At 72.5% G+C, this 94830-nt stretch carries 63 protein-coding genes and 1 pseudogene (1 of these 64 only partly in view); 36 read left to right on the top strand and 28 right to left on the bottom strand.

Features of this window, described 5'->3' with window-relative positions; all coding sequences use genetic code 11:
* The coding region (locus ACFZB9_RS10970) for a tetratricopeptide repeat protein (protein ID WP_391445775.1) at nucleotides 1-1365 on the top strand (1365 nt) is incomplete at its 5' end.
* Here the strand turns inward: ACFZB9_RS10970 and ACFZB9_RS10965 are convergent.
* The 4 genes from ACFZB9_RS10965 to ACFZB9_RS10950 all read right to left on the bottom strand — a co-directional run bounded on the left by ACFZB9_RS10965 (nucleotide 1362) and on the right by ACFZB9_RS10950 (nucleotide 4657).
* A complete protein-coding gene (locus ACFZB9_RS10965) occupies nucleotides 1362-2015 on the bottom strand; it encodes a TMEM175 family protein (protein ID WP_391445774.1) in 654 nt (217 codons plus the stop codon). The genes ACFZB9_RS10970 and ACFZB9_RS10965 overlap by 4 nt on opposite strands.
* Before the next feature lie 197 nt (nucleotides 2016-2212).
* Complete coding sequence (locus tag ACFZB9_RS10960; RefSeq protein WP_391445772.1) at nucleotides 2213-2644, bottom strand: hypothetical protein; 432 nt, start codon at nucleotides 2642-2644, stop codon at nucleotides 2213-2215.
* 111 nt (nucleotides 2645-2755) lie between these two features.
* Nucleotides 2756-3586 carry a heavy metal-binding domain-containing protein gene (locus ACFZB9_RS10955; protein ID WP_391445770.1) on the bottom strand — a complete coding sequence of 277 codons (831 nt, stop codon included), beginning with the start codon at nucleotides 3584-3586 and terminating at the stop codon, nucleotides 2756-2758.
* A 111-nt stretch (nucleotides 3587-3697) separates the two neighbouring features.
* Nucleotides 3698-4657, bottom strand: a complete 960-nt coding sequence (locus ACFZB9_RS10950; protein ID WP_391445768.1) for a heavy metal-binding domain-containing protein — start codon at nucleotides 4655-4657, stop codon at nucleotides 3698-3700.
* A 356-nt stretch (nucleotides 4658-5013) separates the two neighbouring features.
* Here ACFZB9_RS10950 and ACFZB9_RS10945 point away from each other — a divergent pair, with 356 nt between their 5' ends.
* The gene (locus tag ACFZB9_RS10945) at nucleotides 5014-5826 is read left to right on the top strand and encodes an amidase domain-containing protein (RefSeq protein WP_391445766.1); all 813 of its coding nucleotides are present in this window, start codon (nucleotides 5014-5016) and stop codon (nucleotides 5824-5826) included.
* Nucleotides 5827-6024: 198 nt separating this feature from the next.
* Here the strand turns inward: ACFZB9_RS10945 and ACFZB9_RS10940 are convergent, their stop codons facing one another.
* The 7 genes from ACFZB9_RS10940 to ACFZB9_RS10910 all read right to left on the bottom strand — a co-directional run bounded on the left by ACFZB9_RS10940 (nucleotide 6025) and on the right by ACFZB9_RS10910 (nucleotide 23032).
* Complete coding sequence (locus ACFZB9_RS10940) at nucleotides 6025-7155, bottom strand: class I SAM-dependent methyltransferase (RefSeq protein WP_391445765.1); 1131 nt, start codon at nucleotides 7153-7155, stop codon at nucleotides 6025-6027.
* Nucleotides 7152-8513: a glycosyltransferase gene (locus tag ACFZB9_RS10935; RefSeq protein WP_391445763.1), complete on the bottom strand. Its 1362-nt coding sequence runs from the start codon at nucleotides 8511-8513 to the stop codon at nucleotides 7152-7154. Before ACFZB9_RS10935 ends, ACFZB9_RS10940 begins: the two co-directional genes overlap by 4 nt.
* Nucleotides 8510-9526 carry an alpha/beta fold hydrolase gene (locus ACFZB9_RS10930; protein ID WP_391445761.1) on the bottom strand — a complete coding sequence of 339 codons (1017 nt, stop codon included), beginning with the start codon at nucleotides 9524-9526 and terminating at the stop codon, nucleotides 8510-8512. Before ACFZB9_RS10930 ends, ACFZB9_RS10935 begins: the two co-directional genes overlap by 4 nt.
* 1 nt (nucleotide 9527) lies before the next feature.
* On the bottom strand, nucleotides 9528-9782 hold the full coding sequence (locus ACFZB9_RS10925) for a phosphopantetheine-binding protein (RefSeq protein WP_391445929.1): 255 nt from the start codon (nucleotides 9780-9782) through the stop codon (nucleotides 9528-9530).
* Between the two features lie 74 nt (nucleotides 9783-9856).
* Entirely contained in the window at nucleotides 9857-14719 is a 4863-nt protein-coding gene (locus ACFZB9_RS10920; protein WP_391445928.1) for a beta-ketoacyl synthase N-terminal-like domain-containing protein, read from the bottom strand.
* Between the two features lie 53 nt (nucleotides 14720-14772).
* Complete coding sequence (locus ACFZB9_RS10915; RefSeq protein WP_391445759.1) at nucleotides 14773-21993, bottom strand: SDR family NAD(P)-dependent oxidoreductase; 7221 nt, start codon at nucleotides 21991-21993, stop codon at nucleotides 14773-14775.
* Nucleotides 21994-22501: 508 nt separating this feature from the next.
* Nucleotides 22502-23032: a hypothetical protein gene (locus ACFZB9_RS10910; protein ID WP_391445757.1), complete on the bottom strand. Its 531-nt coding sequence runs from the start codon at nucleotides 23030-23032 to the stop codon at nucleotides 22502-22504.
* Between the two features lie 500 nt (nucleotides 23033-23532).
* Between ACFZB9_RS10910 and ACFZB9_RS10905 the strand changes: the two genes are divergently transcribed.
* The 3 genes and pseudogenes from ACFZB9_RS10905 to ACFZB9_RS10895 form a co-directional block, all read left to right on the top strand.
* A complete protein-coding gene (locus ACFZB9_RS10905; protein WP_391445755.1) occupies nucleotides 23533-23820 on the top strand; it encodes a tyrosine-type recombinase/integrase in 288 nt (95 codons plus the stop codon).
* A 146-nt stretch (nucleotides 23821-23966) separates the two neighbouring features.
* Nucleotides 23967-24356, top strand: a complete 390-nt coding sequence (locus ACFZB9_RS10900) for a tyrosine-type recombinase/integrase (RefSeq protein WP_391445926.1) — start codon at nucleotides 23967-23969, stop codon at nucleotides 24354-24356.
* Nucleotides 24357-24866: 510 nt separating this feature from the next.
* Nucleotides 24867-25926, top strand: a pseudogene (locus ACFZB9_RS10895) (tyrosine-type recombinase/integrase); the annotation flags it as partial.
* Nucleotides 25927-26004: 78 nt separating this feature from the next.
* Here ACFZB9_RS10895 and ACFZB9_RS10890 read toward each other — a convergent pair.
* Together ACFZB9_RS10890 and ACFZB9_RS10885 are read right to left on the bottom strand one after the other, a co-directional pair.
* Complete coding sequence (locus ACFZB9_RS10890) at nucleotides 26005-26493, bottom strand: Imm1 family immunity protein (protein ID WP_391445753.1); 489 nt, start codon at nucleotides 26491-26493, stop codon at nucleotides 26005-26007.
* Nucleotides 26494-26510: 17 nt separating this feature from the next.
* Nucleotides 26511-37850, bottom strand: coding sequence for a LamG-like jellyroll fold domain-containing protein (locus ACFZB9_RS10885; protein WP_391445751.1), 11340 nt, complete (start codon nucleotides 37848-37850; stop codon nucleotides 26511-26513).
* Between the two features lie 241 nt (nucleotides 37851-38091).
* On the opposite strand from ACFZB9_RS10885, the gene ACFZB9_RS10880 reads away from it, so the two are divergent.
* The 17 genes from ACFZB9_RS10880 to ACFZB9_RS10800 all read left to right on the top strand — a co-directional run bounded on the left by ACFZB9_RS10880 (nucleotide 38092) and on the right by ACFZB9_RS10800 (nucleotide 60512).
* Nucleotides 38092-38226 (top strand): hypothetical protein, encoded by a 135-nt coding sequence (locus ACFZB9_RS10880; protein ID WP_391445750.1) that lies wholly within the window; start codon nucleotides 38092-38094, stop codon nucleotides 38224-38226.
* A 529-nt stretch (nucleotides 38227-38755) separates the two neighbouring features.
* The gene (locus tag ACFZB9_RS10875) at nucleotides 38756-39226 is read left to right on the top strand and encodes a S8 family serine peptidase (protein ID WP_391445748.1); all 471 of its coding nucleotides are present in this window, start codon (nucleotides 38756-38758) and stop codon (nucleotides 39224-39226) included.
* A 310-nt stretch (nucleotides 39227-39536) separates the two neighbouring features.
* Nucleotides 39537-39872 carry a hypothetical protein gene (locus ACFZB9_RS10870; RefSeq protein ID WP_391445746.1) on the top strand — a complete coding sequence of 112 codons (336 nt, stop codon included), beginning with the start codon at nucleotides 39537-39539 and terminating at the stop codon, nucleotides 39870-39872.
* Nucleotides 39873-40044: 172 nt separating this feature from the next.
* Nucleotides 40045-43218 (top strand): CHAT domain-containing protein, encoded by a 3174-nt coding sequence (locus ACFZB9_RS10865; protein ID WP_391445744.1) that lies wholly within the window; start codon nucleotides 40045-40047, stop codon nucleotides 43216-43218.
* The gene (locus ACFZB9_RS10860; protein WP_391445742.1) at nucleotides 43215-43973 is read left to right on the top strand and encodes a hypothetical protein; all 759 of its coding nucleotides are present in this window, start codon (nucleotides 43215-43217) and stop codon (nucleotides 43971-43973) included. The genes ACFZB9_RS10865 and ACFZB9_RS10860 overlap by 4 nt, the downstream gene beginning before the upstream one ends.
* Complete coding sequence (locus tag ACFZB9_RS10855) at nucleotides 43973-44707, top strand: RES family NAD+ phosphorylase (protein ID WP_391445741.1); 735 nt, start codon at nucleotides 43973-43975, stop codon at nucleotides 44705-44707. Before ACFZB9_RS10860 ends, ACFZB9_RS10855 begins: the two co-directional genes overlap by 1 nt.
* Nucleotides 44704-45477: a hypothetical protein gene (locus ACFZB9_RS10850; protein WP_391445740.1), complete on the top strand. Its 774-nt coding sequence runs from the start codon at nucleotides 44704-44706 to the stop codon at nucleotides 45475-45477. The genes ACFZB9_RS10855 and ACFZB9_RS10850 overlap by 4 nt, the downstream gene beginning before the upstream one ends.
* Complete coding sequence (locus ACFZB9_RS10845) at nucleotides 45477-46397, top strand: protein phosphatase 2C domain-containing protein (protein ID WP_391445738.1); 921 nt, start codon at nucleotides 45477-45479, stop codon at nucleotides 46395-46397. The genes ACFZB9_RS10850 and ACFZB9_RS10845 overlap by 1 nt, the downstream gene beginning before the upstream one ends.
* The gene (locus tag ACFZB9_RS10840; RefSeq protein ID WP_391445737.1) at nucleotides 46397-47563 is read left to right on the top strand and encodes a hypothetical protein; all 1167 of its coding nucleotides are present in this window, start codon (nucleotides 46397-46399) and stop codon (nucleotides 47561-47563) included. The genes ACFZB9_RS10845 and ACFZB9_RS10840 overlap by 1 nt, the downstream gene beginning before the upstream one ends.
* The gene (locus ACFZB9_RS10835; RefSeq protein WP_391445735.1) at nucleotides 47560-48258 is read left to right on the top strand and encodes a 4Fe-4S single cluster domain-containing protein; all 699 of its coding nucleotides are present in this window, start codon (nucleotides 47560-47562) and stop codon (nucleotides 48256-48258) included. Before ACFZB9_RS10840 ends, ACFZB9_RS10835 begins: the two co-directional genes overlap by 4 nt.
* Nucleotides 48255-49766 carry a hypothetical protein gene (locus tag ACFZB9_RS10830; RefSeq protein ID WP_391445733.1) on the top strand — a complete coding sequence of 504 codons (1512 nt, stop codon included), beginning with the start codon at nucleotides 48255-48257 and terminating at the stop codon, nucleotides 49764-49766. Before ACFZB9_RS10835 ends, ACFZB9_RS10830 begins: the two co-directional genes overlap by 4 nt.
* The gene (locus ACFZB9_RS10825; RefSeq protein WP_391445731.1) at nucleotides 49763-51880 is read left to right on the top strand and encodes an AAA family ATPase; all 2118 of its coding nucleotides are present in this window, start codon (nucleotides 49763-49765) and stop codon (nucleotides 51878-51880) included. Before ACFZB9_RS10830 ends, ACFZB9_RS10825 begins: the two co-directional genes overlap by 4 nt.
* The gene (locus ACFZB9_RS10820; RefSeq protein ID WP_391445729.1) at nucleotides 51880-53841 is read left to right on the top strand and encodes an Hsp70 family protein; all 1962 of its coding nucleotides are present in this window, start codon (nucleotides 51880-51882) and stop codon (nucleotides 53839-53841) included. The genes ACFZB9_RS10825 and ACFZB9_RS10820 overlap by 1 nt, the downstream gene beginning before the upstream one ends.
* On the top strand, nucleotides 53842-55029 hold the full coding sequence (locus ACFZB9_RS10815; RefSeq protein WP_391445728.1) for a hypothetical protein: 1188 nt from the start codon (nucleotides 53842-53844) through the stop codon (nucleotides 55027-55029).
* Between the two features lies 1 nt (nucleotide 55030).
* The gene (locus tag ACFZB9_RS10810; RefSeq protein WP_391445726.1) at nucleotides 55031-57547 is read left to right on the top strand and encodes a GTPase-associated protein 1-related protein; all 2517 of its coding nucleotides are present in this window, start codon (nucleotides 55031-55033) and stop codon (nucleotides 57545-57547) included.
* 5 nt (nucleotides 57548-57552) lie between these two features.
* The gene (locus ACFZB9_RS10805; RefSeq protein ID WP_391445724.1) at nucleotides 57553-59286 is read left to right on the top strand and encodes a hypothetical protein; all 1734 of its coding nucleotides are present in this window, start codon (nucleotides 57553-57555) and stop codon (nucleotides 59284-59286) included.
* A gap of 74 nt (nucleotides 59287-59360) precedes the next feature.
* Nucleotides 59361-60512 (top strand): hypothetical protein, encoded by a 1152-nt coding sequence (locus ACFZB9_RS10800; RefSeq protein ID WP_391445722.1) that lies wholly within the window; start codon nucleotides 59361-59363, stop codon nucleotides 60510-60512.
* 88 nt (nucleotides 60513-60600) lie between these two features.
* Here ACFZB9_RS10800 and ACFZB9_RS10795 read toward each other — a convergent pair whose 3' ends face one another.
* Together ACFZB9_RS10795 and ACFZB9_RS10790 are read right to left on the bottom strand one after the other, a co-directional pair.
* Nucleotides 60601-61845, bottom strand: a complete 1245-nt coding sequence (locus ACFZB9_RS10795) for an ATP-grasp domain-containing protein (protein WP_391445720.1) — start codon at nucleotides 61843-61845, stop codon at nucleotides 60601-60603.
* A gap of 87 nt (nucleotides 61846-61932) precedes the next feature.
* Complete coding sequence (locus ACFZB9_RS10790) at nucleotides 61933-63255, bottom strand: MFS transporter (RefSeq protein ID WP_391445719.1); 1323 nt, start codon at nucleotides 63253-63255, stop codon at nucleotides 61933-61935.
* Between the two features lie 269 nt (nucleotides 63256-63524).
* Between ACFZB9_RS10790 and ACFZB9_RS10785 the strand changes: the two genes are divergently transcribed.
* The 5 genes from ACFZB9_RS10785 (at nucleotide 63525) to ACFZB9_RS10765 (ending at nucleotide 68727) form a co-directional block, all read left to right on the top strand.
* The gene (locus ACFZB9_RS10785; RefSeq protein WP_391445717.1) at nucleotides 63525-64595 is read left to right on the top strand and encodes a hypothetical protein; all 1071 of its coding nucleotides are present in this window, start codon (nucleotides 63525-63527) and stop codon (nucleotides 64593-64595) included.
* Nucleotides 64596-64809: 214 nt separating this feature from the next.
* On the top strand, nucleotides 64810-65901 hold the full coding sequence (locus tag ACFZB9_RS10780; RefSeq protein WP_391445715.1) for a hypothetical protein: 1092 nt from the start codon (nucleotides 64810-64812) through the stop codon (nucleotides 65899-65901).
* Between the two features lie 68 nt (nucleotides 65902-65969).
* Nucleotides 65970-66698, top strand: coding sequence for a hypothetical protein (locus ACFZB9_RS10775; protein WP_391445713.1), 729 nt, complete (start codon nucleotides 65970-65972; stop codon nucleotides 66696-66698).
* 11 nt (nucleotides 66699-66709) lie between these two features.
* Entirely contained in the window at nucleotides 66710-67477 is a 768-nt protein-coding gene (locus ACFZB9_RS10770) for a hypothetical protein (protein ID WP_391445711.1), read from the top strand.
* Nucleotides 67478-67605: 128 nt separating this feature from the next.
* Nucleotides 67606-68727, top strand: a complete 1122-nt coding sequence (locus ACFZB9_RS10765) for a M14 family metallopeptidase (RefSeq protein WP_391445709.1) — start codon at nucleotides 67606-67608, stop codon at nucleotides 68725-68727.
* A 9-nt stretch (nucleotides 68728-68736) separates the two neighbouring features.
* Here the strand turns inward: ACFZB9_RS10765 and ACFZB9_RS10760 are convergent, their stop codons facing one another.
* From ACFZB9_RS10760 to ACFZB9_RS10730, 7 genes are all read right to left on the bottom strand, one after another.
* Nucleotides 68737-69966 (bottom strand): aspartate kinase, encoded by a 1230-nt coding sequence (locus ACFZB9_RS10760; RefSeq protein ID WP_391445707.1) that lies wholly within the window; start codon nucleotides 69964-69966, stop codon nucleotides 68737-68739.
* Nucleotides 69963-71012, bottom strand: a complete 1050-nt coding sequence (locus ACFZB9_RS10755; RefSeq protein WP_391445705.1) for an aspartate-semialdehyde dehydrogenase — start codon at nucleotides 71010-71012, stop codon at nucleotides 69963-69965. The genes ACFZB9_RS10760 and ACFZB9_RS10755 overlap by 4 nt, the downstream gene beginning before the upstream one ends.
* A 79-nt stretch (nucleotides 71013-71091) precedes the next feature.
* Nucleotides 71092-72051 carry a helix-turn-helix domain-containing protein gene (locus tag ACFZB9_RS10750; RefSeq protein WP_391445704.1) on the bottom strand — a complete coding sequence of 320 codons (960 nt, stop codon included), beginning with the start codon at nucleotides 72049-72051 and terminating at the stop codon, nucleotides 71092-71094.
* A gap of 53 nt (nucleotides 72052-72104) precedes the next feature.
* Nucleotides 72105-72581 carry a response regulator transcription factor gene (locus tag ACFZB9_RS10745; protein WP_391445702.1) on the bottom strand — a complete coding sequence of 159 codons (477 nt, stop codon included), beginning with the start codon at nucleotides 72579-72581 and terminating at the stop codon, nucleotides 72105-72107.
* 161 nt (nucleotides 72582-72742) lie between these two features.
* Nucleotides 72743-74242 (bottom strand): aldehyde dehydrogenase family protein, encoded by a 1500-nt coding sequence (locus ACFZB9_RS10740; RefSeq protein ID WP_391445700.1) that lies wholly within the window; start codon nucleotides 74240-74242, stop codon nucleotides 72743-72745.
* Nucleotides 74243-74283: 41 nt separating this feature from the next.
* On the bottom strand, nucleotides 74284-75594 hold the full coding sequence (locus tag ACFZB9_RS10735) for a hydroxyacid-oxoacid transhydrogenase (protein ID WP_391445698.1): 1311 nt from the start codon (nucleotides 75592-75594) through the stop codon (nucleotides 74284-74286).
* Nucleotides 75595-76027: 433 nt separating this feature from the next.
* Nucleotides 76028-77605 carry an MFS transporter gene (locus ACFZB9_RS10730; protein WP_391445696.1) on the bottom strand — a complete coding sequence of 526 codons (1578 nt, stop codon included), beginning with the start codon at nucleotides 77603-77605 and terminating at the stop codon, nucleotides 76028-76030.
* On the opposite strand from ACFZB9_RS10730, the gene ACFZB9_RS10725 reads away from it, so the two are divergent.
* Both ACFZB9_RS10725 and ACFZB9_RS10720 read left to right on the top strand, forming a co-directional pair.
* Nucleotides 77565-77972 (top strand): hypothetical protein, encoded by a 408-nt coding sequence (locus tag ACFZB9_RS10725; protein ID WP_391445694.1) that lies wholly within the window; start codon nucleotides 77565-77567, stop codon nucleotides 77970-77972. The genes ACFZB9_RS10730 and ACFZB9_RS10725 overlap by 41 nt on opposite strands.
* Complete coding sequence (locus tag ACFZB9_RS10720; protein WP_391445692.1) at nucleotides 77969-78157, top strand: hypothetical protein; 189 nt, start codon at nucleotides 77969-77971, stop codon at nucleotides 78155-78157. The genes ACFZB9_RS10725 and ACFZB9_RS10720 overlap by 4 nt, the downstream gene beginning before the upstream one ends.
* 29 nt (nucleotides 78158-78186) lie before the next feature.
* On the opposite strand, the gene ACFZB9_RS10715 is transcribed toward ACFZB9_RS10720, so the two are convergent.
* Both ACFZB9_RS10715 and ACFZB9_RS10710 read right to left on the bottom strand, forming a co-directional pair.
* On the bottom strand, nucleotides 78187-79614 hold the full coding sequence (locus ACFZB9_RS10715) for a C39 family peptidase (RefSeq protein ID WP_391445691.1): 1428 nt from the start codon (nucleotides 79612-79614) through the stop codon (nucleotides 78187-78189).
* A gap of 60 nt (nucleotides 79615-79674) precedes the next feature.
* Nucleotides 79675-80115, bottom strand: a complete 441-nt coding sequence (locus ACFZB9_RS10710) for a MarR family winged helix-turn-helix transcriptional regulator (protein WP_391445689.1) — start codon at nucleotides 80113-80115, stop codon at nucleotides 79675-79677.
* Between the two features lie 169 nt (nucleotides 80116-80284).
* On the opposite strand from ACFZB9_RS10710, the gene ACFZB9_RS10705 reads away from it, so the two are divergent.
* From ACFZB9_RS10705 to ACFZB9_RS10695, 3 genes are all read left to right on the top strand, one after another.
* A complete protein-coding gene (locus tag ACFZB9_RS10705; protein ID WP_391445687.1) occupies nucleotides 80285-81793 on the top strand; it encodes an MFS transporter in 1509 nt (502 codons plus the stop codon).
* 40 nt (nucleotides 81794-81833) lie between these two features.
* On the top strand, nucleotides 81834-83846 hold the full coding sequence (locus ACFZB9_RS10700) for an aldehyde dehydrogenase family protein (protein WP_391445685.1): 2013 nt from the start codon (nucleotides 81834-81836) through the stop codon (nucleotides 83844-83846).
* Between the two features lie 101 nt (nucleotides 83847-83947).
* Nucleotides 83948-84814, top strand: coding sequence for a maleylpyruvate isomerase family mycothiol-dependent enzyme (locus ACFZB9_RS10695; protein WP_391445683.1), 867 nt, complete (start codon nucleotides 83948-83950; stop codon nucleotides 84812-84814).
* Nucleotides 84815-84889: 75 nt separating this feature from the next.
* On the opposite strand, the gene ACFZB9_RS10690 is transcribed toward ACFZB9_RS10695, so the two are convergent.
* The gene (locus tag ACFZB9_RS10690; protein WP_391445681.1) at nucleotides 84890-86095 is read right to left on the bottom strand and encodes a glycosyltransferase; all 1206 of its coding nucleotides are present in this window, start codon (nucleotides 86093-86095) and stop codon (nucleotides 84890-84892) included.
* 259 nt (nucleotides 86096-86354) lie between these two features.
* On the opposite strand from ACFZB9_RS10690, the gene ACFZB9_RS10685 reads away from it, so the two are divergent.
* Complete coding sequence (locus tag ACFZB9_RS10685) at nucleotides 86355-88748, top strand: immune inhibitor A domain-containing protein (RefSeq protein WP_391445679.1); 2394 nt, start codon at nucleotides 86355-86357, stop codon at nucleotides 88746-88748.
* Between the two features lie 63 nt (nucleotides 88749-88811).
* Nucleotides 88812-89903 (top strand): MsnO8 family LLM class oxidoreductase, encoded by a 1092-nt coding sequence (locus ACFZB9_RS10680; protein ID WP_391445677.1) that lies wholly within the window; start codon nucleotides 88812-88814, stop codon nucleotides 89901-89903.
* A gap of 47 nt (nucleotides 89904-89950) precedes the next feature.
* Here ACFZB9_RS10680 and ACFZB9_RS10675 read toward each other — a convergent pair whose 3' ends face one another.
* From ACFZB9_RS10675 to ACFZB9_RS10665, 3 genes are read right to left on the bottom strand one after another with little or no spacing between them, the layout of a single operon-like run.
* The gene (locus ACFZB9_RS10675; RefSeq protein WP_391445675.1) at nucleotides 89951-90841 is read right to left on the bottom strand and encodes a fructosamine kinase family protein; all 891 of its coding nucleotides are present in this window, start codon (nucleotides 90839-90841) and stop codon (nucleotides 89951-89953) included.
* Complete coding sequence (locus tag ACFZB9_RS10670; protein ID WP_391445673.1) at nucleotides 90838-91095, bottom strand: phosphopantetheine-binding protein; 258 nt, start codon at nucleotides 91093-91095, stop codon at nucleotides 90838-90840. Before ACFZB9_RS10670 ends, ACFZB9_RS10675 begins: the two co-directional genes overlap by 4 nt.
* 56 nt (nucleotides 91096-91151) lie before the next feature.
* Nucleotides 91152-92267 carry an S-adenosylmethionine:tRNA ribosyltransferase-isomerase gene (locus tag ACFZB9_RS10665; RefSeq protein WP_391445671.1) on the bottom strand — a complete coding sequence of 372 codons (1116 nt, stop codon included), beginning with the start codon at nucleotides 92265-92267 and terminating at the stop codon, nucleotides 91152-91154.
* Between the two features lie 210 nt (nucleotides 92268-92477).
* Here ACFZB9_RS10665 and ACFZB9_RS10660 point away from each other — a divergent pair, with 210 nt between their 5' ends.
* Together ACFZB9_RS10660 and ACFZB9_RS10655 are read left to right on the top strand one after the other, a co-directional pair.
* Nucleotides 92478-94664, top strand: a complete 2187-nt coding sequence (locus ACFZB9_RS10660) for a condensation domain-containing protein (protein WP_391445669.1) — start codon at nucleotides 92478-92480, stop codon at nucleotides 94662-94664.
* Nucleotides 94661-94830 carry the 5' end (the start) of an ABC transporter ATP-binding protein gene (locus tag ACFZB9_RS10655; protein WP_391445667.1) on the top strand. The gene runs 1711 nt beyond the window's last position, so the window shows 170 of its 1881 coding nt (coding positions 1-170); it begins with the start codon at nucleotides 94661-94663; the stop codon falls past the right edge of the window. Before ACFZB9_RS10660 ends, ACFZB9_RS10655 begins: the two co-directional genes overlap by 4 nt.

Genomic DNA, 94830 nt, shown 5'->3' with positions numbered 1-94830 from the left:
GGGGACGTGGCCGGCGCCGCCACCGCCTTCGAACAACTGCTCACCGACCGCCTGCGGATCCTCGGACCGGACCACCCGGACACCCTCAACACCCGCCACAACCTCGCCTGGTGGCGCGGGCAGCTGGGGGATCCGACTACGGCCGCCACCGCCTTCGAGGAACTGCTGACCGACCGTCTGCGGAACCAGGGCCCCGACCACCCCGACACCCTCACCACCCGGGACAACCTCGCCCGCTGGCGAGGGCAGGCCGGGGACGTGGCCGGCGCCGCCACCGCCTTCGAACAACTGCTCACCGACCGCCTGCGGATCCTCGGACCGGACCACCCGGACACCCTCAACACCCGGCACAACCTCGCCTGGTGGCGGGTGCAGGCGGGAGATGTGGCCGGTGCCGCCACCGCCGCCAGGGAACTGCTGACCGACCGGCTGCGGATCCAGGGCCCCGACCACCCCGACACCCTCAACACCCGCCACAACCTCGCCCAGTGGCGCGGCCAGCTGGGGGATCCGAGCGGTGCCGCCACCGCCTTCGAACAGCTCCTGCCCGACCGCCTGCGGATCCAGGGACCGGACCACCCCGAGACCCTCAACACCCGCCACAACCTGGCCTTCTGGCGAGGGCAGGCCGGAAACGTCACCGGCGCCACCGCCGTTGCCGAGCAGTTGCTCGCCGACCGGCTGCGGGTGCTCGGGCCCGACCACCCCGGCACCCTCACCACCCGGAACAACCTCGCCTTCTGGCAAGGGGAAGCGGGAGACGCAGCCGGCGCCGCGGCCGCGTTCGAACAGCTGCTGGCCGACCACCTGCGCCTCCAGGGCCCGGACCACCCGGCCACCCTCATCGCCCAGAACAACCTCGCCACCTGGCGGAGCCGGGCGGGGGATGCCGCCGGTGCCGCCACCGCCGCCGAGGAACTGCTCGCCGAGCTGACCCGGATCCAGGGCGCGGACCACCCGGACACCCTCACCATCCGCAACAACCTCGCGTCCTGGCGGGGGGAGGCGGGCGATGTGGTCGGCGCCGTGGCTGCCTTCGAGCTGCTGCTCACGGACCGGCTGCGGGTACTCGGAGCCGACCACCCCGACACCCTCGCCACCCGGAACAACCTCGCCTTCTGGCAAGGGGAGGCAGGGGATGCGGCCGGCGCCGCGGCTGCCTTCGAGCAGCTGCTCGCGGACCGGCTGCGCCTCCAGGGCCCGGACCACCCCGACACCCGCAGCACCCGGGACACCCTCGCCTTCTGGCAGGGAAAGGCCGAGCGCGGGAACGGGGATCAGGGCGGGAACGGGGATCAGGGCGGGGACGGGGGCGAGGACGGGGGCGAGGACGAGGGCGAGGGCGGGGACCAGGGCGGGGACTAGAGGCCGGCGTCGGTGGGCTCGGGGAGGGTCGGAACCGGCGTCTGGTTGAACGCGTAGTAGACCGCCAGCAGGCCGTGGACACCGAGCGCCAGCGGTGCCGAGACGAACGCGAGGAGCACGGTCAGCGGGTAGATCACCAGCCCCAGGCTGAAGCGGGCGCGGGTGGCACGAGCCGCCCGCCGGTCGACGCGGTCGTCGAAGCAGTCACCGGTGCGGGTGACGTGGAACCAGAACAGGACGAAGGCGACGGCGTGCGCGGCCATCGTGGCCCCGTAGACGGCGACCGCCAGATGCGCCGACGGCGCGGTGCGCAGGTTCTCCGCGACCAGCGCGGTGGGGAACGGCAGAGCGGCAACCACGAGCAGCAGCAGCAAGTTGAGGAAGACCAGGGTGCGGTCGACCCGCGCGATGTAGCTGAACACGGTGTGATGGTTCACCCACATCACACCGATCACCAGGAAGCTGACCACGTAGGCGCAGTACGAGGGCCACTCGCTGCCGAGCGCGTGCCACAACTCGTGGCCGGTGCGCGCCTTCGGCACGTCGATCTCCAGGACCAGCAGGGTGATCGCGATGGCGAACACGCCGTCACTGAACGCCTCGACCCGCCCCGAGTCGGTCGTGCCCGCAACCACCTGCCCGCTCGCCACCCGCCGAGGGTCTCAGGTCCCGTTCCCCGGGCCCGCGGCCACACGCGGAACACCGCGCGGGCCGTCCCACGTTCGGGCGATCACCGGTGGACGGCCGGGCCGGGGACCGCAGCCCGGCCCCGGCTTCCTGCCCCGGCCCCGGACCCGGGCAGGAAGCCCTGTCCGGGCCGGGGACGCGGCCGGGGACGCGGTACCGCTCAGTCGCCGAGGATCAGCTTTTCCAGCGCCGCACGGGCCCTGGCGTCCGAGCGGGCACGGGCGGTGACGGCGGCCGCCAGCTCGCGGGCCCACTCGTCCAGCGGGACCGGGCGCCGGGACAGCACCACACCGCGGACCACCCGGCACACCTCGCCCGCCGGCCGGCCCTGGGCCACGCTGAGGATCAGCCGCTGGTCCTCCATCGAGACCTCGACCCGCTCGATCCGGCCGGGCCGCCCCGCCACCCGGTCGCCCATGCTGCGCTTGCGCTCGACCACCACCGCGTCGGCCGGCAGCGCGTCGGCGAGCGCGCCGGTGAGCACCTGGGTGTACACCTCCAGGTCGGCCGCGTCCCGGCGCAGGGCGGCGGCGAGCAGGTCGATCGAACCCTCGCCCTCCGAGGCCGGTTCGATCTCGCCGTGGTCGGTCATGTCGCTCCTCGATGCGATCACGTGATGGTTGATTGGCGACGGACGGGCCGCCAGGCAGGATCCAGGGCCCGTCCGGCAGGATCCGCCGGGCAGGCCCTTGCAGCCTACGGGTCAGCCGTCCAGGCTCAGGACCATGGTGGGCCGCTCGATCTCGTGGTCGGGCCGCAGCGGCCGTACCGCCGTGCCGATCGCGAAGAACTCGGTGGTGTGCCCGCCCCAACGGTGGTTGTGGGCGTTCAGCTGAACGCCGACGATGCCCTCGGCCTGCAGCTCCTCCGCTTCCGCCTGCATGCGGGCCATCGCCAGCTCGCGCGCGTCGTAGAGCGCCTGGGTGTACTGCTCGATCTCCACGTTCTTGCCCATGTTGGAGAAGACCGAGCCGAGCTTCTGGTGCGCGATGTGGTAGACGCAGGTGCCCATGGTCATGCCGAGCGGCGCGTAGCCGGCCCGGATCAGCGTCCAGAAGTCCTGGCCCGACAGGTCGGAGGTGAACGGCTGGCCCTTGTTGTTGCGCCAGCTGGTGCCGCCGGGCGCCGGGTTGTCGGCCTTGACGGCGGTGCCGATCGCGATGAACTCGGCCACGTCGGTGCCGAACTCGCGGGCCTCCACGGTCAGCCGGACCCCGACGATGCCGTCCGCGCCCAGCTGGGCGGCCTCGGCCTCCATCCGGGTCATCGCCAGCTCACGCGCGTGGTACATCGCCTGACTGAGCGTCTCCAGCTCCTGGTTCTTGCCCCAGCGCCCGAGCTGGATCCCGACGTGGTAGATCGAGCTGCCCAGGACCAGGCCGATCGGCTGGAACCCGGCCTCCCGGACCAGCAGGAACTCGTTGACCGAGAGGTCGCTGGTGAAGATGGAGCCGGGCTTGCCGGGCTCCAACTCGGCCAGCCGTCGCATCGCGTCGGCGGGCACACCCTGCGCGGTGGGGTCGAAGGTGCTCATGTGGGTCGTTCTCCACTTCGTGTGAGCTGTGAGCTGGGTGCTGGGTGATGGGTGCTGGGTGCTGGGTGATGGGTGCTGAGTGGTGGCTGCTGGGTGGTGCCGTGCAGGGCGTCAGCCGCGGGTGCCCGGACGCCCGGCCCGGGCGAGGCGCCTGCGCAGCCGGTCGCCGCCGCCGTTCAGCGGCATGACCGTGAGCGTGCGCGGCTCGGCCGGCTTGGCGGCGAAGCGGGCGATCGCGGTGCCGATGAGGGTGCTCTCCGCGATGTGGTCCGTCTGCTCGCTGTTCTGGGAGCTGCCCAGGCAGCGCTCCTCCCAGACCCGGAGGTCGCTGTCGGCCAGGATCACGCCGTCGCCGCCCTGCGTCGCGCCCTGGCGGTGCAGCTGCGCGCGGGCGTCGGCCCGGACCAGGTGGACCAGGGCGGTCCAGCCCTCCATCTCCTGGTTGTTCCAGGAGTAGCGCTGCTGTCCGGTGCGGAAGTCGTCGTGGCGCACCCCGATCGACATCCCGACCAGCAGCTCCACCGGCACCCAGCCGGCGGTGATCAGCTTGGCGAAGCCCTGCCCGTCCAGGTGCGAGGTGAACGGGCGGCGCGGCCGCACCGATCCGGTGGCCCGCACCGCGGTGCCGATCACCTTGAACTCCAGGCAGTCCGGCGCCGCCGGGAACGGCGCCATGGTGAGCTGCGCCGCCACCACTCCGTCGCCGCCCAGGGCCGCGCACTCCGCGGTCATCCGGCCCAGCGCGGCGCCCCGCGCCGAGTCCATCACCTGCACCAGCGCGGCGGAGGGCCCGCCGTTGCCGGACAGGATGACGCCCGCCGGACCGTACACGCTCCGCGCCCAGCCCCGGCCGACGTAGCCGCAGGCGTGGTAGCCCCAGTACTGGCCGCTGCGGCCGACGTGATAGACCGCCGATCCCATCACCTGGCCGACCGGCTCGAACCCGACCGACTTGATCGCGGCGAACTCGCCGGTCGACAGTGCCGACGACCACGTCCCGCTGGCCCGTCCCTCGGCGACCCGCGCCGCGGCGGTGGGCGGCAGTCCCGACCCGCTCCACGACTCCGTCATGCGTTCACACCCGTTCTGTCCAGCCGGTCCGGCCGTTCCGGTCGGAGGCCCCCGGCGAGGTCCGACAAGGCACCTTATGCGGAACATCGGACCGGGCCACAGAGAGGTCACGCGTGCCGTTGGCGGACGGGTGAGCGGGCGGCTGCGCGGACGGGTGGCCGCACGGGGCGGGCGGCGGTTCCCACCTGATCCCGCTCTTCGTCAACGGGGGGATCGGGCCTGGTGGTTCAGCCCTGCGGGCGACTGGACAAAACGGCGGATCAGATGATCATCTACACCTCGATCACACATTCGGATCACTTCTTCGGCCGTGCTGACCCCCAGGTCACTCGGCATGTTTTAACGGGAGCTTGACAGTGCAGCATGCAATCCGTCGACGTATCGCCGGCGCGGCCCTGATCATGGGCCTGGTCGGCGCCGGGGCCCCCGCCCTCGCCGCCCCCGCCTTCGCCGACACGCCCACCACGGGCACCACCGCCACTGCCCCCGCTGACCTGCCCTCGTTCAGCGACCTGCTGCGCGGCGTCACGGTCGATTACGCCGAGGCCCACTGGAACTGGACGGCCTGGAACGACAGCACCCCGGTCGCCTTCGGCGCCGACCAGGACAACTACCAGTGCGCGGAGTTCGTCGCCCGCTCCCTCGCGGCGGCCGGCCTGGTCCCGGGCCTGGGCCCGGACGACCCGCAGGACTCCTACTTCCACTACACCGCGCCCAACGGCAAGACCTACGACCTGCTGCTGATCACCGACCTGCCGCAGTACCACAACCTGTACGACTACCTGATGGACAGCGGCCTGGGCACCGACGTCGGCGACCACCCCGAGCAGGCCCGCCCCGGCGACGTCGTGGTCACCTACGCCGGCCCGAACGGTGCCAAGACCCACACCGGCCTGGTCGCGACCGCCGCCGACGGCACGACGGAAGCCACCGTGGACGCGCACAACCGTGCCCGCAACCACTACGGCTACCACTTCTACGCGCCGTCCCACCTGATCCGGATCGAGCCGCTCGGCCTGCTGACCGGCTTCGGCGCCAACACCGACCTGGGCGCCGCCGCGGCCGCGCCGAAGTCGCTCATGGTGACCCCGAAGGCCGCGCCCAAGGCCGCGCCGAAGTCCTCGGCGCCGCTGCTCACCCGCCACGACCCGGCGGGCCCGCAGGTCTGATCGGACCTCTGAGGTGAACCGGCCCCTGGGGTGAACCGGCCCGGGGCCGGACCGGTAGCTGGGAGCTGACCCGGCTGCTGGGGCCGGACCGGTAGCTGGGCAGCTGACCCGGCTGCCGGGGCCGGACCGGTCCGGCGCGCCCGCTCCGTTTCGACGGGGCGGGCGCGCCGGACGTGCTGCCTCGCCGGGGCTTCTGCGTCAGTCCCGGCGGGCGAGCAGGCGGTAGGCGTTGGACAGGCCGGCCCGGCCCGCGAAACGGGCGATCAGCCGGTCCAGCACCGTCGCCCCCAGCAACACGGGCGCACCCGCGACGAAGAGCGCCCCGCGCAGCGCCCGCCGCAGCCGTCCCGGCGGCCCACCCGGCGCCCAGGGCAGGTCCTCGCGTGGCGCGAGGGCGTCCAGCAGCAACCAGCAGGCGGCCAGCAGGTCGACCGGATCGTGCGGCTCGGCGTGCTGCTCCAGCACCACGCTGAAGCCCAACTCGCCGAGCCTGCCGCGCAGATTGGCCGCCGGCATCAGGTGCAGGTGCTGCGGTTGCAGCCAGGGCAGCCACCAGCGCCCCAGCAGCCGGGCGAAGCGCGAGAGCGGATCGGGGACCTCAATCAGCAGCAGTCCGCCGGGGCGCAGCGCCTGCCGGGCGGCGGTCAGTTCCCGGTTCGGCTCGGTGCTGTGCTCCAGGTAGTGGAACATGCTCACCACGTCGTACTGCCCCGCCAGTTGAGGGGACAGCTCGGGGAACGAGCCGCGCAGGCCGCGCGCCAGTCGGCCGTGGCGTTCGGCCAGCTCCGCGCCCTCGCTGAGGTCCAGACCGTCGAACGAGGTCTGGGGGAACACCTCGCGGGCGCTCTCGCAGAAGTGGCCGTGCCCGGTGCCCACGTCCAGCCAACGGCCCGGCGCCTCGGCGAACGGGGCCACCGAGCGCGCGCGGCCACGGTAGACCGCGCTGCGGGTCCCGAAGACGCCGCCGAGCCGCTGCTCCCCCAGGCCGTCGTAGAAGTCGCGGTAGTAGAACTCCAGCCCCGGGCCGGTCAGTCGGGGGTTCTGGAAGACGTGCGCGCACTCCTGGCACTCGTCCAGGGTGAACGTTCCCGGCTTGTGCTGGAGCAGGTCGGTGGTGTGCAGCCGCTGCCGCAGGCGCCCTGAGCCGCACCACGGGCAGTCGGTGCGGCGTGGTTCGAAGAACCGGTCGGTGCCGTCGGCCAGGTCGGCCCGGTAGGCGGGCCGCAGCGCGGCGACCCGCCTGGCGTGCACGGACCCGCGGGTGGCCGCCTCCCGGTCGTCCGCGCCGGCTGTCTCCCGGTCGTCCGCGCCGGCTTCGGTCGTGGTCATCGGTCGCTCCGATCCGTCAGTTCTTCCCCGGTCGGTTCTTCCCCGGTCGGTTCTTCCCCGGTCGGTTCTTCCCCTGTCGGCTCTTTCCCGGTCAGCTCTTCGAGGTGGCTTGCCGCCCGGGCCGCGCCGCCGGCCGTCCGGAAGGAGACGCCGATCCGTCGGGCCCCGGCCTGGTGGGTGGGGTCGTCCAGGAGGGCATCCAGCGCCTGGCCGAGGTGGTCCGCACTGGTCCGGCCGAACCGCACCCGGAGGCCGGCACCGGCGGCCACCACCTGGGCGGCCACCACCGGCTGGTCGTCCCGGATCGGGGCGACGACCAGCGGCACGCCGTGCCACAGCGCCTCGCAGACCGTGTTGTGGCCGGCGTGGCAGACCACCGCGCTGGCCCGTTCGAGCAGCCGCAGCTGAGGAACGCTCGGCAGCACCAGGACATCCGGGTCGGGGTACAGGTACGGGCCGGGGGCCGGGGCCGGGCCCAGGGCGGGGTACGGGGCCGGGTCCGGGCCGGGGACACCCAGCACGCCGCCGGGGTCGACGACCACCGCCTGCACCCGCTCCGCACGGGCCCGCGCCGCCTCCTGACAGACCGTCAGAAACGCCCCGCCCGCGTCGCCGTTGGCCGTGCCGAGGGTGACCAGCACCAGGGCGCGCGCCGGGTCCAGCCACTCCCACGGGAAGGGCGGTTCGGCCGGGCGGTTCGCCAGGGCCGGGCCGACGAAGCGGATCGGCCCGGTCGGTTCGGCCACCTGCCCGGCCAGCTCAGGGGTGGTGAAGGCGAGGATCAGGTGCGGCGAGAAGCGCGGGTCGGCACTGCCCGCCGGATCGCCGATGCTCTTGCGGAGTTCGGCCAGCAGACCGGCGACCCAGCTCTCCACCAGCGGCATGGCGTCGAGCGCGCCGGTGAACTCCGCCGAGGTGGTCGCCGAGGTGGCCCACGGCAGGCCCAGCTGCTCGGCGACCAGCGCCCCGGCCACCGCCTGCTGGTCCACCACCAGGACGTCCGGGCGGAAGCGCTCCACCGCCGCCCGCACGCCGGGGGCCATCGCCTCGGCGAGCGGGATCAGGAACTCGGCCCAGAGGAACTTCAGCGCCGCCGGCCCGCGCAGCTCGGGTGGGCGCCGTACCGTCTCGCCCGGGCCCGGGGTCGGGGTCGGGCCCGGGGTCGGGGTCGGGGTCGCGCTGGGGAGGGCGCAGGGGAAGACCTCCGCGTCCGGGCCCGCCAAGCGGCCGATCAGCTCCGGTACGCCCGCCCAGGCGACCACGTGCCCGCGCGCGACCAGCTCGGCGGCCACGCCGACGGCCGGGTTCACATGGCCGACCAGCGGGGGCACCACGAACAGGAACCGGGACCCGGTCACCGCAGGCTCCGCTCGGCGCGGGCCGGCAGTACCTCGCCGACCAGCACGGTCCCGCGCAGCTTGTCGCCGTGCAGCGCTGCCACGCGCGAGCCGTCGCTGTGCGGGCGGTCGCTGTGCGGGCCGTCGCTGTACGGGCCTACCACGTGCAGGCCTGCACCGTGCAGGGCGTCACCAGGCACTCCACCACGGCAGGCGCCGCTGGCGGGCGCACCCGGTCCGCGCAGCTCGGCGCCCTGCTCGTGCAGCCAGTCGAGGGCGAGTTCGCGCACCACGTCCGGCGCCTCGACCAGGACGGAGTGCTCCTGCCCGGGAACAAAGACGCTGCGGCAGTCGGCCAGCAGCCCGTCCAGCTGCGCCGCCTGGGCGGCGAGGTCCGACTCGGTGCCGTAGACCGCCAGCACGGGGCAGCGGATCGCGCGCAGCTGCGCCTCGGTGGGCAACCGGCTGGCCGGGATGTCCCGGGCCAACGAGGTGGCCGCCAGCAGCTGACCGGCCGAGCGCGCCAGCCTCGCGGTGTGCGCGCCGCGCTGCCGGGCGACCCAGGCCAGCGTCTCCTCCGCCCCCAGGTGGTGCTCGGCCTGCCGCAGGATGCCGTCCAGCTTGACGGCCCAGGCCGGGGAGGCCGGCTCGGACTCGATGACCAGGATGCCGGCGACCTGCTCCGGCCGTCTGGCGGCGAAGCCGAAGGCCACCGTGCCGCCGAAGGAGTTCCCGAGCAGCTGGACCGGGGCGGCCGGCTCCAGCCGGTCGAGCAGCAGCTCCAGGTCGTCGACGAAGTGCTCCAGACGGTAGTCGGTCGGCGGCCGTGTGCTGCGGCCGTGGCCGCGCTGGTCGTACATCACCACCTCCACCCCGGCGGCGGCGAGCGCGGGAGCCAGGGTGAAGTAGTAGCTGGCGAGGCTGTCGGTGAGCAGCCCGTGCAGCAGCACGGCGGTCGCCACCGGCGGGCGGCCGTCCTGCGGCCCGAGCCGCTGCACGTGGCAGCGCAGCCCGTCGAGTTCGAGGAAGGCCATGTCAGCTCCGCTCAGCGGATCGCAGCCGCTCCACCACGTGGCGGACCAGCCGGCCGACCGTCAGGCCGATGATCTCGTCCAGCTCCATGCCCGCGAGGAACTCGGCGAAGTTGATCCGGTCGCCCCAGCGCTCCTGGAGCTGCCCGGCCAGGGTGACCAGGTCGATGCTCTCCAGTTCGAGGTCCTCGGTGAACCGGGACTCCATGGTGACCTCGGCGTCCTCCAGGCCGAACTCCGCCAGCACGGTGGCCAGCATGGCGGTGATCTCGGTGAGGACCTCCTGCTCGGTGGCGGTGGGCGGGTGCAGGTTCGCGGTCGGCTCGCTGATGGTCACTTCGCCGTCGTCCTCTCGGTGTTCTCGTCGGTGGTCGTGTCTGCGTACGCGCTGGTGGTCGCGTCGGTGATCGCGTTGGTGGTCGCGTCGGTGTTCATGTCGGTGCGCTCGTCGGTGGTCTCGTCCGCCGTGGTCCAGGCCACGACGTAGTCGCGCTCGGGGAGGTCGGGCGGACTGCTCAGCCGGGTGCAGCGCACCTGGTGGGTCCGGGGTGGGTCCGCGGCTCCCGGCCCACCGACCACGACGGTCAGCAAGGACGGTTCGGCGGCCACCACCATGAAGTCGCGGGGCCGCCCCCGCAGGCCGGTGCCCTCGCTCTTGGCCGCTGCCTCCTTCGCCGCCCAGAACCGGGTGAACCAGAGCGCCTCGGAGCCGCCGTAGGTCTTCTGACTGTCCGTCAGAAGCTTGCGTTCAAGGGGACCGAGTGCGACTGAAAGCGTCTCGGCCGGGCGGTCGGCGACCTCCTCCAGGTCGATGCCGGCCCTGGCTCCACCGCCCGGGCGGGCCGGCCGGACCAGGGCCACCGCCGCCTCGGACCGGTGGGCGAGCGACACGTCCAGCTCCGGGAGCGCCCGGCCGTGCAGGCCGAACACCCTTGGCTGCCCGGATGGTTCGTTGCGGACCCCGATCTCGGCCGGGAAGACCTCGCCCTCGCCCTGCGTCCAGAGCCAGCGCCGCACCGCGTCCTTCAGTGCGATCCGTCCCAGCAGCCAGGCCCGGCGGGCGCGCGGCGACTGCTGCTCGTACTGCGCCCGCTCGGCGGCACCCAGGTGGTTGCGCATGATCAGGTCGCGGGAGGCGAGATCGGGCCAGCGCTCGTGCAGCAGGACCCAACCGCCTTCCTGCGGCGCCGAGATGGTGTGGCGCTCGACGAAACGCTCGACGGGCCGGGTGTCGGGATGGCTGTCGAAGCGGCGATCCTGCCAGCCGTGCGCCTCCGCCCGGACCACGCCGTCGACGAGCAGTTGCGCATCGGCTTCGAGGGTGGTGTCGGTCAGCGCGGTGATCCGGATGTGGCAGTGGAGTTCGGTACCGGGCGGTACCGGCGGACCGTAGAAGCGCAGCTGCCGGATGCCGACCGGGAAGACCACGCTGCGCTCGGTGCGGCTGGCCATGATCCAGTAGCCGAGCAGCTGTCCGACGTTGTCCAGCAGCGCACCGGGCGCGGCCGGGGCGGTGATCACGCCACGGACGTGCGCCGCACCGAGCGCGGTCAGCTCGGTCAGCCCCTGGAACGCCGGCCCGTGGAACATCCACCGCTCGTCGTAGAGGCCGGCTGCCGTCAGCTCCGGCACCCGCTCGGCCGACGCATCCACCGGCCAAGCGGCGGGCGGGGTTTGGTGACGCTCCGCCAGCTCCACCACGCCGCGCGCGAATCCACCGAAATCGGCGGCCAGCCGACCGGGCTCCGCCTCCTGGAGGGCGATCTCGACGTCCAGCGGCGTCGCGGCCGGCACCCACTGCCCGAACCGCAGCTCGCCGACCCCGCAGGCCACTTGGCCGGGCCGCGCCCGTTCGGCGGCATCCATCAGGTGCTGCACGATGGTGGTGGCCGGCACGACCGGCCAGCGGTCCACCGGGTCGGGCCAGTCGGGGCGCTGGCGGAAGAAGCAGTGGTCGAGCAGGTAGGGCATGGTGTCCAGCGAGATGTGGAGTCTGCTGCCGGGCAGCGCCGGGCGGGTCGTGGCGCGGGCTTGGGGGTGGGGTTGGGCTTGGGGGTGGGGTTGGGCTTGGGGTTGGGGGTGGGGATGGGGGTGGGCTTGGGGTTGGGGGCGTCGGCGGGGGTGCGGGGGTGGTGCGGTGCGCATGGCCGACTGCCGGGCCGTGCCGATCAGTTCGGCCGCGGTCCGCTCGGTGTCGCGCAGCAGGGCGTCCAGTTCGGCAGCGAGCGGGAAGCGGTCGGCGAGCGAGGCGAGGCTCGACGCAGCCGGCGCCTGGGGTGAGTTGGGCGTCGGCGGTGTGTCGGGGCGCAGGGGTGTGCCCGGTGCGGGCGGGTTGGGCGGGGCGGCGCCGACGGCCGTGGCCAGGTCCGCGCGGAGCGCGCCGAGCGCGGCCGGGTCCAGCGAGACGAGCGCGCCGCCGAGGTCCAACGGCACGGCCGGGTGCGGACGTTGCCGCCGCGACCGACCGGCAGCGGCGGGCAGCAGGGCAGCAGGGTCCGGTTCGGCACCGTCCACCCAGAGCGCGGCGGCCACTCGGCGCAGCTGCGCCAGCCCGTCACGGTGCGGGGAGTTGGCCGCGATCGCCAGGTGCTCCCGCTCCCCCAGTGTGTCGCCCACCAGCGAGGCCAGTTGCCCGGTCCCGACCTGCACGAACGCCCGGAATCCGGCCGCATACATGGCCTCCACCAGCGGCCGGAACCGTACCGGCTCCAGCAGGTGCCGGATGAACAGCGCGCGCACCGCCGCCTCGTCCTGCGGGAACGGCGAGGCCGTCGTCCCGGACCAGAGCGGCACGGTCGGCCGGTGCAGTTCGAAGCGCTCGGCCGCCTGCCGGATCGGTCCCAGGTAGGGGGCCAGCATCGGGGTGTGGAAGCCCGATTGGAACGGCAGCAGCTGGCCGAGCACGCCCCGGGCGCGGAACCACTGGACGAGCTCGGTGACCGGCTGCCGCGGACCGCAGACGATCGACTGCTGCGGCGCGTTGTCGTGGGAGAGGACGACCTCGGACATCCCCTCGACCGTCGCCAGCGCGTCGAGCACCCGGTCGGCGGCCGCGCCGAGCGCGGCGAAGGCCAGCCCCGGGACACGCAGCGAGTCCGGGTCGAAGGACTCCAGGAAGGCGTCGATCGAGGCGCCGGTGTACACACCACTGGCGATCATGGCGGTCCACTCACCGACGCTGTGCCCGGCCATGGCGTCCGGGCGCACCCCCATGCGGCGCAGCGCCGTGTCGAGCAGCCGCCCGACGGCGACCACGCCGACGCCGTGCCGTCCGATGTCGCCGACCCGGGCTGCCGGGGCGCCCTCCCGCGCGTCAGCGACGTCAGCGGCATCCGCGGCGTCCGCGGCGTCCACGCCATCCACGGCAGGCAGCGGGCGTGGCAGGCCGAGGTGGTCGGCGATGTCGTCCACCCGCGGGGCGAACTCGCTCTCCAGCCCCGGGAAGAGGAAGGCGATCCGGCCGCCGGTGGAGTCGCTCGGCTCCGCACCCAGCAGCGGACTCGGCGCGAACCACACGTCGCCGCGCCCGCGCCAGGCCCGGCCGCGGACCACCGCCCGGCGCGCCAGTGCCAGCCGCTTCGCCGTCGGGTCGGCGATCGCCACCCGGCAGCGCGGCGCGACCGGGCCGGGCGCCGTCGCCGCGGCGGCCAGCAACTCGGAGTCGTCGGCCGTCAGCAGCTCGGCCAGTTGCTCGGGCCCGTCGGCGGCCAGCCGGAGCACCCGCTCGGGCTCGGTAACAGTGACACTGGCGGTGCCACGACGCGCCGGTGCCCGCGAGCCGGGCGCCTGTTCCAGCACCACATGGGCGTTGATGCCGCCGAAGCCGAAGGCGTTCACGCCCGCCCGGCGCGGCGGCCCGCCGGGGGCGGTCTCCCAGGGCTGGGCGACGTCGATGGTGCGGAACCGGGTGGCGGCCAGCGCCGGATGCGGATCCTCGCAGTGCAGCGTGGGCAGCAGCACGCCGTGGTGCACCGCCAGCGCCGCCTTGACCAGACCGGCAACACCCGCGGCGGGCATGGTGTGGCCGATCATGGATTTCACCGAGCCCAGCACCGGGGCCGCCTCCGCAGCCGCCGTCGCTCCGGTCGGTGCTCCGGTCGGTGCTCCGGTCGGTGGTCCGAACACCTCGGCCAGGGTGGCGAGTTCGGCGGCGTCTCCGGCGGGGGTCGCCGTGCCGTGGGCCTCCAGCAGACCGATCGCGCCGGGCGCCGCCGGGTCCAGCCCGGCCGCCCGCCAGGCCGCCCGCACCGCCCGGCTCTGGCCGCCCGGGTCGGGGCTGGCCAGGCCCGCCGTGCGGCCGTCGCCGGCCACCCCGGTGCCGCGGATCACCGCGTACACCCGGTCGCCGTCGCGCTCCGCGTCGGCGAGCCGCTTGAGCACCACCACGCCGGTGCCCTCGCCCACCAGCAGGCCGTCCGCGCCACGGTGGAACGGACGGATCCGCTGGCTCGGCGAGAGTGCCCGCAGCTGTGCGAACACGCTCCACAGCGTGACGTCGTGGCAGTGGTGCACCCCGCCCGCGAGCACCATGTCGCAGCGCCCGCCGGTCAGTTCGCCGACCGCCTGGTCGACGGCGACCAGCGAGGAGGCGCAGGCGGCGTCCACCGTGTACGCCGGCCCGCGCAGGTCCAGCCGGTTGGCCAGCCGGGAGGCGGCCAGGTTGGGCACCAGGCCGATCGCCGACTCCGGGTGATCCGGGCCCAGTTGCTCCGTGAACGCGGCCTTGACCGTCGCGAGCTGATGGTCCGTCAGATCCGGTAGCAACTCGCTCAGGGTGCGCACCAGCTGCTGGGCACCGCGCACCCGCTGGTCCAGCCGGACCAGCCCCGGCGTCAGGTAGCCGCCCCGCCCGAGCACCACGCCCACCCGGTCGCGGTCCGGCAGCCGGTCCGGGCCGCCCGCGTCGGCGATGGCCGCGGCCGCCACCTGGAGCGCGATCAGCTGATCGGGCTCGGTGCCCGGCACCGAGTTCGGCATCAGGCCGAACCGGGTCGGCTGCACCTCCGCCAGGCCGTCCACGAAGCCGCCACGCCGACAGTAGAGCCGGTCCGGGTCGGCCGGCCCGGCGGCGGCCGCCGGGTCGTAGAAGTCCGCGTCCCAGCGCCCCGCCGGGACGTCCGTGATCGCGTCGACGCCGCTGCGCAGGTTCCGCCAGTAGGCCGCCAGGTCCGGGGCCCCGGGCAGCAGCACCGACATCCCCACGATCGCCACGGGCTCGCGTGCGTGCGCTCGTTCCGCCACCGGCGCGGTCACCAGCCCGAGGCGGTGTAGACGACGGAGCGCACCGACGGCTCGCCCCAGGCGAGTTCACGCAGCAGCGCGAGCGTACCGGCGGTCGGGTCGATGAGCCGAACCCCGCGCCGTGCGTAGTCCCGGGCCAACTCGGCGGAGACCATGCCGCCGTGGGCGCCGGACGGAGCCCACGGTCCCCAGTGCACCGTCAGTGCCCGGCGGCCGGTGCGCGCCGCCCAGCGGGCGCCGAGCTCCTCCAGCGCGTCGTTGGCGGCCGCGTAGTCGGCCTGGCCCCGGTTGCCCAGCGCGGCGGCGATGCTGCCGAACAGGACGGTGAAGCGTGGGCCGGTCGGGGTGTGGGGGCCGGTCGGGGTGTGGCGGCCGGTCGTGGCGCTCGGGCTGGTCGGGGTGTGCGGCGGCAGGGCGGTCGGGGTGTGCGGCGACAGCTCGGCCAGGGCGTCGAGCAGCGCCCGGGCTCCATCGGCCTTGGTGGCGAAGACCCGCCGGAAGGACTCCGGGTCCTTCTGGGCCAGCACCTTGTCCTCGATCACGCCCGCCGCGTAGACGACGCCGTCCAGCCGGCCGTACTCGGCGTACACCTCCTTGACCGCCTGCCGCAGTGCCGCCGGATCGGCCGCGTCCACCGTCCGGTAGCGGGCCGGCGAGCCGAGCGCCGCCAGTTCGTCGAGCGTCGCCGTCACCTCGCGCCCGGCCAGCAGCCGGGCGGCCGTCGCGTCGACCTCGGGCAGCGGCACGCCCTGCCGGGCGAGCACCGCACGCAGCGCGGACCGGTCGGGCGCGGCGGCCGTCAGCGGGTCCTCGGGGCCCTCCGGCTGCGGGGTCCGGCCGAGCAGCTCCAGCCGGCACCGGCCGGCCGCGGCGAGGGCGGCCGCGAACCGCGCGGTGATCCCGCGGGCCCCGCCGACCAGCAGCACCACGGCGTCCCGGTCGAGCCCGAGCGCCGCCGCCTCGGCGACCCCGTCACCGGCCGGCCCCGCCCCTGTGCTGCCCAGCAGCCCGAGGCCGCGCTCGGCCAGCGCCAGGCCGTGCCGCCCGGCCGGGCCGCGCAGCACCACGGGCTCGCGGTCGGCGGCCAGCAGCTCGCCGAGCAGGGCGTCGGCGGCGTCCGTCAGGTGTGGCGGGCGCGTGGTGTCCGTCGAGTGCGGTGGGTGCGTCGAGTGCGGCGGGTCCAGCTCGATCAGGCGGACGGCGGTGTCCGGGTACTCGCGGGCCAGGGTGCGGAACAGGCCGCGCAGACCGTCCGCCCGGCCGATCGCCGTGGTCGCGTCGTCGTTGGAGGTACCCGTTGCGGTGCGGGCGGCGAGCAGCCATCGCGGCGAGCGTGCCAGGGCGGCCTGCAGGGCCGGGACGCAGCCCGGCAGGACGGGTGCGCCGTGCTCGGCGAGCGGGTCCAGCAGCAGCACGCCGTCCACCGGGCCGTCGCTGGGCGACAGTTCGTGCGTCGCGTCCAGGGCCAGCGCCTGCGCACCCGCTGCGGCGAGCCGCGCGGTCAGCGCCTCGGCGAGGCCGTGGCCGTCGGTCCCGAGCAGGGCGAAGCGCTTGCCCGCCAGGGTTTCGGCGGCGGCTGTGGCGGTGGCTTCGGCGAGCGGCACGGGCGCGAACTCCAGGCGCGCGGGCTCGCTTCCCGTGACGGGCTCCTCCGGTTCGAGGGGTGGCGCCGGCTCGGGCACGGGGTTCGGCGCGAACTCGGGCTGCTGCATGAGCTCGGGCGCCTGCGCGGGCACGGTCTCCATCTCGGGCTCGGTCGCCTGCGTGGGCTCGGTCTCCATCTCGGGCTCGGTCGCCTGCGCGGGCCCGCCGAGCCGGTCGGTGAGCCAGGCGGTGATGGCGGCGGCGGTGCGGGCCCGGGAGAGCTCCTCCACCTGCTCGTCGGCGAGACCGCCGAGCTGGTCCGCACTGCCGAGGCGGCGGGCGAGTTGGCCGATGATCTCGGTGCGCTTGATCGAGTCGATGCTGAGGTCGGCTTCGAGGTCCAGCTCGGGTTCGATCATGTCGGCGGGGTAGCCGGTGCGCTCGCTGATCACCTCCACCACTGCGCGCAACAGCTCCTCCTCGCCCAACTCTCGTTCGTTCTCCTGGACTTCAGCGACCACCGGCTGCACGGCGAGCGGTGCGACCGAAGTGAGCGGTGTGAGCGATGCGAGCGGCGCGGGCTCCGGGACCGGCAGCACGGCAGGCACCGCTGCGGGCGCCACCGGCGCGGGTAGCGTGGGCGGCGCACCCGTGCCACCGAGGTACGTCATCAGCACGTCCCGTTGCGCCGCGATCAACTCCCGGCTGCTGCGCAGGAACTCCGCGACCAGCGCGTCGCCGTTCGGGTCTGGTCTGTGCGTCGTCATCAGCGCCTCCGGTACGGGTCGGGCCGGTGCGAGCGCACCGGGCAGCAGTTCTCCGGCAGCGGTGCGCACCAGCTGCCCGTCCACCGTCCAGCCGGGCCTGCGCGGTGCCCGCGCCCGGCCCGCGTCCACCGCGTCACGCCCGCGCAGCAGCCGGTCGGTGCGCACCGGGACGCCCACGACGGCCAGTTCGGCCAGCGCGTCGAGGAACCCGGGCAGGCCGCGGCGCCGCCCCTCGACCGATACCGCCCGGTGCGGCCGGTCGCCCAGCACCGCCGACACCAGCCGGCTCAGCACCGACCCCGGGCCGACCTCGACGAACACCCGGGCGCCGGCCGCGTACATGGCCTCGATCTGCTCCGCGAAACGCACCGGCGCGCCGATCTGCGCGGCCAGTTCGGCCCGGACCCCGGCCGGGTCGGCGGGGTAGCCGGCGGCCGTCCGGTTCGCGAAGACCGGGAACTCCGGTGCCCGCACCGTACGCGCGGCCAGCGCCCGCGCGAAGCGCTCGCCCGCGCCCGCCAGCAGCGGGCTGTGGAAAGCGCAGGCGACGGGCAGCCTGGTCACGCCGTGACCGGCCTCGCGAAGCAGCCGGCTTGCGGTGGTCACCTCGGGCGTCGGGCCCGAAATGACCGTCTGTTTGGGTCCGTTGTGGTTCGCCGCGACCACCTGCCCGGCCAACCCCGCAGCTGTCAGCGCCTCTTCGACCGCCGCGACCCCGGCGGTCACCGCCGCCATTGACCCGGCGTCCGCGCCCTCGCCAACTGCCTCCAGGATGGCCCGCGCCCGCTCGGCCCCGAGGCCCGGCAGGTCCTCGGCCGCCAGCGCCCCCGCCGCGCACAGCGCCACCAGCTCGCCGTAGCTGTGCCCGCCGGCCAGCTGCGGCCGCACGCCCGCCAGCGCCAGCAGCTCGTACGCCACCAGGCCCGCCATCCCCAGCGCGGGCTGCGCCACCCGGGTGTCGGTCACCGCGTCGCGCTGCGCCTCCCGCGCCTCGGGGGTGAAGGCGAGCGGCGGGTAGAGCGCGTCCGCGTACGCCCCGCCGAGCCGCAGGTGCCGCTGCGCGCTCGGGAAGGCGGCGAACAGCTCCGCGAACATCCCCGGCCGCTGGCTGCCCTGCCCGGGGAAGAGGAAGGCGACCGCGCCCGGGTCGCTGCCCTCCGGGGCCGCACTTCGCTCCGCCAGGTGGAGCCCGTCCGCCGCGCTGTGCCCGCTGCCCGCCGAAGCGCGCTCGCTGTCCGCCGAGCCGCGCTCGCCACTCACCGCCCGCCGCAGCAGCGCGGTGAGTTCGGCTAGGTCCGAGGCCACCATCGCGACCTGCACCGGCCCGTGACCCGCCTCGGCGCGCCGCGAGGCCGCCAGTGCCAGGTCCCGCAGCCGCCAGGGCGAGCCGTCCGCCTCCACCAGCCGCAGCAGTTCCGCCACGCCGCGCAGCGCCCGCTCCCGGTCCGCGCCGCGGAAGGTGAACAGCTCGGCGGGCCACTCCTGCAGGCCGTGCACGGGCATCGGCCCGTCGTAACCCCGCAGTACCGCGTGGAAGTTGGTACCGCCGAAACCGAACGCGCTGACCCCGGCCACCCGTTCGGCAGGCGCCGCCGCCCACGGCCGGGCCTCGGCGTGGAAGGCGAACGGGCTGCTGTCCTTCTGCCAGGCCGGGTTCGGCTTCTCCAGGTGCAGGGTGGGTGGCTTGATCCCGGTGTGCAGCGCCAGCGACACCTTGATCAGGCCCGCCAGTCCCGCCGCGCACTTGGTGTGCCCGATCTGCGACTTCACCGACCCCAGCGCACAACTCCCGGGCGCCGCCCCGTCCTGGGTGAACACCTCCCCGAGGACGGCGAGTTCCGTCCGGTCGCCGACCACCGTCCCGGTCCCGTGCGCCTCCACCAGGCCGACCTGCGCCGGCTCGACCCCCGCGCCGCGATACGCGCGCTCCAGCGCCAGCCGCTGACCCTCGGGCCGGGGCGCGGTCAGACCCAGCGAGCGGCCGTCACTCGCGCTGCCGATGCCCTGGACCACCGCGTACACCCGGTCGCCGTCCCGTTCCGCGTCCGCCAGGCGCTTGAGCACCAGGCAGCCGACCCCCTCGCCGAGTGCGATGCCGTCCGCCGAGGCGTCGAACGGCCGGGACCGGCCGGTCGGCGAGAGCGCGTGCACCGAGGCGAAGAGCAAGAAGTCGTTGATGCCGTTGTGCAGGTCGGCGCCGCCGCAGAGCGCCAAGTCCGCCGTGCCGGCGACCAGTTCCTTGCAGGCCACGTCCAGGGCCGCCAGCGAGGAGGCGCAGGCCGCGTCCACCGTGAAGTTGGCGCCGCCCAGGTCCAGCCGGTTGGCGATCCGCCCCGCGATGACGTTGGAGAGCATGCCGGGGAAGGAGTCCTCGGTGAGCCCTGGCAGTTGCTCGGCGATCGCCGGCGGCACCTCACCCAGGTAGGCCGGCAGCACCGCGCCCAGGACGCCCGCGTTCGACAGGTCGCTGCCCGCCTCGGCGCCGAACACCACGCTGGTGCGCGAACGGTCGAAGGACCGGCCGCTCCTGCCATGGCCCCTGCCCTGGCTCCTGCCCTGGCTCTTGCCCTGGCTCCTGCCTTGACGCTCACCGACGGCGTCGTACCCCGCGTCCACCAGCGCGCGCCGCGCCGCCTCCAGCGCCAGCAGCTGCACCGGCTCGATGCTGCCCAGCGCGGCGGGCGGGATGCCGTAGCTCAGCGGGTCGAACGGGATCGGCGGCAGGAAGCCACCCCACTTGGACGGTGTGCGGCCCGGCTCGCCGTCCGCCGAGTAGTAGAGCGCCGGGTCCCAGCGCTCGACCGGCACCTCGGTCACCGCATCGACGCCGGCCACGATGTTGGCCCAGAAGGCGGGCAGGTCGGGCGCCTGCGGGAACATGCCGGCCATGCCGATGACGGCGATGTCGAGCGGCTTCGGGGGTTCTTCCTGCAGCTCCTGATTGTGCGTCAGTTCCGTCGCCCGGCCCGTCAGGAAGTCGGCCGCGCCGGTCGTGACCGCGGCGTGCAGCGCGGCCAGCGTCGTGGTAGCCGAGCGGAGCACGGCGACCTGCCCCGCCATGAACATCCCGCGCGCCAACTGCCCCTGCTCGTCCACCGCGACCAGCTCGCCCGCCATCCGGTCGACGCCCTTGCTGGCGATGCGCAGGCGGCCGACGTTCAGCCGCTCCAGGTGCTCCCAGGCCTCCCGGTCCGGCACGCCCTCGGCCCGCAGTCGCTCCCTGGCTTGCCCGAACTCCGCCGTGAACGGGCTCGGCAGGCAGCGCGTGGCGTGCCCCGGTGCCGTCTGCAGCAACTCCGTCGCCCGCGCGGCCAGCACCTGGCGTTGGAACTGCGCCCGCACCGCGCCGTGCGCCACCGCCTCCTCGGTGCACAGGTACGCCGTCCCCATCAGCACGCCCGCAGCCACGCCCCGCGCCGCCAGCGGTGCGACCATCGCCGCCACCATGGCTGCCGACCGCTCGTCGTGCACGCCGCCCGCGAACAGCAGCTCCAGCTGCGGGGCGTGCTCGCCCTGGTCGCGTTGGTCGCCACGGTCGGCCTGGTCCAGGAAGTCCTCCAGTACCGCCAGTTGGGCCTCCCAGAGCGGGAAACTGCACCGGGGGCCGACATGCCCGCCGCACTCCGACCCCTCGAAGACGAACCTGCGCGCCCCGTCGTCCAGGAACTGCTTCAGCAGCCCCGGCGAGGGCACATGCAGGAAGGTCCGGATACCCGCCTTCTCCAACACGCGTGCCTGCGCGGGCCGTCCGCCGGCGATCACCGCATGGGTCGGCCGCGCCGCCAGCACCTCGGCCAGCTGGGCCCCCCTGACCTCCTCCGACGCGAACCCCAACACACCCACGCCCCACGGGCGTCCGCCGATGGCCGCCGCCGTCTGCCCCAGCAGCTCCCTGCTCTGCTCCGCACCGGCCAGCGCCAGTGCCACGAACGGCAGCGCGCCCGCCTCGGCGACCGCCGCCGCGAAGCCCGGCTGGTCGCTGACCCTGGTCATCGGCCCCTGTGCGACCGGAAGTTCGGTGCCGAGCGCCACACTCAGCGGTGCCCCTGGGCGCAGCAGCGGCGTGCCGGCCGCCGTGCCCACCGCCTCCAGTACGGCCTCCTTGACGGCCCGCACCGCCCGCCCGGCCGTCCCCCACCGTTCGGCGAATGCCGTGGCCAGAAAACCATCCTGACCGACCTTCAGCTCCAAGCCTCTGCTCAACACCCGCTGCCCGTCGACGACCACCGTCTCGGAGCCGTCCATGCCGCGCACCGCCGCCGCGTCCTCCGGCGACACCGCCGACTCGTCCAGCAGCGCGAGTTGGCTGTCCAGCACCACCCCGGCCGCCCCGCCGGCCACCGCCGCCACCGCCGTCCGCAGCCCGATCCCGCCGCAGGCCCAGACCGGCACGTCCACCTCGGGCGCCGCGAGCAGCAGCTGCAGCAGCACGAAGGTGCTCAACTCACCGACCCGGCCGCCGCTCTCGCTCCCGCGCGCGATCAGCCCCCGGGCCCCGGCCCGCACCGCGGCCACCGCCTGCTCCAGTTCGGTCACCTCGACCAGCAACCGGAACTCGCCCGCGACCGCCGTCATCTCCCACCCGGGCACCTCCCCGGCCAGCACCACGGTCTCCGGTCTCGCGCCGTCGGTCGCACCCAACTCCGCCGGCTGGAGCCCACATCCGGGCGCCACCCGGACCCCGAACCCACCGCCCATCCGCTCCCTGAGCGCGGCCAGCGCCTCCCGTGCCCGGCGGTCCCCCGCCCCGAGGTCCAGCACCCCGAGCCCGCCCGCCCGGCACACGGCCTCGGCGAGCCCCGCATCCGGTTGGCAGAAGGGGGTGACCCCGATGACGAGGTCGGTCGGCAGTCCAGTGCGCGGGGGCGCGGGCCTCATGGGCTCTCCGGGGATGTGAGTCTTGCGGCGCGGTGCAGGCACGTGCGGGCGACTCTCACCGGTGCAGCACGTCACGAAGCCCCCCGACTCACAGGTCAGGGCACCCTCGCGCGATTCCGCTGTCCGGTTGTAGATTGACGCTACCGGCGGGTAGTGCCAGCCAGGTTAAGCCCACATTGCGCGTTCATGTCAATACGCTGGGCACATGCCCGGTCTGCCGGTGCACGAACGGTCGGGCGCGTCAACCACGGGACGGCGTTGCCGACTTGTGCAGCCAGTGCCACACTGCCGGGATGGCTCCCCACGCTGCACCGCCCCTCGCCCCTCGGCCGGCCCGCTCCATGAGAATCCACGCCGCGGCACCGATCGCGGCACCACGAGCCGACCAGGACCCCTTGGCGCCTGCCCCGGCAAGCCCCGCCTGGACCGCACCCTGACACTGGCCGCCTACGGCCCGCCGTCCATCACCTTCACCCCCTGAGGAGCCGCACCACCCCGAAGCGGTCGGCTACACCACCGGCGGAATCGTGAACTCGGCGAGCACGGCGAAGTCGGCGTCCCGCAGACCGATCCGCGGGTTGACGTGATGAAGCAGCGCCGCGCCGGCGTGCTCGGCGGCCACATAGGCGTGATCCGCGTCCCCCTGCTCATCGTCCACCCAGGCAAACGGCCTGCCGTTGGCGTACGCCACCAACGGCTCACACTTCCAGTGCACCCCGTCCGGCCGCTCCCGGAACAGCGCCTCACCGAAGTCGACGAACGGCAACTCCGGCAACCCGAGCACCGGCCCGATCCACCGATTCGCTTCCCCCATCCATGAACTGGCCCAGCAGAGTTCGTACCCCAGCCCCAACAACGCCGCCCCATGCACAGGGTTGAGCCACACCCGCAGCGGCCGCACCCTCCTCCCCCACTCCACACCACCACCGCCGACCCGCGGCACCCGGACCGTCACATACCCCTCCGGCCGCCGCTCCGGCTGCGCCGCATAGGGGTTCAGCGGCCCATCGACATCCAGAAACAGCAGCGGTCGACTCATCCTGTCCCCCGACTTCAACATTGGCCTGCCGTGCCGTCGGAGCATATCCCCGTGCGCAGCGCCTCCCTCGGCCTCTGAACCGACCATCGGGGGCTCACCGCCTCGCTGTCGGGGCGTCACCGTCGAGAACCATCCGCACCTGACTCGACCAGTAAGCCGTCAGATGACCGCACCCCCCGATAGCCCCGCCTCCCTGCGCAGCCGTGCCAGCGGGGACGGCACGGACGGCCGCCGGGAAAGCCGCCGGATACGTCCTCGCCTCGGGTAGCCCGCAAGGAAGCCTGGCTGCGCACGCGGCATCGACGCTGGCCGCAATCCCCCCACACAGCCGAGCGATCGGCCGCGCCGCCGAGCCATCGGCAAGTGCTGCCGCAAGCGCCTCTCTCACCCTCTGACGCCCGCCCTGCATCCACTCCGCCCTAGGGCACGCGGTGGGCGAGGAGGAGACCCCGCGCAACGTCGCCCGCAACATCAAGACCGGCACACCTCACACTCGGTGCTTGGAACCTCTCACCGCTGCGGAGGCCCGCCGGTTCCTCGCCGCCACGAGCAGACCCCGCATCCAGGCACTGTTCGAGCTCGCGCTGCGCACTGGGCTGCGCAAGGGCGAACTCCTCGGCCTGCGCTGGGAAGACCTCGACCTCGACGCCGGGACCGCAAGCATCCGCCGCACCCTCCAGCGGACGCGCACCGGCGGCCTCACCGCCCTTCCGGCCAAGACCGTCAGCGTTCGAACGCCGCATCACCCTCCCCACCGAATGCATCCACTCGCTCAAGGAGCACCGTGAACAGCAGGACCGGGAGCGGGAGGTCGCGGGGGAAGCTTGCGGGGACAGCAATCACGTCTTCGCTGCCCCGGACGGCTCACCCACCGACCCGTCCGCCCTGACCCGCCACTTCACCGCACTGTGCCCGGACGGCCAGGCTCCGCCGCATCCGGTTTCACGATCTCAGGCACACCGCCGCGACCCTGCTCCTCGAACGGGGCGTCGAGCTCGTGGTGATCAAGGAACTACTCGGGCACACCCACATCGGCGTGACCGCCTCGTGTATGCCCACGTCCGGCTCCGCTTCCAGCGTCAGGACATCGACACCGTCAGCGACGTCCTCCGAGGCCCCGAGAGCCCCGACGATCCGCCAACTGCAGAACCCGTCCGCTGACGTTGCCGTCAATGGAGAAGGGCCTGGCCGATACATTCGGCCAGGCCCTTCTCCATGTCAGTCAGAGCGTTCTGTACTATGCATCAACAATAACGACAGTGCGCGCATCAGTTGCCATGAATCCGCTTCTCCCGGGGTGCCAAAAATTCAGTTACCACACTGAGCGATCAAGCATTTGCGGGAATAGCTCGATGAGAACGGAAAGGTTAGCGAACCCAGCTCTCGCAGCCAGCCAGGCGAGATTCTCGCCTTATGACGTCAAGCGCCGTCCGAAGCCCATCTACAGCCGCTTGGAATGCCTGCGTCGTCTCCGGCCCTAGTGACGGAGACGGCCTGACACCAACATCATTATCCGAGACACCATCGCTAATCTCCGTGGCGAACCGCCGCCACGCGATTTTATAGAGACTCATGCACCTCTCAAGCTCAGCTGCACAGTCCAACCACACCGCCTCTGTCAGTTTTCCTTTGGTGCGCGCAAGGAGGTGATTCACTTCCGCAAAAGCAGCGATCAAATCTCCGGTCAGAGCTCACCGATGCGCACCCGCATGGCGATGATCTAGCACATCGATAAACACCTGATACGGATTCACATAAGCATCCATGCTAGTCAGCCTCCTTGCTCACCGTACAACTCCGGCGGGATGTAGCTGCGGAGCAAGGACGTTCCCGGCTCGCCTGGAAGGAACTCATCGAGACCGCCCACACCCGCTACACCGCCTGCGCCAACCTGTACCTCATCCCCGGCCTCGGCAAGAAGAAGCTCGCCAAGCTCACCGCCAAGGACGTCCGCACCTGGCTCAACCAGCTCCGCACCGTCTGCCAGTGCTGCGCACGCGGCATCGACGCCGTCCGCAAACCGGACGTGCAGCCCAGCCGCCGCCCCCGCTGCTGCGCCATCGGGAAGCGCTGCCGCAAGCGGCTCTCCCCGCTGACGCTCGCCTACATCCACTCCGTACTGAAGTCAGCGCTGGAGCACGCCGTCCGAGAGGAGGAGATACCTCGAAAACGTCGCCCGCAACGTCCGCACCGGCAGGCCCCGACCCCGCCGCTTCGAACCCCTCACCGCCGACGAAGCCCGCACCTTCCTCACCGCCGCGCAGGGCCACCGCCTCCAGGCCCTGTTTGAGCTCGCCCTGCACACCGGTCTCCGCAAGGGCGAACTCCTCGGCCTGCGCTGGGAAGACCTCGATCTCGACGCCGGGACCGCCAGCATCCGCCGCACGCTTCAGCGCACACGTACCGGCGGCCTGACCACCCTGCCGACCAAGACGATCAGCTCGGAACGCCGCATCGCCCTCCCAGCCGCCTGCGTCGCCTCGCTCCGCGCGCACCGTGACCGGCAGGTCCGCGAGAAGCAACAGGCCGGCGCAAGGTGGGTGGATAACGACCTCGTCTTCACCCGCCCGGATGGCCATCCCATCGAACCCGCCACCCTCACCCGCCACTTCAACGCGCTCCTTCGCCGCTCCCGCCTGCGGGCGATCCGATTCCACGACCTGAGGCACTCAACCGCGACCCTCCTCCTGGAACAGGGCGTCGAACTCGTCGTCATCAAGGAGCTGTTGGGTCACGCCCACATAGGCGTCACCGCCACCGTCTACGCCCACGTCCGACCCCGCCTCCAGCGCGACGCCATCGGCCTCCTCAGCCGCACCCTCCGCGACCGCTCGGAGCCAACTACCAAGCCCGACGACGACGGCTCGCCGGTTGATGCAGGCCCCGGCCACTGACGTGCCGTCAACTACTGCCGTCAAGACGCCAAGTGGCCCCACCGGAAACAATCCGGCGGGGCCACTTTCTATTTACTACTAACCTTCGGAGAGGCGATATCCATTCATGTATCCACGAACCCAGTGAATGCACTCTGGACGGTTCCCCGTGCCCGCTCGACAGAATTCTTCAAGAGCTGCGCGCACCTCAGTGGCTGGCAGGCAGCTTCTCTGGTCGTGAAACCTTGGTTCACCTGGATCGGATACAACTCGTGGGTCAAAGCTCGGCGGGTTTAGATTGTCCGATACCCAGACATGGTCAAACACCCCACCCCTAACCGGGTGATCGTCACTGACGAACCAGATTAGGCCCCCAAAGCCAGTCGAGGAGTTGACTGCGACGTGGAGAAAGTTGTTCGGCGCGTCAGAACCACCGGCGTAACGCCTGTCGGAAAACATGAAACGTGCATCATCCCCCGGGCTGTAGTACGGGGAATTACTCTCCGATTCGAGGTTCTCGATGGCCTCATCGATCAGAAGTGCCATCTCAGGCCATGTCTCGGCGTAGTGCCACTTGCGATTGATCATGGCGTTGAGAATCAAGTCTAACCAACCCCTCTAAGGATCACCGGCTCGGTTGCTCCTGGATAGAATACTCGCATGGTCTGACCGCTCCGCAGGATCGCCGGGACCGCCACCGTGCATCCAAATGGAGCAGGGCACACACCCTTCGGGTTATTGATTACCACGTCGGCACTCGTCACCTCAGGGTGGCTCCGCATCGCCCATGCAATCTTTGACTCAACATGCGTGGCTGCAGCGATGGGACCGCTGCGGGGGTTTGAGATGTTCGGAGAATCCGCAAGGAAATCCTCAATATCCCTCCAGGATCCATTCTCTCCACTCATCACCGGTGCGCCGATCGGGCTTCCCGCAGCATCTACTACCTGGCCCGTTGTGATGTGATTTCCGAGGCCTGCCGCAACGTCGTCGTACGGCTCGCCACACGTATTGTGCACGAGAACCGGCGTGGTGCCTGCCAGCACATAGTACGTGTGGAGCTTGTCGACCGTGAGGTTGTAGCGGTCGGCCTCGCCAGGCGTCTCCGTAACGGCGGCGACGGTCACGCCCACCCCGTTGACGGCCTGGAGACGGTCGCCCGTCGGCAGGCTGCCGGCCGGAGTCCAGCTGTGCTTGGTGGTGTCCCAGAAGGGGTGGTTGGCCGTGGTATGGACGGTGCTCTGGTGGCCGTCAGCGGAGGCCACGGTCAGGTCGATGAGGTCGCTGTCGTGGTTGATGTGGGTAGCGGTCACCTGCTCTGAGCCCTGGTGCTCGCCAGTCGCCGGGGCGGCTGTCTCGACCTTGTCGCCGACCTCTACCTGTCCGATCGGCTTGGCCTTGCCGTCTTCCAAGAGGACAGGCGTATCCGGTGAGAAGCTGCACTTGCCCCCCTCCTGCGAGCCGTCGGAGCTCAGGCCATCTGACAGCTCGTTTTCCACCTGAGGGGGTGCTGCGTCGGATTGCTGGGGTGCAATCGACTCACTCTGCACGACTGGGTTGGACTTGGCTGCGACCTGTACAGGATCCGTGGGGCTGGTGCCCAGCCGCGGTGCCTCACCGGGCTGGCGGGTGATCGTGTTGTTCGGGCCAGGAGAGCCGTTTCCTTCGGGCTTGGCGTTACTCGGTGCTTCGCCCAGGCCGGTTTCTGCAGTCGGCCGTGTTCCATCGGCCGCGCCGTGATAGCCCGAGGAAGCTCCAGTCGGGCGCCAGCTTGAGCCGGCGCTTCCGCGAGCACCTGAACTTCGTATGGGGCGACCGGTAGCAGGAGAGGCAGCCGGGTCCGCGGCCGGTTCCACTGCCGGCGTCGCCGGTCCTGTCCCCGGCTCGGCTCCTACTTCGGACGGCGGTTCTTCAGCGCCCTCCTCCCGCTCGATTCGCTCGTTCTGGGCTTCGGCGAGGTCTCTCTCGGTCTGCTCCTCGTCGAGCTCCTTGAGCCGGCGTTGCTGGACCCTGGCCTCGTCGTTCTCGTCGTCGGCTGCGCGCTCCTCCGCTGCACTCTCTTCGGCTTGGGCTTCCGCTTCTGTACTGCTCTCCGGTGCGTCGCGTGCCGGTTCGTTGTCTCCGCCGCTCCGAAAATCGTTGCCAGACTCGGCGGCTGCTGACTCCATTGCGCCCAGACCCATTTCCATTCCGTCGAGGGCGTTCGAATCATGCCCTGACGGATCGGTGGCGCCCAGCGGGTTGCCGTCCGCGTATCCGTAGCGGTTCGCGTGCGCTGCTGTCCGCGGCGTGAGGGTCAACGTGTCCCTGCTGGTGAACGACCCGGCGGTCGGGTCGTACCAGCGTGAGGCCGTGTTGACGAGCTTCGTGGTCGGGTCCGTCCAGCCACCCTGGTAGCCGATACCGGCGGAGACTCCCGATGTGGCGATAACAGCGCCCCACGGGTCAAAGCAGGTCGAGCCGCTGAGACCAGCAGCCGACGCTGTGAACGTCCCCACCAGGTCGTTGTGCTTGTCGCTGTAGGCGAGCACTGGGCCGGCGGCGGAGGTCAGCGCCACCAACGCGCCTTCGGGGCTCCGCTCGTAGATCTGGTTGCCGTCCGCGGTGACAGCATCCGTTGTCCGGTCGTAGTTGAACGCGGCGCTGCCTGCGTTTGTCAGTCGCCCAAGTGCGTCGTAGTTGTAGCCGGCGCTGCCGTTGGAAGCCAGTTGGTCGAACGCGTCGTACGTGCTGCTTGTCGTTCCGCCCGGTGTCGTCGTTCCGGTCAGGGTTCCGCGTGCGTCGTAGGTGTAGGTGGTACTACCCGAGCTGATCCTGCGGTCACGGTCGTCATAGGTCGTGGTCGTCTGGCCGGACTGTACGAGGTTGCCGTCGTTGTCGTAGGCGTAAGCGGTCGTTCCCGCGCTACTGGTCCAGGAGTTCAGCCGTCCTGCCCAGTCATAGCCGTAGGTGTTCGAGCCGCTCCCGGCGAAGCCCGTGGTGCTCTTCGACGTGATGTGGCCCTGCGGGTCGTATCCGTAACTTATGGAAGCCTCGACGGCCCCGCTCGGGTTCTTCAGGACATCCCCGGTCAGGCGTTCCTGCCCGTCATAGGCGAGCGAGCGGACTGCCCCGCCGGCACCGTTGGAGATCGATGCGAGATTTCCGGCGCTGTCGTATTGGTAGCTCTGCTGGACGCCCGTCAAAGGCTCGTACATCGAGCTCAGCCGCTCGTCCGCGTCGTAGCCAAAGGTCGCGGTGCCGCCCTTGTCGGTACGGGTACTCAGGTTGCCTGTCGCGTCGTAACCGAAGCCGGCGATCCCGCCGCTCCCCGCCTGGGTCAGGATCAGGCCGCGGTCGTCATACGTGTAGGTGTTCGTGCTGGTGCCAGCGGTCGCCGAGGTGAGGCGGCCGTCGAGGTCGTGCCCGAACGTTCGGGTGGCCGTCACCGCCTGCGCTCCCGCGCCGCTTTCCGAGGAGAGCCGACCGTCGGCGTCATAGGTGTGCGTGTCGGTGACCCCGCCGGGCTGCGCGCTGCTGACCGGTTCACCGGCGGCGTCGTACGCCACGGTGTACGTCCGGTCCGCAAGGTTCGGGTAGGCGGCTGTGGGCGGGTCGATGGTCGCCTCCGGCAGCCCGAGGCTGTTGAAGGTGTAGAACACGTCGGCTGAACTGCCACCAGCTGCCCGTGTGTGGCTGTATCGGGTCTGGTTACCGGCGGCGTCGTAGCCGAAGGAGGTGGTGATGAAGGTACCAGCGGCGAGCGGCTGGCTCTGCTGGACCATTCGATCTGCCGCGTCGAAGGCATAGGTCGTCGTATGGCCGTTGGCGTCGGTCGCTGCGACGGTGTTGCCGTCCGCGTCGTAGACCGAACTGGTGGTGGCCAACTGGGTAGTGCCGTCCCGGTCGAGAGCGGATGTCGCGGTGATGTGGCCGGCCTGATCGGCAGTCAGCGTGTTGAGGCTCCCGTCGGGACGGGTGGTCCGGATCAGCTGACCGCTCAGGTCGTACGCATAGTGCGTGACGTTACCCAGTGCGTCCGTACGGGACGACACCTCACCGGCCGCATCGTAGGAGGCCTTGCTGCTCTGGCCCCTCTGATCGACCATGAGCGTCGGATTCCCGGCGTCGTCGTAGCCCAGGGCGCTGGTGTAGGCGGCGGCGGAAGGCTGCCGGACGAGGTCAGTGCTGGTGATGAGGCGCCCGAGGTCGTCGTAGGTGTGCTGGGAGACGGCGCCGATGGGGTCGACCGTGGAGAGCTGCTCCTGGTCGAGGTCGTAGGTGAAGGTCTCGGTGGGGGTTGATCCGTTGACCGGCGGCTGGGTGATCTTGACCGGGTCGCCGAGCTGGTCGTAGCTGGTGGTGGTGACGCGGTTCAGGCCGGAGGGGTCGACGGTCGTCGTGGTGGGGCGCCCGAGTGCGTCGTACTGCTTGGTGACGGTGGGTGTGATGGTGGTGCTGGTGCCGGGTGCGGTGTAGGCCGATGCCGCCACGGCTGTCTGGTTGCCGTCGGCGTCATAGGTGGTGGTGGTGATGTTGCCGAGGGGGTCCTTGGTCTCGGTCGGCTCGCCGTAGGTGTTGTAGCCGGTGCGGGTTTCGGCTGTGGCGGCGGGGAGGGTGACGGGCTGGCCGGTGGTGGTGTTGAAGGTGGTGGTGGGGGTGGGTGGGGTGTCGGTGATGGTGAGTTGGCCGGCGGGGTCGTGGAAGTAGGTGCTGGTGTAGTTGGCGGGGGTCGCGCCGGGGGTGTTGCCGTTGGGGCTGGTCGTGGTGAGGACCAGGCCGCGCTGGTCGTAGGTGTGGGTGGTGACCGAGTTCTGGGGGGTGTTGAGGACGGTCTCGGTGAGGGGGTTGCCGAGGGTGTCGTAGGTGGTGTCGGTTTCGCGGGTGGTGGTGCCGTCGGTGAGCTTGGTGGTGAGGATGTCGCCGGCGGCGTCGTAGGTCTGGGTGGTGGTGCGGTTGAGGCCGCCGGGGTCGAGGGTGGTGCCGGTGGGGCGGCCGGCCGGGTCGTAGGTGTTGGCGACGGTGGTCTTGCCGGCGCCGGTGACGCGCTGGGTCAGCTCGCCGGCGGGGTCGTAGGTGTTGGTCTGCAGGACGATGTTGCGGGTGGTGCCGTCGAACTGCTGGGTGGTGGTGGTGAAGTTGTGGAACGCGTCGAGGTCGATCTCGGCGACGGTGTTGTCGTCGTTGTAGTAGGTGTGGGTGGTGCGGCCCATCGCGTCGGTGTCGGTGGCCAGGCGGCCGGCGGGGTCGTAGGCGCGGGAGTCGATGACCTGGGTGCGGGCGGTGAGGGGGTTGTTGGGGTTGCCGGTGTAGTTGGTGATGGCGCTCTGCTGCAGCCACCGCTGGGGTGAGTAGGTGTAGGCGTAGGTGGTGCCGGCGGCGTCCGTCTTGGTGGCGGTGTTGCCGTAGGTGTCGTAGGTGTAGCTGGTCTTCGACCCGGCCGGGTCGGTCGTCGAGGCGAGGTGGTCGTTGGCGGCGTTGTAGGCCCAGGTGGTGGTGCGGGGTTGGTCGCCGCCGGTGGCATCGGTGGTGGTCCGGCTGGTCTTGTCGCCGTCGGCGTCGTAGGTCCAGCTGGTCTTCGGGGTGTGGATGGTGCCGGTGACGGCGTCGGTGGTGGCGGGGTCGGCCTGGGTGAGCGGGTTGCTCTGGCCGTCCCAGGTGTAGGTGGTGGTTGTGGCGGTGGCGCTCTGGCCCTGGCCGCAGTTGGTGCAGGTGTCGGTCTTCGTCGATGGGCGGCCGAGGTTGTCGAAGGTGGAGTTGGTGACCGTGCCGCCCTGGCCGGTGACCTGGGCCGCGTTGCCGTGTGCGTCGTACCAGCGCAGGACGATCTGGTTGGGCTGGATGTTGGACGTGGTCGGGTAGGTGCCGGCGTCCAGCGCGATGCTGGTGGCCGCGACCAGGCCGGCGGGTTGGGTGCCGCCGCCGACCGCGGGTTCCAGGCCGGTGCTGTAACTGGTGTAGGTGACGCGGCCCTTGGGGAAGTCGGGGGTGGCGGGGGTGGTGGTGGAGGTGAGCTGGCCCGCGGTGTTGTAGACGTAGGTGGTGCGGTAGGTGGTGTCGCCCGGGCCGTTGGAGCGTGCGTCGCTGGAGGACGTCATCGTGTCGTTGAGGACGTTCAGCGGGTTCGTCGTGTCGAGGTAGTACGTGGCGTAGCTGGTGTGGCAGGTGGCGGGGTTCTGGCAGGTGGTGCGGGAGACGGTGTTGCCGCGGGTGTCGTGGCCGGTGGTGGTGGTGTGGCCGTCGGGGTCGGTGACGGTGTAGAGGTAGCCGTTGGTGTCGTAGGTGTAGCTGGTGGTGTTGCCGCTGGCGTCGCTGTAGGAGGTGAGTTTGGCGGTGCGGGTGTCGTACGTGTAGGTGAGTTTGTTGTTGCCGGGGTCGGTGACGGTGACGGTGGTGACGGGGAGGGGGTTGGCGCCGTTGCGCATGGCCGTGTACTGGCCGGCGATGGCGGTGGCGGCCAGCTTGGCGGGGTAGTAGGAGACTTCGGCGATGGAGCCGTTGAAGTACTGGTTTCCGGCCTGGGGCCAGCCGGTGTTGGTGCCGGCGCCGATGTACACGTACGGGGTGCCGTTGTAGTAGATCTTGTTGCCGGTGGTGCTGGCGGCGCTCGGGGTGCCGTCAAGGTAGAGGGTCTGGCCGCTGTCGTCGCCGGCGAGGACGACCTGGTGCCAGGTGCCGTCGGTGACGGTGCGGTCCGAGGTCAGTGAGTAGTTCGGTGAGCCGGTCCAGAAGGAGGCGTGGATGTGTCCGTCGGTGCCGACGTACAGGGCCGGGTTGTAGGAGCCCTGGGTGGCGCCCATGGGGGCGTCCTGGTAGCTGTACAGGACGCCGGAGGTGGTGGTCTTGAACCACATGTCGACGGTGGCGGGGCTCTTGGTGGGGGCGGCGTTGGCGGGCAGTTGGAGCAGGGAGTTGGTGCCGTTGAAGGTGGCCGAGCCCTGGGCGGGGTCGGCGGTGGGGCCGGAGGTGTTGAGGGTGGTGCTGGTGTAGGTGCCGGCGGCCTGGTCGGGTAGTGCGGTGCCGAGTTCGTCGGAGGCGTAGGTGGAGCCGGAGGGGTCGTCCAGTCGCCAGTAGGCGGTGGGGTTGGCCTCGACCACGGCTGTCCTGTAGGCGCCGGCCGCGTCCAGGCCGGTGCCGTTGTTGGCGGTGGTGGCGGCCTGGTACTGGCCGGCGATCGTCGGTGCGGTCAGTGCGTAGCGGTAGAGGGCGAAGTCGGCGAGCTGGCCGTTGAAGTGGCCGCTGGTGTCGGTGGGGGTGGCGGGCCAGCTGCCTTGGATGGTGCCGGCGCCGAGGTAGGCGTAGCCGTCGCCGTTGTAGGTGACGGTGCCGTTCACGGGTGTGCCGGTGGGTTTGCCGTCGAGGTAGAGCTGTTCGTTGGTGCCGTTGGCAACGAGGGTGGCCAGGTGCCAGGTGTTGTCGGTGACGGTGGTGTCGGAGACGGTCGTGGTGGTGTAGCCGTTCGGCATGAACAGGCCGTGGAGTTTGTTGTCGGTGCCCACGTACAGGGCCGGGTTCCACAGTGCGGGTGCGCCGGGCTGGCCGCCGGAGGTGTTGCCGAGGGGGAAGTCCTGGTAGGCGTAGAGCACGCCCGGGCTGCTGGTTTTGAACCAGAGGGAGGCGGTGGCGGCGCTGGTGGCCTTCGGCAGGGCGGTGGCCGGGAGTTGGATGCTGGAGGTGGTGCCGTTGAAGGAGGTGGCGCTCGCGGTGCCGGAGGCCCAGGGGCCGGGCTGGCCGCCGGTGGTGTTGTTCTCCGTGCCGTGGTTCTGGGCCAGGGCGGCGGAGGAGATCAGTTCGGTGGCCTGGTTGCCGCCGGCGTCGTCCAGGCGCCAGTAGCCGGTGGGGTGGGCGGAGATGATCGCGGCGTCGTAGGCGGAGGGCTTGGCCAGGCCCGCGCCCTGGGCGGCGCTCTGGCTGTTGGCCTGGGCGTACAGGGAGGAGACGGTGCCGGCGGACAGGCCGTGCGGGAACAGGGCGGCGTTGGCGAGTTGGCCGTTGAAGTGTCCGAACGGGGTGGTCGGCGCGCTGGGCCAGCCGTCCGCGTTGCCGGCGCCCAGGTAGAGGTAGTGGGTGCCGTTGATCCCGATGCTCGCGTTGAGGGAGCCGGCGGTGGCCTGGCCGTCCAGGTAGAGGGTCTGCTGGCTGTTGGTGTCGGCCGAGAGCACCGCGAAATGCCACTTGCCGTCGGTGACCTGCGGTGTGCTGGTCATGGTGTTGCCGATCGCACCGGTCCACAGTTGTGCGCGCAGGCGTCCGTCGGTGCCGACGTACAGGGCCGGGTTCCAGAAGGTGGAGCGGGTGGTGTTGGAGTCGATCACCCCGTCCTGGTAGCTCAGGATGGTGCCCGGGGAGGTGGTCTTGAACCACAGGGCGATCGCGGTGGGCCCTTGGGTGGGGATCATCGAGGCGGGCAGTTGGACCGAGGTCGTCGCGCCGTCGAAGGTCGCCGAGCCCAGCGAGCCGGTCATCGGACCCGCCGCCCCCAGCGCGACGTTGCTGTAGGTCCCGTTGTTCGGTATCGGACGCGGCACGTACACCTGGTTGGCGGCCTGCGTGCCCGACCAGTCCGACAGCCGCCAGTACCCGGAGGGCTGCGAGGCCAGCACCTGACCGCGGTACTCCTGCGAGGAACCCGACACACTCGGCGAACCCACACTCCAGGAGCCGCCGTTGGCGTCCGTGACCTTCGTGGCACGGTCCTTGACCGCATCGTAGGTGACGGCGACCTGGGTCTTGTTGTTGGGCAGGGTCACCGAGGTCAGCTCGTACGACGGAGAACTGCCCGCCTGCCACAGCGTGTTGACGGCCGGCTGGCCCAGCGTGCGGTTGTAGAAGGCGACATCGGATATCGAGCCGTTGAGGAACCAGGCGTGGCCGGTGTTGTCCCCGCCGTTCTGGAACGGCTCGTCGGGCCACAGGCCGCCCATGTAGCCGCCGCCCGCGTACTGGGCGTGCTGCCCCGCGGCGATGATCGGCCCCGACAGCGTGCCCACCGCGGAACCGTCCAGGTACATGGTCTGCGAGGCGCCCTGCGCGGTGAGCACCGCGAAGTGCCACTTCCCGTCGTTGACCGGCGTGCTCGTCGAGATCGGGTGGGTCGGATCGCCCTGGAAGAACTCGCCGTGCAGGTTCCCCGAGGAGCCCACGTACAGCGCCGGGGTGTAGTTGTGGCCGGTCGACGGCGAGGACGGGAAGGTATCCGTCTCGTAGCTGTACAGCACCCCGGAACTGCTCGTCCTGAACCACAGCGCGACCGACATGTAGGAGGACAGGTCGCCCTGACTCCACGGCAGCGCCACATATCCCGAGCTGCCGTTGAAACTCGCCGCCGTGGCGGGCGAGGTGTTCGGGTTGCCCGGCTGGCCGTAGGAGACGCCGCTGCCGGGGTAGTAGCCGTTGTCGTTGAACTGGTTCGCGATCACCTCGCTGTACGCCACCGGGCCCGACGACTCACCCAGGCGCCAGTACGACATCGGCCCCGCGTCCAGCATCGCCGAACGCAGATGCGAGCCGTCGGTGTACGAGTAAACCGTGCACGACGCTTGGGTGTTACCGCCCGTCGGCGGCGCGCAGGCCTGGATCAGCAGGTCCGCGTCGCCCGAGTTGTAGGAGTACGTCCACGTCAGTGCGGTGGACTGGTCGCTGCCGCTCACCGGGTCGGTGGTCACCTTCGCCACGTGGCGCCCGTCCGAGGTCCACGCGAAGTGCAGCGCGCGGCCCGAGGCCACGTCCGTGACCGTGTCCAGCTTCCCGTTCGTGTAGTGCAGGCTCTGCACGTGCCCCGCCGCGTCCTTCACCGACGACAGCGCGGACAGCCCGTTCACCGGTGCCAGGAACGAGTACTGCATACCGTTCTTCAGCAGCAGCGTGTACCCGTTCGCCCCACCCGACAGGCCCGTCAGCGTCTCGTACTCACCAGGCGCCGGCGTGTAACTCGTGTTACCCGAACCGTCCGTCGACGCCAGCCCGAGCCGCTCGGCCCGCCCCGAGGCATCGGTGAGCACCACCGCGTTCTGGCCGTCCGCGTCCTGCTGCACCCGCATGTCCCACGCCGAGGTCCACCCCGCACCGAACAGCGAACCCGTCCGCGGATCCAGCGAGTTGTACGAACGCGTCACCGCCAGCGCCGGACCCACCGCCGCCACCGACGCATCGGTGGCCGACGTCGTGTAATTGCCCACCTGCGGATCGAACGAGTGCCCCTGCCCGTCACTGGCCGCACCACCCAGATGCGAGGTGATCGGCGGCTGCTGCACCTGCGTCGAGAACGCGTACATCGGCGACCACGCACTACCGGAGACCCCGTCCCCCACCTCCGCCTGCCAGTAGTACGACGAGTTCCACGCCAACACCCCCGCCGGCACCGCCCACGCCTGCGCCGAGGGCCCCGACAACCACCCCGAGTCCTTCAACAGCTGCCGGCCACTCGAATACACCTGGAAGTCGTAGCTCAGGCCCGTACCCGGATAGTTGTCCGGATCATGCCCCACCGCAGCCAACTGCGGCACCAGCGTTCCCATCACCGAACCCGACAACGGGGTCAGATAGTCCAGCTGCGGCGGTGTGTTCTGTCCGGTGACATTGATACAGCCCTGGTAGCCGATCCCAAAGGAGTCATGCAGCGACATGCCGTTGGCGTAGGCGTCCCAGCAGAGCACATAGGTCTGGCCCAGTTGCGGCAGGATGGGGATGATCCCGTTGACCCCCCAGGAATTACCAGTCGTGACGATCCCGGAGACCGGAACCGACGGCGCGTTCACGGAGAGCTCGTGAGTGCCGGTGGAGTCGAAGACTCGGGCCCGCAACTGCATGTTGGACGGGTTCCACGTCTGCGATCCCCGATTCGTCATCGTCACCAGCTGCGAGCCTGTGGCGTTGTACGTCGGCTGCGTATAGCTGTTGGCGAGCGTAGAGCTGGCTGCCCAGTCCGCATACGTCACATAGAGGTAGGGCGGGTAGCTGGAGTTGACACTGGCGAACTGCTTCCAGGCGTTGGTGTCCGTGCCGCTCGCGGTCACCGCCAGGCCGAAATTGCTGCCACCGGCCGCCCAGGAACCGATCAGCTGCGAACCCGCCGCTGTGGGGCTGTCACCGAGATGAACCTCCTCCCACGCCGGGCCACTCGTGCAGCTCGTGCCGGCACCGAAGTTGCCCTTCCCGATCTGGGCACCGATGTTCACACCCGGATAGGTGTTGACGGAGGTCGGACTCCACGAGGCGGTGATGGCCGACACGTCGACCTCATGCTGCCCGCAGTCGTAGGACCACACGTCGTCCAACGCGAGACCGGCGCTCTCCACATAGTCGTTGCTCAGCACCGACGAGACACCGGGAAACAGCAGGTAGGCGTTCGCGACGTGGGCGCCGCCGTCGTAGGTGCCCACCTTCAGCACGCTGTCGGTCGAGTAGTTCGCCGTGAACGGCGACATCACATACGTCGACTGCGCCGCGTTGATGTTCGAGGTCGTGGGGTCGACCCGGACCGGAAAGACCCGGTGCGGGTCATGAAGCCAGCCGGCATCCAGGCTCATCTGCAGCGCAGGTGCCCCGTTCACTGCGGTGATCTGGTATGTCACCGCGTCGGACATCGCGCCCTGATCGGACTTCGGGTCGATCGCCGAGTCCTGCATGAACGCATGCGGAATCGTCAGACGCACCTGCCCCGCCGCATCGGTGAAGACCGCGTTCCCAGAGGCATCCAGCGCCACGATCAGCCCCGTCAGCTGCAGCGGGAACGTCCACACGGACGGCGCGGACGCATCGTGCAGGACCAGCGTTTCCTTGGCGCCCGCGGCAAGAGCGTTGTACTCGACATCAGCTGAGGTCGCCGCATTCGCATAGGTCAGCGTGTCGCCACTGGCCGTGCCCGTGACCGGCAGTGCCCCCTGAAGGCTGTAGGCCACCTCATGCCCGGCGTCGATGGGAAGGTCGACCAGCGCCGGCGCGTCAGCCGTCGGCGCAAACGTCATCGACTGGTTGTTCGCCTTCTCCGTCCAGCGGCCATCAGCGCGCTGGGACAGACCCGTGTCGATATCCGCCCAGGTTCCGTCCGGCCTCTGGTAGTGGACGGGTCGCGGATACATGCGCACGGTCTTCGTGCCATCAGCGTTCTGATAGGTCGACGTCGTCGCAGTACGAGCACCCGTCACCTCGGTGCCGGCCGGGGCCGGTGCCTGGACCGTGGTGACTTGCGTCGAAGGGTCCGCGGAGGTGGCCGCACCCTCCGCATGGAAGCCCAGTCCGGCCCTCTTCGCCTGCGCGTTCTGCAGATCCTGGCTCGCCTTCACCGGCGCCGCCACCGTCTGCGCCGGTACCGAGCTGCGCGCCTCGGAGGACGACTGCTGACCGGACTTCTTCAAGCTCGGCGCGGCCTCCGCAGGCAGTTCACCTGGAGCAGGCTTGTGAGTCGGGTCCTCGGGGCCTTGGTTGTGCTGCGTGGCATCCGACTTGACTGCGTGAGCACGCGCGGCCGGAGAGTCGGAACGCTGCTGCGGAGTCGTCAGATCGGCCGTTGAGAGCGACTGAGCAGCCGCAAACGCCCATGCCCCCTGGGTGGACAGGCTCATCAGAACCGTCAGGCACACCAGGAGAACTGCCCATCGCCCTCCTCTCCTCCGCTGCCGACCGAGCGCCAGCGAGCGAGGTGTGGGCCGAGTGGCCGAGAACGAGGCACGAGGCGACGACAGGCGGCGCACAGGCCGACCCCCAAGCATGCAAAACGACCCCGGTTGGGGATGGCAGGTGAAGGTGTAGTTGACGGCCAGTCAATCAATCAAGTCTTGCAAGCTCGTCCACATGGTCGGTAGCAGCCGATCGAGCTGGCTGTATCCGGATTTGTCCCGGTCGAATACTTAGAAAATTTAAGTCATGCTTGATGATTTTTTTGATGAGATTTTCCTTGACGGCCACCTCTGGGATTGCTATTCCCAAGAAGGGGGCATCTGCGGCACGGTCAGTCAGTAGGGTCAGCGCCCATGCGCCGAGCCCCGATCCCGTACTCAAACAGGCCGTGCTGTACGCGCAGAAGAAGGACTCAGTTATCGTTGCCTCGGCCGGGAACAGTGGCACTACCGGAAATCCAGCAATGTACCCGGCTTCGTTCCCTGACGTCGTCTCAGTGGCAGGCACCGACGAGGGCGGAAAGTTCTGGAAAGAAAGTGAATCAGGGCCGACGATCACGGTGGCCGCACCAGCAACCGAGTGGTGCGGTCGTCCTCGGTGGTGCTGGGGTTGTGCTGCTCCGGCGTCGCAGGCGGCCCGGTGCTCCGGTGAGTGTTTCGCGGCGGGAGGGCACGGGGAGTCGGCGCGGGACCAACGGCGCCAGCGCTCGGCGCGGTTCAGGTAAGGCACGTGCTTCGAAGGGCGGTTCCAGTAAGGCCAACGCCCGCTCCGGTAACCGTTCTCGTTGACCACCGGCCCACCGACTTCACGTTCAAGGGATTCAGTCGATGCCCATCCGTCCACTCCTCCGGCCTCGTAACTATCTGATCGCGGGCCTCTGCGCGGGGGTCGCAGCTGCCGCGGTTTCTGCGGTGGCCGTGCTGTGGCCTCACCAGCACGCGTCCGCGCCCGCGAAGGTTGTGGCCAGCGACTACTCCGGGAGGGCCACGGCTTGCTTGGCCACGGACACCGTGACGGCCGGTAAGGCTGGCGAGGTGGCCGAGATCTGGGCCGCTATGCAGAGCGCGGGGACGCGGAGTGGGAAGAATGTGCAGCAGGTGATTCAGCCTGCCGGCAGTGCGGAGCAGGCGCAGCCCTATCTCGCTGGGCTGATCAGTCAGCGCTGCGATCTGATCGTCACCGTCGGCTCCGCCTTCGGGCAGGCCGTGCCTGCGCTCGCGAAGGCGGATCCGGCGGCCCGGTTCGTCACTGTTGACGCCTCGTTGACCGGGGCACCTGGCGGTGTCACGCTGCTGGGCGGTGACGGGGCTGCCGCGCGGGTTGGGGAGCAGGTGCAGGGGCTTCGGCGGGCGGGAGGTGCGGGGGGCTGAGGTGCGGTAGGTCCGTGGGGGGATCGTGGTTGATTCCTGGTTGTTATCCGGTCGCTGGGCCCAGCGGGTCTCCTCCGGGGCGTCGGCAGTGCATGATGTGGGTCGCCACTATGCGTGTCGGATAGCGGGGGCCCGGATGACGAGTAGTCAAGATCCAGATGAAGAACAACGGTTGACCAGCGAAGACGGCGGGGTGCAGGGAGTCCGGGCCTGGGCGCGGGACGCGGTGGCGCGGGCCGAGTCGCTGCTGCTCGCGGATCCGGCGGGGCCGCCGCGGCCGCAGCTGGGCGATCCGGCCGTGCAGGACCGGGTGATCATGGAACTCGTCGATCTGGAGGGGCTGCTGGGGCCGGACGAGCCGATGCGTGCGCTGCTGGTGGCAAGGCTCGGCGGGCTGCTCGCGACCCGCTACCTGACCCGTGGTGGTGCGGTGGCCGACCGGGCGCGGGGGCTTCGGTTGCTCCGGGAGGCGCGGGCGGGCGGGGCGGCGGTGGATGGTTGGGAGGCCCAGCGGGCGGCGCTGTCCCTGGTGATGCTGCTGAGCCGGACGCCGATACGCCAAGCGGACGGCGCGGAGCACAGCAATCCTGAACTCGCCGAGCTGGCAGAGCTGCTGGCGGAGCTGGGGGCGGTGCAGTGTGGACCCGGGACCTCGGTGGATCCGGCCCGCCTCGTCCAGGACTCGGTGCAGCAGGCCGGGGCGAGCGCGTTCGAGGCGCTGCGCAGCGGGGATCCGAGCCTGCTGGTCGAGGCCATCGGCTCGCTTCGGCAGGCGGCCGGCGACGTGCCGGCGGGCTTCGACCCGCACCAGGTGCTCGGGCTCTTCTCCGCCGCCTTCCTGTCCAGTTCCCAGAGCGTCGGCGGGAACCAGCAGGACGCGGAGGAGGCCGAGCGGCAGCTGGACGAGGCGGTGGAGCGGCTCGGCGCGGCCGGTGCCGCCGCGCACCCTCAGCTGGCCGTCATGACGAAGATGCAGGCCCTGGTCCTGCGCAGCCGTCGCTTCCGGCACGAGGGGAACCGGGCGGGCATCGAGACCTGCATCGAGGAACTCCTCGCCCTGCGCGATTCCCTGTCCGAGCACGACCGGGCCGCCACCCCGCATCTGGGCCCGATCGCCGCGGCCCACCTCGATCTCGCGATGGTGACCCAGGACCCCGAGATACTGCGAACGGGCTTGCGCTTCTACGAGGAGGCGGTGCAGGCCATGGAGTCCATCCCGAGCCTGCGCGGCATGGTCGGGATACAGCTCACCAACCTGGCGTCGTTGCGTGCCCGGATCGACGGTGATCCGGAGGTCCTGCGCGCCCACTTCGCGGCCCGGCCGACCGAGCCGGAGCGCGGTCTGCTGGACGACCGGGTCGAGAGCCTGGCCATCGAAGCGCTGGCCAGGAAGACACAGGCCGACCTCACCGGGGCCCGGGCCGATCAGGACCGTGCCATCGAGGCGCTGCAGGGGGTCCGGCGGGCGGCGGGGCCGGACGGCCAGGTCTTCCAGCACGCCCACCTGCTCTGGACCCTGGCGGAGGCCCACCTCGTGCGCGGCGACCGGCAGTTGGGGGACCTGGTGGCCGGTGCCGAAATCATGGTGGAGTCGTTCGAGGCCCTGCGGGACGAGGTGCTGCTCGAATCCGGCGCCGAGCACCGGCTCCTGACGGCACGCGGCGCGGCGTCACGCACCCTGCACGGTGCCTGGTGGTGCGGTGACGGCAAGGCGCCCGGGCGCGCAGTGACGATGCTGGAACTCGGCCGTTCGCTGGTGCTCCAGGCCGCCGCGGCCTCGGCGGAGGTGCCCGAGTTGCTGGAGGCGCACGGGCACCACGAGTTGGCGGCCGCCTGGCGGCAGGCGGGTGCGACACCGACCGGTGCCGCGGACCGGCCGCCGATCCCCGGCCTGTTGCGCCGCCAGGCCCTGAACGCCCTCCGGGACTGCCAACCGCACTCCGAGCCACCCACGTTGGTGGAGCTGTGCGCGGGCCTGCGGCCGGGCGAGGCCGACGCCCTGGTGTACCTGCTGCCCGGGCAGCAGGCGGCGGACGGCACGCAGCTGCACGGCATGGCCATCGTCCTCACCCCCGACGAGCAGATCGGCGCCCTGGCGCTGCCGCACCTCGCCCATGACGAGCGCGCGCCGCTGGAGGCCTACCTCGACCTCTCGGCGGAACGCTCACGCCTGCGCGCCGGGGGCGACGAGGCGGGCGAGGCCGAGGAGGCCGCAGCGGCCGGACTCGAAGCGGTCGAACCGCGATGGGAGCAGGCCCTGGCGGAGCTCTGCGACTGGGCGTGGCCGGCGGTCGTCGGCCCGCTTGCCGAGGGCATCGCCGCGTACCGGGCGCAGAGTTCGGCGTGGGGGCCGGGCGACCGTGCCGAGCCGCTGCGGTTGGTGCTGATCCCCTGCGGCAATCTCGGCGTGGTGCCCTGGCACGCCGCGCGGCACCGGGCGGAGGACGGGCGCTACCGCTACGCCTGCGAGAGCATGGTGTTCTCGTACGCCGCCTCGGGGCGGCAGTTCCTCGGCGCCGCGGCCCGCGAGCGCCTCGCGGTGGCCGAGCGCCCGGTGCTGGTGGCCGACCCGCGGATGGACCTCACCCTGGCCGAGCGGGAGGTCCTCGCACTGCGCGACGGCTGCTACCAGCAGGCCGAACTCTACGGCGCGTACTACGAGCTGGACGATCCGCCGGTCGGCCCGGGGACCCCGGACGAGTTGCTGGCGCTGCTCCCCGGCGGGGGCGCGCAGCGGCCGCTCTCGCTCCTGCACATCGCCTCGCACGGTTCGGCGGGCGTGCGGCCCACGGTGTCCGCGCTCGGCCTGGCCGTCCCCGAGGAGGCCGAGGCACAGGGCGGCGGGGCCGAGGCACAGGGCGGCAGGGCCGAAGGGCAGGGTGGTGGGGCGGCGGCGCCGGACCCGGGCATGCTCACCGTGACGCGGCTGCTGGACCGCCCGTCGGCAGCCGGCGCCGACGGGGCGGGCCCGTTGGTGGTGCTCAGTGCCTGCGAGACCGACCTGAGCACCCGCGACCACGACGAGGCGCTGACCCTGGCAACGGCCTTCCTCGCGCGCGGGGCCAAGGACGTGGTGGGCTCGCGCTGGACCACCCGGGACGGCGCCTCGGCACTGATGATGACCGTCTTCCACCACCACGTGGCGATCACGGGCCTGAGCCCGGCGGATGCCCTGCGGGCCGCCCAGCTCTGGATGCTGGACCCCTGCCGCACCGCCCCACCGAGCCTGCGGGGCGAGCTGCTGCGCGAGTTGGAGCAGCCCGACCTGGACCGGCTGCCGATCTGGGCGGCCTTCACCCACCAGGGCCATCCGGGGCCCGCGACACGATCGGAGGGGACGGTATGAACCCACAGGAGCTGCTGGCGCTGCTGCGGCAGCACTGGGACGACATCCGCAGCGCCCTCGACCAGCCACAGCACGAGCTGCTGGTGGCCCGGCTGAACGCGCTCGCCGCGGCCGAGGGGGACGAACTGGCCACCCGCAAGGCACTGCAGGGGGTCAAGCTCGCGCTGCTGCCGCTGCCGGTGCGCCACCCGGTCCGGATGGCACTGGCGAGCAGCACGCGCCTGGTCGCCACCTCCGACGCCCGGCCGGTCGCGACGCACGCGCGGGAGCTGCTGGCCTGGCTGGCGGACAGCGACGCCCCGTCCGTCGCGATGACAGTCTCTGACGGACCGTCAGACAGTGACATCGATGCGTCGGCCCCCGACACCGCCGAGATCATAGCCACCGTGCAGCGCCGACTGCTCGCCGCGCCCGCCCTCAGCAGCGCCGAGCTGAGTGCGCGCGGCGTGGGCGAACGCGGCGTGGGCGAACGCGGGGGTGAGCCCGGCCAGGCCGGCGCCGGCCTGATCCAACTGATCGACACCGCGGGCGAAGTGCGCTACCCGGCCTTCCAGTTCGCCGGGGACGGCCACGGCCCGCTCCCCGTGGTCGAGCGGATCAACCGGCTGCTCCTGGCCGAGCAGGACCCGTGGGGTGCCGCCGACTGGTGGCTGGCCGGGAACAGTTGGCTGGGCGGCACGCCGGCAGCGCTGCTCGGACTGGTCTCGGACGAGCTGCTGACCGCCGCCGCCCTCGCGCTGGTGGAGGGGGACTGATGACCGCCCAGCTCCCGCCCGAGGACTCCGCGACCTTCCTGATGAAGCCCAACCTGTCCACCCTGCCCGCCGGGACGGAACTGTGGCGCTGCCACCAGACCCGGTGGTCCGGCGCCGAGTTCAGCCCGGCGCTGGCCGACTTCCACTTCGGCGGCAGCCGATTCGACGGCACTCCGCTCGACCCGTACCCGTACCTGTACGCCGCCCCCGAGCCGGCCACCGCGCTGGCCGAGGTGCTGCTCCGCTCGATGGCCTTCGACACGGAGACCGGGATGCGGCTGGTCCCGTACCGCCGAATCGTCGAGCGCTCGTTGACGGCGCTGCGGACCACCATCGACCTGCGGCTCATCGAGCTGGTCAGCGAGGAGGACCTGGCCGCCGTCTGCCAGGACTCCTGGCTGCTGGAGACCGAGGGCCCGGGATATGCCCAGACCCGGCGCTGGGCTGCCGAGTTGCGTGCCCGGGTCCCCGAGGCGCAGGGCCTGCTCTGGCAGTCCCGACGGCATCGGCCGCGGCATGCGCTGGTGCTGTTCGGCGACCGCTGCCGGACGGAGCCGGTCAAAACCGATCCCGGTTCGTCCGTCCAACTCGACACCCCAGCAGGGGTGCTGGAGGCCAACCGGCTGCTCGCCCCGCTCCGGGCGGCGATCGTGGCGCCCTGGCAGCAGGCGGCCGACGAGCCCGAACCGCCGGAGTGGGCGCGGCCGACAGCAGGGTCGGTGAGCGGGCGATGACGACCACGACCGGCCTCGGGTTCGGGCGCGGCTTCGACGAGCGCCAGCCCGTGATCGTCCTGCTGGACACCTCCGCCTCGATGAACCGCCCGGCCCACAGTCCGCGGATCGCCGAGCTCAACCGGGCGCTGGCCGGCTGGTTCGACTCGGTCCGGTCCAAACCGCAGCTGCTGGCCAGGGTGGAGGTCTGCCTGATCGCCTTCGACGAGCGGGTGCGGATCTACGACACGGTGGCGGGCGGATTCCGCGCGCCGCAGCAGGCGGACGGCGATGCGGTCTTCGCGCCGCTGGCCGGGCTGCGGCCGCCCGAGCTGCCGGCGGCCGGGTGCAGTTGCCTGGTTCCCGCGGTGCGGCTCGCCCTGGAGCTGGCGCAGCGCCGCCGTCAGGAGCTGACCGACCGGGGGCTGCCGGTGGTACGGCCGGTGATCTGGCTGCTCACCGACGGCGCGCCGAGCGACGAGTGGGGAACGGCGCTGGACGCCGGGCAACTCGCGTCCACCGCCGCTGAGTTGCGACAGGCCGAGCAGGAGGACGGATGTGCCTTCTTCGTGGTCGGGGTCCGCGGGGCGGACCAGGAGCTGCTGAAGGTCCTCGCGCCATGGTCCACCCACATGCTGGAGAACCTGGACTTCAGCCAGATCCTGAGCCTCCTGCTCGCCAGCTCCGACCGGCTGGAGCCCGGCCGGACGATCAAGGAGACCTACACGGACGTCGCCCACGACGCCGACCGGGCCAGAATCCTGAACGAACTGGAAGAGGACTACCTGTGATGGCCGTGGCACCGGGCGCCGGCCGCGCCTCGCCAATCCTCACGGGCGCGGTGGTGCAGGGCACCGCGCACCTGGCGACCGGGCGCGGCTGCCAGGACGCGTTCAAGGCCGTGGCCGCCGGACAGGCTCTGGTGCTGGCCGTCGCGGACGGCGCGGGCAGCCGGGACCGCAGCGCACTGGGGGCGCACCTGGCGGTGGACACGGCCTGCCGGCTGCTCGCGGTGGACGTCCCGTCGGCCGAGGACGATGCGGCGGCCTGGCGCGCGTGGATCGGCGAGCGGGCCGTCGCGGTGGTGGACGGCTACCTGCGCGCGGTGCGAGCGCTCCTCGGCGCCGAGCAGGCGGAGCAGGCAGAGCAGGCGGAGCAGGCGGAGGAGGCAGAGCAGGCTGAGCAAGGAGATCGGCCGCCGCAGGAAGGCGCGCTGGCCGCGACGCTGGCCGCCGCCGTGCTCCGACCGCCCTGGGTGGCGTTCCTCTCGGTGGGCGACTGCTTCGGCACCGTGCTCACCCGCACGAACGGCTCCCAGGGCGGCCAGGGCGGCCAGGGCGGCCAGGGGTCGGACGGCGACGAGCGGTGCCGCCTGGCGCTGCCGCCCCGCACGCCGCCCGTCTTCCTCTCCACGCCCGGCGTGCGGGAGCGGGTCGACACCCTGGTCCTGCACGAGCCGGACCTCAGCGGCGTCGTCCTGGCGACGGACGGGTGCGCCCCGCTCGCCCTCGACCACCCGTCCGTCCACGGTCTCCCGGCGGCCGCCGGCCCGCTCGCCTCACCCCGGTTCTTCTGCTCGCTGGCCGCGGAGCTGCGCGCCAACGGCGGCGATGCCGAGCCGCTGCGCGCGTTGCTCTCCGGCCCGCAGGCGGCGCGCAGCGGCGACGACCTCACCGTGCTGTGCGCCCTGCTCACCGGAGGTGCCGGCTGATGGCGGTGCGGGTGCTCGCCGAGGACGGGCGGCAGTGGCGGCTGGCCGAGCGGATCGGGCAGGGCGGCGAGGGAGCGGTGTACACGGTCGAGGACGCCCCGCAGCTGGTGGCCAAGCTGGTGCCGCGTCCCCCCGATCCGGCGGCCTACCGCCGGCGGATCGAGCGGCTGGTGCGCCAGCGGTGGGAGCCGCGCACCGTGCGGCTGCGAGCCGGCGGCCTGGCCGCCGCCGACGGCAGCAGCGGTAGCAGTGGCGGCAACGGCAACGGCAGCAGCACGCTCGCCTGGCCACTGGTCGCGGTCACCACCGTGCGCGGCGGCGTGCACGGCTACCTGATGGCCGATCTGCGCTGCCGCTACCAGCCGCTCGAACGGCTGCTGGCACCGGCCGGCCGCCAGGAGCAGCTCCCCGGCAGCAGCTGGGCGACCGCACTGCGGGCGGCCGCCGGGCTCGCCTCGTTGCTGGCCGCGCTGCACGCGGAGGCGTACCTGGTCGGGGACCTCAAGCCGGACAACCTCTGGGTGGACGAGTGGGGCGGTATCGGGATCGCGGACGTGGACTCCTGGCAGTTCACCGACCACGGGCAGCTGTTCGCCTGCCGGATGCACACCCCGGGCTACACCGCACCGGAAGCGGTGGCGGATCCACGCACGGCACTGACCGAGGCGGCGGACGACTTCGTGCTCGCGGTGCTGGTCCACCAGCTCCTGCTGGTCGGCCTGCACCCGTTCGCCGGGCGGCCGGCGGACGGCAACCGCTACGTCTCGCTGGACGACAATCTGCTGCACGGCCGCTGTCGCCTGATCGATCGTCAATCAGTGGTGTTCACCCGGCCGTTGCCGCCGTTCGACCTCCTTCCCGGGCGGCTCGCGGAGCTCTTCCGGAGCGCCTTCGGCCCTACCGGGCGCCGCTCGCCCGGGCAACGGCCGTCCGCCGCGACCTGGGCGAGGGCGCTGAGGGCGGAGCTGGCCGACGGCAGGCTGCGCGGCTGCGCCGAGAACCGCCGGCACGTCCACTCGGTGGAGCGCCCCTGGTGCCCCTGGTGCGATCTGGCCCGGCGCGGGCACGAGGAGTATCCGGAGGAGCCCGTCGACGCACCGCCCAACCGGCCTGCCGGACAGGCGAGTCGACCGACGAACACGAACACGGCCCGGAGGGTGAAGTGAGCGAGCAGGGAGCCGAGCAGCTGGCAGCGGGGGCACGGCTCTCCGTGGCCCGCACGCTCAACCGGTGCACCGTCCTGGGGCCCGGCCGCCGGGCCGTGCTCTGGGTCCAGGGCTGCCCGTTGCGCTGCAAGGGCTGCGTCGCGGCCGAGACGCTGCCGTTCGCCCCGGAGGCGGGCCGACCGGTCGCCGAACTGGTCGACTGGCTCACAGAGTTGACCGACATCGAGGGTGTCACGCTGTCCGGCGGCGAGCCCTTTGCGCAGGCCGCGGCGCTGGTCGAACTGCTCGACGGGGTCCGGGCGGTGCGCCCCGAGCTGTCCGCGATGGCCTACTCCGGCTTCCGCCTCCCGGTCCTGCGGCGCGGCACCGGAGCACAGCGGGAGCTGCTGGCGCGGCTCGACCTGCTGGTGGACGGCCCGTACGTGGCCGCGCTGCACGCGGACCTGCGCTGGCGCGGTTCCTCGAACCAGCGCATCCACCCGCTGTCGCCGCGCTATCTGAAGGAGCTGGCGGAGCCCGACACCAGCGCCGGCATCCAACTGTCCGTCGGGCTCGACGGCTCGTTCTCCTGGGCCGGCGTCCCGGCGGTGCCGGGCTTCCGCGAGGAGATGGAACGGCGGATCGCGGCCGAGGGCTTCGCACTGCACACCGAGGCGGGCGGCCCAGTCCCGCACACCGGAGGAGGGGAACTGTGAGCGGGTCACCCATGTACAGCACCGTCTCGGTCGCCGCGGTGCGCCGCGCCGCCGAGGCCGAGCGCCGTCGGCGACAGGTCGCACAGCGGCGACGGCGGGAGGAGGAACGGGCCCGCGAGCGGGCCCGGCGGGCGGCGGCCCGGGCCGAGGCCCAGCGCCGCGACCGGGAGCGCCAGGACCGGGCCCGGGCCGAGGCCGACCACCGGATCGCCGAGCGGGAGCGGGAGCGGGCCGAGCGGGTGGCGTCGGTGCTGTGGGAGCAGGGCGAGGCGGCCTCCCGCAGCCTTCAGGAGGTGGCGGGCCTGATCACGGCGGTGCGCGCGCAGGCGGGCGCGGCGGCCGTGCTGGGGCTGGAGCGGCAGCTCGCGGCGCTGCGCTCCCGCGCGCCGCACCAGCCGGACGCCGCGCTCCTGGCGGCGGTCGAGGAGCTGCGCGGTCAGGCGGTCGCGCTCGGGACCGCGGGACAGGCCCGGAGCCGGGCGGACAGCGCCGACCACGCCGTCCAACTCGCCTCGTTCGAGCGTCAGCTGGCGCTGATCGGGCCGACCGGAGCCGGGCTCGACCCGGCCGGTCACCGCCGGTGTGCCGAGCTGCTGGACGAGCTTCGCCAGGCTCTGAGGGGCCATCAGGACCTGCGGGCGGAAGCCCTCCTGGGGACCGTCGAACACGAACTCGCCCGCCACGCCGCTGCCGTGGACACCGCCCGGACGGCCGCACTCACCCGCGAGAGGGAGCAGCGACTGGCCGCCGAGGAGCAGCGCGAGGCGGTGCGGCGACGGGAGCAGGAGCAGCAGCGGGCCGCCGAACAGGACCGGCGGCGCGCGGCCGAGCTGGCCGCCCAACTCGCCGAGGCGGCGGACCGGCTGGCCGTCGTCGCGCCAGCCGCGCGGGACGCCGCCCAGGACGCCGGCAAGCGAGGAGAGGCGGCGCTCCGGGCGCGGCTGCTCGGTGCGCTGGACCAGGTGACCCTGGCGATCGACGCCTCCCAGGGCGCGGCGGCGCTGGGCGCGGTCAGCGAGCTGGAGCGCTTGCTGCCCGAGGCGGAGGCGCGACTGGACGAGCTGCTGCTGGCCTACCAGCGCCGCGCCGAGCTGGCCAAGGCGCTGAAGGCGGCGATGGGCCACCACGGGCTGGAGCTGGCGCACGGGGATGACGCGGGCCCGGAGTTCGTGCTGGTCTTCGAGCGGGCGGGCGGCGCCACGTACCGGACGGCGGTGCGCAGCGACGCCGAGGGCGGCGCCCTGCTGACCTACACGGTGCAGGACGAGTCGGACGACCCGGTGATGTCCGAGCGGGGCGAGGTGACCTGCAGCCCGGAGGCGCTGCTGGACCGGGTGCACGCGGCGATGGCGGAGGACGGCTACCAGCCGGGCGAGTTGGACTGGGACGGCAAGCCGCCACGCGGCAGCGCACGGACCCGACCCGGGAGCCGGACCGGGAGCGGGAGCCGGACCGGGACCGGGACCGGGACCGGGCAGCAGGGCGACACCTCCGCGAGCCAGATATGACGGATCGTCAGGATGCTTCGGCCGAGCCGACCGACAGCCGGAACGTGGCCCACGCGGGCGCCCCGCGCTGGGCGGCCTCGCTGCGCTGGGAGCTGCGCCGCGGCCGCCAGGTGATCATCACCGGGCAGGTCCGCGACCGCTGGTGGTGGCAGGGGGAGCCGGCCTCCTTCCGCACGGTGCTGGCCAAGGTCCTGGACGCCTGCGGGGCCGATGTGGTGGCCTGGTGGGAGCCGGTCGACGGCGTCGGCTTTCCGCTCGCCGGGCATCGCGAGCGCTTCGAGGCACTGGCCCGGCGGGCCGGCAAACGGCCGCCGCAGGGCCACGACGCCGAGCCACCGCCGCAGCCGGACCACGGCCAGGACCGGACCCAGGGACAGGACCAGGGACAGGACCGGGGGCAGAACCGGGCCTGGGACCAAGGACAGGACCGGGACTGGAACCAGGAGCAGGAGCAGGAGCAGCACCGGAACCCGGGCCCTGGCCCGGGGCAGGACCCGCACCAGCCGCCGACACCGCGCGACGAGCGCCAGCAGCGGATCCTGGGCGACCTGCTCACCGCCCGCCCCGCCCGTCGCCTGGTCCCGGTGGAGGACGCGCTCGCCGAGGCCCACCGGCTGACGGCCTTCCCCCAGGCGGCCACCGCCTTCGTCTTCGAGGACATCGACCTCGCCCTGCCGCAGGCCGAGGCCGCCTCGGTCCAGGGCTACCTGCGCCTGCGCGCCGCGATGGCGGACGCCGCCACTCCCCCGCCCGGCCCCGGCCGCGGCGAGCCGCCGCTCGCCCGCAATCCGGTGCTCGCCGTGGTCGGCGACCTCGGCCGGCTGCCCGGCTGGCTGCACCGGGAGGATCCGCGCACGGTGGTGCTGCACGTCGACCGGCCCGACCAGGCCGAGCGCCGGCGCTGGTTCGCCATGACCGCACCGGAGTTCAACGGCGGGGCGAACGCCACCGCCGCGGAGCTGGAGGCGCTGGTCGGCGCCACCGACGGCATGACGGCCTGGGAGCTGGACGCGCTGGCCAGGACCTCGCAGGTGCGCAAGGTGCCGGTGCAGGAGCCGGGCAAGCTGCTGGAACGCCACCGGCTCAACGTCAACGTCGATCCCTGGACGCAGCTCGACCGGCGCACCATCGCCGCGGCGGCCCAGGAGTTGGGCATCCGGGTGCTCGGGCAGCCCGGGGCCGTGGACGCGGTGGTGGGCGCCCTGCAGGCGGCCTACGTCGGGGTGGGCTTCGGCAGCTCCGGGGCCGCGCGGCCGCGCGGCTCGTTCTTCTTCGTCGGCCCCACCGGCGTCGGCAAGACGGAACTCGCCAAGGCAGTCGCCCAGTTGATCTTCGGGGATCCGAGCGCCTACGCGCGCTTCGACATGAGCGAGTACCAGCAGGAGCACGCGGCCGAGCGCCTGGCCGGGGCGCCGCCCGGCTTCCTCGGCTACGACCAGGGCGGCGAGTTGACCCGGCGGGTGCAGGAACGGCCGTTCAGCGTGCTGCTCTTCGACGAGATCGAGAAGGCCCACCCGGCCGTGCTCGACAAGTTCCTGCAGATCCTGGAGGACGGCCGGCTCACTGACGGCCAGGGCCGGACCGCCTACTTCTCCCAGAGCCTGATCATCTTCACCTCCAACACCGGCTCGGACGGCCTGCACCAGCTGCTGGCCGAGCACGGCGGCGACCTGCCCTACCCGGTGCTCCAGGAGCACTTCACCGAGGCGGTGGAGGCCAAGTTCCGGGCCATCGGCCGGCCGGAGATCTACGGCCGCCTCAAGCCGGGCGTGGTGGTCTTCGACATGCTGCGCACCGAGCACGTCATCGGCATCGCGGAACGGCTGCTCGGGCAGCTCGCCGAATCGGTGCGTGCGCGCCACCAGGTCGAGCTGGTCCACGACCGGGCCGGCCTGCACCCGTGGATCACCACGCGGATGGCCGACCCCGAGCGGCAGGCCTACGGCGGTCGGCAGATCCGCAACGAGCTGGAGGCCGTGCTGCTGGCCGTGGTGCGCCACCTGGTCACCCACCAGCCGCCGGCCGGCAGCCGGATCCGGCTGGGGATCGCCGAGGACGGCACGGTGCGGGTGACCCCCGACGCCCTGGTGAAGAAGAGGGACGGTGAGGACTGATGCACGGGATCGACCTGGGCGGCAGCTACGCCCGGATCGCCTGGCCGGACCCCGCGGGCAGGACCGCGACGGGCGCCGCCGTACCGGCCACGGTGCACGTCGCCGGGCCCGGTGACCTGCGGGTCAGCCGCGCCTGGGGGGCGCTGTCGGCCCGCTCCCGGCTCTTCGCGGGTGCCACCGAGGACTCCGTCGGACCGCAGGAGCTGACCGCCTGCGTGCTGGCCGCCCTCGCACAGCGCAGCCTGGCGGGCGGCGGCGACCTCCCGCAGACGGTCGCACTCGCGGTGCCGGCCGCGGCGCGGACGGGCCCGGGTGGTGCGACCGGCAACGGCATGGAGCCGGCGCTGCGCTCGGCCGTCACCCGGGCCGGTCTGACGGTCGGGCAGGTGCTGCCCGAACCGGTGGCCACCGCGCTGCACTACGAGACGATCCGCGAAGGCGCGAACCTGTCGGTCCTGGTCTACGACCAGGGCGCCACCAGCTCGGACCTGACGCTGCTGGCCATCGACGCCGACCGCACGGTGCGGGTGCTGGAGAGCCGCACCGAGCCGATCGGCGGCGACCGCTGGGACGAGGCGATCGCCGGTGAACTGCTGCGCCGGCTCGGCTCCCCCGAAGCCTCGGCGGGCCCATTGCTCCGGGTCGCCGAGCAGCTGCGGCTCGCGCTCGGCACGGTGCCGGTGGCACGGCAGCCGGTGCCCTGGGAGGACGGCGACCGCGAGGTCTCGCTCGACCGGCAGACCTTCGAGCAGCTGGTCGAGCCGATCCGCGCGCAGAGCCTCGCGTCGGTCGACGCGCTGCTGGCCTCGGTCAGGGAGCGCGGCCTGACCGAGCCGCAGACGCTGCTGCTGGCCGGCGGACTCAGCGCCACACCGGGGATGGCCGAGTGGTTCGAGCAGCGGCTCGGGATCCTGGTGGAGTCGCGGACCCCGGAGGCGGCGGTGGCGAACGGGCTGGCGCTGGCAGAGGACTTCGGGCTGCTGCAGGTGCTGACGGGCAGTCAGGCGACCGCGTCACGGCCGAGGATGGCCAAGGATCCCGAGCCGCCACGAGTGCGGGCCGCGGAGCGGGTCACGGAACGCGCCGTGGAGACCGAGGACCCCGAGCCGAACTCCGGGCGGCCCGCGAGGCCCACCCGCCCCTTCGAAAGACCACGTGCCCCGGAACGTGAGCCGGTGGTAGCACCGATACCCGAGCCGACAGCCGAGCGCGAGCCCACGTTCGACTGCACGGACGCCGACCCCTCGCCTTCTGACGAGTCGTCAGTACCCGATCCCGGCACCCCCGTCACCCTGCACCCCCACCCCGTCGAGCAGTTGCGCGCGATCCGCCGCGACGACCACCTCCTCGTGGTCTGGGCCTGGCCCCCCGACGGCCGCGAGGCCCGGGTGCGCTGGCGTCTGGAGGGCCCCGCCCCCGCCGGCCGCCCACAGGCCGGGGATCTGCGCTGCCCCCGTCGGGTCTACGAGCACGACGGCGGCCTGGACCTGACGGTCGGCCGCGGCGCCGTCACCCTCACCGTGGAGGTGCTCGTACCGCGCCCGCCCGGTCCGCTCACCGAGGCCGCCGCGCTGAGCCTGCCCGCCAGGCCCCCCTTGGTGCGCTATGCGGCCTCCGTCCACCGCGACCTGCCCGACCTGCGCAGCTTCAGCGGCCTGCGCAACCTCGGCGGCCTGCGCGCCCGAACGGCCCGGCTGGCCTTCACCGCGGAGACCGCCTGCCTGCTGCCCGCGCTCCAGGTGGTGCACGGCCTGGGTCGCAGCTGCCCGAGCAGTGCCAAGGACGGCACCGTGCTGCGCGAACTTCCCGCCCAACGACTGGAGGCACAGGCCCCGTTCACCGTCGAACTGCCCTTTCCGCCCACCCGCGGCGCGTCCTGGCTGGTCTGCCTGCCGATCGCGCCGGACGACAACGCGGTGGAGCTGCGCCCGACCGCCCTGCATCGACTGAGAGTGACCTGAATGGCCGCCAGACTTGCCTGCCCGTACTGCTACGAGACCTTCACCGCCCGGGAGATCGGCTTCCGGTGCAGCACCCGCCTCAGCCGCAACGGTCGGCAGTGCACGCCCGAGCGCGATCCGGTGCTCGCCGAGCGGATGGGCAAGCGCGGCGAGCTCGGCCCGGTCTTCTCCACCGGTGACGGGCGCCACCCCCGAGCCGCCTGTCCGAGGTGCGGGGACGAGTCGACGTATCGGATCTGCCCGGTCTGCCACAGCACCCTGCCGGTTCAGTTCGGCAAGCTGGAGCACAAGTTGATCGCGATGGTGGGCGCCAAGGCCTCCGGCAAGACGGTCTACATGACCGTGCTGCTGCACGAGTTGATGAACCGGGTGGGCGCCCGGCTGGGCGCCTCACTGATGGCCTCGGACGACGCGACGATGCAGCGCTTCGACTCGGAGTACCAGGAGACGCTCTACCGAAAGGGTCAACTCCCCTCCGGGACCAGGCGTGCGGGGGCCGGTGACAACCGGGTGGACCCGCTGGTGTTCCGCTTCGGCCTCGGCCGCGGCCGGTTCTACGGCTCCCGCCCGCGGCACAGCGTGCTCTCCTTCTTCGACACCGCGGGCGAGAACTTCAACTCGCGCGAGAGCATCGAGCTGAACACCCGCTACCTGGCGCACGCCGACGGCATCATCCTGATCCTCGATCCGCTGCAGATGCCGGGTGCCCGGGCGCTGGTCCGCCCGGGCACCGTGCTGCCGGGGTCCGACGGGGTGGACGCACCGGGCAACGCGCTCAACCGGGTGACGAACATGCTGCTGGCCCAGCGCAAGGGCGGTGGCACCGGCCTGATCACCACCCCGATCGCGGTGGTCTTCGCCAAGCTCGACGCCCTCTGGGACACCCTGGACGCCGGCAGCCCGCTGCGCGCCCACCCGCCCGCCGGTGATCGCTTCGACACCGGCGACAGCCTCGACGTCCACGAGGAGGTCCGCCGGCTGCTGAAGGAGTGGGAGGGCGTGCCGATCGACCAGAACCTGGAGCACAACTACCGCCGCTACCGCTACTTCGGGGTCTCCGCCCTGGGCAACAGCCCCACCGCCGACACCCGGGTGGCGCCCACCGGCATCCAGCCCTACCGGGTCACCGACCCGCTGCTGTGGCTGCTGAGCGAGTTCGGCTCGGTGCCCCGGCGGGGACGTGGGTGACATGGCGTTCCAGCAGCTCTACTACACCTCCTGCGAGCGGGGTCTGAGCGGGTTCGCGGGCTACCAGTTCAACGCCGTCAGCCCCGAGGTCTCCACCCAGGCGATGCGCGAGGTGGAGGCACTCACCGCCTATGAGCCGCCGCGCTCGCTGCTGTACTCGCAAGAGCCCGAGGAGTTGGCGCGCTGCCCGGTGAACCTGGTCTTCGTGCCCGGGGAGCCCGCGCTGGCCGCCCGGGTCCGGTACGCCGGGCGGGACTCCTCCCAGCGGTTCGGCAACTACTTCGCGCACGCGCTGAGCAGCCCCGACTTCGAACGCGACGGCGGCGGCCTGCTCGGCATCGAGCTGTGGGAGGCACCGCTGTGGGCCACCGGCCCCGTCGAGCACACCGGGCTGCCGCTGCTGCCCGCCCGGCCCGAGCCCGGCCCGCTCTCGCCGCGCTCGGTCGGCCGCTTCCTGCGCGCGCATCCGCACGCGGACCGGCTGCCGAGGCTGCTCGCGGCGGCCCTGGCCGCCCTCGCCCAGGACCGTTCGGTGCTGGTGGTGGACACCAGCACCGAAGAGATCGCGCACTGGTTCGCCGCGGTCTGCTTCCTGCTGCCGCCCCCGCTGGCCCGGCGGCTCTCCTTCGCCACCTATCCGCACCGCCCCGAGCGCGGCCGACTGCACCTGCTCGGCGCGCTGCCGGAGAACCGGATCGAGCTCGGGCCCGAACAGCAGGACGCCTACTACCTGTTCGACTTCGTCCACGGCCACTGCCCCGATCTGCCGGTGCCCGAGCTGGTGCGGCTGCTGGCCAGGATCGGCCTGCCCTCGGCGCGCACCCTGTGGGGCTGGATCCGGGAGTACCAGGGCGGCGAGGAGAGCCGCCCCGAGGAGTGGCACGGCCCGGTGGCGGCCGCGGCGGCGGCCGGTGGCACCCTCCTGCACCCGGCCGACCTCGCCGCCGTCACCGGCTGGCTGACCGGTCCCGCGGCCGCCCTGCCGGCCGCCACCGTGGTCACCGTGCTCCGCAACGTCCACCGGCAACAGCAGCTGGACCGCGACCAGTTGGCCACCTTCAGCCGGATCGCCGCAGCAAGCGCGGACCACGAGCTCGCCGAGCAGTTGCTCGGCGAGGTCTACGAGACCGACATGCTCGCCTGCCGGCGCGGCGACCCGCAGGCCGCGGCGCCGGTCCCGCTCACCCACGATCCGGCGCGGCGCGTCCGGATCACCCAGCGGTGGCTGACCCTCTTCCACCAGGCCGAGCCCGTCGAGGCGCTGCGGCTGCTCGGCTGGGCGGCGAACGCCGATCTGTGCCCGCCGCCACCCGAACTGGTGCGCCGCAGTGCCGAACTCACCCGGCGGCTGCTGTCGGCGACGACATCGACCGGCGATGCCTTCGCCGGCCTGGAGGACCTGCTGCCCGCCGCCGCCCGGCGGTGGCCCGAGGTCCGGCTGGGCCTGGTCGAGACGCTGACGAACCTCGCGCAGGGCCGCGACCCGCTCGTGCCCGGCGTGCTGAGCGCCCTGCCGCCGGGCGTGCTGGACGAGACGGACCTGGCCCGGCAGCCCGAGCTGCTGGAGCACTTCCTGGTGGCCCAGGCCCGGCGGCGGCCCGAGCTGGCCGCCCGGGCGCTGGTGCGCATCCTGCGCGAACTGCGCACCCAGGACACCCTGGAGCTGAGCCTGCTGCACGCCCTGTGGCCGGACCGCCACTGCTGGTCGCTCGCCGAGGCGCTGCGGCTGGTGCCGGACCTGCCGTTCGATCTGCGCTGGGACGAGGGCGCCCACCGGTGGCTGACGACGACCGCGCAGCAGCCGGTGACCGATCAGGCCGCTCTCGAAGGCTCGCTGCGGCTCTACGAGTTGCTGGCCGCGCCGGTCCGGGCCGGCTGGCTGCCGCCGGACCTCGCCGACTGCGTCGAGAGAACCCTGCGGGTGCGCGACCTGCTGGACGAGGCGCGGTCCGCGGACGGCCTCACCGGGCTCCTGTCGGAGCACCCGGACGCCCGGTGGCTGCCGATGCAGGCCCTGCTCGGCCGACGGCTGCCCGCCCGGCTGGCCGGCCGACCGGTGCTCGACCACCGGGAGTTCGCCGCGCGTCTGGTGCACCTGGAGTACGGCACCGCGGCGGCCTACCTGCGCCAGGTGGAGGCCGCCGTCCTGCGGGTCGGCCCGTCGAGGGCGGCCGACCCGGTGCTGATCAGCCACCTGGTGGCGGCCGGCCTGGCCCTGCGGTACGCCCCGAGCGCCGGCCTCGACGCGCTGATCCGGGCGATCCAGCAGCACGCCGCGCAGCGCTGGCCGGCCGCGGACGCCGAGCGCTTCGCCCGGGAGCTGCACGCGGCCCTCCCGCCCCCACCCTCGCCCCCCGCAGCGCCCGCGGGGGCGACCCGACCGGCGACGGTGCGGGGGAAGGTCGCCGGCCGGGTGCGCGGCTTCCTGCACCCGCCGGCCGAACCCGGCCCTGGCCCGAACCCCGGCCCCGGCTCTGGTCCTGCCCCGCAGCCACCGACATCGACATCGAAGGAGTGAGCCCGTTGGCGGAGTTCATCGGCAACGTCCTGCTCCTCTGCCTCTACCTGCCCGCCCTCGCGATCTACCTGGTGGTCTTCGCCCCGCTGATCGCGGCCGGCCGGGCCCTCGGGATGGTGGGCCAACTGCTGCTGGCCCATGGGCGGTTGGCACGAGTCGTGGTGCGCGGGGACGACCCCCAGTACCAGACCCGGCCGGCGTACGTCCCCCGGGGCACAGCGGAACCCGCCACCTGCGCCTACTGGTTCGGCCCGGCCCAGCGCGACCTGCGGCTGGTCACCACCCACGGCTTGCGGCTCTACCGCACCCGCACGGCCGACGGCCTGCGGGCCGCCGCCGACCGGGTGCGCACCGGCGCAGCCGCCCGCCGCCCGGCCGCCGTCCCCTACGCCGGCACCCTGCAGCTCGGCCTGCTGGTCGGCGCCCTGCTCGCGGCGCCACTGCTCGCCGCCGCGCTGCTGCTGCACGCCCTGGCGATCACCCTCGTCCAGGCCGGCGGCCACCTCGCCGCGTGGCTGCTGCGCGGCCTGGACCGGGGCCTGCTGTGGCGCAAACACCTGCGGGAGGGCATGCTCTGCCCGTCCTGCTTCGAGCGGGTGCGCCGGCCGGCCTACGACTGCTCGCGCGAGTCCTGCCGCCGACGGCACAGCGAGCTGCGACCCGGCCGGTACGGCATCCTCAAGCGCCGTTGCCGGTGCGGCGAGCGGCTGCCGACCACGCTGCTGGGCGGCAGCTACCGGCTGCCCGGCTACTGCACCCACCCGAGCTGCGGAAAGCTGCTGAGCACCGAGACCGGCCGGCTCACCGAGCACGCCCTGCCGCTGATCGGCGGGCGGGCCGCCGGGAAGACCCAGCTGATGGCCGCGCTGCTGACCCTCCTCCAGCAACCCGACGCCGACGGGCAGGTGCCGACCCGCGTCGCGGACCAGGAGACGGCGCAGCGCTACCAGCTGCTGCGCGAGGTGCTGGAGATCCGGGGCCACCCCAGGAGCACCCAGCGCACGCTGCCCCGGGCGCACTCCGTCCTGCTCGACCACGCCCGGCCGCCGCGACTGCTGCACCTCTTCGACACCGCCGGTGAGCGCTTCGTCAACCGGGAGGACACCGACGCCCTGCGCTATGCCCGGGCCGCCCGCACCTTCGTCTTCGTGCTGGACCCGCTCGCCGTCCGGGAGTTCCGGGAGCGGCTCGACCCGGCGCAGCAGGCCCGGCTGCCCGCCTCCAGCGTGCATCCGCAACTGGTCTTCGACCAGGCGGTGCAGGCGGTCATGGCGATGGACGTCCCCCTGCACCGCTGCCGGCTGGCCGTGGCGATCAGCAAGACGGACCTGCTGGAAGCGGAGCAACTGTTCGACGGGCCGCAGCCCGCAGCGGCGACAGCGCGGGACAGCGACCGGGCGGCCGACTGGCTGGAGCGGGAGCTGGGGCTGGGCAATCTGGTGCAGGCGATGCGCAACGAGTTCCGGGAGGTGCGGTTCTTCTGCACCGCCGCCGTGCTGAGCGAGGACGAGTCGGTGCACCCGAGCATCGCGCCGCTGCTCGCCTGGTGCCTGGCCGACGGCCGACGGGCGCGCCGCGCTGCCGCGGCGGCGGCGGCGGCCGGCCGGGCGCTCGCCGGGCGGTCGCCTGCCGGGCGGTCGCTCGCCGGGCAGTCGCTCGTCGGCCGGACCTCCGCAGGTCGGTGGCTTGCGGGTCGGGCCTCTGTCGGCCGGACGCGCTCCTGGCGGGTCCGCCCGTAGGAGGGTGCCCGGGCGGGCGCCCGGCGCACCCTCCTGCCTTGTGAACACTCCCCTGCGGTGCCATCGTTGGGGCCATGCCGGACAGCCCTGCCTTCGACCACGCCGCCGTCCTCGCCGAACTGCGCGCGGTGCGCCGCGCCGGGCCGGTGCGGCTGCGCGAACTCGACCTGCCGCTGCTCGGCGCGCTGGCCCAGGCGCCGGCGCCGCGCCGCGCGGGGACGTCCGGCGTCATCGAGGACCTGCTGCGCCGGGCGGTCGGCGAGCTCGAAGCCGGCACCCTGCGGGAGGCCGCCGGGTACAGCCTCGGCCTGGCCGCGGGCACCAGCGACTGGCCGGCCGCCGACCGGCGCAAGCGCGCGGCCGCGGTCTACGGCGTGAGCGTCGAGCAGTTCCGCCACCACCAGGAACTCCGGGTGCTGGCCCGGGTCGTGGACGAACTCGGACGGCTCACCAGGCCGTCCGGGCCGTCCGGGCCGTCCGGGCCGTCCGGGCCGTCCGGGCCGCCGGAGGAGGAACGGTCAGAGGCGTGGTCGCCGGAGCAGCGGGCGGCAGCGGAGCAGGCGCCGAGCGCCACGCACCGGTTGCTGTCCGTGCCGTGCCAGGGCCGGGCCGTCCCGGTCCGGCTGCACGCGCACCCGGTCGACCTGCTGCGCGATGTGGACGTCGTGGTCTCCTCCAGCAACGTCTACCTGGCCCTGGCCGAGGCGTACAAGTCCTCGGTGTCGGCCGCGCTGCGCCGGGCGGGGGCGCTGCGCGGCCCGACCGGTGACCTCATCGAGGACCGGATCTCCACCGAGCTGCGCCAGTGGCTCGACCGGCACGGCAGCCTCGGCCGCCCGGTGCTGCCCGCCACGGTGGCCCCCACCGGAGCCGGCGCGCTCGCCCGCCAGGGGATCCGCCGGATCTACCACGCCGCGGTCGCGCTGCCGCGCCCCGACAGCAACGACTACGACGTGCTGCCCGCGGACGTGACCCGCGCCGCCACCCGCGCCCTGGCCCTGCTCACCGAGGAGCACGAGGCCTTCGACCCGCCGCTGCGCTCCGTCTGCTTCCCGCTGCTCGGCTCGGGCCGCGGCGGCCTGCCCGCCGAGGTGAGCCTGGCCGCGCTGTGGGCGGCGGTGGAGGCGGACCTGTCGCGCGGCGCCGACTGGGAGGTCCATCTGGTGGTCCGCCACCCGGCGCAGGCCGCCATGGTGGCGCGGCACCTGGGCGCGGACCGGCGGTAGGACTCGGCTGCCCAGCTGCCCGGCCGCCCCCACCACCGACCGGCCGACTCCCGCGCACCGGAACCGGAGCCCGCCGGCCGGCCCGGGGTCAGGGCTTCTCGGCCTCCACGACGACCCGGGACTCGATCTCCTTGACCCGGTGCGTGTCGGCGTCGACGGCCTGCCGGCTCTCACCGCCGAGGATCACCCAGCCCAGGCTGGTGAAGAGGTCCTCGGTGCGGGGCACCACCTCACCGTCGCGGTACGGCAGGCCCATCTTCTGGAAGGTGGCCAACTCCTGCATGGATTGCAGGAGTTCGGTGCTGCGCAGGACGCCGGTGCGTGGGCTGGACAGCCACAGCACCCGCACCGGCCGCAGGATCTCGTACCCCGGGGTGAAGGTGCCGTCCAGGCGGTGCCGGACGGTGCGGTCGATCTGACTGTCACCGGTGGCCACCCGCGTCGCGTACTGCATGCAGCCGCCGGCCAGCCGTCCGGCGATCTCGATCAGCCGTGGACCGTCCTCGGTGAGCATCACCTCGGTGTGCGTGCAGCCGTTGCGGATGCCGAGCGCCTGGGCCACCTGGCGGGTGTACTCGCCGAGCAGCGCGACTGTGGGGTCCTGGGGCGGCAGGTAGTCGACGGACTCGTAGATCCCGATCCGGTCGTTCCTGGCCGACTTCTGGTAGCGGCAGACCGACACCAGCGCGAACTGGCCGTCGACCGAGTAGGTGTCGACGATGTACTCGGTGCCCTGGGCGAACTCCTGGACGAGCACGGTGTCGTTGCGCAGGTCGAAGCGGTTGACCGAGCCGAGCAGGCGGTCGAAGTACGGGCGCCAGTCCGCACCGGCGGCGACCTTGTGCACGTCGTCCGTACCGCCGCTGCGGCGTGGTTTGAGCACCAGCGGCTGCCCTTCGAGGCCCTGCTCCTTGATCCACTCGGCGACCTCGCCCGGGTCGTCGGTGGCGAGCTGGCGCAGGTGCGGGATCCCGGCTCGGGCGACGGCCTGGGCCATCGGCCACTTGTCGCGCCGCGCCTCGGAGAACTCGATGAGGTTGCCGGTGCCCGGCATCAGCTCCTCGACCAGCGCGTCCACCAGCATCACCGCGGACTCGTTGCCCGGCACGATGGCCACCGGGTCGTAGCTCTTGACGATGCGGACCAGCTCGTCGAAGTCGCCGTCGTAGTGGTGCGTGGCGAAGAAGCCGTCCGGCGCCCAGCTGCGCCGGTAGGAGGAGAGCGGGGCCGGCGTGCTGAGCACGGCCACCGCCTCCACCCCGCGCGCGCGGAAGGCGTTGGCGTACTCGGCGGCGGCCGCGTACGGGTCGACGAGGATCACGTGGCGTTGCATGCGTTCTTTCCTCCAGGTACCGGTCGGTCAGGGGTCGGGGGGCTCAGGGCGTTTCAGCCGGTGCGGCGGATCTCGCCGGACACGGCACTAGTCGGCCGGTGCGGTGGTGCGGCCGCCCGCCGGACGCACGCCGAGCCAGGCGGCGCCCACCGCGAGCAGTCCCACGGCCCCGCAGCCGAGCCACAGGTCGCCGCCGAACCGGTTCCAGAGCATCACGCCGCAGAACGGGCCCAGCGCGGTGCCCAGGCCGTACAGCGAGTTGGACGCGCCCAGGTAGCGGCCGCGCAGCTGCGGCGGTCCGGCCTGGGCGGGGTAGGCGAAGAAGAGGGTGGGGTAGCCGATGATCTCGCCGAGCGACCAGACGAGCGTGCCGAGCACCAGCGCGGCCAGCCCCCAAGGCAGGGCGTACAGGCTCATCCCGGCCGCGGTCATGGCCACGCCCGCGATCACCGCGAGCCGGGCGGGCCAGCGCTGGACCACCTTGGCCATCAGGAGTTCGCAGGTGATGACGAGGAAGCCGTTGAGCGCCACCAGGCAGGCGTAGACCGCGGTGCCCATGCCGAGGTGCTTGACCGCCAGCGGCAGCGTCGAGGCGTACTGGATGTAGATCAGCGAGCTGGCGAACATCGCCAGCAGGAACAGCAGGTAGCGGCGGTCCGCCAGCACCGTGAGGTAGCTCGTTCCGCGCTCCCGCGCCGCCTCGGTGGGCCGCGCGGTCTCCGCGGCACCGTCCTGACCGTCCTGGTCGGCCGGGGCAGTTGCGCCGGCCACCGGGTGGCGCGGCAGGGCGACGGCGGCCACCGCCGCGAAGGCCAGGACCGCCGTGGCCTCACCCCAGAACAGGAAGTTCCAGGACACCCGGACCAGGACCGCACCCAGCAGCGGGGCCGCCGTGGTGCCGAGGTTGATCGCCAGCCGGACCATCGCGAAGGTCATCACCTGGCGTTCGGCCGGGACGAGTTGGCTGATCATGCTGGTGGACGCGGGCCGGTACGCCTGGCTCAGGGCACCGCCGAGGGCGATCACCACCAGGATGGCCGGGTAGCTGTGCAGGAAGGTGACGGTGGGCAGCAGCACCGCCGAGATCACCAGCGTGGACATGATGGTCAGCCGTGGACCGATCCGGTCGGACATCCAGCCGCCGGTCAGCACCCCCAGCACCGTCCCGGCCCCGTAGAGACCGAGGGCGGCGCCCGCCTGGCCGTCGCTGAAGCCACGCTGCGTCAGGTAGAGCACCATGAAGACCTGGACGAAGCCGCCGAGCCTGTTCACCATGGTGCCGACGAGCAGGTATTTCACGGTGGTGGGCAACTCGCGCCAGACCACCCTCACTCCGGCGTGCGGAGCAGCTGCCGACCGGTCCGCCTCCTTCGTCTCGACTGTCTCGGTTGTTGGATCGCTACTCGCCATGCCGTCACTGTGCGTTGTGGCGCCGTGGACGTACCAGTGGCAAGACTGACGCGCATCCACGAAATCCTGCCAACCACACTCCGCCCACCCGCAGTGACATCCGCACGCCGCCCCACTGCCAGCCAACTTCCGCCCCATAAACGGGAACAGACGCCGAGGCAATAGGAGATTCGCCAGGGACCATCGTCCTATGGCGTCCCGAGACCGGCCCGGGCCACAGTGGTGACTGCGGCGAGGACAGGTCGCAAAGGCCGTGACGGGAGGCGTTCATGTCTGCGGAAATATCTATCGACCCGGGGCGATTCAGCCAGTTCGGCGAGGCGACCGGAAGCACGTTCTGCCTGGTCACCAACCCTGAGCTGATCGATCGGATCGAGGTCGTCGAAACCGCCTCGTACAGCCGCTACCTGGCCATTCCGCTGGGCGCCGGGGACCGCTTCGAGGACCTGCTGGACAAGAGCATCCCGGAGCCGGCACACATCCTGGTGGTGTCGCCGCACCGGTTCTTCGAGTCGCCCGACCCCGAACTCGTCGGGCAGCGCAAGATCATGGGCATGGCGTGCAATTCCACGCCCACCTCGCTGGAGGAGATCCGGCACTTCCTCGGCATCATGGAGCGCACCTCCGCCGCCGAGCAGGAGGCGTTCTGCGACACGTTCTTCGAGATCGCCGAGGAGAGCGAGAACCTGGTCTACGTCGACCAGCGGCACGGCACCCGGGCGGTGCTCGACCACCTGCGCGACGGCCTGGTGTGGAACCAGCAGGCGGGGCCGCTCGACTGGGGTGACCAGCAGATCGTCCCGTCCGGCGAGATCAGCGTATTGCCGGTGGAGATCAGGGAGTTCGACGAGGCGCTGAAGCTGCCGCTGGAGGGCGAGATCACGCTGCGCGGCTACCCGATCCTGCACAGCGGGACCCCCTCCTTCTCCCGGACCGACCAGGCCCGCATCCACGCCCGGCTCGCCGCGATGCAGCAGCACGCGATCAAGGCGACGGTCGAGGACGGCCGGATCACCCGGCTGCTCGCGCTGGACCCCGGGGCCGCGCCGGCCGTGGAGATGCTGGAGCAGATGTTCGCGGTGGACTCCCGCTACCGCATCGTCTGGGAGATCGGCCACGCGCTCAACACCGCGCTCGACATCCTGCCGGGGAACCACGCCATGAACGAGGTGTACGGCGGCACCGAGGGCTGCCTGCACTACGGGCTCGGCCTCACCCCGTACACCCAGTACCACCTGGACATCATTTCGCCCGACACGCGCGTCCTGAGCAGCACCGGAACCGCGCTGATCGGCCACCCTGACCACCCCACGGTCGAGCGGATCGCCGCCGTCGACTGAGCGGCGCGACCCGCCGACCGTTCGGGGTGATGTTTGCACATCCACCAACAGGAGGTGACTGTCATGAAGAAGATCAAGGTGCAGAAGAACCGCAACTACCTGGGCACCCTGCTCGGCTGATGACTGACCTGTGGCGGGGCATTTGCGAATGCCCCGCCACGGGGTTTTCCCGCCGCACCGCGCCAAGGAGTCGACGCACGCAAGGGAGCTGACCGTGTCACCACTGGAACTCACGACAGATGCCTTCGGCCAGTTCGGCGAACCGGTCGAGACCTTCTGCCTGATCACGGCCGAGGGCGGTGGCGAACACCTCGACCTGCGGCCCGGCGAGGGCTGTTCCCAGGTGCTGCACCGAACGCTCGCGCCCGGCGCGAGCCTTGGCGAGCTCATCGCCGCCGACACCCCGCCGGACGCGCACGTGCTGGCCGTCTGCCCCGGCCGGTTCCTCGACTCGCCCACGCAACCGCAACTGGGCGCGCGCACACTGGCCGTGCTGCCGGCCGGCTCCACCCCGCTCACGGACGAGGCGGTGCGCTACTTCCTGCGGTCCGCGGCCACCCGCACCGACATCGAGCGCCAGGCCGCCACCGCCGAGGAGTTCTTCGATCGGGTCGGCGCGAGCGAGCGGTTGGCGATCACCGACGACGTCACCGGCAGCGAGGCCGAGTTCGACCACACGCTCGGCGACTGCGTCTGGAACCAGCAGGCCGGCGTCCTCGAACCGGGCGACCAACAGATCTTCCCGGCAGGCAAGTTGAGCGTCACGGCCGCTGAGATCACCACCTTCGACCCCAGCGCCCGGCTGCTCGGCCTGACCGGGGACCTGACGCTGCGCGGCTGGCCGATCGTGCACCGGCATGCGGATCCGGCCGACGCCGCCGACCAGCAGCGGCTCTTCCAGGCGCTCACGCCCCTGGTCTCGCACGCCGTCGTCCTGCGGGTGGCCGGCGGACACATCGAGAACGTGACACCGCACGACTCCGGGGGCAAGTCCGCCGCCGAGGCGCTGGAGCAGCTGCTCACCGAGGACCCGCGGTACCGCGTCATCTGGGAACTCGGCTTCGGCATCAACACCACCACGGAGATCATCCCGGCCAACTGCGGACCCAACGAGGTGTACGGCGCCACCGGCGGCGTCGTCAACCTGGGGCTCGGGATCACTCCGACCACGCGGTTCGCGCTGGCCTTCCTCTGCCCCCGCAGCTCGCTGCTGGCCTCGGACGGCAGCGCCGTCCTGGGCGCCCGCAAGGCAGTGCGTCGCGGCCGGCTGCAACGGGTCTCCAGCGCGGGCTGCGGCTGCCACTGACACCGGCGCGCATCGGTCACCGGCCACCGTCGGCCATCCGCCGGCCGCAACTGGAGGGAAGCTCGCTCATGACCACCAAGCCCGAACTCCGCAAGCACGTCGACTCGATCCTCGACGGCTTCATCAAGGACTTCTACCAGACCGTCCCGTTCGCCCAGCACCAGAAGACCTCCGCCGAACTGAACCTGGAGTACTACAAGCGCCACAACATCGAGACCATCCTGCGGCTGCGCCGCAAGCGGACCATCGACGCGCTGGCCATCAAGTACTTCACCAAGGTCGACCCGGTGCAGGCCAAGGCCTGGGCGCACTACACCGACGACGAGATGCTGCACGACCGGCTGTTCGCCGCCGACCTGGCCAAGGTCGGGGTCGGCAAGGAGGAGATCTACTCCACCGAGCCGCTGCTCTCCACCAAGCTGCTCACCGGCTACCTCCAGTACGGCATGGAGTTCGAGGACAGCCCGCTGGCCCTGATCACCAGCGTCTACTTCGTCGAGTACGTCACCACCCGCACCCAGCCGGACTGGCTGGACAACCTGGAGAGCGTGCTCGGCGAGGACAGCGTCAAGGGCGCCCGCGCCCACGTCAACACCGACCTCGACGACGACCACGACGACTTCGTCTGGCGGGTGCTGTCCACCCTGCTGCCCGACGAGGCGGCCGAGCGGAAGGTGATCGAGCACCTGCACCACGTGTACTGGCTGTGGAAGCTCTACTTCGTGGAGCTGCACCAGATCACCGTGCTCGGCAAGGCCGACGCCCAGATCCCGCTGCCCACCTCGGCAGACGTCTGAGCCGGCCCCCGGTGACGGACAACCACCGGACGGCGCCCGCGGCCGGGCGGCGCGGCGCCGAGGTACTGGCGCTGCCGCCCGGCCGGGAGCTGCCGCCCGCGACCGAGAAGTGGATCGTGGACGGACTGGTCCGGGCGATGCCCGGGCTGCGCGCGCGTGAACTGTTCACGCTGCGACGCGACATGCTCATCGACGCCGACTACATCGTGGCCGGCGTGGACCGGGAGCGGGACCAGGTGGTCTCGCTGCTCACCTCCCGGTGGGCGCAACTGCCCAGCGGCCGCTCGTGCTTGCACGTGATGATCCAGTTCGTCGGCGACGGGTACCGCAACGGGGAGGTGTTCGGGCGCAGTTGGTCCACGCACTTCGCCCGGCTGCTGACCGAGGGACACCCGTTCCCCGAGGTGATCGCGCTCAAAACGTACAACCCGGTGGTGCACTGCGCGATGGCGGCCTTCAGCGCGCATCCCGAGGTCGGCATGTATCCGGACCTCGCCGGCCGGGACCACCGGGCCGCCGAGGTGGCGGCCGAGGTGGCCGGGGTGCTCGCGCCCGGCGCGGCCTTCGATCCGGCCCGGGGCGTGCTGCGGGGCATCGGCCGTCCGAGGGATCTCTACCGCGAGCGCCCGGTGAGCTACGTGCCCGAGGCGAACGCCTACTTCGCCGCCAACGCGGCACCGGGCGACCGGGTACTGTGCCTGCTCCAGGTGCCCACCCGGGCCGGGGCGCAGGCCATCCTCACCGCCCTGGGAGTGCCGCTGCCCTCTGGGCAGGGCTGACGCCCTCGGGGGCCCGGGTCCGCGCCACGCGGTGCCCGGGCCCCTTGTGCCCTTTGCCCGGTGCCCCTTGCCCGGTGCCCCTTGCCCGGCGTTCTCCCAGCAGACGACTCCAGGAGCGCGAGACCGCCATGACATACGCGTTTCCCACCGACTACGCCCGGGCCCGCGCGGAGTTCCTGCGTGCCGCCGAGAGCGCCGGCGCCCGGCTGCGCACCTTCGTGCTGCCCGGCCACCAGGGGCCCGACGGCGGCGAGTTGTGCGTGGACACCGCCTACCTCGGCCCGGCCGGACCGGCGAAGCTGCTGGTGACGGTCTCCGGCACGCACGGCATCGAGGGCTTCTGCGGCTCGGCCTGCCAGAGCGGGATCCTGCTCGGCGAAGGCATGGCCCGCGGCCTGCCCGGCGACACCGGCGTGCTGCTGGTGCACGCGCTCAACCCGTACGGCTTCGCGTACCTGCGCCGGGTCAACGAGGAGAACATCGACCTCAACCGGAACTTCGTCGACCACGACGACCCGCCGCACAACGACCCGTACGACTTGGTGCACCCGGTGCTGGTGCCGCCGGACGCCCCCGCGTTCGCCGCCGGCCGGCTGATCGGCGAACTGACCGGGCTGCGCGAGCTGTTGGGTCCGCAGATCCTCCAGGAGGCGGTGACCCGCGGCCAGTACCGGCAGCCGGACGGCCTCTTCTACGGCGGCCGGCGGGCGTGCTGGTCGCGGCGGGTGTTCCAGACGATCGTGGCCGAGCAGATCGCCGGCGCCGCGCACATCGGCTACCTCGACCTGCACACCGGGCTCGGCGCGCGCGGCGTCGGCGAGCCGATCTTCCGCGGCGGCCCGGACGCCGACGCCTTCCAGCGGGCCCGGCGCTGGTACGGCGACGCGCTCACCGCCTCGGAGCAGGGCACCTCCTCGTCGACGCCGATCGTCGGCAACACGGCGGGCGCGGTCGCTGCCGGAATCGGTCCCGGCAGCGAACTCACCGCGATCACCCTGGAGTTCGGCACCCAGCCCGGCGTCGAGGTGCTGGTGGCGCTCTGCGCGGACAACTGGCTGCACCAGCACCTGCCGCCGGCCGAGGCCGTGCGCTCCGAGCTCAAGAGCCTGATCCGGGAGGCGTTCTGCCCCGCGGCGGACGAGCAGTGGCGCGGCCTGGTGCTCCAGCGGGCGCGCGAGGTCTTCGGCCAGGCACTGGCCGGGCTCGCCGACGCGAAGCCGGGCCGGCGGAGCACCGCCGCCAGGTCGTAGGGCCGCGGCTCAGGCCGGCCGGGGCCGGGGGTCCGCCGCGAGCAGCACATCGCTCTGCGCGGACCTGGCCTTGACCGGCCCGAGAGGGACCGTGGCCACGGCACCCGGCGCCGGCTCCGACTCCGAGCCCGGCTCCGGCTCCGGGTAGAGCGCCGCGTGGTAGCGGCGCGCCTCGGCGGCCGCGTCGGCCCGCCGGACCAGGACCTGCTCCGCCCCGCCGTCCGCCCCCAGCGTGGTGATCAGACAGAGCTCGCCGTACCGCCGCGCGGCGCCGAGCGCGCGCGCCGCTCCCCTGGCGCCCCCGGGCACCACCAGGTAGCGCCCGCTCGCCGCGTCCACCTCCGTGGTCCGCAGCCCGTCGGCCAGCAGGAGCTCCGCCGCCGCCAGGCGCCGCTCCCCGGACCGGAAGCGCCAGACCTCGCTGCCCTGGTGCACCACCACCGCGGCCGCCGCCGGGCCCTGACCCACCAGCGTCCCCGCCCCCGCGTCCACCCCCGTCCCGGGCCGGGCGGCCCAGGGGAAGGGGCGGCAGTGCAGCCGGACGCCCGCCTGCTCGGCCCAGTCCACGGCGCTCTCGTGGATGACCTTGGCACCGTGCCGCGACATCCGCCGCACGCCCTGGTAGCCGATCCGGGCCAGGGTCCGCGCGGCCGGCACCAGATAGGGGTCCGCGGTGCACACCCCGGGGACGTCGGAGAAGAGCTCGCAGACGGGGGCGCCCAGCGCCGCCGCCACGGCCACGGCCGACAGGTCCGAGCTGTTGCGGCCCAGCATGACGGTCCGTCCCTGCACGTCCACGGCCTGCCCGCCCGGCACCACCAGGACCCGGCGGCCCGCCAGGGCGGCGCGCAGCACCGCGGCATCGACGCGTTCCAGCCGCGCCCGGTCGGCGGGCCCGGCGGCGAGCAGCCCGGTCTGCGCCGCCGAGAGCGCGCGGGCCGGCAGGCCGGCGGCGTCGAGCGCGGCCGCGAGCAGGGCCGCGCTCACCGTCTCGCCGGTGGTCAGCAGCATCGCCGCCGCCCGCGCGGGCGGGTCGGCGGCCACCGCGTCCAGGCTCTGCTGCAGCCGGCCCGTGGTACCGGACATCGCGCTCACCACCAGGACCAGCGGCCGGTCCTCCTCGGCCAGGCGCCGCGCGGCATGGCCGGCCACCCGCTGGTAGCCCGCCAGCTCCGTGAAGGCGGCACCGCCGAACTTCAGTACCAGCGGCGCGGGTTCCGCCCGCTGCCCGGGGATCACCTCAACCACCCGTACTTCGAGCCGAGTTCGACGATCTGCAGGGCGTTGAGCGCGGCCCCCACCCAGAGGTTGTCGGCCACGATCCACAGCGCCACCGCGTGCGGGTCCGCCGGCTCGACCCGGATCCGCCCGACGTGCACCAGCGCCCGGTCCTCGTCGGTCGCGAAGACGGTGCGGGGCATCGGGTAAGCGGGCCGGTCCGAGGGCCGGTAGACCCGCAGGCCGGGGGTGGCCGCAAGGGCCCGCTCGACGGCCTCGACGGTGACCGGGCGGCGCAGCCTGAGGTGGACCGCCTCCGAGTGGCAGTGGAAGACCGGCGCCCGCACCGCGGTCGCGCTCACCCGCAGCTGCGGCAGGCCGAGGATCTTGCGCGGCTCGCGGGCGAGTTTGCGCTCCTCGTGGGTGAAGCCGCTCTCGTCCGCCAGCCCGACCTCGGGCACCAGGTTGAAGGCCAGCGGCTGCCCGAACCGGCCGCCGGGCTCGCCCTGGGCCCGAGGGTCGGGCAGTAACCTGCCGGACTCCTCGGCCAGTTCGGCCAGCCCCGGCAGCCCGCCGCCCGAGGCGGCCTGATAGGTGGCCACCACCAGGCTCTCCAGTTCGGCGAGTTGGTGCAGCGGGTGCAGCGCGCGCACCAGTTGGATGGTCGAGCAGTTCGGGTTGGCCACGATGCCGGCCGCCGGGCGCCGCGCCAGGGTGGCGGGGTTCACCTGGGGGACGACCAGCGGGATCTCCGGGAGCATCCGGAACGCCGAGGTGTTGTCCACCACCAGGACGCCGGCCTCGGCGAGCCGCCGCGCCTCGCGCCGGCTCAGCTCGGCGCCCGCGCAGAAGACGGCCACCGACAGGCCCTCGGGATCGAGTTCCTCGACGGTGGTCAGCGGGGCCAGCGGCAGGGACAGGCCCAACTCGGCGCCCAGGTCGCGGCCCAGGCTCCGGGCGGAGGCCACCGGCAGCACCTGGTCCACGGGCACGGTCCCGCGGTCCAGCAGGGTCAGGCACTCGCGGCCGACCGCTCCGGTGGCGCCGACAACAGCGATGCGCAGCATTCCGGTTCTCCTCTCGCGCCCCCGCGGGGCCCGGTGGGTGTTCCTGCTCCTGGCCGGCCCGGCCGGCCCATGGTGGGGCTCAGCCGGACGAACCCCGGAACGCGCGGCGATAGGCGTTCGGGGTGGTGTTCAGGGACCGCACGAACTGGTGGCGCAGCGCGGCCGCGTTGGCGAAGCCGGTGCGGGCCGCCACCACCTCCAGCGTCTCGCCGGTGTTCTCCAGCAGCCGCTGGGCGCTGAGCACCCGCTGCGCCAGCAGCCAGCGGTAGGGGGTGGTGCCGGTCTCCATCCGGAACCGGCGGGCGAAGGTGCGCGGGGACATGTAGGCCCGCGCCGAGAGCTGTTCCACGCTCAGCTCCTGGTCCAGGTGCTGGGCCATCCACGCCAGCACCTCGCGCACCCCGCCCTCCTGGTACTCCGGCACCGGCCGCTCGATGTACTGCGCCTGGCCACCGTCCCGGTGCGGCGGCACCACCATCCGCCGGGCGATGCCGTTGGCCACCTCGCTGCCCTGGAGCTTGCGCACCAGATGCAGGCAGGCGTCGATGCCCGCGGAGGTGCCGGCCGAGGTGAAGACCGGGTCCTCGTCGACGTACAGCACTCCCGGCTCGACCCGTGCCTGGGGATAGCGCTCGGCCAGCGCGTCGGCGTAGCGCCAGTGCGTGGTGCAGCGGCGCCCGTCGAGCAGGCCGGCCGCGCCGAGGACGAAGGCCCCGACGCAGACGCTGAGCACCCTGGTGCCGCGTCCCACCGCCTCGCGCAGAGCGGCCAGCAGAGCCGGCGGGAAGTCCCTGGTGTGGAAGTCGTCGCCTACCGGGATCGCGATCAGGTCCGCCTGCGCCAGGCGGTCCAGGCCGTACGGCGTGCTGATGGTGAACCCGGGCACCGCCCGCACCGAGGCCGACTCCGCGGCGACCAGGGCGAAGTCGTAGCCCGGCAGTCCATCGGCCTGCCGGTCGATGCCGAACACCTCGCAGACGACACCGAGTTCGAAGGGATGTACGTTGTCGAGCAGCACGGCCGCTATGTTCTTCAGCATGGGCCTCAATATGGCAGTAATTCGATGGCTTCTGACGTGACATCAGCTGATGCTCAGCCAGAGACCGCCGTACGCTGGGGCCATGCATCATCCAGGCGCGCGCCGGCGGGGCGGTCACCGATGGCAACGATGCCGCCCCGGATACCCATGACCACCGCATGCGTCCGGTCGGAGGCACCCAGCTTGGAGAAGACCGCCGACAGGTGGTTCTTCACCGTCTTCTCGGAGATCCCGAGGCAGTTGGCCACGTGCCGGTTCGAGTTGCCCCGGGCCACCAGGACCAGGATCTCCCGCTCGCGCGCCGTCAACAGGGAGAGTGCTTCGGTGGAGCCCGGGCCGGACTCCACCGGCGGCTCCGGCCGTTCCGGTAAATCCGGTGATTCCGCAGAGGAGGGAGAATCCGTGCCGTCGGTGTCGGCGCCGGCGTCGGTCAGCAGATTCTCGATCACCTTCTCCTGGGCGTCCAGGGCGTTCTGCACCGCGCTCAATGCCAGATGGATCCGGTCGAAGGTCGCCGCGATCGCCGCCACGGACCGCAACTGCCCACCGCAGGATTCGCAGCAGTTCTTCTCGGGCAGCCGGGCGGTTCCCAGCTGAGGGCCATGTTTCATCCTGTGAAATCCCTTCACAGAGGTACGAACAGACACTTCTTGGACGCCGTCACTCCGGTTTTCAGGACGGCACTCCGGTTTCAGGACGACAGTCCGGGTGGCTGCGTGTTGATCGCCACGGTCTTGCACCGGGTGTATTCACGCAGCGCCTCAAGCCCTTTCTCGACCCCGATTCCGGAGTTCTTGTAACCGCCGAACGGCAGCTCCACCCCGCCGGCCGCACTGTAGTTGTTCACGAACACCTGCCCCGCCCGCACCTGCCGGGCCAGCCAGTGGGCGGTGGACACGTCGCGGGTCCAGACCCCGGCGGCGAGTCCGTAGCTGGTGCGGTCCGCGAGTTCGACCGCCTCGTCGAGCGAGCTGAAGGTCGACACGCAGAGCACCGGCCCGAAGATCTCCTCGTTGAAGAGCCGGTGCTCCGGGGCCACCCGGTCGAAGATCGTGGGCTCCACGTAGAACCCCTCGCCGTACTCCGCTCCCTCGGGCACGCCGCCACCGGTCGCCAGCACACAGTCCCGGCGGCCCAGTTCGAGGTAGCCGAGCACCCGGTCGCGCTGCTTGGCGGAGATCAGCGGGCCGAGGTCGGGGTCGCCCGCGCCCGGGCCGATCCGCAGCGCGCGGAACTCCGCCGCCAGGGCCGCGACCAGGTCGTCGTGCACGGACTCGTGCACGAGCAGCCGGCTGCCCGCCGAGCAGTTCTGCCCCGCGTGCTCGGTGATCGAGCGGACGATCAGCGGGATCGCGCGGGCGGCGTCGAAGTCCGGGAGCACGAGGTGCGGCGACTTGCCGCCGAGTTCCAGCGTGACCGGCACGATGTTGCGCGCCGCGGCGACCATCACCGCCTCGCCGACCTCCCGCGAGCCGGTGAAGGCCAGTTTGTCCACCCCGGGGTGGGCGGTGAGCGCGGCGCCCGCCTCCTCCCCGTAGCCCGGTACGACGTTGAGCGCGCCCGCCGGCAGCCCGGCGTCGAGCGCGATCTCCGCCAGCCGCACGGAGGTCAGCGGGGCGTCCTCGGCCGGCTTGAGCACCGCGCAGTTGCCGGCCGCCAGCGCGGGGGCGAGCGTCCTGGCCGCGACCTGCAACGGGTAGTTCCACGGGATGATGTGCCCGGACACCCCGTACGGCTCGCGCAGGGTGAAGGCGAGCAGATCGGGCTGGGAGAGAATCGTTTCTCCGGTCAGCGCCTCCACCGCACCGGCGTAGAAGTCGAAGTAGCGCGCCGCGACATCGACGTCGACCAGCGCCTGACTGATCGGTTTGCCGGTGTCGCGGGTCTCCAGCCGGGCCAGTTCCGCGCGCGCGGCACGCACCCCGGCGGCGATCCGGCGGCAGACCAGGGAGCGCTCGGCGGCCGTCGCGAACCGCCAGCCGGTCTCGTGGGCGAGCCTGGCCGCCGCCACCGCCTGCTCCACCTCCGCGGCGCCGCAGCACGCGACGCGGGCGAAGGGGCGGGCGGTCGACGGGTCGAGGACCTCGATCCACCGGCCGGTGGTGACCCTCTTGCCCGCGATGACGGCCGGGTACTGCGTCAACAGGCTCTCCGTGGCCGGGTGGTTCCGCTCGGTGGGTGATTCGGTCATGGCGGGTGCGGCTCCTTGCCGTGGGACTCGGGACCCGGCGCTCAGCCGGCCAGCGACTGCGCCAGAATCCGCTCGACGTCACGGGCGGTGACGTCCCGCGGGCAGCACACCAGCAGCCGCTGCTGCTGGAGCGCCCCTGCCACCAGCGCGGGCAGATCCCCGTGGCCGTAGCCGAAGCCGCGGATCCCGGCGGGTCCACCGGTGTCGGCCACCAGGCTCCGCAGGGTGTCCGGCAGCACCGTCGAACCGCCTGCGAGCGTGACACCGCCGAGGTCGGCCCCCAGCAGCTCGGCGGCCCGCAGGTGGCGCTCGGGAGCGGTGGGGTAGGTGAACTCGAAGGCCGCGGCGGCGGTGGACACCACGGCGGCGCCGTGCGGCACCATCGGGTGGTCGGCCGGGTAGCCGTCGGGCCGGTAGTCGCGCACCAGACCCGCGATCGGGTAGGCGCAGGCGTGCGGGATGTGGGTGCCGGCGTTGCCGAAGCCCATCGCGGCGAAGCTCGCCGCCTGGCTCATCCCCGTGCGGGCCTCCAGGTCAGCCGGGTTGAGCACCGCCCGCCGCAGGTAGCGCCCCACCAGCCGGAGCGCCTGCTCCGCCCAGACGTCGCTGATCGGGTTGGCCCCGATGTACAGCGGCCGGGCCGCGGGCGAGGGGTAGGGCGGACGGCGGTCGTACGGGCGGGCCGTGTAGGACTCGCAGGCGTGCGTCAGGACGTCGTAGCCCGAGCAGGCGGTGACCTCCGGGGGCAGGGTCAGCGTGTTCGCCGGGTCGACCAGGGCGAGCGAGGGCCGCAGCCGCAGGTCGCTGATCCCGGTCTTCACGTTCAGCCCCGTCACGCCCAGCGCGACCATGGCGGTGCACTCGCTGCCGCTGCCCGCCGTGGTCGGCACCGCGATCAGCGGCTTGAGCGGGCCGGGGATCGCGACCCCGGCGCCGATCGGCGGGTTGAGGTAGTCGCGCACCGCGCGGCCGGGATAACTGAGCAGCAGGTTCAGCATCTTGGCGGTGTCGATCGAACTGCCGCCGCCCAGCCCGACATAGCCGTCCACCTCCAGCGCGGCCAGCTCCCGCGCGGCCTGCGTGCAGCTCTCGTCGGTGGGTTCCACCAGGGCCCGGTCGAAGACCGAGACCGAGATCCCTTCCTGCTCGATCTGCTTGGCGACCCGGCCCGGCAGGCCGAGGGCCGCCAGCCCCGGGTCCGTCACCAGCAGCACCGAACGAATACCGGCCCGGGCCAGCTCGTAGCCGAGCTCACGGGTGGCGCCGACACCGAATTTCAGTGGTGGCGCCTGCCAGCCGATGATCCTCTCCTGTTCCGGATGATTTTCGACGGCCCCCGCAAAAGATTCCAAGGTCTGTCCTCGCTCTCACTGGTGAACGTACGATCCGATCACGAAACGCGTTCCGGCTGAGGCGCGGTTCCTGAGGTACACGCCGATGACGCCCGGCATGTGACGTATGATCTGATGATCCGAGGCACACTTTCCGACCGGCCGCAAGACTTCAGGCCATGGTCATGTCAAGTGATTCGCTTTGAACGTTACCAGGCGAACCCAGGCGGGCACACCCCCGGAACCGAATCGTTCGGATAGGCTGCCGGTCGGCGAATTGTCACACCTGACCCACCGGTATTCCGGTTAAGGAGGTCCGGCGTACTCCAACCGTCCGTTTCCCCTTCGCGCCGACCATTTCCGAAGGCCTGCGGCACCGTCACCCCAGGATCATGACCGTCATCCCAGGATCATGACCGCCACTCCAGGATCATGTCGGCGGCCTTCTCCGCGATCATGATGGTCGGGGCATTGGTATTGCCCCGGGGACCAGCCGTGCGAGGTCGCGCGGCTCGGTCCCGTAGCGCGGCGTGATGACCGGGCGAGCCGCCGGATCCGCGCACCGCAGGGCGATCCTGCCCCGGCTCTCGGGGGTCAGCAGGGACACCCCGATGGTGAAGCCGGGACACGGCGGCGGCGTCAGCCCGTGGTTGTCCCACAACACGGGGACGGCGTGCAGTTGCAGGTCCGGCGGGCCGCCGGGAGGTCCGGTGAAGCCGCCCGCCTCGACCACATGGGAGGCCAGCGGGCCCCGGCGCGTGCCCAGGTAGCGGATGACGTCCGCCGGGCGCAGGGCGGACTCCAGCGTGCGCAGGCCGCGCACCTGCCACCCCACGCCGATGGTCAGGTGGTCCTGGAGGTTGCGGCCGACCCGAGGGCTGTCGGCGGTCACCTCGATGCCCAGTGCCGTGAGTTCGTCGGCGGGCCCGATGCCGGACAGCAGGAGGAGCCTGGGGGATCCGATCGCCCCGGCGGTCAGGATCACCTCGCGCAGCGCGCGGAACTCCGTGGTACGGCCGTCCAGTTCCGCCAGCACGCCGACGGCCCGGCCGCGTTCGACGAGCACCCGCAGGACCGACGCCCGGGTACGCACCGTCAGATTGCGCCGCCGTGCGGCGGGCCGCAGGAACGCCCGTGCGGTGCCGGACCGGCGTCCGCGCTCCACCGTGGCCTGGTAGAAACCGACGCCCTCCTGTTCGGCACCGTTGAAGTCCGGGTTCGCGGCCAGCCCCACGCCGAGGGCCGACGCGTGGAACGCCTCGCTGAGCGGGTGCCGGTCGCGCAGGTCGGAGACGGCGAGCGGGCCACCGGTGCCGTGATAGGCGTCCGCGCCACGCGCGTTGTGCTCCGAGCGCCTGAAGTACGGCAGGACGTCGCGGTAGCCCCAGCCTTCGAGGCCGCGCGCCTGCCACCCGTCGTAGTCGGCCGGGTTGCCGCGGATGTAGACCATCGCGTTGATCGAGGAACCGCCCCCGAGCACCTTGCCGGCGGGCCAGTAGAGCTCCCGGCCGGCGAGGGCAGCCAGCGCCCCGATCGGCACATTGATCCAGAAGACGCTCGCCCAGCCGAAGTGGGTGACGAGCAGACCGCCGGCCAGCGGACCACCGGCCAGGCCGAGGCCGCCGACCCCGGACCAGATGCCCACGGCCTGAGCCCGTACCCGCGGGGAGCCGCCCATGGTGGTGATGAGGGAGAGCGAGATCGGCATGATCACCGCTCCGGAGGCGCCCTGCAACGCCCGGGCCGTCAGGAGCACCTCGATGTTCGGGGCGAGTGCGCAGAGCGCCGAGGCGGCGGTGAAACCCACGATGCCGGTGTGGAAGACCCGCCGGTGCCCGAACACGTCGCCGATGTCGCCGGCCGTGAGCATGAAGCAGGCGAACGTCAGGGTGTAGACGTTGACGACCCACTGGAGGCCGGTGAAGCCCGTGCCGAGGGACTTCTGGATGTCGGGCAGGGCGACGTTGACGATGGTCGTGTCGAGCCAGACCATGAACAGCCCCACGCACAGCACGCACAGCACCGGGGCCATCGAGCGCAGCGTCGCCTCTCCCGCACGCGCGCCGGTGGCCTCGGCGCCCGCCGGGCACTGGAGCCGGGCGGACGTGCGCTACCAGGCCCGGCACCTCGCGGCGCAGAAGCTGAGCAACAACGGCTTCAACTGCGCGGCGGCCCAAGTGGTGGTCCTGCCCGAACAGTGGCCCGCCCGCGAGGAGTTCCTCGACGCGCTGCGGTCCGCGCCCGCCCGCGCCGCCTACTACCCCGGGGCAGCCGGACGCCGGGCCCGGGCGGCGGCCGGCCGCCCGGGCGCGGAACTCCTGGACGACGCCGAGGTCCCGCACACCCTCCTGACTCGGTGCACAACGCGCTGCTGCTTCCCCGAGCCGAGCGCACCGTGATCACCGGGCCCTTCCGCCCCTTCCCCCGCTCCGCCCTGACGGGGCAGTGGTCGCTGTCACCCGTGCCACCGTGGTTCGTCCACAACCGCAGCGCCCACGACACCGGCCGTCTGCTCCTCGCCTTCGCCGCACGGCCCTCACTGCGCGCCCTGAGTGCCGTGCTGGCCTCGGCACTGCGCGGCTGACGCGGCCTGCGCCACAGGTGGCCGCCCGGTCAGCCGATCCCCACGTCCCGCAGTGCGCGGTGCTGACCCGGTGTCGGGTCGGTGGGCCAGTAGAGGTAGCAGACGCCCCCTGAGCCGTCTGCCGCCCGGCCGTTCGCGTCCTCGCGCTCGGTGCGCAGCCAGACGTTCTCGAACTGGCGGCGCCGGTAGACGCGTCGCACGGCGTCGTCGGACGGCGAGGCGGGGTCGTTGGCGATCACGTCGCCTTCGGCGGTGAAGCCGATGAGCACCATCAGGTGTCCGGCGGTGTCGTAGCCCGCACCGTCCAGTTCGCCGCGCTGGAACGCGACGGAGGTGATCACCGGGATGCCCGCCTGGATCAGCTGCTCGGCGTCGGTCAGGGTGCGCAGCCGGGTGACGACGGCCTGCAGGCCGGGGTAGGTCGCCGCGTAGGCGGCGTTGAACGGCCAGTTGCCGCAGCCCTGGTACTGGTGGTCGTAGGTGCCGCGGGCGGCCTGGCAGACCTGTGGGTCGGCGTAGTCGGGGCTGACCCAGGCGAGGTCGGCGGGCGTCGGTGCCTGGCCCCAGTAGGCGATGACCATCTGCGAGGCGGTGGGGCTGCACCAGGCCTCGCCGCCGCTGTCGTACTGGGGGTACTGGCCCCGGTGGATCTCCTGCGAGTAGCGCGGCACCGGCAGTTCGCGGCCGGCGGGCAGGCCGGGCGCGGCGGGCGGCACCTCGGTGCGCTCGGGCAGGTCGGAGACGAGCAGGCCCAGGCGGTGGACGGTGGGGGTGAGCGCGGTGCCGGGCGTGCGGTAGAGGGTGAGCCGCAGTTCGCAGCCGGCCAGGCGCAGCCCGCTCGCCGGGGTGTCGATGGCGAAGGTGTCGGTGCGGATGCTGCTGCGGCCGTCCTGCTGCCCGTCGACGCTGGTGCGGCGGATGTCCTGGTCGCCGGCGGCCCAGCGGCCCATCACGTACCAGGGCGTGCGGGTGCCGTCGGTGTAGCTGCCGCGCAGCTCGACGGCGAGCCAGCTGCCGGCGGGGGTGTGGGCGTTCCAGGAGACGACGGCCTGCGAGGCCGGGACGGTGAGCGCCTGTTCGGGCGAGGTCCAGCTGGCCCACTCCCAGCTCGCGGTCGCGCCGGTGTGCGGGTCGGTGTAGTCGACGGTGCCGGCGGCCGTCCCGATCCGCAGGCCCTCGGGCTCCTCCCCCGAGTCGCCCGAGTCGCCCGGGACGCCGGTTCCCTCGGCGGTACCCGTTCCCTCGGCGGTGCCGGTGCCCTGGGCGGTACCGGTGGCCCAGTCGGCGGCGGTGTTCCAGGACCGGTACTCGATCGGGGCGGTCGCCTCCGCGTCGCCGGCATCCCGCGCCGGGCGGCTCGGGGCGGTGGCGGCCGGCGCACGGGGTGCGACGGCGGCCGCGGTGACGGCGACGGAGGCGGCGGCCAGCAGGGAGCGGCGGGTGGTGTGGTTCGGCACACCCTCTCAACGCGGGGCGTGCGGGCACGGTTACGCTCCCCTGCGCCCACCGGGGCGGGGTCAGCCGGGGAAGACCAGCCCCAGCAGCCGCTGGAGGGCGTGGCGGTCCGCCTCGTCGAGCTGCTCCAGGCCGGTGAGGCCGGACACCAGCTCGGCCCGGATCTGCCGGACGGTCTGCTCGCCCTCCTCCGTGAGCAGCACCTTCTTGATCCGCCGGTCGGCCGGGTCGACCTCGCGGCGGACCAGTTGGCGCGTCTCCAGGCGGTCGACGATGCCGGTGACGTTGGAGGCGTCGCAGGCCAGCAGGTCGGCCAGGGTGCGCATGGGGCGGGGCTCGCGGAGCAGGCTGAGCGTCTTGCCCTGCATGAGGGTCAGGCCCCGGTCGGCCGCCAGGGCGGCGAAGTGCCGGTAGTAGGCGGCCGCGGCCCGGGCGACCTGGTCCATCAGCTCGACCGGCGTGGGCGCGGCGGCGGCAGCAGGTGGGGTGGCGGGGTCGGTCATGAGCCGAGTGTAGGCGAGATTGGTTGAGATCCTCAATCTTTTGGTTGACATCCTCAACCTTTCAGGTCTACCGTCATGGCATTGCTTGAGGACATCAACCTTGCAGGCATCAATGGTCCAGGCGCCATCCGCGCCGGTCACCGTTTCACCGTTCGCAGAAGGACCTCCCATGAGCCACGCCATCGCCGCCACCAGACAGCGCGGCAGCACCCCCTTGATCCTGGCGCTGGGCCTGGCCGCGATGGTCGTGGCCATGGCGCAGACCCAGGTCGTCCCGATCCTCGCCCTGCTGCAGAAGCAACTGCACACCGGCTCCGCCGGCGTCAGCTGGGTGACCACCGCCGCGCTGCTCTCGGCCGCCGTCTTCACCCCGCTGCTGGGCCGGGTCGGCGACCAGTTCGGCAAGAAGCGCACGCTGCTCGCCGTGCTCGCGGTGATGGTGGTCGGCTCGGTGATCGCCGCGACCACCACCTCGCTGACCCTGCTGATCGTCGGCCGGGTGCTCCAGGGCTCCGCCACCGCGATCTTCCCGCTCGCCCTCTCGGTGATCCGCGACGAGGTGCCCCAGGAGAAGCTGCACGGCGCGATGGCGCTGGTCAGCGGCACGCTGGCGTTCGGCAGCGGGCTCTCGCTGGTGGCCACCGGGCTGCTCACCCAGGGCGCGCACCCCAACTACCACCTGGTCTTCTGGTTCTCCACCGCGCTGACCGTGCTCGCACTGACCGCCGTCGCCGTCATCGTCCCGCACGGCGGCTCGCCCACCGGAGGCCGGATCGACGTACTGGGCGCGCTCAGCCTGGCCGTCTTCCTGGTCCTGCTGCTGCTCGGCATCTCGCAGGGCCACGAGTGGGGCTGGTCCTCGGCCCGCACGCTCGGCTCACTGGCCGGCTCCGTCGTGGTGGCCGCGCTCTGGGTGCTGATCGAACGGCGGGTGCGCGAGCCACTGGTGGACATGCGGATGTTCGTCCACCGCCAGGTGCTCTTCACCAACCTGGCCGGGCTCTTCGTCGGCTTCGCCTCGTTCGCCCAGTTCATCGGCATCTCCTACCTGGTCCAGATGCCGGGCCGGCTGACCGGCTACGGCTTCACCGCCTCGGTGCTGCGGGCCTCCGTCGAGTACCTGCTGCCCAGCGCGCTGATCGCGCTGGCCGCGGCCCCGGTCGGCGGCCTGCTGGTGCGGCGGATCGGCGCCAGGCACACCCTCGCGGTGGGCGCGCTGATCGGCGTGGCGGGCTTCGCCTGGCTGGCCTTCGGCCACGGCGCCGAGGCCTCGGTGATCATGGCGGGCATGCTCACCGGCATCGCGATCTCCTTCGGCTACGCCGCGATGCCCGCGCTGATCGCGGCCAGCGTGCCGCTGGAGCAGACTGGCATCGCCAACGGCATCAACTCCATCTCGCGCTCGGTCGGCAGCTCGATCGCCAGCGCGGTGGTGACCTCGCTGCTCGCCTCCAAGACGATCGGCTACGCCGCGCTCGGCGGGGCCGCGCTGCCCGCGGAGAGCCAGTTCACGCTCAGCTTCGTGATCGCCGCGGTGGCACTGCTGCTGGCCGCCGTGGTCGCGCTGGTGGGGCTCAGCAAGCACCACCGGCCGCACCTCGCCCTGGTGACGGAGACGGACGACGAGCGGCGCGACGAGCCCGCCCGCGCCACCACCGCCGCCTCCGCCAACTCCTGACCCGATATCTCGCACCACCCTTCCGCACTGGAGCACCACCATGACTTCCGCTCTCTTCGTCGTCACCGGCGCCACCGCGTGGACCCTGGCCGACGGCACCCCGCACCCCACCGGCTACTGGGCCGAGGAGCTCGCCGAACCGCACCGGATCTTCACCGAGGCGGGCTTCGAGATCACCATCGCCACCCCCGGCGGGGTCGCCGCCACCGCCGACCCGGGCAGCCTGAGCGCCGAGGCCAACGGCGGCGCCGCGGGCGGCGGCCGGGAGAAGGCCGAGTGGCTCGCCACCTACCTCGACGCCATCGGGGCGCAGCTGGCCCACCCCGCGAAGCTCGCGGACGTCGACCCGGACGCCTACGACCTGGTCTTCTACCCCGGCGGCCACGGCCCGATGGAGGACCTCGCCGTGGACGAGGCCTCCGGCCGGCTGCTCACCCGGGCGCTCGACTCGGGCAAGCCGCTGGGCGTGGTCTGCCACGCACCGGCCGCACTGCTCGCCGCCCGCCGCGAGGACGGCAGCTGGCCCTTCGCCGGCTACCGGATGACCGCCTTCAGCAACGCCGAGGAGACGGCGGTGGGCCTGGCCGCCCGCGCCAAGTGGCTGGTCCAGGACCGCCTGGTCGAGCTGGGCGCCGAGTTCGTCGAGGCCGCGCCGTTCACCCCGCACACGGTGATCGACCGCAACCTCTACACCGGCCAGAACCCGGGCTCCTCCGCCGAGCTGGCCCGCACCCTGGTGGCGGCCGTGGCCGCCGACCCGGCCACCGTGGTGGCCCGCCTGCGCGGCACCTTCACCAGTGGGCGGACCAGGTCGATCGACTGGCGGCTCGCCCGGCTGAGCGCGCTGCGTGCACTGCTCACCGAGCAGTCCGAGGCGTTCCTGGCCGCGCTCCACGCCGACCTCGGCAAGAGCGCCGCCGAGGCCTACCGCAGCGAGGTCGGCTTCACGCTGAACGAAATCGACCACACGGTCGAGCACCTGGCCGACTGGCTGCGCCCGCGGCCGGCCGCCGTCCCGGGCGCCTTCCAGCCCGCCGAGGCGCAGGTGGTGCGCGACCCGCTCGGCGTGGTGCTGATCATCGCGCCGTGGAACTACCCGCTGCAGCTGGCCCTCGCGCCGCTGGTGGGCGCCCTGGCGGCGGGCAACACCGCCGTGGTCAAGCCCAGCGAGCTCACCCCGGCCACCTCCGCGGCGCTGGCCCGGCTGCTGCCGCGCTACCTGGACCGGGAGGCGGTGGCCGTCCTGGAGGGCGGCGTGCCGGAGACCACCGCCCTGCTGGAGCAGCGCTTCGACCACATCTTCTACACCGGCAACGGCCAGGTCGGCCGGATCGTCATGGCGGCCGCCGCCAAGCACCTGACCCCGGTCACCCTGGAACTCGGCGGCAAGAGCCCCGTGGTGGTCGAGCCCGGCGCCGACCTCGCGGTCACCGCCCAGCGGCTGGCGCGCGGCAAGTTCCAGAACGCCGGGCAGACCTGCGTGGCCCCCGACTACGTGCTCGCCATCGGCGAGAGCGCCGGCGCGCTCGAAGCGCACCTGCGGGAGGCCGTGCAGGAGCTGTACGGGGCGGAGCCGGCCGACAGCCCGGCGTACGGACGGATCGTCAACGAGCGCCACCACGACCGGCTCACCGCGCTGCTCGGCGAGGGCCGGATCGTCACCGGCGGCGCCCACGACCGCGCCACGCGCTACCTCGCGCCGACCGTGCTGGCCGAGGTCTCCCCCGAGGCGCCCGTGATGCAGGCGGAGATCTTCGGCCCCATCCTGCCGATCATCGCCGTGCCCGACCTGGACGCCGCGATCGCCTTCATCAACGAGCGCGACAAGCCGCTCGCGCTCTACGCCTTCACCGACTCGGAGCAGACCAAGCAGCGGCTGGCGGCGGAGACCTCCTCCGGCGGGCTGGTCTTCGGCCTGACCGTCTCCCACCTCGCGGTGCCCGAGCTGCCGTTCGGCGGCGTGGGCGAGAGCGGCATGGGGCGCTACCACGGCGAGTACTCGATCGACACGTTCAGCCACGCCAAGGCCGTGCTGGACAAGCCGCTCGGCTGAACGAGCCACCGCCGTACCGGCCGCCGCCGCGGCTGCGAGACGATACCGGTCCCCGGCCGAGCGATCGGCCGGGGACCGTCACCCTCCTGTAAGGACATCAGATGAGCACACCGAACGGCTCGGGCCCCGCGTCGGCCCCCGGCGACCGTCCCGCTGTCGACCACCCCGCTGTCGACCACCGGGCGGCGGTCGCCGCGCAGACCGCCCGCTTCGTCGAGGCGGTCAAGGGCGCCGACCTGACGACGCCCGTACCGTCCTGTCCCGGCTGGACGCTGGCCGACCTGGTCCAGCACGCCGGCAGCGTGCAGCGCTGGTTCTCGGTGCTGCTGCGCCAGCGGCTCCAGGAGCGGCCGACCAGCCGGGACGTGGAGCTGCGCCTGCCGGCCGGGCCCGAGGGCCTGGCCGACTGGCTGGCCGCGAGCGCGGACGAGGCCGCGGACGCCTTCGCCGCCACCCCGGCCGACCTGCCGATGTGGGCCTGGGGCGCGGACCAGCACGCCCGGTTCTGGGCCCGCCGGATGCTCTTCGAGACCCTGGTGCACCGGGTGGACGCCGAGGTCGCACTGGGGGTCCCGTCGGCGATCGACACCGCGCTCGCGGTGGACGGCGTGGACGAGTTCCTGGTGAACCTGCCCTTCGCCGCCTTCTTCGCACCCGGGACGGCGAACCTGCGCGGCGACGACAAGGCCATCCGGTTCAGCTGCACCGACGCGGACCGCGACTGGCTGGTCCGGCTGCGCCCCGACGGCTTCGGGCTCGACGGCTCCGGGCTCGACGGCTTCGGGCTCGACGACTCCGGGCTCGACGGCTCCGGCGCCACGGACGCACCCGCCGACGCCACCGTGCGCGGGAGCGCCGCGGACCTGCTGCTGCTCGCCTACGGCCGACTGGACCGGGCCGACCAGCGCTTCGAGGTCCAGGGGGACGAGGAGCTGCTGGCGCTCTGGTTCGCCAACTCCGCGTTCTGAGAGGGTCCGAGCCCTGCTGAGCGGCGGGCGCAGCTCGTCGCGCGCCCGCCGCTCAGCAGCACGCAGGCGCCCGCGTCAGTGGCCCCTCGCCGCACGCTCGATCAGCTCGACCGCGCGCCCCGCTCCGTCGTCCGCCGCCAACTGCTGGGCCAGTGCGGTGGCCCGGGTCCGGTGGACGGGGTCGCCGGTGACGCGGGTGATCGCGGCGGCGAGGCGGTCGGCGGTCAGGGACTTGAACGGGATCGGGTCGGTGCCGGCGCCCAGCTGGGCGAGGCGGCGGGCCCAGAAGGGCTGGTCGCCGAGGATGGGGACGGGCACGGCGGGGACGCCCGCGCGCAGCGCCGCTGCCGTGGTGCCCGCGCCCGCGTGGTGGACCACGGCGGCCATCCGGGGGAAGAGTGCCGCGTGCGGGATCTCGCCGACGGTGATGATGCCCTCGCCCGTGCCGGACAGGCCCGCCCAGCCCGCCTGCACGACGCCGCGCACCCCCGCCCGGCGCAGTGCCCGCACGGCCAGCTCGCTCAGCCGCTCGCCCTCGCCGCCGCCCATGCTGCCGAAGCCGATGAACACCGGCGGCGGACCGTCCTGCAGGAAGTCCTCGATCTCAGACGTGAGTTGACAGTCCGTCAGATCGGCATCGGCGGGCCACCAGTTGCCCACCACGTCGAGCCCTGCGCGCCAGTCCGCGGGCCGGGGCAGCACGCTCGGGCTGTAGCCGTACAGCACCGGCCAGTTGGCATCCTCCTGGCGTTGCCGGATGGCCCTGGCGGTCATCGGCGGCAGGCCGAGTTCCGCGCGCAGCTTCTTGACCGTCGGGCCGTAGACCCGGTCCACCATGCGCAGCGAGAACTGCCCGGCGGCGCGGTTGCCCCACCGGCCCAGCGAGCGCCCGCTGCCGACCACCGGGGCGAACTCCGCTGTCGGATGGACCGGTTGGAGGTACACACCGATACTCGCGATGCCGTGGGCCTCGGCGAGCGACCAGCCGAGCGGGGCGGTGGTGGCGGTGAGCAGCAGCAGGTCGGCGCCGGGCGCGACGGCGGCGGCCACGCCCTCCCCCATCTGCTGGACGAAGTCCGTGGCCTGACGCAGCGGCGACAGATCCCGCCGCAGCTCGCCGGGCAGCGGCCGGAACTCCAGGCCGCCGGCGCCCACCAGTTCGGCGAACCGCGGCTGGGTGGCGATCGCCACCTCGTGTCCGGCCTGCCGCAGCCGCGCGCCGAGGCCGGTGAAGGGCGCGACGTCACCGTGTGATCCGCCCGCCAGAACCAGGATCTTCATCGGACTCCTCGCGGTGTGTGGCGACTGAGCCTGGGTCAGCCACCGGTCGGTCAGGCGACATTCACCGTACGCCCACCACTGTCGGGGCAGCCGTGAGGGTCCGGTCGACCGGCGAGTTCGCGCACTGTAGCGCCCTGCCATGCCCGGGTCAAGGTCTTTCATTTTTGCCATTCCTTGGGTCAAATATGTCCTCAACTTGGAAGTTTCAGTTCACCGGGCGGCTCATGGCCAGGCCGGCAAGGGGAGGACGTCAACCACGTTGAAGCCGCACAGGATCCTGAAGTCACACACGCCCGGGCGAGCAGCCGCCGCGGTCACCAGCACCGCGCTGCTGGCCGCGCTCGGGCTGGGCCTGCTGCCCGCCACCACGGCCAGCGCGGCCCCCAAGGCTCCCGCCGCTCCGGTCGCCGTCACCGATCCCGCGGACGCCGCCCAGGCCGCCCGGGTCGAGCACGACCTGCCGGGGCCGCTCACCGAGAAGGTGGAGGCCGAACAGAAGGCCGCCACCGAGCAGTTGCTCGCCGGGACCGCGAAGGTCGAGCAGCACGGCAGCAGCACCAGCGTGAAGCTGGGCCGCGACAAGTACGTCGAGCTGGCCCGGGAGCGCACCGACAAGATCTTCACCATCCTGGTGGACTTCGGCGACCAGGTGGACAGCACCACCAAGCTGCCGGACGGCAGTGCCAAGTACGGCGGCACCCCGGGGCCCGCGCACAACAAGATCCCGCAGCCCGACCGGGCGACGAACAACTCCACCGCCTGGCAGGCCGACTACAACCAGAAGCACTACCAGGACCTGTACTTCGCCAAGGACCAGCCCTCGCTGAAGACCTACTACGAGAAGCAGTCCTCGGGCCGCTACTCGGTGGACGGCCAGGTCAGCGACTGGGTCCGGGTGCCCTGGAACGAGGCCAGGTACGGCTCCAACTTCTGCGGCGCGCACATCTGCGACAACGCGCAGGACCTGATCGTCGACGCGCTGAACGCCTGGGTGGCCGACCAGAAGGCCAAGGGGCGCAGCGACACCGACATCAAGGCCAACCTCGCCGAGTACGACAAGTGGGACCGCTACGGCTCGCACCGCGACGGCAACTTCAACCAGCCGGACGGCTACATCGACCACTTCCAGATCGTGCACGCCGGCGAGGACGAGTCGGCCGGCGGCGGGGCCCAGGGCTCCGACGCCCTGTGGGCGCACCGCAGCTACGTGCACGGCACGGAGACCGGTCAGAGCGGCCCGGCGGGCAACAAGCTCGGCGGCGTGCAGATCGGCGACAGCGGCTACTGGGTGGGCGACTACACCATGCAGCCGGAGAACGGCGGTCTGGGCGTCTTCGCCCACGAGTACGGCCACGACCTGGGCCTGCCCGACCTCTACGACACGGTGGGCCCGGGTGACAACTCGGTGGGCTTCTGGTCGCTGATGTCCTCCGGCTCCTGGCTGGGCGAGGGCAAGGACACCATCGGGGACAAGCCGAACGACCTCGACGTCTGGAGCAAGCTGAAGCTCGGCTGGCTCCGCTACGACAAGGCCACCGCGGGCAAGGAGTCCACGCACCACATAGGCCCGGTGGAGTACAACAACAAGCTCCCGCAGGCGCTGGTGGTCGACCTGCCGAAGAAGAGCGTCACCACCGCGATCAACACCCCGTACTCGGGCAAGAGCGAGTGGTGGAGCGGCAGCGCCGACAACCTGGACGTCTCGCTGACCCGCGACCTCGATCTGACCGGCCGCACCTCGGCCACCCTGACGGCCAAGGCCTGGTGGGAGCTGGAGCAGGACTTCGACTTCGGCTACGCCGAGGTCTCCACCGACGGCGGCGCCACCTGGCAGGTGCTGGCGGGCACGTTCAACGGCACCGCGCTGCCGAAGAACGCCGGGGGCAAGGCGGCGCTGACCGGCAGCACCAACAACGCCTGGGGCCAGCTGGCCTTCCCGCTCGACGCGTACGCCGGCAAGGCGATCAAGCTCCGCTTCCACAACACCACCGACGGCGGCCTGCACCTGCGCGGCCTGGCGCTGGACGACATCGCCGTGACGGCGGACGGCGCGACCGTCCTCAGTGACGGCGCGGAGAACGGGGACGCCGGCTGGACGGCCACCGGCTTCTCCCGGATCGGCGGCAGCTTCGTCAAGGACTACGACCAGTACTACCTGGCCGAGAACCGCCAGTACGTCTCCTACGACGAGACCCTGCGCACCGGCCCGTACAACTTCGGCTCGGCGGCCAAACCCGGCTGGGTGGAGCACTACGCCTACCAGCCCGGGCTGCTGATCTGGCTCTGGGACACCTCGCAGAGCGACAACAACACCGGCACCCACCCGGGCCACGGCCTGATCCTGCCGATCGACGCGCACCCCGCCCCGCTCAAGTGGGCCGACGGCACCCTGATGCGCCCGCGCATGCAGGGCTACGACTCCACCTTCGGCTCGCGGCGCACCGACGGCCTGAAGCTGCACAAGGCCGACGCGCTGACCACCATCCCGCGCTCGCGCGGCGTGGACGAGTTCAACGACCACGACCGGAAGTACTGGGACGCCTCCGACCCGGCCAGCAGCGTGATCGTGCCGGACACCGGCACCAGCATCGAGATCGAGAACGAGAGCGCCAACTACCTGGAGACCTGGATCCGGGTGCGCCCGGTCGACTGACCGCCGTCACCGCCCGCGCCGGTGGGCCCACCGCACTCCCGCGGCGGGCCCACCGGCGCGGGAATGCGGTCGACGGCGGTGGGTGTTGACCCGACCGTGACGACAGCGACCTCGGCGAGCGGCGCCCCGGCCCCGGAGGCCGGCGGGGCCGCGAGCCTGCGGCTCTCGGTGCTGGACCGTTCCCGGATCCGGCAGGGGCAGCCGCCGGCCCGGGCGCTGCGCGACACGGTGGCCTTCGCCCAGCAGGCGGAGCGCCTCGGCTACCACCGCTTCTGGGTCTCCGAGCACCACGGCGTGCCGGGGGTGGCGGGCTCGGCGCCAACCGTACTGGCCGCGGCGGTGGCCTCGGCCACCAGCCTGATCCGGGTCGGCACCGGCGGCGTGATGCTGCCCAACCACCGGCCGATGATCGTCGCCGAGCAGTTCGGGGTGCTCGAATCGCTCTTCCCGGGCCGGATCGACATGGGCCTCGGCCGCTCGGTGGGGTTCACCGACGGGGTGCGCCGGGCGCTCGGCCAGGGCAAGGACGCCGCCGACCGCTTCGCCGAGCAACTCACCGAGCTGCTCGGCTACTTCGACGGCGGACAGGACGGCGCACGGAGCGCCCCCGAGGTGCACGCCCGGCCCGCCGAGGGCCTGGCGGTGCCGGCCTTCGTGCTGGCCACCGGCGCGGGCGCGGACATCGCCGCCGCGGCCGGCCTGCCGCTGGTCATCGGCGGTGTGCGCGGCGAGGAGGCGATGCTGGCCGCCATCGACCGCTACCGCGACCGGTTCCGCCCCTCGGCGCGGGCCGCGGCACCGTACGTGGTCGTCTCCGGCACGGTGGCGGTGGCCGGGACGGCCGCGGCGGCACAGGAGCTGCTGATCCCCGAGGCCTGGTCGAGCGCCTGGTCCCGCACCCACGGGGAGTTCCCGCCGCTGACCCCGGCCGCGGAGATCCTGGCGCGGACGATGACCCCGCGCGAGCGCACCGCCTACGAGCAGGCGCTCGACGGGCACATCGCCGGGACGCCGCAGCAGGCCGCGGCCCGCCTCGGCGCGCTGATGCGGCGCACCGGGGCCGACGAGTTCCTGGTCACCACCAGCACCTACGACCGGTCCGCACTCCTGGACTCCTACCGCCTGCTGGCGGAGGCGGTAGGCCTGACGGGCTGACGGGCTGACGGGCTGACGGGCTGACGCGCGGTCGGCCCGTCCCCGGCTCACCCCGCGAAGCGGCGGATGGTGCGGCGGACCTGCGTGACGTGGTACTCGTTCGGCCCGAAGTGCGCCAGCACGCTGAGGTGTTCGCGCAGGTGGTAGAGCGGCATCCGGTCCTGCCAGCCGTCGGCCAGCGGGTGCAGCTCCTGGTAGGCGGCGAAGAAGTCCTGCGGGATCCCGCCCACGCCGTGGGCCATGCTCAGGTCGGACTCGGCCCACAGCCAGCAGACCGCGGGGTCGATGAAGACCGGCTCGCCCCGCGCGGTCGCCAGCAGGTTGCCGTGCCACAGGTCCCCGTGGTTCAGCACGGCGGGGGCGGGCGGGACCAGGCCGGGCAGCCGCTCGCAGAGCCGGGCCAGGCCCGCCCGGTCCTCGGGCTCCAGCGCGCGCTCGGTGTTCGGCTCGGCGAGGTAGCGCAGGATGCGGTGTTCGGCGAAGAACGCGCAGCCGTCCTCGGACCAGCCGTTGTGCTGCCGCAGCAGGCCGAGCCAGCCGTCGCGGTGCCAGCCGAACCGGGTGCCGGAGATCGCGTGCAGGCGGGCCAGGGCGCGGCCCGCCTCCGCCCAGACGCCGGGGGCGTGCGGGGCGGTCGGCTCCACCTCCTCCAGCAGCAGGTGGCGCGGGCCCGCCTCGATCACCTCCGGGGTGCGCAGTCCGCCCTGCTCGCGCAGCGCGGCCAGGCCCTCGGCCTCGATCGGGAACATGTCGGGCGGCACCCGGTCCGAGACCTTGACGACGAGCCGGGTGCCGTCCCTCAGGGTCACCCGCCGCACGTCGTGGGCGGCGCCGCCGCTCAATGGCTCCGCGTGCACGACGTCGCCGAGATAGGCGCTGTCGTAGCCGGACCAGTGCTCGCCGCCGGGCGCCGGCTGGTCGCCGCTCTGCTCGCTCATGCCGGACCGGTCCCGGTGAGGATCTCGGCCAGGGCCTGCCAGAGGGTCTCGGCCGAGTAGAAGTGCGGCCGCAGCAGCGCGGTGTCCGGGATCGTCACGCCGAACCCCAGCTCAAGGTCGAGGACGAGGTTCACCGATCCCAGCGAGTCGAGCCCGAACTCGGTCAGCGGCGCGTCGAACGGCAGCTCGGTGGAGTCCGGCACGCCGAGACCGGCCCGGATGACCGCCTCGAAGGTGCTGTTGGGGAAGCCCATGGGTTCCTCTCATATCCTTCCGTGTCCTTGTTGTGCCGAGCATTCCCCGCCACCGCTCAGGCGATCAGCATGGAGTCCCCGAACTCGTTGAAGAGGTACCCGTTCGGGATGACCTCGTCGCGGTAGAGGTCGAGCAGCTCCTGGCGGCCGGTGAAGGCCGAGGTCAGCCGGAGTTCCGAACTGCGGGGCATGTGCAGGTTGGTCAGGAAGGCGTCGCAGGCCTTGAAGCGGTGTCCCGGGCCGAGGATCAGGTTGGTCCAGCCCGTCCCCGGCCAGATGCGTCCGCTGCGCTCGTCCGCCACGGTCTCCAGCGCCCGCAGCGCCGAGGTGCCGCAGACCACGATCCGGCCGCCGGCCCGGCGCCGGTCGTTGATCTCGTCGGCGGCGCCGGTGGACACCTCGTAGCGCTCGGGGCGCGGGAAGGGGAGGCTGGGGCCGCTGGCACCGGCGGGCAGCTCGACGTCCGCCCCCTCGGCCCAGGCGACGTCGGCGCCGAACCAGTCGCGCAGGTAGCCGTGTTGCCAGCGCGCCGCGATGTAGTGGGTGACCTCGACCACCCCGACGCCCTGCCCCTTGAGCGCCCCGACCAGTTCGGGGGTGAAGTGGCGTGCGGCGGACGGGAAGAGGGTCGCGCCGGGCCGGCTGGCGAAGGAGGTCTGGTAGTGCGCGGGGTTGACCGGGCGTTCCACCAGGTAGTCGGGGTAGGCGAGGTCGCCGATCTCGTCCAGCACCTCGATGCCGCCGGGTTCGAAGCCGATCCGCCAGACACCGGCGCCCTCGTCGCGCAGCAGGGTGCCGACCACCTCGCGCTGCTCGCCGAAGCGCAGCTCGGCGCCGACCGCGGCGGTCGAGGCGGGCAGCACCAGGCAGTGCCAACTTCCGTCGTCCATCGGGGAGAAGACATTGACCACGACGGGCGAGCCGTGCTCGTCCCGGCCACGCAGCAGCGAGGGGACCACCCGCGCGTTGTTGACCACCAGTACGTCGTCCGGGGTGAGGAACTCGCCCAACTCGTCGAAGCGCCGGTGGTGCACCTTGCCCGCGCCGCGCTCCAGTACCAGCAGCTTCGCGGCACTGCGCGCGCCGCCGCGCACCTCGGCGGGCTGCTGCGCGATGAGCCGGCTGCTGAAGTCGAAGTCGTACTGGTTGGCCGTGTCGGGCAGGTCCTTCATGGGCGCACTCCCTGGCAGTCCGCGGGGTCTCGGAGCCCCCATGTGAGCACTAAAGCGGTTAAGTGGTCAAGGGTGTTGACACGAGTGGATTTGCGTACCTGATGCACCGTCAGCATCTGGTGCAACTCCCTTGACAGCTAAACCGCTCAAGTGGTTCAGTCGGTCCGGCCGATCCGCCGAAGGCTCAGCACAGATGGGGAGTCGCAGCAGTTGGAGAGTCGCCCGAGTGCCGAAGCCGAGCTCTCGCCCGGCGCACCGCCGCCCCCACCGGCACCGCTGATGTGGTCCCAGGAGATGTACTGGTACATCTACCGGATGCCGCTGCCCGAGGTCGACAGCGTGAAGACCTCGCAGTGCGTCCCGGCACCGCGCGCCGGGGTGTCGCAGGCCGCGGCGCTCGCGGCGGTCCGGGCGCTGATGCTGCGGCACGAGGCGCTGCGCACGGTCTATCCGACCGACGAGCACGGGATCCCGTTCCAGTCGGTGCGCGAGGAGTTCGAGGTGCCCGTGCCGGTCCGCCGCCAAGGCGACGACCACGCCGACATCCGCGCGGTCGTCGACGAGCTGGCCGGACCGCGCCTGGACCAGGCCGTGGACCTCCCGCTGCGGGTGGGGTTCACCCTGCGCGGCGACCAGGTCGCCACCGTCGTCCTGCTGTTGAACCACATATCCGTGGACAAGGCGAGCGGGCCGATCATCAGCGAGGACCTGGCACGGCTCATGGACTCCCCAGCGGACGAGGCGCGGCCGGCGCCCGCCCCGACCGCTCCACTGACCGGTCCACCGACCGGTCCACCGACCGGTCCACCGACCGGGATCCAGCCGGCCGAGCAGGCCCGGCGCCAGGCACTGGGCAGCCAAACCGCCCTGAACGCCCGGGCGTTACGGTACTGGGAGGAGGTCCTGCACGAGCTGCCGGCGGCCCCTTTCCCCTGGTTCACCCCGGTCGCACCCGCCGCCCCGGTCGCACCGGCCACGCGGCCCGCCGCGGCGGAGCAGGCCGATCCGGCGCACTACCACCAGGCCGTCCTGCGCTCACGGCCGTTGCTCACCGCCCTGCACCGGCTGGGCCGGCGCGAACGCACCAACGCCTCCGCCCTGCTCGCCACGGCCTTCTGCCTGGCCCTGTCCGCTCTGTCGGGCAACAGCCGGGTGGTGTTCAAGATGAACTTCTCCAACCGGTTCCCCGAGGTCAGGCAGTCCGTCGGGTGCTTCTTCCAGGAGGCGCTGGTCCAGGTCGAGGCCCCGGGCGGGGCCGGCATCGCCGAGCTGGCGGCGCGCACCCAGCAGCGGCTGCTGGCGGGCAGTCGCAACGCCCGCTACTCCTACCTGGACTGCCGGGACACCAGGGCACAGGTGGAAGCCGCCCGCGGGCTCTCGTTCCGGCTGGCCACCTCCTTCAACTGCGACAGCGCGTACGACCGCCGGCCGGCGCCGGACGAGGACGCCGAAACGGCCGGTGCAGCCGGGGCCACCGGGGCCGCCCGGGCCGTCGCCACCACGCAGTCCGACCGGCCGGGTTCGCTCAGCTGGCGCAGCTGCGCGTGGCAGGACGACTACAACGACCTCTACCTCCGCAGCTATCCCGAGGACGGTGCGGCGACGCTGGATCTCGTCGTCCACACCTCCATCGCCGGACGGGCGGAGATCAGCCGGCTGCTGCACGGGATGGAGCGGTTCCTGATCGCCTGGGCGCAGGACCCGCGGCTGGCCTCGACCACCGTCACCGAGGCCGTCGCGCGCTTCGCGCTGCCCGTCCGGCGCTACGAGGACGACTGGGTGCGGGTCGACCACTGCTGGGTCAACGCCGCCACGCTGGCGCGGGTGCTCTGCGCGGTCGACGGTGTCACGGCCGCCGCCCTCGTGGTCCGGGAGCGGCCGGGGCGCGGACCGGTCCTGGTCGCCCACGTCACCGGCGCGGCCGCGCACCGGCCGGACCGCCGCCCGGACCTCCGGGCGGCGCTGCTGACCGCCCTGCGGCACGAGCGGGACATCATCTGCCCCCACGAGTTCGTCTGGTGCGAGACGCTCCCGCAGTCGCCCACCCCCATCGCCACCGCCCGGCGCCCGGAACCCGCCACCGGCAACAGCGGCGATCACGGCAACACCGGCTCCGTCGAAGCAGGTGTCGAAGCAGGTGTCGAAGCTCGTATCGAAGCTCGTATCGGAGCGAGTCCGGCCGAGCAGCGGTTCGTCGACGCGCTCGCCGCGGCGCTCGGCCCCGGGCCGGTCGACCTGGACGCCTGCTACGCCGAGCAGGGCGGCCGGGCCGTCCTGGCGGCGGCGGTGATCGAGCGGCTGGAGCGGCTGGGGTGCTCCGGCCCCACCCCGGACGACCTGCTCGGACCGTGGCCGCTGCGCGCCCTCGCCGACCTCTGCACACCGCACGGGAAGTGATCGTCATCGACGCCCTCGGAGGCCGCCTCCGCGCCCGCCTCCGCACCCGGTACGCCGCCCTGCCGCTGCTGCGCCTGCTGCCGACGCCCGTGCTCGCCACGCTGATCGCCGTGTCCGCGGGGATCAGCGCGCTGCCGGCGGCCTCCAGCGTGGTGTCCCGGGAGCT

It is taken from the genome of Kitasatospora sp. NPDC008050, assembly GCF_042957465.1.
Classification (GTDB): Bacteria; Actinomycetota; Actinomycetes; order Streptomycetales; family Streptomycetaceae; genus Kitasatospora.
This window is presented reverse-complemented; position numbering and strand designations above follow the sequence as displayed.

What these genes read in the sequence shown, in the direction of transcription:
- ACFZB9_RS10845 (WP_391445738.1), top strand. Translation starts at nt 45,477, where the DNA reads ATGGCCGTGGCACCGGGCGCCGGCCGCGCCTCGCCAATCCTCACGGGC.
- ACFZB9_RS10885 (WP_391445751.1), bottom strand. Translation starts at nt 37,850, where the DNA reads ATGACGTTTGCGCCGACGGCTGACGCGCCGGCGCTGGTCGACCTTCCC.
- ACFZB9_RS10750 (WP_391445704.1), bottom strand. Translation starts at nt 72,051, where the DNA reads ATGCTGAAGAACATAGCGGCCGTGCTGCTCGACAACGTACATCCCTTC.
- ACFZB9_RS10710 (WP_391445689.1), bottom strand. Translation starts at nt 80,115, where the DNA reads ATGACCGACCCCGCCACCCCACCTGCTGCCGCCGCCGCGCCCACGCCG.
- ACFZB9_RS10665 (WP_391445671.1), bottom strand. Translation starts at nt 92,267, where the DNA reads ATGAAGGACCTGCCCGACACGGCCAACCAGTACGACTTCGACTTCAGC.
- ACFZB9_RS10950 (WP_391445768.1), bottom strand. Translation starts at nt 4,657, where the DNA reads ATGACGGAGTCGTGGAGCGGGTCGGGACTGCCGCCCACCGCCGCGGCG.
- ACFZB9_RS10800 (WP_391445722.1), top strand. Translation starts at nt 59,361, where the DNA reads ATGCCGGACAGCCCTGCCTTCGACCACGCCGCCGTCCTCGCCGAACTG.
- ACFZB9_RS10820 (WP_391445729.1), top strand. Translation starts at nt 51,880, where the DNA reads ATGCACGGGATCGACCTGGGCGGCAGCTACGCCCGGATCGCCTGGCCG.
- ACFZB9_RS10740 (WP_391445700.1), bottom strand. Translation starts at nt 74,242, where the DNA reads ATGACCGAATCACCCACCGAGCGGAACCACCCGGCCACGGAGAGCCTG.
- ACFZB9_RS10910 (WP_391445757.1), bottom strand. Translation starts at nt 23,032, where the DNA reads ATGAGTCGACCGCTGCTGTTTCTGGATGTCGATGGGCCGCTGAACCCC.
- ACFZB9_RS10915 (WP_391445759.1), bottom strand. Translation starts at nt 21,993, where the DNA reads ATGAGGCCCGCGCCCCCGCGCACTGGACTGCCGACCGACCTCGTCATC.
- ACFZB9_RS10925 (WP_391445929.1), bottom strand. Translation starts at nt 9,782, where the DNA reads ATGCTGGCCACCGTGCTGGCGGAGTTCGGCCTGGAGGACGCCGAGGTC.
- ACFZB9_RS10855 (WP_391445741.1), top strand. Translation starts at nt 43,973, where the DNA reads ATGACCGCCCAGCTCCCGCCCGAGGACTCCGCGACCTTCCTGATGAAG.
- ACFZB9_RS10700 (WP_391445685.1), top strand. Translation starts at nt 81,834, where the DNA reads ATGACTTCCGCTCTCTTCGTCGTCACCGGCGCCACCGCGTGGACCCTG.
- ACFZB9_RS10730 (WP_391445696.1), bottom strand. Translation starts at nt 77,605, where the DNA reads ATGGCCCCGGTGCTGTGCGTGCTGTGCGTGGGGCTGTTCATGGTCTGG.
- ACFZB9_RS10955 (WP_391445770.1), bottom strand. Translation starts at nt 3,586, where the DNA reads ATGAGCACCTTCGACCCCACCGCGCAGGGTGTGCCCGCCGACGCGATG.
- ACFZB9_RS10705 (WP_391445687.1), top strand. Translation starts at nt 80,285, where the DNA reads ATGAGCCACGCCATCGCCGCCACCAGACAGCGCGGCAGCACCCCCTTG.
- ACFZB9_RS10840 (WP_391445737.1), top strand. Translation starts at nt 46,397, where the DNA reads ATGGCGGTGCGGGTGCTCGCCGAGGACGGGCGGCAGTGGCGGCTGGCC.
- ACFZB9_RS10825 (WP_391445731.1), top strand. Translation starts at nt 49,763, where the DNA reads ATGACGGATCGTCAGGATGCTTCGGCCGAGCCGACCGACAGCCGGAAC.
- ACFZB9_RS10930 (WP_391445761.1), bottom strand. Translation starts at nt 9,526, where the DNA reads ATGGCCTTCCTCGAACTCGACGGGCTGCGCTGCCACGTGCAGCGGCTC.
- ACFZB9_RS10775 (WP_391445713.1), top strand. Translation starts at nt 65,970, where the DNA reads ATGACCACCAAGCCCGAACTCCGCAAGCACGTCGACTCGATCCTCGAC.
- ACFZB9_RS10795 (WP_391445720.1), bottom strand. Translation starts at nt 61,845, where the DNA reads ATGCAACGCCACGTGATCCTCGTCGACCCGTACGCGGCCGCCGCCGAG.
- ACFZB9_RS10850 (WP_391445740.1), top strand. Translation starts at nt 44,704, where the DNA reads ATGACGACCACGACCGGCCTCGGGTTCGGGCGCGGCTTCGACGAGCGC.
- ACFZB9_RS10960 (WP_391445772.1), bottom strand. Translation starts at nt 2,644, where the DNA reads ATGACCGACCACGGCGAGATCGAACCGGCCTCGGAGGGCGAGGGTTCG.
- ACFZB9_RS10695 (WP_391445683.1), top strand. Translation starts at nt 83,948, where the DNA reads ATGAGCACACCGAACGGCTCGGGCCCCGCGTCGGCCCCCGGCGACCGT.
- ACFZB9_RS10690 (WP_391445681.1), bottom strand. Translation starts at nt 86,095, where the DNA reads ATGAAGATCCTGGTTCTGGCGGGCGGATCACACGGTGACGTCGCGCCC.
- ACFZB9_RS10810 (WP_391445726.1), top strand. Translation starts at nt 55,031, where the DNA reads ATGGCGTTCCAGCAGCTCTACTACACCTCCTGCGAGCGGGGTCTGAGC.
- ACFZB9_RS10890 (WP_391445753.1), bottom strand. Translation starts at nt 26,493, where the DNA reads ATGATCAATCGCAAGTGGCACTACGCCGAGACATGGCCTGAGATGGCA.
- ACFZB9_RS10940 (WP_391445765.1), bottom strand. Translation starts at nt 7,155, where the DNA reads ATGACCACGACCGAAGCCGGCGCGGACGACCGGGAGACAGCCGGCGCG.
- ACFZB9_RS10815 (WP_391445728.1), top strand. Translation starts at nt 53,842, where the DNA reads ATGGCCGCCAGACTTGCCTGCCCGTACTGCTACGAGACCTTCACCGCC.
- ACFZB9_RS10675 (WP_391445675.1), bottom strand. Translation starts at nt 90,841, where the DNA reads ATGAGCGAGCAGAGCGGCGACCAGCCGGCGCCCGGCGGCGAGCACTGG.
- ACFZB9_RS10765 (WP_391445709.1), top strand. Translation starts at nt 67,606, where the DNA reads ATGACATACGCGTTTCCCACCGACTACGCCCGGGCCCGCGCGGAGTTC.
- ACFZB9_RS10790 (WP_391445719.1), bottom strand. Translation starts at nt 63,255, where the DNA reads ATGGCGAGTAGCGATCCAACAACCGAGACAGTCGAGACGAAGGAGGCG.
- ACFZB9_RS10920 (WP_391445928.1), bottom strand. Translation starts at nt 14,719, where the DNA reads ATGTCGGTGCTGCTGCCCGGGGCCCCGGACCTGGCGGCCTACTGGCGG.
- ACFZB9_RS10755 (WP_391445705.1), bottom strand. Translation starts at nt 71,012, where the DNA reads ATGCTGCGCATCGCTGTTGTCGGCGCCACCGGAGCGGTCGGCCGCGAG.
- ACFZB9_RS10725 (WP_391445694.1), top strand. Translation starts at nt 77,565, where the DNA reads ATGAACAGCCCCACGCACAGCACGCACAGCACCGGGGCCATCGAGCGC.
- ACFZB9_RS10860 (WP_391445742.1), top strand. Translation starts at nt 43,215, where the DNA reads ATGAACCCACAGGAGCTGCTGGCGCTGCTGCGGCAGCACTGGGACGAC.
- ACFZB9_RS10785 (WP_391445717.1), top strand. Translation starts at nt 63,525, where the DNA reads ATGTCTGCGGAAATATCTATCGACCCGGGGCGATTCAGCCAGTTCGGC.
- ACFZB9_RS10875 (WP_391445748.1), top strand. Translation starts at nt 38,756, where the DNA reads ATGATTTTTTTGATGAGATTTTCCTTGACGGCCACCTCTGGGATTGCT.
- ACFZB9_RS10670 (WP_391445673.1), bottom strand. Translation starts at nt 91,095, where the DNA reads ATGGGCTTCCCCAACAGCACCTTCGAGGCGGTCATCCGGGCCGGTCTC.
- ACFZB9_RS10680 (WP_391445677.1), top strand. Translation starts at nt 88,812, where the DNA reads ATGCGGTCGACGGCGGTGGGTGTTGACCCGACCGTGACGACAGCGACC.